We start from the raw sequence: 87,469 nt of genomic DNA, 5'->3' as shown, positions 1-87,469 counted from the left end.
AACTGTGGTGGTACGGTAACTGTAACTCATGATGCCTCTTTACCAATCGCTACTCAAGGTACAACTGTAGTGACTTGGACTTATGATGATGGAAACGGAAATACATCTACACAAACTCAAAACGTGGTTATTGATGATGTTACTAACCCAACTATAAATTGCCCTGGCAACATTACAACAACTAATGACACTGGACTATGTTCAGCTATCGTAACTTATGCAGCTCCTTCTGGTTCTGATAATTGCGGTTCAGTTACTATTACTCAAACCGCAGGTTTACCTTCAGGAAGTGCATTTCCTGTAGGAACTACTACAAACACATTTGAAATTGAAGACACAGCTGGTAATACAACGTCTTGTTCGTTTACAGTAACAGTTAATGATAATGAAAACCCAACAATAGCCTGTCCTTCTGATATCACAGTAGACGCTGATAACAATTGTGAAGCAACTAGCGTAACATTAATCAGCCCAACCGTTAATGATAACTGTAGCATTGACACCATCACAAATAATGCACCAGCTACATTCCCTCTAGGAAATACAACAGTTACTTGGACTGTAACTGATTTAGCAGGAAACAGTAGTCAATGTACTCAAATTATAACTGTAAATGACGTAACACCTCCTACGATTACTTGTCCTGGAGATATTACTGTAAATGCTGATACTGGACTTTGTACTGCTAGTGGTGTAAGCTTAGGTACTCCAACAGTAGATGATAACTGTGGTGTTGGTTATAGTAATGATGCGCCTGCTATTTTCCCTCTAGGTCAAACGATAGTAACTTGGACAGCAAATGATGGATATAGTAATTCAACTACTTGCACTCAAATTGTAACTGTAGTTGACAATGAAGCACCAAATGTAATATGTCAAAATTTAAGTTTACAGTTAAACCCAACAACAGGCTTAGCAACAATTACTGCTAATGATATAGACAACGGTTCAACAGACAATTGCTCTATTTCAAATATGACATTGTCGCAAACTACTTTTGATTGTAATGATATTGGAACAAACACAGTAACATTAACAGTGACTGATGGTTCAGGAAACTCTGATTCTTGTACTGCAACGGTAACCATAACCGATGCTTCTCAAGGTGCCTCAGTTTCTATAAGTGTAAACAACAACCCTGTTTGTGCTGGTGAAGCAGTAACTTTTACTGCTACACCTGTTAATGGTGGAGCAACTCCATCGTATGAATGGTTTGTTAATGGTGGTTCTGTAGGAAACAATAGTAATACTTTTACTACAAGTACACTCACCAACAATGATCAAGTATCAGTTGAAATGACTTCAAGTGTTTCGGTATGTGCTACAGCAGTGAGCAGTAATACAATTACTATGACTGTTAACCCACTTTTACCTGTAACCTTCAACTTAAACGCATCAGCTAATCCTGCCTGTAATGGAGATAATTTAACCTTTTTTGTTACAGGTTTAACAAATGGAGGCTCTAACCCTTCTTATCAATGGTATGTTAATAGTAACCCTGTTGGAACAAATACCAACTCTTACAGTTCCTCAGCCATTAATAATGGAGATATCATCTCAGTTTCTGTGACATCAAACGCTACTTGCGCTACTCCTATACCTGCTACTGAAAGTTTAACAATGACTGTAACACCTGATGCTACAATTTCATTAACTTCAGCTAATAACAATCAAACAATTTGTAATGGAGATAGTTTAGTTAATATTACATATAATATTGCTAATGCTACTGGAGCAACAATTACAGGAATCCCTACAGGTATCAGTGGATCATACACTAGTGGTGTTTTTACAATTAGTGGTACTCCCAGTCAAATAGGAACATTTAACTATACTGTAACCCCAATTGGTTGTGGTGGAAATACTGCTACAGGAACAATTACTGTTGGTCCTGATGCTACTATAACTTTATTATCTAGTTCAGAAAATCAAGGTATTTGCAATGACAATAGTGACTCTGTAAATCTTCAATTTCAATTAAATTCTGGAGCTACAGGAGCAACTTTAACAAGTACACCTGCTTTACCTGCTGGAATTACTGGGTCTTATAATGCTGCTACAGGGATATACACAATAAGCGGAACTACTACACAACCAGGTATTTATAATTACACGGTTTCAACCATTGGTTGTGGAGCTGGAGACTCTATATCAGGAATCATTACTGTATATAATGGTGTTCCTAGCACACCTAATAATATAAATGGTCCTTTTTCTTTATTTTGTCCTGTTGCCGAATTAGTATACTCTGTTCCTTACGATCCTAATGTTGAAACTTACAATTGGACTGTATCAGGAGGACTTACTATTGAGTCAGGACAAGGCACTAATGAAGTTACAATTACTGTAAATGGCACTTTTGCTTTTTTTGAAACTGTATCTGTTTCGGCTACAAATGCTTGTGGAACATCTTCAACAGCTAGTGAACTAATATTCTTAAACTTCTCTGGAACTGACATTGATGCTGGACCAGACATTTATGTTTGTGAAGGTACAACTCAAGTCACTATGAATGGTAATGCTGGAGGGTTAAACTATGACGAATGGACTTGGGATGATAATGGTGCAGGCGGAAGTTTCTCAACAGAATTAGTTGGAAATGATTGCGTTTGGGTATGTACCGACTATTTCTTATGGTGGTGTGTTGATGGGTATTATGACTGTAGTGATATTTATGATTACACGGAAACAAGTACTTACACCATTCCTTCATCAGCTCAACCAGGTGACATTATTACAATATCTTTACTAGCTGAAAGTACTTTTTGGTGTGACCCATTAGAAAGTACAATGCAAATTCATATAATAGAAAACCCTGATGCTACAATATCTTCTTCAGATGTTACACTTTGTCAAGGAGATTCAACTACTATTACTTTTACAGGTACTCCTAATTCTGAAATTAGATATAATGATGGTTCAGGAAACACATGGCTACCTTTAGGTCCAAGTGGGTCTACAACTATTACTGTTTCACCTACCACTACCACAACATATAGCTTAAACAGAGTACGATACAATCCTGCAACTTATCCAGGAGGAGGAAATAATTGTGCTTTAGCATTAAATGAAACAGTTACTGTAAATATTAATGAACCTGCTACTATTACAGCTCCTAACGATATTACAATTTGTGAAGGAGAAACCGTTAACCTTTCTTCAATCACTTATTCAGGAACAAATGCTGTAGTAACGTGGACGACTTCTGGGTCAGGTAACTTTTCTGGTAACACATATACACCAAGTGCGGGTGATATCTTTAATGGTTCGGTAACACTTACAGCAATAAACACACCTAGTGATGGAATATGTCCTAGCGATAGCGATACTATGGTAGTTACAATAAATCCTTTAGCTACAGTGTATGCTGGTGTTGATCAAACGATATGCGAAGGAGAATCTGTAACGCTATCTTCAGCTTCTTATGGAGGAAGTGCCACTTCTGCTTCATGGAGTACAGCAGGTGATGGTGGCTTTGTCGGCAACATATATACTCCTGGAGCTTCTGACATAACAAACGGAAGTGTAGTGCTTACCTATACAACAAATAATCCTAGTGGACCTTGTGGTTCAGCAAGCGACACTGTAACTATAACGATTAATCAAGCGGCTACTGTTAATGCTGGAAACGATGTAACCATTTGTGAAGGAGATGTTGTAAACTTATCTTCTGCTAACTATGGAGGAAGTGCTACTTCAGCTACTTGGAGCACATCAGGAACTGGTAACTTCTCATCTGGAATCTACACTCCAAGTGCTGCTGATATAACTAATGGCTCAGTTACTTTAACTTATACGACAAACAATCCTGCAGGACCATGTGGTGTAGCAGTAGATTCAAAAGTTGTTACTATCAACCCATTACCTGTAGTTGATGCAGGTACTAACCAAGCCATTTGTGAAACAAGTGGTAGCATTAACCTTAACGCAACCTTAGGAGGAAGCACAACTGCTACTTGGTCTTCATCAGGTGATGGTACTTTCAATAACAACAATCCTAATGCTATTTATACGTTAGGAGCTAATGATATTACTAATGGCAGTGTAACATTGACTTATACAACAAATTCAGCCATAGCTCCTTGTAGTAACACATCTGATTCTGTTACCTATACTATAGTTCCATTTACAACAGCATCAGCATCTATTGCGGTTCCTGCTACTGGATGTACTGCTCAAATTACTTTATCAGGAAATGGTTCTGGTCAATGGTCAGCAACTTCAAGTACTGGACATAGTTTTAGTTTTTCTAACGTAAATGACCCTAATGCTACATTTATAGGTGAAAGTGGTGGCACGTACAGTATTATATGGACTATTACAAATCCTTCTCCTTGTGGTAATTCACAAGCCACTTTGGCTAATATTAGTTTCCCTAACTGTGGTAATAATATTGATTTTGATGGTATTGATGATACAGTTTCATTCAATGATAATTTTGATCTTAACGGTCCTTTCAGTATAGAAATTTGGGTAAAACCAAATGCACTTGGAACCATCAAGACTATTTATTCTAAAAGGAATGCGCTTAACTTAAGTACTGGTTTTGATTTAAGATTAGTAAATAATACACTATCGTTTAGATGGAATGGTGGCGGACAAGTTTCTGCAACTGGATTAACCACTAACAGATGGTATCATACAGCTGTTACATTTGATGGTTCAACATATAGGCTTTATGTAGATGGTGTAGAAATAAACAGTAACACAGGTGGTGCTCCTAATGCAAACAACAGAAGATTTTTATTAGGCGCAATGGACAGAAACACTAACATACCAACTAACCATTTTAACGGTTGGCTAGATGAATTGCGTATTTGGAATACAGCACTTACAGCTACCCAAATTCGTGAAATGATGAATCAAGAAATTGAGCAAAATGGTGCAAATGTTAGAGGTTCTGTTTTAGGTTTAGATATTGCTGGATTAAACTGGGCAAATCTTGATGCTTATTATCAAATGAATCAAGCTTTTGATGTTAGTGGAGGACTATTAAATGCAAACCTTGGTGGAATTAATGGTAATCTATTAAACATAAACTCAACGCAGCAAGAGACTTCTCCTCTACCTTATGTAAGTAATCAAAACGGGACTTGGAATAATCAAAACACATGGTTAAATGGTACTGTACAACAAGTTCCTAACGCCAATGGTATTAATGGAACTTCGGTTAACTGGAACATTGTAAGAACTCAGCATGATGTAACGTCAGGAAATAGAGCAACTACTGTTTTAGGTTTACTTGTTGACGCTAACCGATATAGCATTACCAATGACCAACAGCTAAACGTTAGTAAATACTTAAAAATTGATGGTGTTCTGGATTTAGTTGGTGAGTCTCAGTTATTACAACCGAATAATAGTATTGTTGATTATACAGGGTCAGGACGATTAGAACGTGATCAAGAAGGAACAAGTAACCTATACAATTATAATTATTGGGGAAGCCCTGTAAGTACATTAGGCTCTAGTAACTCTAGAACGTATGATATTGGAAGTATTCTTTACGATGGCAACAATCCTGTGAGTTGGACTACAGGCTATGATGCTAATGGAGCAACCAACCCTGTTACATTAAGTAGCAATTGGTTATATAATTTCCTAAATGGTGCTATCAATGATTACAGCTCTTGGATATCTATTAACCCTACATCAAATGTAAATGTAGGACTTGGATTTACCTTAAAAGGTAGTGGAGCTGCAACACCAAATCAAACTTACACCTTTAGAGGACAACCAAATAATGGTACTATTACTCATTCAATAAGTGGATTGAATCTTGCTTTAGTTGGTAACCCTTATCCTTCAGCAATTGATGCAAATACTTTTATTGATGATAATGGACCTCTTGGAAGCAGTACATTATTAGATGGCGCACTTATATTTTGGGAGCAAGCTCCATCTAACAACTCGCACTACTTGTCTGAATATGAAGGAGTTTACGCATACTACACTAAATTAGGTGGTGTACCCTCTGTAACACCTCCTGAAATTAATGGCTCAGGTAATACAGGAAAAATACCACAAAGATATGTACCAGTTGGTCAAGGTTTCTTTGTACTAGCTGATGCTGATGGTGGTACTATTACTTTTAATAACTCTCAGCGTACTTTTGTTAAAGAAACAAGTGGAGCTTCTGTATTTATGAGGTCAAACGGACTTAATTTAAACTCTGAAAACAGTGAAAGTGAAGCATACAATGATGGTATTAAACGCTTAAGATTAAAAGTAACAACCTCTGAAAATGCTGGTAGACATTTATTGTTAGGTTTTACTCCTAATAATGAAGCTACTGATGGTGTTGACTATGGATATGATGCGCAAAATAGAGATCAACTAACCAATGATGCTTCTTGGAGTATAGAAGATAACAATTATATTATTCAAGGTGTTGGCGAGTTTGATGAACTAAACACATATCCTCTTAATATCCATCTAAGCGATCAAGGAAATGTAAGCATCTCATTAACTGATTTAGAAAATTTTGATGAAGACATTGATGTTTTTGTATATGACAGTACTGAAGACAGTTATACTCAAATTAACTACAGTAACTTTAACATTAATCTTGAAGCAGGTGATTATAATAGTAGGTTTAATATTGTATTTGTCGAAGACAATTCACTATCAGTAATTGATACTCAACTTAAAGATATTACTGTAAAATATTTACATAACTCTAATGAGTTATACATTAAAACAACTTCATCAATCAATGCTAAGCAAATTTATATGATAAATATTGCTGGACAGGTTGTAAAATCATGGAACATGACCAACCTTCCTCTTTCTGATGAACTAAGAATTCCTGTAAAGAACATTTCTGAAGGAAACTATGTAGTAAAAATTGAAACAAACACTAGTTCATACAGTAAAAAAGTTATTGTTAAGTACTAGTTAAAGCACCAAATTTTTAAGTTATTCAAAAAGAGCAAGATATCTTGCTCTTTTTTTATTTTTATGTATTTCATCGATTTTTTGTGCGTTTAATAGATAAAACTGATTATTTCTTATATATTAGCCTGCAACTAAACATATTATGTTCATTTAACCCCAAATCAAATGAATAAAACTACCTACTTAACACTGCTTGTGTTATTACTAAGCATTGCTGTATTTGCTAATACCAATAGCCAAAACACTAGCAACCAAGAAACTCAATCTAGCACTATACAACGTCTTAGAGTAGACTTTGTCACTCCATTAGGTTATACCAGACACCTTTTATTAGGTTTTACTTCTGATAATTCAGCTACTGATGATGTTGATTACGGTTATGATGCCTTAAACATTGAAAACCTTCCCGATGATTTAAGTTGGAGAATTAACGATCAAAACTATATCATTCAAGGTGTAGGCGAGTTTGATATTTCAAAACAATATCCTTTAGGAATGTTTTTGAGCAACTCAGGCGAAATTCAAATTGCATTGAATTCACTAGAAAATTTTGAAACCGAAATAGACGTGTATGTATATGATTCATATTTAGATACCTTTACCTCAATTAATGATAGCAACTATATAAACTCACTTTACAGTGGAGAATACTTAAACAGGTATCATATAACTTTTACCAACGACCTTTCTTTAATAAACTTTGCCAATAGCTCAGCACAATTATCTATTGATGAGTTTGGGTTAGAATCTGCTAGTATTAGATACATAAAAAACACTTCTCAAATTAATATTGACACACAAAACTCAACCACAATTAACTCGTTAAAAGTTTACAGTATTAATGGTCAACTACTTTTTGAAAAGCAAAACATTTTCTCTTCTAGCTTTAAAACTACAATTAACAATATACAATCTAGTACAGTAATTGTACAGATTGAAAACAACAATAAAGCTTCTCTTAGCAAACTTTTATTAGTGCATTAAAACGTAATCGAAATACTACGAATTAATTAAAAAATTGCACTTTATCGGATTTTTTTGCATTTTATGGATGTTTTTTAAAAATTAATTATATATTAGCGCCATAATAATTCATTAAACACGTAAAACTGATGAAAAAAACTACCCTTCTACTTGTAACGCTACTTTGTTTAGCAGGCATAAATGCCAAAGCGCAAACTAGCTTAGAAAAAGCCGAACAATATTTAGATTCGAAAAAAGAAGTTTATTTTGATTTTAAAATAGAAGATGTTTCTGAACTTCAAGAGTTTACAGATAAATTATCTATACTTAATTATGACCCTTCTACTAAAACAGTTTATGCTTGGGCTAATACACAACAATTCAACTTATTTTTAGAAAGAAACCTTAGTTTCAATGTAAACGCAGTAGACAATGAAGCCTATGGTATAGTTATGAGTAATCAGGTAAATACTGTAAACTCGACTGAAGGTTCATACCCATTAACTTTTCCTTTAACTTATTACCCAACTTACGCAGACTATGAAGCTCAAATGTATGCATTTGCTACAATGCATCCTGATATTTGTGAATTAGTTGATATTGGCGGAACCACTGAAGGTGTAGGCGGTGGAGACAAGCGCTTACTATTTATTAAACTATCTGACAACATCGCTACTGAAGAAGCTGAGCCAAAATTAATGTACACCTCCTCAATGCATGGTGACGAAATTACTGGTTATCCTTTAATGTTAGATTTAATTGATTATTTTATAACTGCTTATAAAACACCATCTCACCCAGATAATGCTAGAATTACAAGTCTTATCAATAACTCTGAAATATGGATAAACCCAATGGCAAATCCAGATGGAACTTATTACAATAGTGCTTCTAACACATCTGTAGCAAACTCACGTCGTGCAAACGCTAATAATGTGGACTTAAATAGAAACTATCCAGATAATGTTGCAGGAGCTCATCCTGATGGAGAAGAATATCAAATTGAAACCCAACATTTCTTAGCTTTAGCAGAAGATAATCATTTTGTGCTTTCAGCTAATTTTCATGGTGGAACCGAAGTTGTTAACTATCCTTTTGATAATACGCATACAGATCATGCTGATAGCGATTGGTTTTTCTTAGTAAGTAAAGAGTACGCTGTAAACTGTCAAAACAATAGTCCTTCTGGATATATGGACGCTACTTATAGTAACTATCAATGGCCAGGAGTTACAGAAGGTGCTGATTGGTATCAAGTATATGGTGGTCGTCAAGATTACATGAACTTTTACAAACAGTGTAAAGAAGTAACTATTGAGCTTTCAAATACTAAAGTGATACCTGCATCACAATTAGATGATCATTGGGATTATAACCGTGAAGCTTTAATTGAATATTTAATACAAGGAACTTACGGTTTTCAAGGATTTGTAAAAGACGCTGTGTCTAATAACCCAGTAGAAGCAACAGTTACACTAGTTGGTCACGATGCTGTAGGCTCGCACACAATAAGTAGCGCTCCTTTTGGAGATTATTATAGACCTGTGAAATCTGGAACTTACGACATCTTGTTTGAAGCTCCATGTTACCAATCTTTTACACTAACAAATCAAACAATTTCTGATTATCAAACTTTAGTACTGTCTGATATTCTTTTAACTCCGTTAACAGCATCAGCTCCTACTGGTTTAACAACTACAGGAACAGACTCAAGCTCAACTAATGCATCTTGGACAGCTTCTACTGCTGATGATTTTGACATTAGATATAGAGTAGTTGGTGCCTCTTCATGGATTGAAGTTACAAGTGTTACAAACCCATATCAAATAAGTGGTTTAGACCCTGAAACAACTTATGAGTTTCAAGTTCGCTCTTATTGTGGATCTAATAATACAAGTTATTCTACTTCTCAACAATTCTCTACAACAGGTGTTAACTATTGTGATGCAGAAGGTGGAGATATTGGAGATGAATACATTAGTAATGTCACCCTAAATAGTAGCAGTAATAACACTCAATCAACTACATCTTCAGGGTATTCAGATTTAACAAGCACAGTTTTTACATTAGATTTAAATTCTTCTGGAAACAATATTAGTGTTACCAAATATTGGACAGGTACTCAATACAGAGAAGCCGTATCAGTATGGATTGACTTTAACCATAATGGCACCTTTGAATCGTCTGAAAAAATAATGGAAAGTGCATCTTCCACTACGACACCAGTAAGCACAACCTTTTCAGTACCTAATGCACCTGATGCCAAATTAGGTACAACAAGAATGCGTGTTATAATGAAGTATTATAATAGTGCAGGAAATACAGCTGACGACCCATGTGAAACATTTAGCTACGGAGAAGTTGAGGATTATACTATTGATATTATAGATTCAACTTTAAACACAGATACATTTAATGAAAACAATGTGTTGATTTACCCAAACCCATTCAACAGCAATATTTCAATAAAATTGAATAACATAAACACAAATATAAACCTTAATGTTTATGATGTTAGCGGACGCTCAGTATTAGATTTAAGAGACTTAACCCCTACAAATAATGAAATAAATTTAACCAATTTAAATTCATTATCTAGCGGAACGTACTTTTTAAAAATAACTGACAGTGAAACAAATACGTCGTTTGTTAAGCGATTGGTAAAGCAATAATATATTAAGCCCTCAAAGAAAGACTGCAAACAATTATGCTTGCAGTCTTTTTAAAAAACTTTATATCAATAAATTACAAATAACAAATACACTTTATCGGTTTTTTTTGCATTTCATGGAGTGTTTTTATATATTTGTATCGCTTTTAATTAATTAGTTAGTCCCAAACTAAAATTTAACCGCTTATGAAAAATTATACTTTCACAGTATGTAAGTACCTTATAATATTATGTGTACTTTTAGTTTCGACTATTACTTTTTCTCAAGATTTCAATGTGCAACATCTTGATAGAAACGTTCCAAGAACAGGAGCTACATCATCAATAACAGCTGTTTCTTCTCTAAATAATGCCTTTGTATTAAATAATAACAACAGATTAGCTCAAGCTGGTAGATCTGACGAAAATTCGTCAACTGCTCCTGGGAGAGATGTATCTGGAGCTGTTAGATTAACAGCAACCAATACAGTCACTTATTACAGAGAAGGTAATTCAACTAACAATAACACTAAATTTAACGCATCTGTTTGGGAGTACACAGGGTCTCCAGGAGGTGCTAATGAATTTATAGTTAGAGGTCGATATACAATTACACTAAATGGAGGCACTAACAATGTTACTCAATCTTTAACAGGTATTAGTAACGCAAACGATTGCATTCCTTTTATTACTGGTATTGTAAACAGCGCATCATCGGCTGGTTCAGATTCTGGTTCAGCAATTGCGTATCTTGAAAACTCATCCACAATGCGTGTACAAAAAGGTTCAAATGCTGATAATGTGACTGTTTATATCACTTTGGTAGAATTTACTGGTAGCAACTGGACCATACTTCATGGTGATTCTGGAAGTGTAAATACAGATACTGGTAACATCACTTTACGAACGAATGCTAATGGAAGTTCTGGAGGAACTGCTAGTGTTTCTGATTGGAGTGAAGCTATGATTTTTACGCACCATAGAGGAAACATGAGTGATAATGGTACTGACGATGCTATCGCAGATAACTGGCCAGTTATGAGTCCTGGAGGAAATAACCAAACTGTTTCTTGGGCTTTTCATAGTGAGCATGATGCTCGTACCAATGGCAATCGCCAATTTGTTCACGTAGTAAACAACCCAAATATTCAAGTTACGAGATATACTAACACGAGTAATACTTCTGGTGAAACAAGCATTAATATTTCATCTGCTGGTTTAGGCAGTACTAATGAAGCATTAATCATTGGTACCTCTACCTCTAGTGGCGGTGGTACAGCCTATGGTAGAGGCTGGCGTAATTATTACTTTAACTCAACCACGCAAGCAGCACATTGGGCTCATAGAAGTGGTAATACTATGGCTCATGAGATTCAGGTAGTGAATTTCAGCCCTTCAATTACGTATTGTGCATCATCTGGTAACACCTCATATGAAACTGGAGTTACTAGAGTTGTATTTAACACTATAGACAACAGTGACGGCCCTAATAAAGATATAGGCTACGAAGATTTCACTCATATTTCAACTTCAGTTTCTCAAGGCAATTCATATAACTTAACGATCAATGTTAATACCGATGGAAGCTACTCTGCACATGCAAAAGTTTGGATAGATTGGAACCAAAACGGAAGCTTTGGTGATTCTGGTGAAGAATATGATATGGGTAGCGCATACAATGTTACAAATGGAGCTACAAATAATTCTCCATTGAGTGTAACTGTTCCTATTGGAGCAACAATAGGAAACACAAGAATGCGTGTTTCTGCTAAATATAATTCAGATCCTACATCATGCGAAACTAATTTTGATGGTGAAGTAGAAGACTACACCATAAATATTACTTCAGGCACACCACAACCTGAAATTAACTTAGTTGGAAATGGTAACACCATAAACAACAATGACACAACACCATCGGCTACTGATGACACTGATTTTGGTTCTGAATTTGTATCTGTAGGATCTAATGCAAATACATTTACCATTCAAAACACAGGATCAGCAACTTTAAATTTAACAGACCCTTCTCCTTATATTTCAATTTCCGGATTACATCCTGGAGACTTTGCGCTCACTGCAAATCCTTCAGGTTCAATTTCTGCAGGAGGTAACACAACATTTACAATCACATTTTCTCCTAGTGCTGCAGGCTTAAGAACAGCAATAGTATCTATAGCAAATAACGATAGCGACGAAAACCCATATACTTTTAATATTCAAGGTAATGGGTACACTACTGCTCCAGAAATAAACATACAAGGAAACGGAACAACAATAGTGAGTGGAGACACTACTCCATCTCCTTCTGATAATACTAATTTTGGTAATACTAATGTTACAGGAGGAACTATTATAAAAACATTTACTATACAAAACAATGGAAATTTACTAGACTTAAACCTTACAGGCAGTTCTCCATATGTATTAATCGGAGGTACCAATGCTAGTGATTTTACAGTAACCTCTATACCTTCTAATACAATTGGTTCTAGTAGCAGTACCACTTTTGATATTACTTTTGACCCAAGTGCAGTAGGTACACGTACAGCTACAGTTACCATAGCTAACAATGATAGTGACGAAAATCCTTACACCTTCAACATTGAAGGATCTGGTTCTACAGCTCCAGGAGGTGTTACTAGCGATTTAGAGTTATGGCTTAAAGGAAATGACGGATTAGGCTATACTGATGGACAAAGCGTTAGTTTGTGGATTGACCAAAGTAAAGATAACGATGCTACAGTAAACACGCCAGGTCAAGAACCAACATATTATGATAATCCTTACAGAAATGTAAATTTCAACCCAGTAGTAGAGTTTGACAATACATTTTCATCTTTTAATTTAGATTCTGACTTTTCATACGACAATACCAACACTCAATTTTTAGAAGGTGATGGTGGTCTATACACCCAAGATATGTTTGTGGTATTAATACCTGATGATACAGCTATAAATGATTCATTTGGGTTTATGGATACTTTTTGTGGAGATGCTAATACTAGCTCAAATGAAACTGATGCAACTGGTATAGGTATGGGTGATTATACTGGTCGTGTTTGTAATGAAAGTATTGCTTTTGCCATTGGAACGTATAGCACAGGTGGAAGTTGCCCTAATAGAGATGGATATGCAGTATATGATCAAAACACATCTTATGATAATGTAGGAATTATTAATGCAAGAAACAATACAGCTGTAACACAACAAGAGCTTTATTACAATGCCAACAACATAGAATATGCACAAAATGATGTTGTTGAATTTTTAAATGTAAGTGACTCAAAATATTGGATTGGGCGTAGTGAAGGTTGGGAAGCCACATTGAATGCAAGAGTTTGTGAAATCATCACTTTCTCATCTAGAAAAGACGATGCAAACTTAACACAAGAACGTAACCGTATTCAATCTTATTTAGCGATTAAGTATGGAATTACTTTAGGAGTTAATGGTACATCTCATGATTATGTAGACAGTGACGGAACTGTAATTTGGGATGTCAATACAGGAACACCTAGTGAAGACGTGTTTAATTATGACATAGCAGGAATTGGGCGTGACGATGCTTCAGATTTATTACAAAAACAATCTAGAAGTGTTAACAATGATTTAGATGGAGGAACCAGAGGTCAAGGTGTTGTTACAATGGGTATATCTAGCATATATGACACAAATAACTTAAACCCTGACACTCAATTACAAGACAAACAATTCTTGATTTGGGGAAATGATGGTGTTGATTTAGATGATCCAGCTGTAATTGTTGATGTTAACATGAGCTCTAGCATAACTCCAGGTTTATCAACTTGGGTACAATTTAACGGAATAGCAAGAACTTGGAAAGTTGTTGAAAGAGGTGGAGACATTCCTTCTGTTGAAGTCGCAATTCTAAGAAGTGCTGTTAGAACAGCTACTCCTCCAGACGGTCGTTATTTAATGTTTATTTCTGACACACCTAATTTTGACCCAACAGCAGATTATAGAGTAATGACTGAAGACGTTAACGAAATTGGCGAGCCAATTGTAAAAGCTAATTATGATTTTGATGGCACTAAATACATTACTTTTGGTTGGGCTCCAGAAAGAGTTTACACCAGATCAGTTTACTTTAACGGAAGTACAGACTACATAGATATGGAAGACGCTGTAGACCTTAATTCTTCTGAATTTACAATATCTGCATGGATAAACAGAGAGTCTGGATCAAACAATACATCAATTCTTTCTAAAAGAAATGAACCATTTACTGAAGGTTATGATTTTAAAATATCAAGTTCTGGAAGGTTAAATGTTATATGGGAAAATGGAGGATCAACACAGCAACTTTCATCCACCCAACCAATTCCAGAAGATGAATGGCATCATGTTGCCATTATTTATGGATCTGGTACTGCAACACTATATATTGATGGAGTAAGGGATTCATCCTTTAGTAGAACTGCTCCAATACCTACAACACAATCATTCTATATTGGAGCTGCAAACAAAAATACTCCTACAGCTTTCTTTAGAGGTAATATTGATGAAGTTAGAATATGGGATGTAGCACTTACAGAAGACCAGTTACGATTTGTAATGAATCAAGAAATAGAAAACAACTCTAGTTTCGTTGGAGGGTCTTACTTTATTAGCAGAGGAATTACTCCTACCAAAAACGACATTGGTACAGTGCCATGGTCTAGCTTAGCTGCCTACTACCCAATGACTAGATATACGTACACAAATACTAAGGATGAATCTGGTAATGGTAATCAAGGTGCATTAAGACATCTAAGAACTGTAGATAGACAAACAGCTCCACTTCCTTATATATCTAACAACAATGGAAGCTGGGACACTAATAACACATGGTTAAATGGATCATTACAATATGCTCCTGGTTCAGTTTCTGTAATGGATAATACCCAAACTATCGATTGGAATATTGTAGAAACTTCTCACAATATAACTATGGATAACAGTTCTCTTCCTTCAGGAAAAAGCAACAACAGATTATTATTGGGTCTTTTAGTTGATAACAATGAACTGACTGTAACAGGAAACAACGCAACACATACAGGAAATGGTGTAACTGTAACGCATTATTTATCTATAGGAAATGGTCAACCAAATGCCAAAATTGACCTTGAAGGTGAGTCGCAATTAATACAAACTATAGATAGTGACCTTGATGTACAAAGTGAAGGTACTTTAGAACGCGACCAACAAGGAACAGCAGATACCTTTACATACAACTATTGGTCATCTCCTGTTGGAAATGGAAGCTCAGTTACAAACAATAATAGCTATACTGTATCAGATGTTATGTACAACGATAATGGCGCAAACCCAATAGTCTTTACTTCTTCAGGATATAATGGATCAAACACCTCACCTGCAGTAACAATTGCTGATTATTGGATTTGGAAATTTGCTAGTCAAGCTTCAGGAGATTATTCATCATGGCAACACATTCGTCAATCTGGTAACTTATTAGCTGGTGAAGGATTTACTATGAAAGGACCTGGTTCTGGTTCAATATTAACAGACCAAAACTATACGTTCTTAGGAAAACCTAACAATGGAGATATTGGGTTTAGTGGCACAAACGACCTAGACCTAGCGGTAAATAATGATTACCTAGTTGGTAACCCATACCCTTCTGCAATTGATGCACTACAGTTTATTAACGATAATGGTTCAACAATTACAGGAACATTATACTTCTGGGAACATTGGGGAGGAGGCTCTCACGTGTTATCTGAATACCAAGGTGGCTATGCTACTTTAAACCTTTCAGGTGGCTTACCAGCTTCTTCTTATGGAACAAACGATCCTGATGTTGGTACTGGTGGTACTCCTGTAAAACGTCCAGGAAGATATATTCCTGTAAGTCAAGGATTCTTCGTATCAGCTGATGCTGGTGGTAAAATCAATTTCAATAACGGCCAACGTATTTACCGAATTGAAGACGGAACTTACGATGGAGAAAGTGGGTCACAATCAGTATTTGTGAGACAATCAAGTCCATCTGATAGCGACTATGATGTAACAACTAATTCTGTTGACAGCTCTGACGACAGATTAAAACTAAGACTTGGGCTTAACTCTGTTAATACCATTAGAAGACAGCTGTTACTTACAATTGATGAAAACGCAACTTTAGATATTGATTGGGGTTACGATGGAAAGATAAATGAAAACCAAATTGATGATATGTTCTGGATGATTGAAGGCGAAAAATATCTTATCCAAGGTAGTAATGAAGCTAATGAAGACACAGTATATCCTTTAGGTATAAAGGTTGAAACTGATGGTATGAACACCATTACTATTGATGCGTTACAAAACGCTCCAGAAGACTTAACAGTTTACATTCACAACAAGATAACAGACGCTTATCATAACTTAAGCGAAGGCGATTTTAATTTTTATTTAGATGCTGGAGAATATCTAGACACTTATGAAATAACCTTTAGTGCAGAAGACTCTGCATTGGGTGTTGAAGACAATGAATTGAATCTAGTAGATGTTTATTATGATAACACTTCCAAAACCATTGTTTTACTAAACCCTGGATTACTAGAAGTTAAACAAATGGAAATGCTAAACATTTTAGGACAATCTATTACAACAATTGACAATATACCTCAGAGCAACAATTCTGAGTATGAAGTTAAGAACTTAAGTACAGGAACTTATATTATTAAAATTCATACTGTGAGCGGTTCAGTATCAAAGAAAGTTTTAGTTAAATAATTTCTCCCAAATCTTTAAAATCTTAACTAAATAAAAAGCCCTGAGAAATCAGGGCTTTTTTTATTGTAAAGTAGTAATTAAATCTTCAAGCGATAGCTGCTGCTGTTCGCCATTAGCCATATTTTTAAGTGTAAATGTATTGCTACTCATTTCAGACTCACCAACAAGCACAACGTAAGGTACTGCTCTTTTGTTGGCATAGTTCATTTGCTTTTTCATTTTAGCAGCATCAGGATACAACTCTGCATTAATACCATGAGCTCTTAATGCTTTTATTGCTTTTAAACAGGTTAACGCTTCAGCTTCTCCAAAATTAATACAAAGCACTTTTATACTTTCTGATATAGTTTCAGGAAATAAATTAAGTTCTTCAAGTACCAGATAAATTCTATCTAAACCAAAACTAATGCCTACTCCACTCACATCTTTAAGTCCAAATATTCCGGTAAGGTCGTCGTATCTTCCTCCTCCACCAATAGAACCCATCTTTACACCTTCTGGAGCTGACACTTCAAAAATAGCTCCTGTGTAATAGTTAAGTCCTCTTGCTAAAGTAACGTCTAATTGCAAGTTGGCAGTTTGTAATTTTAATTCTGAAATTGCTGTATTGATAAACTCCAGTTCTTCAATACCTCTTTTACCTTCTTCAGAAACCGAAAGAATAGCTTTTAGTGCTACAATTTGTTCTGAGAAATCACCTTGCAATTCAAAAAGCGGTTGTAGTTTTTCAATACCTTCTTTAGAAATACCTTTACTAAGCATTTCTTCTTTTACTTTCTCCTCTCCTATTTTATCGAGTTTATCTAGAGCTACCGTAAAATCAATGAGTTTATCTTGCGCACCAATAACCTCTGCAATACCTGAAAGTATTTTACGGTTATTGATTTTTATAGTCACTCCTTCTAGCTTTAAAGCCGAAAATACTGCATCATATAATTGTACAAACTCCACTTCTTGCCAAAGAGATTGCGATCCAACAACATCAGCATCGCATTGGTAAAACTCTCTAAAACGTCCTTTTTGCGGTCTATCTGCTCTCCAAACTGGTTGCATTTGGTAGCGCTTAAACGGAAAGTCAATTTCGTTTTGGTGCTGTACTACATAACGTGCAAATGGCACTGTAAGGTCATAACGAAGGGCTTTTTCGGAGATATAAGGTGTAAGTTTATTAGAATCTTTATCTAAATAATATTTATTATCAACCTTTGACAAATAATCCCCAGAATTCAAAATCTTAAAAATCAATCGGTCTCCTTCATCACCATATTTACCCATTAAGGTGTCAGAGTTTTCAAAACTTGGTGTTTCAATAGGTTGAAACCCGAAGTGCTGAAACTGTGCTTTTATAGTGTCAAAAATATAATTGCGTTTTGCTACCTCTATTGGGTTAAAATCTCTTGTGCCTTTTGGTATACTAGGTTTTTGTGCCATAATATGTCCTACGAAAGTGGGAATCTCTTTTAGTGAAACTTTATAATTATTATTGTCATTTAGAGCACAATCATCTAATTCTACCTTATAATTTAGTATCTGCTTGCGTAAACAAACTCTTCGACAGGCTCAGTGTGACAGATGAAATCCATGTAAATTCATTTCATTCAGCACAAAAATATTATATTTTTATAGGCAATGCCAAGTTATTTCAAATTTATAGTAACTTTATTGTGCTTTTGTAGTCTTATACTATAACATAACCTTTTACATGATATCTTAATTTATGTTTTCACTCGCTAAAGAGAATATAAAAATTGCTTTTGACTCTATAAGAACCCAGTTACTACGTACTATTTTAACTATACTTATTATTGGTATTGGTATTATGGCTTTGGTAGGTATTTTAAGTAGTGTATCGGCTTTAGAGAATACTATTTCTAGTGATTTTTCTTCAATGGGAGCCAACACATTTAACTTGCAGCGTTACGAGTTTAACGCACAACGACAAAGTGGTGGCGAACGTCAAAAAATAAACCCTATTATTAGTTATAGAGATGTAAAAGCGTTTGAAGACGCTTATGACTTTCCTTACACCAGAACGTCTATTTCATTTTTTGGCACTTCAACTGCAGAAGCAAAACACGAAAACTTAAAAACAGATCCTGAAGTAGCGGTTTTAGGTGTTAATGAGCATTACATCCAAAATTCGGGTCTTGAAATAGAAAAAGGAAGAGCTTTAAATTATTTTGATGTACACAACAATAACAACGTATGTGTTATTGGTAGCGATTTAGAAAAAGCACTATTAAGCGATGTTAACCCTATTAACAAAACCATAAGTGTTAGAGGTGCAAAATTTAAAGTGATAGGTGTGCTAAAATCTAAAGGGTCTACATTTGGAAACAACCAAGACTTACGAATGCTCATACCATTACAAAAAGCAAGAAGTATATTTACTAGCCCTAATATTAATTACGGTTTAAGCGTTAAAGTTGACAAAAAAGATTTCTTGCAAGGTGCACAAGACGAAGCCATCTTATTGTTTAGAAACATTAGAGGTCTTAATCCTATTGAAGAGAATAACTTTGGAATAGAACGTAGCGATGACCTTATAAATCGTATTGGTGAAATGACCAAATACCTTTACTTGGCTGCTTGGATTATAAGTATTGTTACCATTTTTGGGTCATCAATAGCACTAATGAATATTTTATTTGTTTCGGTTTCTGAGCGTACTCGTGAAATTGGAGTTAGAAAAGCTTTAGGTGCTAAACGAAAAACAATAGCGTTTCAATTTTTTATGGAAGCTATTATCATTGGACAACTAGGTGGTATTTTAGGTATTATCCTAGGTACGTGTATTGGGTTGATAGTAGCAACAGTAGCTAAATTTCAATTTGCTATACCTTGGTTAGCGATGTTTAGTGCATTCACTATTGCATTTGTTGTAGCTATAGTTTCAGGATTACTACCTGCTGTTAAAGCAGCAAAACTAGATCCTGTAGAGTCGTTGAGATATGAATAATTCTTAACTGTTAGCTGAAAAATAAAGAAATCTATTTACTTCTTTATTAGGTTCTCGAAATACCTATATAAATCACCTTTAGTAATTACGCCTCCTTGTTGTATTAATTTAAATTTATCTAAGGCTTTGTCTTCAGTATAAGTCTTTTTTGCAGTGAGTAACTCAACATCATCAGACAAGAGGTTGTTTCTAAACCAGTCAAAACCTTCGCTCGTTGTTAAGTCAGTAGTCTCATTTTTAATTTTAATAGCAATTAGTTCCATTTCATTCTCTTTAAGATGAAACAAATGCATTTGTTGAGGCGATATATGTTCTAGATAATTAACTTTAGTCAACACACCTTCCCAAACCAAATCACTAAACACATCTAACTCTTGTTCGGCAACTTCAGGTTTATTAACCTTTATGTCTGCCCATTCATCTGCAGTGATAGATTGGGTTGCTAAAAAGTTTATAAACTCTTTATGGAGTTCTTCAAATTGTTCTTTAGTAAGTCTAGCGTATTTCATTGCTAATGTTTTTTGTAATTAAAAAGCCCCAACATAGTTGAGGCTTTTAAAGATATTATTTTTGAATATTAAGCTTCTGCTACAACTTCAAACGGTAAATCTACAGTTACGTCTCTGTGAAGTCTGATTACAGCTTCGTATTGACCTAAACGCTTGATGTTACCACCATTGATAGAAATGTATTTCTTTTCAATAGCATGTCCTTGGTTATTTAAAGCATTAGCAAGGTCTATATTAGTAATAGAACCAAATAATTTATCACCAGCAGTTGCACCAGCACCAGCTTTAGCAGCGATTTTAATTTCTAATCCTTTAAGTAACTCTGCAGTTTTGTTAGCTTCTTCAATAATTGACTTTTCTTTGAAAGCTCTTTGCTTTAAAGTTTCAGCTAATACTTTTTTAGCTGAAGCTGTTGCCATAACAGCATGTCCTTGAGGAATCAAAAAGTTTCTACCATAACCGTTCTTAACTGTTACAATATCGTCTTTAAATCCTAAATTTTCAACGTCTTGTTTTAATATAAGTTCCATAGTTATGTTATTTTATTTTAATAAATCTGCTACATAAGGCATCAACGCAAGGTGACGCGCTCTTTTTACTGCTACAGATACTTTTCTTTGGTATTTTAAAGAAGTTCCTGTTAAACGTCTTGGTAATAACTTACCTTGCTCGTTTACAAAACTTAATAAGAAATCTGGATCTTTATAATCGATGTATTTAATTCCAGACTTTTTAAAACGACAATATTTTTTCGTTTTAGAGGTATCTATATTTAATGGAGTTAAATATCTAATTTCTCCATCTTTTTTTCCTTTTGCTTGTTGTTCAATTGAAGACATAATTTACGCTTTTTGTTTGTTTCTAGTTCTTCTCTTTTCAGCCCAAGCAATAGCATGCTTGTCTAATTTCACTGTTAAATAACGCATAAAACGCTCATCACGTCTAAATTCTAATTCTAACGGAGAAATTACTTCGCCATCTACAGTGTACTCAAATAAGTGGTAAAATCCACTTTTTTTGTTTTGAATTGGGTAAGCTAATTTTTTTAAGCCCCAATCTTCTTTGGCTATCATCTTCGCTCCTTTAGAAACAAGAAAATCTTCGTATTTCTGTACTGTTTCCTTTATCTGAGTCTCAGATAAAACGGGATTTAAGATGAAAACAGTTTCATAATGGTTCATATAAATATAATTTTATAATTAAAAATGGGTGCAAAAATAACTATTATTTCTAATTCTGGCAACATTTTTGAAAGGAAAAATGAAGTTATCGCAATAGTGTTAAAATTTTGTTAAAAGAAACACTTTACCGATGTTTTTTGGTTTTTATCCGAATTTTTCGTACTATTGTCGATATCTTAACCTAAAATATAATAATGTTATGACTTTAAATTGTGTAGTAGTTGATGATTCTGCAATCCAACGATTATCTATTGTAAAGTTAATTGAGAACCATTCCTCACTTAACCTTATTGCAGAATACAGTAGTGCTTTAGAAACAAAAAACGGATTAAATACTCATAAGGTAGACCTTATCTTTTTAGATATTGAAATGCCTGTTTTAAATGGTTTTGAACTTTTAGACGTACTTAACAACAAACCCCAAATTATTTTCGTTACAGGAAAAACAGAATACGCATTTAAGGCTTTCAATTATGATGCTACCGATTATCTGCAAAAACCAATCACTAGAGAACGTTTTAACACTTCTGTTGAAAAAGCATTAGAACAGCATAAATTAAAGCTAGATTTTAATGAAACTGATGGCGAGCACATCTTTGTTAAAAGTAACCTTAAAAAACGTAAGGTATACATTAAAGATATAAAATGGATTGAAGCTCTTGGTGACTATGTAAAATTAGTAACCGAAGAAAATAGCTTAGTAGTATTATCTACAATGAAAGCTTTTGAAAAAGAACTACCTGAAGGTAAGTTTTTAAGAATTCATAAATCGTATATCGTAAATCTTGACAAAGTAGACCGATTTAACAGTAAGAATGTTGAAGTTGGAGCTTATGAAATTCCTTTAAGTAGAAATAAAAAGACACAACTTGTTGATGCGTTAAACAACATTTAAACTTTAATAATTATCGACATTTAAAACTACTCTTACAGGTCTAAAATCTTTAACACTTTGGAAGCTATTATTAATTTTAATAATAGCTTCTTTAGTTTTTGATAGTGACTGTTTTGGAGGTATTTTCACCAAAATATTTTTATGATATAAATTCCTAATCCTAGACACAGGAGGAAACTCAGGTCCTAACACATTATCTCTAAAAACTTGTCGTAATGATTTTGTATACCAGTCTGCTGCAAAATTGACTTTATTAAAATCTCTATGCTTCAGTGTAATTTTAATAAGCCTATACAGTGGTGGATATTTATAATTATGTCTATCATTCATTTGCTCATTAAACATCTCCACGTAATTGTTAGTAGAGACTTGCTGTAAAATACGATGATAAGGATTATAAGTTTGAATGAGTACTTTTCCTCGCTTATCGGTTCTTCCTGCTCTACCTGCAACTTGTAGCATTAATTGAAAACTGCGCTCATGCGCTCTAAAATCAGGAAAATTGAGCATATTATCAGCATTCATGATTCCTACAAGCTTTACATTTCTAAAATCCAATCCTTTGGTAAGCATTTGTGTTCCTACCAAAATATCTATTTCCTGTTGCTCTAAAGCTGTAATTATTTTTTCATAACCATATTTTCCTCTGGTTGTATCCAAATCCATACGAGCTACTTTATGATTAGGAAACAACGCTTTCACCTCCTCTTCTACTTGCTCAGTGCCAAATCCTTTACTATCAATTTCTACACTTCCACAAGCTTGACATTGCTGTTGCATTGCCATGTGATAGCCACAGTAATGACAACGTAATTCATTTTTATATTGGTGAAAGGTTAAACTCACATCACAATTTGGACATTGTGGTGAATGCCCACAGGTATTACACTCAACAATTGGAGAAAACCCTCTTCGGTTTTGAAACAATATAATTTGATGACCTTCTTCAAGCGTTTCGGTCATTTCTTCAATCATTCTATCACTAAAATGACCATTCATACGCTTTCTTTTGTGCTTATCTTTAATATCGACTAGCTCAACATCTGGCATCATCACATTATTGTAACGCTGATTCAACTCTACAAAACCATACTTATTTTGCATTACATTGTAATAGCTCTCCAGACTTGGTGTTGCTGAACCCAGAAGTGTTTTTGCTTTAAACATGTTTGCCAAAACAATAGCTGTATCTCTTGCATGATACCTTGGCGCAGGATCAAATTGTTTATAGGATTGCTCGTGTTCTTCATCTACGATAATTAATCCTAGATTATGAAACGGTAGCAATACCGAAGACCGAGCTCCTAAAATTACTTGTGCTTTTGGTGAATTGTCTAACATATTATTCCACACCTCAACACGCTCGTTAACCGAATACTTGGAGTGAAATACCGATACTTGTTCGCCAAAATAGTTTTGCAGCCTATCAACCAACTGAGTTGTTAAAGCAATTTCTGGCAACAAATACAATACTTGTTTGTTTTGTTTTAAAACCTCTTCAATGAGCTTGACATAAATTTCAGTTTTACCTGAAGAAGTTACACCATGCAACAGTGTTATATTTTGGCTTTGAAAAGACTCTTCTATTTGCTCTAACGCTTTTTCCTGATGTTCGTTTAATTGTTTTGAACTTTCATTTTCTTCACCTTCATATTGCACTCTATCGGTTTGAATAAAATACTCTTCGAGAATACCTTTATCTATTAAAGCTTTTACAATAGTTGAAGACGCGCCACTTTGATTGGTTAAATCTGAAACTTTAACTGGCTTTTTGGTTTGTGCAGAAATTGAAAACAATGCTAACACAACTTCTTTTTGTTTGTGCGCTCTTCCTAATTCTTCTAGCAAGTTTTGAAGTGCTTTTTCTGAAGAAAAACTAGAATGCAATTTTACATAACGAACTAGTTTAGGCTTGTACTTTTCATAAATTTCTTCTTCAACAGTAATTGCATTCTTTTCGAGTAAACGCTTTATAACAGGAAGTACATTTTTTTTATCTAAAATAGACATCAAATCCTGAATCTTTAATGATGACTGATGGTGTAACGCCTCATAAACCAAAAACTCATCGTCTTTTAAGTCTTCATCATTAACAATCCTATCTTTATTTTTTGTGATTATAGTTTCACTTTCCAACAAAAATGCACTTGGTAATGCTGCACGCATAACTTCACCTACCGAACACATGTAATATCTAGAAATCCAATGCCAATGTTGTAATTGAGTTTGCGTAACCACAGGTGTTTCATCGAGTATTTGATGAATGTCCTTCGCCTCATAAACCACTGGAGCAGTATTGTGAATACTATGCACTATAGCTGTGTAAATTTTAGATTTACCAAAAGGCACAGACACACGCATACCAGATTTTAAAAAATTGGCTTCGGCTTCAGTAATACTATAAGTAAATAGTTTTTCTAAAGGAATTGGAAGTATGACGTCTATAAAATTTGGCATAAGCCAAAGGTAAACTGTTTACACAAAAAAACCATCTCAAATTGAAATGGTTTTTTTACTCTACTAAAGTATTGACATTTACTTACTAGTCCCTTAACTAATTTCACACACAAACTTTATTATCTTATTTAAAAAAAAAGCGACTTAATTCCCCTTCTTATTATCGATTTTAAATAACTTTTTTAGCGAAGAGGTGTCTTTCTTTTTCTCTATTACTTGATCTGAAGTTACTTTGGTTTTTACAGTTCTTGTTGCACTTCTTCTTCCTCTTGCAGAATTTTTATTATCATTAGTACTCTCATTAGTTTTTATAACATTAGGAACACTAGCCGAAGTGCCTCCAGACTTTTTATGTGCCAAGGCTCTTAAAACTGCAATTTTAGTATCAAAATCTCCTGAATATAATTGATCATAAATAGCAATTGCGTCTGTAAATTTGTTTTGTTCTTCATATACCCAAGCCAATAGTAACAACTCATTTCTTGTAGATTTTACATTCGCTTTATATGGATTTACATCTAAACTTCTATTAATATCTGCTGCGGCTTCTTGTAAATTACCTAATTTAAATTGTAATTGCGCACGCATGAAATAAGATATAGAGTTTGGAGTTAAAGCAACTTGTTGATTGTAGGCTTCTAAATCAGTTTCTTTAGCATGTTCTCTAGCGATCAACATTTTACTAACACGCAAGCTTTCTAAAAACTCAAAATAAGTATTGCAACTATAAATTAATTCGTACTCTAAAGCTAAAACTAATTCCTTTCTTGCTAACTGACCTTTGTAAAATTTCTGATTAGGGTCTTCTTCAACTATTTGTGCATCAATTTGAGCTGCATACTTAGTTAATGTTTCTCTAAAACATGTTTTATATGTATTTTCGGTAAGTCTTCGTTTTAAATTTTCTTGCTCAATGCAATGACACATATCGTCTTTAAAAGCTACTTTGTAAGATTGTGCATAAATACCATTAACGCTTAATAAGAAAAAGCATACCATCAAACTAAATTGTTGAATTGTAAAGTATAATCTACTCCTTTTCATCTTCCTCTTCTTTTGTGCCAACAAAGTAAGTCTTGATGGTAATTCCACAATACTTCAATGCTTTTTTTGCCTTGTTTAAATTAAGTGTCGCTTTGGCTTGTCGCATAAATGGTGCATCACTGATATCATCTATTAAATCAGGTACAATTTGTAAAAGGCTATCCACGTCTTGTTCTGCGTGTTCAACAAGTTCATCTTCAATCTCAGCAGGAATTTCAACTCCTGCATTAACCAAACTGTCATAAACAAAAACTTTATGATACAGCTCAAATGTATTGTTTACAAACGCATCAACACTCTCTACCTTAGAAGCTCTTTTTGGTGGTTTGATTCGTTTTTGAGACCAACTAAGCATTGGCAATAAAAAAACAAACACAAGGCATAGGGCTATTCTATTTTTAAAACTTACTTTTTTCATAAGAAACTGTTTTTACTGTTTTATAATGCGTTTGGTGTAAACTCCTGATTGGTTTGATAGCTTTAAAATGTAGACACCAGAATTAAAACTTGATACGTCTAGATTATTCCTGTAGTTTAATAATTGCTCAACTTTGATAAGCTTTCCATTAATATCAAATAATTGTAATGCAAAGTCTTGTTGAGTTGTATTTTCAATCGTTAATTCATCTGTAGCAGGAATTGGATATATATTTATTTCTTCAAAAGCCACTTCTTCATCACTCAACGTAAGACAATCTGGATACGTTCTTCTATCTCTTGTTGAATTCACCCAAGACCCAAACAAGTAGGATTGAGTTATCATTTCTATTGGGTTTCCTTCTGCATCATTTGTTATTAACTCTCTACTGTTCGTTTCATAACTAGATGAAGCGGTATTCCAGTCTGATTTTAGAGTTTCTATCAAAAAGTGATTAACGTCATAAGTAAATACTTCTAAAACATCATTTACCCATTGTTCGCCTTCCCAATCTTCAAGTATAGATTGAGTTGCTAATTGATTTGTGTCATAAACATAAGTTTGTCGGCTTCGATGTACCCAATCGTCTTCAACAATATCCCAATCGTAATATAGAATGTTATCAATCCGCTCAAAATTATTATACTGAATAACATTTCTACCTGTATTAACATAAGTATCTGTTGCACTCACATAATCTTGATAAATTACTTCGTAAGCCATCGCTTGGGTATCATATTCTTCAATAATTACCTCCACTAAAACCCATGCTTCATTTTGCCATTCGTAGTTTTGTGTTGTGGTTAAATTTTCAGAATTATATATATATGTAGTACGCAATTCATTTTCCCACGAATTGCTTTCAACATTCCAAAGCTCATTTATATTTTCTAATGGTTCATTGTTTCCATTATAGGTTATTGTTAATCTTGAACTATCAACAAACACACCTGAACCAAAATCTAGAACCTGAGACTCTACTAATATTGGCATACAATTTTCGTTAAAAGTGTACTCTATATTTGAAAAATGTAACCAACTACCACCATTCCAAATGTCAATATCCCAAGTTTCTGGAATATTGAAAATTTGCTCTTGCGCATTAGAATAGATACTTAAAAAAAGTAGCGTAAAAAATAACTTTAACTTCATGAAATTGCCTTTAAAAATAAATTAACACCTAAAGCAAATACTTATTTCGGCAAAAACCCATAACCAACTTATTATCGTTAGCTTTGAGTATATTAACGTAAAAACAGTCGGTTTTTCTGACAAGAAATTGCTACTTTTAACCAGCTATTAGTTAACTATTAAAATGAAAAATAGTTTATTCTTATTCTTTTTAATGCTTTCATCATTTTGTGTTTCTCAAAACAAAATGCTTGATTCGTTAGAAACTGTTATCAACAACTACAAACAAGAAGATACTACTTACGTAAATTTAAGATTGAAATTTGCCGCAAGAAAAATGTATTTAACACCATCAGACACTAGTTGGTTAGGGTACAATTTAAAAACTTTAAAAATCTCAAAACAAAAAAACTATACAAAAGGAATAGCTGTATCTTACAACAACATAGGTATTATTCAGCATTATTTTTTATCAAACCCAGTAAACGCTTTAAACTACTATCAAAATGCTTACGCATTAATTGAAAACAACCCTAAACTTGAAAAATATGCCGTAGGAGTACTAACTAATATTGGCCTCATTAATTACGAACAACAAGAATACGACAAGGCATTGAAGAGTTTTAAAACGCTACTCCATTTCCCTGAAAACAAAGCCAATACATTTTTTAACATTGGCAATATTTATGGCCAAACAAAAGAGCTCGATTCGTCCATTTACAATTATAAAAAAGCTATCATAGAAGCCAAAAAAAGCAACTCTAGCAGCCTATTGATAGCTAATACCAAAAGCAATTTAGGTTTAGTACAAACTAATGCTGGATACTTAGAAGAAGGTTTAAAAAACACTATAGAAAGCTTAAACATAATTGAGCAACATAATCTAGAGATTTTAAAAGTAGCTGCTTATACTAATGCTGCAGAAGTATACCTTAAAAACAATGCTATAGAAAAAGCCGAACATTATGCCACAAACAGCTTAAAGCTAAATGAAGCCTTAAATAGCTTAGCTACAAAAAATAGTGCTTTAGGCACTCTTGCAAATGTTTATGAAATAAAAGGCGATTACAAAAACGCACTAACAACATACAAACAACATATTATTTTAAGAGACAGTCTTATTAATGCCGATAGAAAACTTGAAATTTCACGAAAGGAAATTCAATTTGAAGCTGACAAAGACCGAGCAATTGCGCAAGTTGAAATTGAACGTCAAAAGTCAATAAAAAATGCATCAATAATTGGTGGTAGTGCATTTGTTGCAATTTCTCTTATCGGTTTTATGCTTTATAAACGTAAGCAAGAAGCAGTTTCAAAATCTAAAGAAGCTGAGTTTAATGCTAAGGTTTCAGACACTGAATTGAAGGCGTTACGCTCGCAGATGAATCCGCATTTTATTTTCAATTCCCTAAACTCTATTGGAGATTATATTTTAAAAAACGACACACAGTCTGCTAGTGATTACCTGAGTAAATTTGCTAAACTAATGCGTATGACCTTAGAAAACTCAGAAAAAAAAGAGATTTTATTAAGTGAAGATATTTCTCTTTTAAAAACTTATATGGATATTGAGCGTAAGCGGTTTCAAAATAAATTTAATTACACAATACAAGTTGACGAAAGCATAGAAACTGACGAAATTTTAGTTCCTCCTATGATTCTTCAGCCATTTATTGAAAACAGTATTATACACGGTTTATCACAAATTGAAGAACCTGGAAATATAACCATCAGCTTTAAAAAAGAAAACAATATGCTTATTTGCAGTGTTGATGACAATGGTGTTGGTAGACAAACTATTGAACGTAATATACCAACAAAAAAATCGTTAGGAATGACTATTACCAAAAGTAGAATTGAAATCATCAATAAACTAAAGAACACTAATGGAGATGTAAAAATTATAGACAAAGAAAAAGGCACAAGAATAGAAGTGTCTTTACCAATACATCTTGCCTACTAAAAGATGATAAAAACAATAATAATAGACGACGAAGCACATTGCGTTGAAAGGGTTTTGAGCCTTATTAATAGACACCCAAATACTTTTAATGTACTTACAACATGCAATACTGTTGAAGAAGCATTAGAAGTTGTTACTAAAATGGAACCAGACTTGGTGTTTTTAGACATTAAAATTCATGATAAAACTGGCTTTGATTTTCTTAGAGGTATGAGTAAGATTAATTTCAAGGTAATTTTTACAACTGCTTTTGACAATTATGCTATTAAAGCATTTAAGTTTAGTGCATTTGATTATTTATTAAAACCTATAGATGCTGATGATTTTAACGATGCTGTGAATAGACTAAAAACTAGTTTACAAGAAAGTAATATTGAACATCAAATTCAAAATTTATTTAAAAACCTAAAACAAGATCAAAAAAAAGTTATAACAATTCCAACGCTATCAGGCTTTGAAACTCTAAAAGTAGAAGACATTATACATCTAGAAGCAGACACGAGCTACACACATATTTTTACTAGCGAAGGCAAAACTATGGTTTCTAAACCAATTAAGTTTTACGAAGATTTACTGGAAGACAATTCATTTTTTAAAACCCATAAATCTCACTTAATTAACCTAGAACATGTAAAAAAATACTACAAAGGCAAACAAAGTTATGTTGTAATGTCTAACAATTCAAAAGTGCCCATTTCTGTAAGACGAAAAGAAGAATTTTTAAAACACTTTAGTTAATCATTTTTAATGTTATACTTTCTCAATACATGTAGAGATGCATTAAGTTCATAACCTAATAATAAAATATTGGAGTTTAACCATAAATACAATAACAGTATTAACAAAGCTCCAATAGAACCATAGAGCTCATTGTATTGCGAAAAGTTATTTATGTAAATACCAAAAAGGTAAGACGTTGATATTATTAATAAAGTGGTTAATAATGCGCCTATCGAGAAGAAACGAGATTTTCTACCTTCTTTAGTTCCAAAATAGTACAAAGTAGCTGTTGCTAAATACACCATTAAAACAAAAAACATGTATTTTGCAAACACAATCCATCCCAAACCTGAGTCACTCTCTAAGACATCTTTACCTGTAATGCCTTGGTATATGGGCTGTATGACATAAATTTGAAAGTATCCAAACACCGCAACAGTTAGCAGCACTAAAAATGCTAAAATTAAAGCAATCCCTAGTGCGTAGAGGTATTGCTGAAACGCATTTCTTGTGAGTTGTTCATGATAAGAATTTTCAAAACCAGAAAACACAGCATTTACGCCATTTGCCATTAGTAACATAGACAGTAAAAAAACCGATGATAATAAACCTGCTCCTCCACTTCCGCTAATGTTTTCAAAAATATTTGAGAAGAAAAAATCTGATGTTTGAGGAGGTAAAAACGAATTTAGAAACTGCTCAAACTTAATTTGAAAATCGTCAATAGGAATGTATGGAATTACAATAATGACAAACAGTAAAAACGGGAAAATAGCGGTAAAAAAACTAAAAGCAATTGCACTTGCTCTTGTTGTTAGAGCGCCTTTTACAATTCCCATAAAGTAAAGCTCCATTAAATCATAAACAGATAAGCCCTCAAGACCTGGCAATTTTATCTGTTTAAAAAACCTAACAAGCAGGTTGATTACTGGCAACTTTTCAAGTTTATCTTCAATGGGTTTGGTCACGTATTGCTATTTAAGATTATTATCTTACTCTACTACTTTTAAACTTAAATCCATGTTATAAACTGAGTGCGTCAATGCGCCTGATGAAATATAATTAACACCACAAAGTGCATATTGCCTAACAGTTTTCTCGTTGATACCACCAGAAGATTCTGTTAAACATTTATCTCCTATTAGCTTTACAGCTTTTTTAGTGTCTTCAAAATTAAAGTTGTCAATCAAAATTCGGTAAACACCATCACTTTGCAAGATTTCTTTAATTTCATCAAGATTTCTAGCTTCAACAATTATTTTTAAATCTCTTCCTGTGTCTTGTAAATATTGCTTGGTTTTTTCTATAGCTTTAGTAATTCCTCCTGCAAAATCAATATGGTTATCCTTAAGCATAATCATGTCATAAAGAGCAAACCTATGGTTTTCGCCTCCACCAATTTTTACAGCCCATTTTTCAAGAGCTCTAATTCCTGGTGTAGTTTTTCGAGTATCTAAAATTTTGGTTCCTGTACCTTCAAGTAAGTCTACAAACTGTTTTGTTTTGGTTGCAATAGCACTCATACGTTGCATAGAATTAAGCACAAGTCGCTCAGCCTTTAAAATAGATTGCGAAGACCCTTCAACATAAAACACAATGTCTCCCTTTTTTACATTACGTCCATCGTTGATAAATGTTTGCACTTTTAAGTTTTTATCTACATGCTTAAATATAAGTTTCGCAAACTCTACACCAGCTATTATCCCATTATCTTTAACCAATAGTTTAGCTTTTCCTTTAGCTGTAAGTGGAATACATGCTAGTGAGCTATGGTCACCATCACCAACATCTTCTCTTATGGCATTGGTAATAATTATTTCTATTTCTTTATGGAATTGAGCTTCGCTTATCATTTTTTTGTTATTTTGGACTATACGAAAATATAGTATTTTTAACAGAAATATTCGAATGTCTTTAAAAAAAATAGTTATAATTTTTGTCGCGTTTTTTAGTCTGCCTTCTTCATTTTCTCAAACCAATATTTATTTAGATGAAAATTTAGGGTTAATTGATAAAGCAACCTACAACAAAAAATGCGATTCATTCTTATTTAATTGCCAAACCATTAAGAATGATTCCATGACAGGATATTTAGTTTTTGAAAATTATAAATTTGGAAAACTTAATACCAAAGATTACCAACAAGTTTTAGGAGTATTAAAACGTGATTCTGAAATTTTAGAATTAGATGACAAAACACTAATTATCACTTACAGAGATAACCTTCTGAATCATTTACACTATAGACAAATGCACCCAAACCATCAAATTACAAAAGACAATTATCACATAAAGGCAAAAGAATATATTTCTGATCAAAAAAAATGTATAGAAAAAGCTACGTCAAACAACAGAGTTCGACTCTATTTTTACAGAAGCTTTGCTGGTTATTTTTACGACACTGAAACTTTTAATTGGAAGCAAATATCTCAGCTACTTAACAAGCTTTTCTTCTACAACAATCAAGACAGTATGCTTATATTAAAACCAAATGGTCATTATTTTTATTTTACTGAAATCAATCAGAAATTTATTTTAGAACTTCTTGACACTAATGATTGGACTCCCTATATTGAAGCACTTGAAAATGCTAAAACTAAAAACACCAAAACACCTAAAGGGTTTTTAAAAAATTTAAGAATAAACTCATTGAACAGTTCTAAAAAAAACAACAAATATAAATGCTATTTTTATGGTAATATTTAATCAATAAATCTCAAAATGAAGTTCAATTTATTTATTTGTCTATTCTTTACACTTAACATTAGCTTATGTTTCTCGCAAGAGAGTAAATTCTATGATGAAAATTCTAAAGAAATTGAATCCTTAGAGTTTTACAAAAAATGCAATAGACTAGCCTATAAATGTCTAAGACAATCAACAGATACTCTAGATATATATAAAGTTACTCTTAAATATGACTTTGGTAAAATAGAACCTGAAGAGTATGAACAAGTTTATAAACTATTAACAAAAGGCACTACAAAAAGTAACCAAATTATCATTGTAAAATACATTGACAATCTTTATAGTTATGAAGCCCAAAAAAAATTGTATGACAGTCACGTAAGACTGCCCGACTCTGTGCAAGATTTATTGAAAAATCGTTATCGAACAAGCCAATTCAAGCTAACTGAAACATCTCATAATAAGACTATAAAAAAAAGAATAAAAAAGTCTAAAAAATGTAAAAAGAAATTTGAAAAGAAACACCCAGTAAGCATCAATTACATGTATAATCTTGACCAAAATCTTGCTGAAAAGTATAAGGATATAGATTTAATACAAAACAAAGGCATCTTAAAACTTAAATTCTTCACTAACGTCTCACAGTTTAACTTACTAATATTAAAACCAAATGGAGAATATCTTTTAAGTGGTGGTCATCTTAGTGATAAAAGTATAAAGGAGTTAATTACTAATGATGATTGGAGTATTTACAAAAACGATTTGCAAACAACCATAGATAAGTATATTATTAATGGGTTTGGAATATTTGAAAAACATAACGTTTATTACCACAAAGACCACTGTTTCTAATGACCATAAAACTCTTAGCCATAGGCAAAACAGATAGCAAAGCGCTTCAATCATTAATTGACGAGTACACAAAGCGTCTTGGGTTCTATATTAAGTTTGAGCTTGAAATTATACCAGATATCAAAAACTCAAAAAACCTAAGCGAAACACAGCAAAAGCAAAAAGAAGGCGAACTTATTTTAAACAAACTTAACCCAACAGATGTATTAATTTTACTTGACGAAAAAGGAAAACAACTAAATTCTGTTGCTTTTGCCAATTACTTACAAAAACACATGAACTCAGGCATTAAGCAGCTTGTATTTGTAATTGGTGGACCTTATGGGTTTTCAGAAGAAGTTTACAGCAAAGCAGCAGGCAAACTGTCTTTATCTAAAATGACTTTTTCGCATCAAATGGTGCGATTATTTATGGTTGAACAACTCTACAGAGGCTTTACTATTTTAAGAAACGAACCTTACCATCATAGATAAAAAAAGATGCCAAATGGCATCTTTTTTTTATCTGTTCTTGCTTTATTTACAAGTTGTTTTTCTTTTATGCTTAGTTAATAATAGAGAGTTTACTATTGTAAAACCTGATATAAGGAACAAAAACATATATTTCCAATTATCATGATCTTTAAACAAAAATGAATTAACAAGTATTAAAGCTGCCCAAACAATTGCGTTTATAAGTATTATTTTTCTCATACTTATAGGACGTCAAAAACAACAAAATGTTACAAAGACTACTCTAAGCCCAAGCTTTTAATGTATGCTTTATTGTTTGATGGTCTACCTAAAAACTCTTCTACAACCTCATTAACAGGTCTTTGACTTCCGTTGCTAAGTATTAATTTTCTGTATTTAACTCCTGTTTCTTGATCTCTCAATCCGTTTTCCTCAAAAACTGTAAACATATCTTGTGCATACACTTCAGACCACAAGTAACCATAATAGTAAGTTGGGTGTGTATTAATATGAATCCAGCTTGCTTGAGGGTGTGTTCCTTCAACATACCAATCCATTACATTCATTTCAGCATCAATATCTTTCCATAACTGGTCTGTATCTAATGGTTGATTTGGATCATATTTATCGTATAAATTCATATCATAAATACAACGTCTTAATGATCCTTGTGCTGAAAGACCTGAAGATACATTTTTTGCGTTTACCATATTATCAAACAACTCTTTAGGAAAAACCTCTCCAGTTTTATAATGTTTTGCAAACGAACTTAAGATGTCGTAATCCCAAGTCCAGTTTTCAAAAATTTGAGACATAGCTTCAACAAAATCAGATTTTGTACCTTCTTGTAAGCTATACTCACCTTCGTAAGACATAGAATCCATTATATGTCCAAACTCGTGAAACAAAGTATTTAATTCATTATGACTTAACAATGAAGGCATTGTTTCGGTTGGTTTTGTAAAGTTTCCTAATAACATCGCTACAGGAACTTCATAACCTTCAGCTGTTTGTTTTCCTGATGAAAGAGGTACACAGTAAAACCAGGACTCTTTATTTGGTCTTGGATATAAATCTAAATAAAAGCGTCCTTTCAATTTATCGCCTTCATACACTTCATAAGCTTCAACGTCTTCATGCCATACTGTAGCAGTTTCATCTTTTTTAAACTCAAGACCTAATAGCTCTTGATAAATATCAAACAATCCACCTAAACACGCATCCATTGGTAAATATTCGCGTATTTTTTCGTTGTCTACTTTATAGTTGTTTTTTAATATTTCGTTTTTATAAAAACTTAAATCCCAAGAATTAATAGGCAAGCTCTCATCAATTCCAAAAGCTTTAGCTCGTTGTGCTTTTAAAACCTCTATATCGTTAATTGCTTTCTCTTTAGATTCTGCTACTAAACCGTTTACAAATTCCCAAACAGTTTCAGGGTTTTTAGCCATTTTATTTACTAAGTTATATTCGGCAAATGAGTTATAACCCATAAGCTGTCCTAATTCATAACGCTTTTTAACCAACTGCTCTAACACATCAAGGTTTTTATCTGCTCCTCTATTTGCATAAAGTTTATCAAACTCTTTTCTAATAGATTCTTCAACTGCATTATCCATAACAGGACCTCTAGTTGAAGACATTACTGGAATTTCGTAACCTGCTTCGGTTTTATAAGTTGCTTTAAAACTTTCAGGTAAACCTTTAGCTCCTTTTTCATCTAGCTTTAATACCAAATCTGCAGTATTCATGTTTGTAGAATACTGAGATGTCAAATCAGTAATTTCAGATCGTAAAGCTTTATATCTTTCAAGTTTTGCTTCGTCAAGATTAACACCAGATTGCTCAAAATTTTCAATCACACCATCAACAAATCGCTTTTTACGATTTTCTAATTGAGTGTAAGCATCAGAATCCTTAAACTTTTTGAACTGTGCAAATAACGCTTTATCTGCTCCTAACACAGTCATTAATGAGTCTATCTTTTGTGAAGATGCTAAACCTTTTGCTCTTGTTATTGAATCGGTTGAAGTCCAGTACATCAAAAACGCATTACTATACGCTTTGGACAATTCATTACTAACACCATCATAAGCTTCAAATGTATTAGCTAATGTAGGAGTGCTTCCTTTTTTAATCTCTTCAATAACTTGTACAGAGTTGTCAATAGTAACATCTACATACTCTTCAATAGCAGCTCCTGTTACATTTGCAAAATCAAACGGTTGATTTAATTCTACATTAAATGGATTATCGGCTGAAAGTTCTTTTTGTGGTTTTTCTTCTTTATCGGAACAACTCATAAGTAATATTAGTGAAAATGAGTAAACTAGTTTTTTCATAAAAAATGTGTTATTGTTTCAACAAAGATAACATTCAAAAACTATTATTTACTGTTAAAAATTCATACAGGTATTCTGTTTTTGTTTCAACGTATATAATTGTACTTTTGGTTGAAATTAAACACTAAGAAATGCAACTTGTATTTGCCACCAACAACCTTAATAAACTCAACGAAGTACAAAAGCTTATTCCTGACACCATACAATTATTAAGTTTAAAAGATATAGGTTGTTTTGAAGACATTCCTGAAACTCAAGATACCATTGAAGGCAATGCGATACAAAAAGCCGAATACGTTAAGCAACATTATGGCTACGATTGTTTTGCTGACGATACTGGTTTAGAAGTTGAAGCTCTACAAGGTGCTCCTGGAGTATTTTCGGCTCGTTATGCAGGACCACAACGTGATGCAAACGACAACATGGATAAGTTACTACTGAACTTAAAAGACAAGCCTAACAGAAACGCTCATTTTAAAACCGTTATTGCATTAGTATTGAATGGGACTCTAAACACCTTTACTGGTATTTGTGAAGGTTGCATTACCGAAACTAAATATGGCGATTCTGGTTTTGGCTACGACCCAATTTTTAAAGCTAGTGGTTATGACAAAACTTTTGCTGAAATAACTCTGGAAGAAAAAAACAGTATTGGACATAGAGGTAAAGCTGTTTCCCAATTGATTTCTTTCTTAAACAAACACTAAAACACTCTCTAGTACTAGTTTTTAAAAATCATAAAATTTAGACTTCTTTAGAAAAGAATAGAAAAAATGCGTATACTAGTCCAAGCCAAAAAAATAAGATTATGAACTATTTTAAAATTATCGCTTCAATATTATGTATCTCAATGATTACTTTGAGTTCTTGTAAAGACAAAGCTAAACCTACCACTTCTCAAGACACTGAAGCAACCACAAAAACATCAGAAGCACCTGAAAAAAAGAAAATTACTGCTGCTAATTTTTTCCACTACATCTGTAGTAGTGGTTGTATTAATGGAGCTGCTGTTGCTGGAAATTGCAGTAACTGCGGAAGCGTGTTAGAGCATAATCAAGCTTATCACAATAACACGAATAATTCAACAACACATAACACTCCTAACACCAATACTCCTGCTACAACTTTACCTATAACCACACCTACAACAACACAAAAAACCGAACCAAGCCAAAATGCAAATGGTGTATGGCATTACACTTGCAATAATGGTTGTGCTGGAGGTGCTGGTGCTGCCGGAAGCTGTAGCAACTGTGGTAATGCTTTAGCTCACAATACTGCTTATCACCAATAAAACACAACCGTTTTAAACGTCTATATACTAAAAAATCCAGCCAACGCTGGATTTTTTTATACTTATAATTCGGTTTGATTATTTAATTACTGAATTTTTTGCTTTCTCTACAGCTTCAGCATATTTTGCATCTGCAGTTTTATCAACCATTCCAATAAACATTAAAGAGGTTTCATCATCAATTCCTATACAGTACATTTCAACATTAAGATCAGAGCCTTCTGCTTCAGTAGTTCCTTTCATGTATAAAACCTTTACACCATTAATTTCAGTTTCACCTTTATCTTTAATATCCATTTTGTCACCTACATCATTTTTCATTTTTTCTTTTGAAGTCTCATAATCTTCAGGTGTTAGCATAGCCATGATAACAGCTTTTGGGTCTTCAGAGACATAGGCATTTGTGCTTACCTTACTAAATAATTCGGTATTCACATCCATTTCAATAGTTTGACTCATTAACTCCATCATTCGAGCCATCTTCTCTTGGTCTGCATCAGACATCGTTGTTTCTTGAGCTTGAACATTAAATGCCATAAATAACATGGCAAATACAATACATAATTTCTTCATAGTTATAGTTTAAAGAACCGAATATAACAAAACCAATAGTCATAAAAGACGTTAATGATTTATTTTTTAAACTTAATGTTCAACAACACATTAACTTAGGTTATATTGTTTATTGGAATATTAGTGTATCTTTGCCGCTTGAAACGCAAAAAGATGCGTTGTAAATTCCTCAAGGTGAGGATGTGTTACCAAGAAGTTTCAGGTTAAGTATGTCGATTCGCTTCTGTTGTAACACTACATAACATAATCGAATACTTACAAAAAACGAATGAGCACATTCCAAGATTTAGGTCTTAATGACGACCTATTACAAGCTATTACTGATATGGGTTTTAAAAACCCTAGCGATGTACAAGCACAAGCAATCCCTATTTTATTACAAGAAGAACGTGATTTAGTAGCACTAGCACAAACAGGAACAGGTAAAACCGCAGCATTTGGTTTTCCTATGTTACAAAAAATTGATATTGAAAGTAGAACCACTCAAGGGTTAATACTTTCTCCTACTCGCGAACTTTGTTTACAAATTGCAAACGAATTAAACCTATATGGTAAATACTGTAAAGGATTAAATGTTGTTGCCATTTATGGAGGAGCAAGCATTACTGACCAAGCTAAATCGGTAAAAAAAGGAGCACAAATTATTGTAGCAACTCCTGGTCGTATGAAAGACATGATTAGCAGAAATATGGTTGATATTTCTAAAATTGAATATTCAGTTTTAGATGAAGCTGATGAGATGTTAAATATGGGATTCTATGAAGATATCACTGACATTTTATCGCACACACCAAAAGATAAAAGCACTTGGTTGTTTTCGGCTACAATGCCAAAAGAAGTAGCTACTATTGCTAAAAAGTTTATGCATAGTCCTATAGAAATTACCGTAGGAAGCAAAAACGTTGGTAGTGACCAAGTATCTCACGAATACTATTTAGTGAATTCAAGAGATAGATACGCTGCCTTAAAAAGACTAGCTGATGCTAATCCTGACATTTTCTCTGTAGTATTTTGTAGAACAAAGCGCGACACTCAAAAAGTTGCTGAAAAACTTATTGAAGATGGTTATAATGCTGGAGCACTTCATGGTGATTTAAGCCAAAACCAACGTGATTTGGTTATGAAATCGTTTAGAAACAACCAAATACAAATGCTTGTCGCTACTGATGTAGCTGCTCGTGGTATTGACGTTGACGACATTACACACGTTATCAACTACCAATTACCTGACGAAATTGAAACCTACACACACAGAAGTGGTCGTACAGGTCGTGCAGGAAAAACTGGAGTATCAATGGTAATTGTTTCTAAGAGTGAATTAAGAAAAATAAAAAGTATTGAACGCATCATTAAAAAGAACTTTGAGCAAAAAGAAATTCCTAGCGGAATGGAAATTTGCGAAGTACAATTAATGTCGCTAGCCAATAAAGTTCACAATACTGAAATCAATCATGAAATTGATGAATACCTTGAAAACATCAATCAATTGTTTGAAGACACTACCAAAGACGAACTGATTAAAAAATTCTTTTCAGTAGAGTTTACACGTTTCTTTAATTACTATCAAAAAGCCAGCGACCTTAATGTTTCTGCTCAACATAGTAGCGAACGCGATAGCAGTAACGATGGCAACTCCACACGTTACTTTATAAACGTAGGTAAAAAGGATGGCTATGACTGGATGAGTTTAAAAGATTTCTTAAAAGAAATTTTAGAACTTGGTAGAGACGATGTCTTTAAAGTAGATGTAAAAGACAGTTTTTCATTTTTTAATACTGAAAAAGCATTACAAGAGAAAGTATTATCGTTTTTTACCGACTTTAAATACAACGGACGTTTTGTAAACGTTGAAGTATCTGAAGACAAAGGACGAGGTACTAGCAGACGCAAAAGACGTCGTGATGGTGGTGGAAAAAACAGACGTAGCGACAAACCAAGATCAGAAAGACGCTCAGGTTTTAATAACGATTCTGGAAACAGAAGTAGCAGAAGAAAATCTGAAGGAAAGTCGAGACGTTCAGAGAGTTCAGGAAGCGGCAAAATGTCATCACGTCCAAGACGATCAAGACGTTAATGGTTTTAAACCTTCTTGTTAATTTTTAGTCAAAATTTTTAAGTATAATCTTATAAATGTTTTTTGTTTAGTACTTTTATATCATAAATGATTGCTATGAGGTATTATTATATCACTATTTTACTCTTTTTATTTACAACTCTAGGATTTTCGCAAGACCATACTACAGTTAAAGGAACTGTTGTAAGTTCTAGTACTGGTGGTATTTTAGAAAGTGTAAATATTGTTAACCTCAACCAAGTTGTGGGTACCTCAACCGATGACAAAGGTCGTTTTGAAATTAAGGCCGAAGCCAATGACACACTGCACCTTTCATACTTAGGTTACAAGTCTATTAAAGTACTTGTTACTAACGACTGGATAAAATTTGGAGACACTCAAATTGAGTTAACCGAATTGGCATTAGCGCTTGAAGAGGTTGTAGTTAACCAATTACAACTTACAGGCTATCTAGAAGTTGACATAAAACAAATGCCTATAAAAACCAATTATAGATATAGCATTTCAGGTTTACCAAATAAAGGTTATGAAGCAGGAAATAATTCACCTAACGCTGTAAACAAAGTGTTAGGTGCTATTTTTAATCCTGCTGATTTTTTATATAATATCTTTGGAAAAAAGCCTAAAGAACTTAGAAAGTTAAGGCAAATGAAAGAAGATGACGAAATTAGAAATAACTTAGCTAGTCGTTTTGATAGAGAAATGCTAACCGTATTGCTACAGGTTGACAAACACGACCTTGACGAAATTGTTAGTCATTGTAATTATTCCAAAGATTTTATTGAAACTGCAAACGACCTTCAAATCTTGGATGCTATTAGCGAATGCTATGAAGAATACAAGGTCTTAAATAGAAACAGACCTAGCAGGTTTTAATTCCTCTTTTTATTTTCTTGAATGTAGCGCAACTCTGTTGCCTTCAGTATCAATAAACGCTGCCATAAAACCATGTTCAGGAGAAATTTGGGTTTTTGGTTGATATAGTTTTCCACCAGCAGCTTCAATTCTGTTAAGTTCGTTTTGTACATCCTCACAAATAAAATAAACCAACGTTCCCTCTTGACTTGGAATGTAAGTGTCTTGTTTTATTAAAGTACCTGCTGCTCCTTCTTTTCCTTCTTCATAAGGAAACCAACCCATCAACATGCCTCCAAAATCAACAATTTGAATATCAACCTTGAAAACAGCTTCATAAAACGCTTTAGCTCTATCCATATCATTTACTGGAATTTCGAACCAACCTACCATATTATGTTTCATACCAAAATTATTTACCTTCTAATATGTGTTTTAGACTTGTTAAGCCTTCATCAAAATCCTTTCCTACTGCCTTTTCAAAATTGAAAAACAGCATAAACACATTAAACGGAATTGGGTTTTTCCCTTGAAATCCCCAAACCACTTTGGTTTCATTAGTATTAAGTTCTTCAACTGTGTAATAGCCTACAGATTGTGATTTCCATGGTTTAAAAAATCGTAACTGAACCTCTATTTTGTCATTTTCCTTTTGAATACTGATAAGCTCCTGCTCACCTGTTCCAACATCTTTATTACCTTCCCATTTAGAAATAAAACCAACCTCACCATCAGTTCCTATAAATTCTTGTTTCATGTTTGGGTCCTTCTTTTTCCAAGGCGACCAATCGTTTTGATTTTTTATAAAGGTCAAATACTTAAAAACTTCGTCTTTTGGCGCATTTATAACAATGCTTCGGTTAACATCATAAGCTTTTGGTGCAATTAATGCTAAAATAATTATCAAGGCAATTATACCTAGAATAACGTAAAGTGCTATTATCATCTTTTTTAGTTTAGTTAGTTCTTTTAAAGTTACAAAAATTATTGCTTTGAGTAATACCTTTCTACAATCTTATCGTAGCTTTTTATGGTTTTCTTAATCCAATCCATACGTTTTTCGAGCCTTTCAGTTTCTGTCAATTGCCAATTAATTCCTGTCTGTTTTAACTTTGTAGTAACATGCTGAAGGATAATTGCTGCTGACACTGAAATGTTCAAGCTTTCAGTAAAACCACTCATTGGAATTTTTAAGTAGCAGTCTGCATTGTCTAGAACTTCTTGCGATAACCCTTCGGTTTCCCTTCCGAAGAAAAAGCATGATTTTTTAGTAACATCAAACTCATGCAGTAGGCAATCGTTAGTATGTGGTGTGGTCGCCACAATTTGATAGCCTTTGGATTTCAAATCTTTAATACAATCTTTCACTGTATGAAATCGGTTTAAATCTACCCATTTTTGGGCTCCCATTGCAATTTCTCTATCTATTCGTTTGGAGTTAATTTCCTCAACAATGTTTACCTCTTGTATCCCAAACACATCGCAACTTCGTATAACTGCACTTGTGTTGTGAAGTTGATACACATCTTCAGTTGCAACCGTAAAATGTTTTGTTCGTTGGGACAGTACTTTATTAAAACGCGTTCTTCGGTTTTCGGTTAAGTAGGACTCTAAATAGTCTAAAAGTTTAATATCAATCATAAGTTCAAATATAATTTTAAAATAGTAATTTGCAGCTATGAAGCATATAGTTGTACTTACAGGAGCAGGCATGAGTGCCGAAAGTGGTATTAAAACTTTTAGAGATGCCGACGGTTTATGGGAAGGACACGATGTAATGGAAGTTGCGTCACCACAAGGCTTTGAGGCAAATCCGGAACTGGTTTTAGAGTTCTACAACCAAAGACGCAGACAATTGTTTGAAGTAAAACCCAATGCTGCTCATAAAGCTTTGGCAGATTTAGAATCTGAATACAAAGTGACTATTATAACACAAAATGTGGACGATTTACATGAACGTGCAGGAAGTTCAACCATAGTTCATTTACATGGTGAACTGTTAAAAGCACGTAGCACTTTTGATGAAAATGATGTTGTTGAGTGGAAAACAGACCTTGTTCTTGGAGATTTGTGCAACAAAGGGCACCAAATGCGACCTCACATTGTGTGGTTTGGCGAAGCAGTTCCTATGATTGAAAAAGCAATTGCTATTTGTGAAACTGCTGATATTTTATTAATTATTGGCACTTCAATGCAAGTATATCCTGCTGCAAGCTTAATGCATTACGTAACACCTAATACACCTACATACTATATTGATCCAAAACCAAATTTAGATTCATCAAAAAACGTTACTGTCATTGCAGAACCAGCTACAACAGGTATTAAAAAATGGATTGAATTATTATCGAAGTAAGCTAAAATGCCCCTTCAAGGTTCTAACCTCACCATTAAGTTTTATCATTTCTGCGATAAACCAATAATCGGTTTTTGGTAATTGTTTGCCTTTAAAAGTTCCATCCCAACCTATTCCACTAGGTTTTATGCTTGTAATATGTTTTCCGTAACGGTCAAAAATATGTACTAAAGAACGTGAGCTGTAACTTTCACTAAACCCTTTTATATTCCAGGTTTGGTTATATAAATCGTCGTTAGGACTAAAAAACTTAGGAAACCCTAAAACATAAATTTCTAAAGCGGCTACTCCACAGCCATTTTTATCTCTAACAAATAAAATATGTTCTCCTGGAGCAACTTGGTCGAAATAAGGTTCATCTTGATAATATACACTAGTGTTTAACCCATATTCATAATCTCCAACACCTAATCCTGAAGGATCGATAGTAATTGTATTGTTACTTGTAAAATCAGTAATTGTAATATCATCCATATCTAAATCAGCCACTGAAGATTCTAAAACCAAAAATGTAACAGGAGGTGAGCTACAGTTAAATCCTGAACTAGCTGTTGCAGAATACACTCCTCCTGAAGTCACCTCAACTGAAGTTAAGTTGCTTATTACTGTTCCACTTTGGTCAGTCCATTCATATTGATAATTCCCATTTGGATTCACAATTTCTAATACTACTGGATCTCCATTAGAACAATACACTGTTTCTCCTTCAATTTCAAACTCAGGAATAGGATGTACAATCAATCTTAAATGTGGTCCAATACCAAAACAATCTCCATTATCATCACTTTCAACCCTAACGTAAATAGTTTCTAAAAATGCTGTTTGATTTGTATAATTAGTTTGTGGAAGTATTTCATTTTGCTCTAGTTGAGCGTCGTTTAAACTACTGTAGTAATGCACACTTAAATTTTGTCCTGAAGGAAATTGATCTAGAAAAACTTGAGACGCTTCAGATAAATTAAACGAGTTAAACCCATCAGCTACATCATCATCACATTGCTCTATTGTATGCAAAAACCCATCTTGAAAAGATGTTGTAGATACTTCTAAATTGGCAGTTGCGACTTCATAACAACCATTATCACCTTCAATACGAACGTAGACTGTTGCAGATTGTGCATTATTAAACGGAAAAGCAGCTTGTTGATTGATGTTAAACTCAGCATCGTTTTGCGACAAGTGATACGTAATATCAAATCCTGAGCTATTATTGTTGGTCACTAAGTCATCAAGTTCGTTTAAGTTAAAATCTGTAAACCCATCAGCAACACCATCTTCATCACAATTTTTTAATGTTACTGGACTTTGTACAGTAGGCAAACTATAAATAGTTGCTACAACAGGCACTTTATTCCCTTCTAAACATCCATCTACAGAAGCCATTGCTAAATAAGTTGTTGTTTCATTTAAAACTGGAGTCACAAAAGTATCTCCAACTGATAGCTGAACTCCTGTATCAGCATCAAACCAAATTACTGTCCCTGATGATGCTGTAGCTTCTAACATAACTGTTCCTGAGCCACAATTAGAGTTATCAGTAACACTTACAATTTCAGGAATAGTAATCATTGTACTTGCTGAAATATCAAGTATTGGATCTCCAGGCATTCCTCCATATTCTACGATATAACCTTTGGGCTCATAATCGTCAATACTTCCTCCGTTTGGTAAATCATTCCACGAACCAGTAATACCCACATCAGGAGCTGTAATATGTGCATAATCTTCATTTCCTTGATTATTTGGTTCGTTCGTATTCCAAAAAGCAAAATTTGGTGTTGAACCATTTATTCCTCCATTCCAAAATACGGTTCCTTCTTCTGGTCCTGTTGCCCATTTCCAAACACCTTCGGTTTCAAAATCTGTTCCTCCTATCCATCCTGCTCCAGCAGCCTGTTCACCAGTTAATTGAGCTTCTTCTGTAGATGTGATTGTAGCCAAATATCCTTGCAAACCAAAATAGGTGCTATTTTCAGCAGCTTGTCTTGCATCAGTCCAAGTAATTCCTAAATCGGCTACATATTGGTAATAGTGACCTGTAGAGGGTAAATAATTGGCATCACCAATGGTGAACGAAAAGTACTTTTCACCTGACACAGTATCAGATGTACTTTCATAAACCACATCTAATACGGCCGCAATAAGATCAGTATAACTTACATTTACTCCTCCTACTCCACTTAATGTCAATTTACCTTGATTAGCATCCCAATTGGTTACAATGTTTGGATGTGCCCCTGTTAAAGACAATAAATCGTTTCCCATGTCATAGCCTGTAGATATCTGTATGTAAACAGCTTCTATTTCGGTATCATCAGGATCGATAATGTCAAAATTTGTAACCACATTTATTTGGCTCAACGGACAATACATTTGGTTACCATCAGCTACAATTGTTGGTGGAACATTGGCTTGACCATATGTTAAAATAGCTTGAACACAAAAAATGATTAGAACTGAAATTTTTTTAGACATTAGTTAGCAATGGAAAGTTTGTGATTTGTAAATGTAGGAAAACATATCTCTTTTAGTGATATTTTAGTATAATAATCTGAAAAACTCCTCTAAATTCAATTAGTTTTAGTCTTTTTTGTTTTTTTCTTCAATCCATTTACTCATATATTTTGTGCTTTGTAAAGTATGGTGCATGAGTATTTGACCAGTGAAATTATTTTGACGACACTCTTTTAAGTGTTCAATTACATACTGAAGTTTCTTCTTAAATGTTTCAATATGATATTGCTTATCGAACCGCTTTTTGAGTACATTAAAACCTAAATTTTGCTGCTCTTGCCAAATTGCTTTATCACTATACATCCTAATTGCATACTCTACTATAGCATCTACATCTTCTGAATTAAGGGTATTCATATAACTAGATTCTAAAATACCTTCAGCTCCTATTGATGTGGTTACAAAAGGTGTACCGTTACGCATAGCATCAAAAAACTTGCCTTTCAATCCTGCTCCAAACCGCAAAGGTGACAAACACACTTTTGCTTGTTGCATAACATCATTTACATCTTCGGCAAAGCCTTTAATTACAAATCCCTTATCATTGGTTTTAAACTGTTGCACTTTGTTATTTTGATAGGCTCCATAAATGTGCATTTCAGCTTTTGGAAGTTTAGTTCTAATTTTCGACCAAATAGATTGGTATAAAAACTTTACCGAATCTAAATTTGGTGGATGTAAAAAATTACCAATGGTTATAAAGTGATTTCGGTCTTCAAACGCTGGTAATTTCCTTTTGCTTTCCTCAGCAATAGGTTCTATCAAAAAAGGTATGTAATGTAACAACTCAGTAGGAACACCAAACTCTTGGGTTAAAAGTTCCTTTTCAGCTTCAGAAATTATCAAACTTACATCACAACGATAAATACTTGCTATTTCACGTTTTGAGGTATCGTTATGTAAATATTCAACATTAAATGGTGTATTGTCTTTTAAAGCTAATTCACGTCCTTTACGCAAACCGTGTACATCTTCGGTATCTAAAATTCGTATTGCTTTTGGGCATTGCTGTGCTACTCGCCAACCAAACTGTTCTTCGGTTAAAAACCTATCAAACAACACTATACCAGGCTGTAACTGAGAAATAAAATCATCAAACGTTGAGCTATTCAATTCAATAGTGTGCTCTTGTATTCCTAAGCTTTTTAAATTGATTGCATTTTCAGTTTTTGATGTTGATGTCGCAAAAGTGACTGTATAATTTTCAGCTAAGAAAAATTGAATAAGTTGCATCATTCTGCTTCCAGCTGCAGAACTTTTGGGTTCAGGCCATACAAACCCAATTATTAATACTTTCATACTATCTCAAATCATTTTTAATGAGATTCAACGGCATAACTTTGTCTTACTTGTTTAGCCCAATCTATTAAGTCTTTAATTTGCGTGTCGGTTAATTTAGCTTCAGGATGTCCCCAAGTATAAGATTCTAAAGGCATTTCTTTGTCCTCAACCATTTCAATAAGCTCTTCAAATTTATGGTCTTTTCGTTTAACGGAAAGGGTATCCCAATTTGAAACATTAAAGTGTCTTTTACCATTGTTAACATGCTCTGCCATCCAATAATTAACAGGTGTAATTTTACTATACCAAGGATAACGAGTTACATTACTGTGGCAATCCAAACACGCTTCTTTTAATATCAACTTCACATTATCAGAAGGGTTAGTTTCTTCATAAAAAGCATTTAAGGATACTAAATCGCCTTCATTTTTTTCTGGACCAAAAAATTGTGCTACAACAAAAATCAGCAATAAAACTAACAGAAGTTTTTTAAGTATTTTCATTTTTAGTTTAATTTAGAAACTTAAAAATAACAAAAACTTGACTACAGAACACCTATACAACGAGTTAAATTATGTTAATCACTCTCGCGAAAAGCGTTTGAAGTATGCTAATTTGGTGATTGACAACCCTGATTTGATTCCTAAGTTATTGGATATTTTATTTATGGTAGACGATAAAGTTTCCTGTCGTGCAGCTTGGGTTTTAGAATTTATGTGTGGCGAGCAACTAGAAGCCATAATACCTCATCTTGATGCGTTTACCAAAAATATGCACAAAGTACATCTTGACCCAGCAGTAAGACCTGTAGCTAAAATTTGCGAATACTTAACTAAAGCTTACTATTCTAAGCATGAAACTAAAATTAAAACTGCCTTAACTCCCGAATATAAAGAACGAATTATTGAAGTGTGCTTTGATTATATGATAAATGACGAAAAAATTGCACCAAAAGCCTATGCTATGAATACCTTATTTTTATTAGGAACTGATTATGATTGGATACATCCTGAGTTGGCGCTTATTTTAGAACGTGATTTTCAAATGCAGAGTTCTGGTTTTAAAGCAAGAGCTAGACATATTTTAAAAAAGATAAAAAACTAGGTAGAAAAACTAGAGCTTCAGGCTTCGGTCTTCCAACGAAAAAAAGTATCTTTGCAACTTCAAAAAACAACACACTCATGCAGTTATCATCATTAAATGCCATCTCTCCAATTGATGGTCGTTACAGAAGTAAAGTTGAAGCCTTATCAAACTATTTTTCAGAAGAAGCTTTAATAAAGTATCGCGTACTAGTTGAGATTGAATATTTTATCGCTTTATGCGAAATTCCTTTACCACAATTAGAACGTTTTGACGCTAATTTATTTGATGATTTAAGAGCTATTTATAAAAACTTTACTGCTGATGATGCACTTAAAATAAAAACTATTGAAAGTGTTACAAACCATGATGTAAAAGCGGTTGAATATTTCATTAAAGAACAATTTGATGCTTTAAATATTTCGGAATACAAAGAGTTTATCCACTTTGGATTAACCTCTCAAGACATAAACAACACTGCAATTCCGTTGAGTATTAAAGAGGCAATGAACGATGTTTATGTGCCTGAATACTTTAAAGTACTTAATGAATTAAAATCACTTTCTAATGAGTGGAAAGCGGTATCAATGCTAGCAAGAACTCATGGTCAACCTGCTTCACCTACGCGTTTAGGCAAAGAAATTGAAGTGTTTGTTGTAAGATTAGAAGAGCAATTTAATTTATTGAACGATATACCAAGTGCTGCAAAGTTTGGTGGAGCAACAGGAAATTTCAACGCTCATAAAGTTGCTTATCCAGCTATTGACTGGAAAGCTTTTGGAAGTAAGTTTGTGCAAGAAAAGTTAGGGTTACAACACTCTTTCCCTACTACTCAAATTGAACATTATGACCACATGGCTGCTTTGTTTGATTGTTTAAAGCGTATAAACACGATTATCATTGATTTAGACAGAGATATTTGGACCTACGTTTCGATGGACTATTTTAAACAAAAAATCAAAAAGGGTGAAGTTGGAAGTAGTGCAATGCCTCATAAGGTAAACCCAATAGATTTTGAAAACAGTGAAGGTAACCTTGGTATTGCTAATGCAGTTTTTGAACACTTAGCTGCAAAACTGCCTCTATCTAGACTACAAAGAGATTTAACCGATAGTACTGTTTTACGTAATGTTGGTGTTCCTTTTTCGCATACAATAATTGGTCTTAAAAGCACGTTGAAAGGGTTAAACAAATTGTTATTGAATGAAGCCAAATTTGCTGAAGACCTAGAAAACAATTGGGCTGTTGTAGCTGAGGCAATTCAAACTATTTTAAGAAGAGAAGCTTATCCTAATCCTTATGAAGCTTTAAAAGGATTGACAAGAACTAACGAAAAAATAACCCAAGACTCTATTTCAAATTTTATTGATACCTTAGAGGTTCCTAATTCTATAAAAGAAGAACTAAAACAAATTACACCAAGTAACTATACTGGAATTTAATTTAGCAAGTAAGTTACTGAACTTATCGTATGAGTAAAGATACACTAGCTTTAATATATGCCTCAGTATTAACTTTATGTTTTTTTGTGGCTGGCATTTTTAATGTACTAGATAATTTTATGATTAAAACCTTATTATTTGTAGGGTTTGCGCTTTTTGCAGTGTATTTGGTGATTCACTTTTTAAAAGATATAGAAAACAAAAATCACCCTGAATAATACAAGGTGATTTTCTATTAACATTTTAAATAACTATCAGTTTATTTAAAAAAGTTTTTAAAACTTTCTAATTGGTCATTGTCTAAATCTGCTTGTTCCAAAACACCAGATAGTTTCATTAGTTTACCAGCATTCATATCATCACCTAAAACTCTGGCAACAACAAATCCTTTATCTTTAGCATCACCAAATAAAATAAGCTCATCAATACTTGTTTCAGATTCACCAATAAATTTTATTACAAACTTTCCGTCTGAAGTATTTCCGCCTCTCATTAATTCTTCATACTTCTCATTTTTAAGAATCTCTTTTACTTTTTTAAGCTCCACCTCATAATCCTCTTTATTAGTCTCATTAATTTGATATGCTAAAATATTTAGCTTATCAATAGATTCGTAAGCTTCTTTTTGATCGTCAGTAAGATTCTCAATTTCTTCAATATTAATAATACTTGCAGGCACATCTCCCGAGATAAATCCTGGACTTAACTCATTGTCTACAAAATAGGTTTGTAATGTTGGACCTTGGTTACAACTTACTAAAGTTGTAACCAAAGCCATCAACATAATTGATTTTTTGATTGATGTTATCATTGGTTGATTAGTTTTTGTTAGCTTTCTTTAAGTGCTCTCCACCAGGTACATTCATATTGCTTGTTAACTTAGATATTTGACGTAAATCTATATCTCCTGTTAATGATAATAAAACAGTTTCAATTTCTCTTTTCTTTCCGTTTATTTCAATGTCAGCACCTTTAGTTACTTCTTTTAACCCATTAATGAACATTAATAGCTCCTTAACATGGTTTTCATCTTTACCTTCTTTTACATAGAATTTTACTGTTTGGTCTCCATCTTTTATTCTCATTAACTCTTGTAAGCTAGAACCTTTTAGGTAAGATGTTACTGTTGCATTCATATCTTTTGAAACGGCTTCATCTCCTGTAGTAAATACTTTTAATCCTGTTATCTTTTTAGCCATTTCTAAAAATTGTTGTGCTTCTGGGTCATCTAAATCTATGTTAATACCAGCAAGCATGCTAAACATTTTTTGGTTTACTATAACCGAAGTGACTCCTTCTTGATCTTCGTATTTATCAAAAATGCTTTGTCCGAAAGATACTATTGGCATCAAAGCCAAAACTGCAATTACAACTAATTTTTTCATTTTTTTCTGTTTTTCTAGTTTGTTTTAAAAATTTTGTTTGTCGATGTGTTGAACTCATTAATTAAGCTCATGTGGTCTACGCCTTTTTCTAAATTTTGAGACGCAAGTGTTAAAGCATTTAAGCTACTTGCTCCATCATTAAACTTAGATGATAAAAGACTTAGCGCTTCTTTGGTTTGATTGTAAGCCAACAATTGTTCTTCATTAAGGCTTCCCAATCCTTCCTCTTTATTGGTGAAGGTAAAAACCGACACCATAAGAACTGCTACTGCTGCGACAGAAATCCATTTATACAAATTTTTGTTTCTAGATTTTAATGGAACGTCTTTGGTAAACTGCTCTTGTTTTGTTACCTGAAAGTAGTTAAACATGGCTTTGTAAGACTCTAAATGTGGAGCGACTTCCTCTTGTGCAAAATAGTGTTTTAAGTGTTGCTCTTCTTTTAAAGTAGTTTCTCCGTTTTCGTACTTTTCAAGTAATTTTTCTATGTTATTTAATACCATAACTATGTGTATTAGTTAATTTTTCTCTTATTGTTTTTCTTGCTCTTGAGAGTGCTACTCGTATGGCTGTTTCATTCATATCCAACACTTTTGCTATTTCTTCAAACTCATACTCTTCTATATCTCTCAGTTGCAAAATTATTTTTTGTTGTTCTGGTAGCTCTTCCATTATTTTAGACACCCAGTCTACACTATCATTAAGCTCTACCTGTTTTTGCAACGACACATTATTATCTTGATAGTTACTGTGTACTATCTTTAAATTTTGTGCCTGTTTGGATTTTAATCGGTCAAGGCAAAAATTCTTTGTCATGGTCATGGAAAAAGCTTCTACATTTTTATACTCAGAAATTTTTACTTTGTTTTTCCATAACTTCAGTAAGATCTCTTGAGTAGCGTCTTCAGCTTCCTCACTAGATACCAACAAGCGTTTTGCTAGCCTGTAAACCTTATCCTTAAAAGGCATTACTAATTTTATAAAATCAGTTTGTGTCATTTTGTTTGGTTAGTTAGACGGTTTTTATCCCGTTCTATCATTACGACGATACACTTTCAATTTTGTTACAATTAATTTTTAATTTACAATATTGTAAGTAAATTTAGAGTTTAATAGACATATATAGTATGTATGTTTTGAAAAAAGAATTATTATGAAAATTATGAGAACCCTACTAATTGCCATCATCTTTGGTAGCCTAACCACAAGTTGCTTTGAAGATAGAGATGACAATGTTATTTTATCAAGCAGTATACATGATTTTGTATGGAAAGGTATGAATGCTGTGTATTTATACAAAGCTGAAATACCTGATTTGGCAAATGACAGATTTACAAGTAATGAAGAGTATGGCAATTACCTAAATAGCTTTTCTTCACCCGAAGAACTCTTTGAAAGTTTAATTTATCAAAGACAAACAGTTGATAGGTTTAGTATTATAGTTGATGATTATATTGCTTTACAACAAGCGCTAAGTGGTGTGAGTAAAAGCAACGGACTTGAGTTCAATTTTTATTACGAACCAGGAAGTACTACTGATGTATTTGGAATTATAAGGTTAGTACTTAACAATAGTGAAGCTTCGAATCTTGGTTTACAACGTGGACAAATTATACATGCTGTTGATGGTGTTGAACTTACTGAAAGTAATTTAAGCTCACTTTTTGGTCAAGACACTTACACACTTCATTTTGCTGATTATAACGACAATGGAACTACTGAGACTGATGACGACTCCATTGTTTCTAATGGCTCTACAAGTAGTTTAACTAAAGTTGAATATACCGAAAACCCTGTTCATACTACTGAAATTATTAATGTTGGAGGTGAAAACGTTGGGTATTTACTATACAATGGTTTTACTGCCGATTTTAATAACCAATTAAATAATGCCTTTGCAGATTTTCAAGCTAGCAACGTACAACATTTAGTTTTAGACCTAAGGTATAATGGTGGAGGATCTGTAGACACTGCAAGGTTATTAGGAAGTATGATTACTGGTCAATTTAACGGTTCTGTGTTTTCAAAATTGAATTATAACGATGATTTACAAGAACTAAATTCAACTTTTAATTTTACAAACAGCTTTAATGGCAATTCTATTAATAGCTTAAACCTTGATAAAGTTTATGTTCTTACTACCAATAGATCTGCTTCTGCCAGCGAAATGATTATAAACAGTTTAGGCGAGTATATTGATGTTGTTCATATTGGAGACAATACAACAGGAAAATCACAAGCTTCAGTAACTATTTACGATTCTCCTGACCTAGGACCTAACGATGTTAACCCAAACCACACTTATGCTATGCAACCTTTGGTAGCTATTTCGGTAAATGCTAATGATGGTGTGGTCCCTTCTAGTGGTTTAGTTCCTGATGTTGGTTTTGAAATCAACGAAAGCGTATTAAATTTCGGAATTTTAGGTGATGAAAACGAGCCTTTACTTGCTGCTGCTTTAGCTGATATTGAAAGTAGCTTAGGAAGATATAGCATTGACCAAAGTATAAGAAATACACCTCAATTAACTCCTGTAAAAAAAGATATAAATCTAAAACCTTTTGAAGATGAAATGTATATAGATAATGAGTTTATATCCATCACAAAAAAAGAATTTAATCAATAAAAAAATCCGCTCGAAATGAGCGGATTTTTTTGTTTTATAGACTTAGGTTAAAACCTATATTAACATTTCTTCCTCGTGTTGAATACCCAAATAATTCTTGGTAATCTTCATTAAAGATATTGTTTACGTTAGCAAACAACTTCAGCTTGCTCTCCAAAATAGTATGGCTTACGTAAAAATCTAATAAGCTATAACTTTTTAAAGTAACGTCTTCTGTTGCAAAAGTAGTATTGTTAAAATAGGCATCATTTCTATCATCATTATATTGGTACGCTAAACTTAAAAATGTAGCATCAGATAGTTTATAATCCAATCGTGCATTTCCTTTCAATTCAGGAATTCTTAAATTCAAATCATCTTCTACCTTTGTATAGGTAACATTAGCGTTTAATTTTAGCGCGTTTGTAATACTATAATTAGCTGTAAATTCTAAACCGCTTGCTGTAAAATCCTTATCTACATTATCGTATTGGTACACAAAATTACCCATGTCCACAAAATCGATAAAATTAATTTCGTTTCTAGTAAAATACACTAAACTGAACGTAGCTTTGTCTTTAATTCCTGCTTCAATACCAACTTCTATAGTTTCATTTTCTTCAGGTTTTAAATCAGCATTTCCATAAGCAGGTTCAAATAATTGATACAATGAAGGTGTAATATATGCTGTACTGTAACTAGCCATTCCTTTTAAATATCCAAAATTGAAGCTTTTTCTATAGGATGGATTTAAACTGTAAACCAAATGACTTCCATATTCGCTATGATTGTTTAAACGTGCTCCAGCATTGACATTTAAACCAAAATCAGAAACATACACCACATTAGCATAAGGATCAACAATGTTGAATGTTGCTGTTTCTGGATCAATGCTTTGTTCTAAATTGGTTGATCCAAATGGAATTGCAAAACTTTCCATATCATTCTCCTGAAAATTCACACCTAAAATAGTATAGAATTTATCATTAAAATTATATCTATTAAAAAGGTCTGCCACCAAACTTGTAGCATAGTATTCAGCAGGATAACTCGACTCCACAATACGCTCAACATCATTATATGCAGCGTTTAAAGTAATACTTCCTTTGTTATAGCTAAACTCTGGCGCAATCCCAACACGATACTGCTTACTTGTAGAATGGTTGTTTGCATCAGAAAACGTTGAAGCGTCATCAAAATCGGCTTTAAACTTATCAAAACTTGCATAAGCATTCAGTTTAAATTGCTTGGAAAATGTGTATCCTAATTTCACATTACCATTTATAGCATTGTAAGCATCAGATTCGGTTCCAGCCTCCATTGCAGATAAACCATCAGTAAACTGATTACCAAAACTGGCTAAGTAATTAAACTCACCAATGGTTCCATTTACTGACACGCTATTTCTAAAATCTTTGATAGCATAATTACTATCATCATGTGATTGGTTAGTTCCAAAAACACTTCTAAAGTTAGCTGAAACAGCATCTTTTGAAGCTTTTTTCAGTTTAATATTGATTACTGCGGTTGCTGCTCCAGTACCATATAATGTACTAGACGCGCCTTTTAAAATCTCAATACTTTCTACTTGATCTGGATTTAACAAACGTAAATCGTAATCGTTAGCTATTTGCGAAGGATCGGTTAATGCAATACCATCTATCAATACCAAAACCTGACGGTTTCTCCCACCTCGAACGTAATATGCTAAATTTTGTCCAGCGTTACTTTTTGTTCCGTTAATTTCAATTCCTGCTGTAGCATTGATAATTTCAGCTATGGTTTTTCCTTGTAAATGCTTAAGCTCTTCTTGGGTGATTTTGGTAATTACCTTACCAGAATTTTCACGTTTTAAGTTGAATTTTGAGTCGGTAATAACGACTTCATCTAGTTGTTCTACTTGAGTAGAATCAGTTTGCTGTTGTGCAAATCCAAAAAATGAAGTAGCACAAAACACACCAAAAAACAATGTTTTTTTGTTCATTTTAAAATTAATTGTTCGAGAAAGTATGGTAATGCATACTCAAACCTTTATCCCGAAAGTTCGACTTATTATTTTTTTGAAATTGGCAGGTCTCCTGACTTACATTTTGTTGTGTTACCTTCCCAGTTTTCACCAGTGGTTTATTGAAGTGTACAACAACTCTTCGCTAAAGAGATGCCCAATTAAATTGAGCAATATGCTTACAGTTGCGGGAACAGTTCTGGACTTGAAAATAATACTCTCACCAGATTCCCTTTTAATCGAGATTAAAACAACAATCTCGAACCAAAATTCGCCGCAAAATTAAACATTTTGTTTAATGTTTTACCTATAAGGTTAAATAATATTACTTTTGAATGAAAATAAATACACAGTGAGAAAACTATTTCCAATTCTACTTTTAATTATCTGTTTTGCGTGTAAAGACAATAAAAACAGTATCACAGACCGATTACCTGCAAAAGACTATTCAGAAATTATACGTTTGCATGCTGAAGGCTTTAGTATTATAAATCATGGCCACTACAAAGTTTTAACTATAAAAAGTCCATGGCCGAAAGCTGAAAAATCGTTTAAATATGCTTTAATCCCAAGAGAAAATCTTGCAACAATTACTTTAAATAGTGATGAATACGATGGCATTATTGCAACACCTATTGAAAAAATAGTCGTGACATCTACAACACATATTCCTGCTTTAGAATTGTTGGGTGTTGAAGAAACCTTGGTTGGTTTTCCTGGAACCGATTATATTTCATCTGAAAAAACCAGAGCTTTAATAAACGCTGAAAGCATTAGAGAATTAGGAAAAAATGAAGGTATCAATACCGAAGTTTTGCTAGAATTACAACCTGAAGTTGTTGTAGGTTTTGGTATTGATGGTAATAATAAAACTTTTGAAACTATTAAAAAGTCTGGTATTCCAGTCATGTACAATGGTGATTGGGTAGAAAAATCACCACTTGCAAAAGCCGAATGGATTAAATTTTTTGGTGCACTTTACAACAAAACTGCTGAAGCCGATTCTATTTTCAACAGTATTGAAAAAGCGTATAACGATGCAAAAACATTGGCTTCAAAGGTTAAAAACACACCAACTGTTTTAAGTGGTGCGCTTCATAAAGATGTTTGGTATTTACCTAGTGGCACAAGCCCTGAAGCACAACTTTTAAAAGACGCCAACGTAAATTACCTTTGGCAAGACGTTGCTGGTGAAGGCAGTTTAGCATTAAGTTTTGAAGCTGTTTTCACAAAAGGAAAATCGGCTAATATTTGGTTAAGTCCGTCATATTATAATTCATTGGAAACTTTAAAAAATGCTAACGAACACTACACCGAATTTGACGCCTTTAAAAACAAAACAATATATTCATTTGTAAATGTTACAGGAGCAACTGGTGGTGTTACCTACTATGAAGAAGGCACTGCAAGACCTGACTTGGTTTTAAAAGACATTATAAAAGTGTGTCACCCAGAATTATTACCAGAATACGAAACTCATTTTTTTAAACCATTAGAATAATTGACTAATCAAACTACATACAAAGTGCCGTTTACAATTTTAATTGTAACGTTATTAGTATGCTTTTTAGGCAACATTAGTTTAGGGTCGGTATCTATTCCTATAACATCTGTATTTAAAAGTTTATTTGCAACTATTGACAACGACTCTTGGCATTACATTATTCACAACTACAGATTACCAAAAGCGTTTACAGCGGTTTTAGTTGGTTCTGGATTGGGAATTTCAGGCTTGTTAATGCAAACCTTGTTTAGAAATCCATTGGCTGGTCCGTTTGTATTAGGTATTAGTTCTGGAGCTAGTTTAGGAGTAGCGATCGTGATTCTTGGTGCAGGAATTTTTGGTGGAAATCTTGCTACACTTTTACTTTCAAAATGGAGTGTGGTTATTGCGGCTAGTTTAGGTAGTTTTTTAGTGTTACTATCTGTTTTAGCTATGTCTTTAAAAGTAAGAGATACCATGGCTATTTTAATCATTGGGTTAATGTTTGGTAGCATTACTTCTGCGGTTGTCAGTGTACTCTCCTACTTTAGTTCTGCCGAACAACTACAGCAATACATTTTTTGGGGATTTGGTAGTTTAGGAAACCTATCTTGGAACGAGTTGTTTATTTTCTTCTGCATTTATCTCCTAGGATTATTTATGAGTATCATCTCAATCAAAGCCTTAAATACACTTTTATTGGGTGAAAATTACGCTAAAAGTCTTGGATTGAACATTAATCAAAGTCGGTTTATCATTATAATTGCAACAAGTTTATTAGCAGGAACTATTACAGCTTTTGCTGGACCAATTGCTTTTATAGGATTAGCAATTCCGCATATGGTTCGTCAAGTTTTTACAACAGCCAACCACAAAGTGTTATTACCTGCTGTGTTTTTGTTTGGTGCCATAGTCATGCTTATTTGTGATAGTATTGCGCAATTGCCTACAAGCGATTACACTTTACCTATTAATGCCATAACTTCATTAATTGGTGCGCCTGTAGTGATTTGGTTATTGGTACGCAAACGTAAAATGTTGTTTTGAATGAGAAATAAGAATCAAGATAAAAGAACCAAGACTGTCATTACACACTTGATGCGGAATCCAAAAAAAATAGATTCTGCGTCGTAACGCAGAATGACAAAACAAAATATTTGTGACAAAAACACAACCACATACTATACTAAAAACAGAAAGTCTAACCATAGGTTACAAGCAGAAAAAACATCAAACCGTTGTTGCTGATGATGTAAACATTGCGCTACAACAAGGTGAATTGGTTGGTTTGGTTGGTGCTAATGGCATTGGAAAATCTACCTTATTACGAACACTTACTAAAGTACAACCACCAATTGATGGCTCTGTTTTTATTAATGATAAATTACTTGAAAATTCCTCATATTTAGAGCTTTCCAAAAGCTTGAGCGTGGTACTCACCGAACAACCTGCTTCAAAAAACTTAACCGTTTTTGAACTTGTTGCTTTAGGCAGGCAACCTTACACCAATTGGGTTGGTAATCTTTCAGAAAACGATATCTCTATTATTGAAAAGGCGTTATTACAAACCAATATTCAACAATTAAAAGACAAAAAGTGTTTTGAGTTAAGTGATGGCCAACTACAAAAAGTCATGATTGCACGAGCATTAGCTCAAGACACACATTTAATTATTCTAGATGAGCCCACAACCCATCTAGACATGTACCACAAAGCCTACATTTTAAAGCTTTTAAAAACCTTGGCAAAAGATACCAACAAAACCATTTTGTTTTCTTCTCACGAAATTGATTTAACCATTCAACTGTGTGATAAAATGATAGTGATGACACATTCACAAGTAATTTCTGACACGCCTTGTAACTTAATTTCAAAAGGTGTTTTTAATGAATTGTTTCCAGAAGACATGATCACTTTTGATGAGAAAACTGGAAGCTTTAGAGTGAAAAAGTAATGCTTTGAAAATGAAACAAATTTAAAACCGTAATTTAGGTTTCTGTTTCAAATTCGATTTCAATTTCAGACTAAATCATTTATCTTTGATGAAATTCTTTTCACTGTATGACCGAAACACTCATTTTATTTGTCGCTATTATTTTTTCTGCTGGAATTGGTGCTTTTTTGGGCTTAAAATTTGCTCAATTAAAAAGCAAAGGGAATACGAGCACGCTTGAAGAACGCAATACCAACTTAAGCAAACAGCTTGAAGATTTAAAATTAAATACCGAATCTGAAAACCAAAAACAAAACGCACTTTTTAATCAGCAATTACAAGATTTAAAAGAAACTATTTCTAAAATTGAAACAGAACGCGAAACCATTAGAAAAGAAAAAGACCTTTTAAACACCGAACTTTCTAGAAGAAATACAGAGCTTGAAAACCTTCAAGAACAAAACCTTAAACGCGACGAAGAGCTTGCTAAACAACAAGAGCAACTGCGTAAAGATTTTGAGTTAATGGCAAGTAAAATTCTTGATGAAAAAAGTGAAAAATTCACCATTCAGAATAAAGAAAACATTAAACAAATTCTGAATCCGCTTCAAGAAAAAATCCAAACGTTTGAAAAGAAAGTTGAAGATTCTCAAAAGGAAAGCATCAGCATGCATTCGGCTTTAAAAGAACAACTTTTAGGACTTAAAGATCTTAATCAAAAAATGACCATAGAAGCCAATAACCTAACCAAAGCTTTAAAAGGCGACAGCAAAATGCAAGGTAATTGGGGTGAATTGGTTTTAGAGCGTGTTTTAGAAAAATCTGGACTAGAAAAAGACCGCGAATATTTTGTTCAACAAAACTTTAATCGTGAAGATGGTTCGCGTGTTATGCCTGATGTTGTCCTACATTTACCAGATGGCAAGCGCATGATTATAGATAGTAAAGTATCACTTACCGATTACGAACGTTTTGCTAATGCTGAAGATGACGAAAAAGCAATGCATTTAAAAGCGCACGTTAACTCCATAAACAAACACGTTAATCAGCTTTCAGAAAAGAAATACGAGGATTTATACGATATGGAATCTCCAGATTTTGTATTGATGTTTATTCCTATTGAACCTGCTTTTGCCATTGCTATAAACGAAGATAATACGCTTTATAACAAAGCTTTTGAGAAGAATATTGTAATCGTTACACCTTCTACCCTTTTAGCAACATTGCGAACTGTTGACACGATGTGGAGCAACGAAAAGCAACAACGCAATGCGTTAGAAATTGCCAAACAAGCAGGTGCACTTTATGATAAATTTGAAGGTTTAGTTTCTGATTTAACAGGTGTTGGCAAAAAAATAGATGCAGCAAAAAGTGACTATTCAGCAGCGATGAATAAACTGGTTGAAGGCAAAGGAAACATTATTGGTCGTGTAGAAAAACTTAAAAAAATGGGTGCCAAAGCCAAAAAATCACTACCAGAACCAATTTTAAAACGCGCTATAAACGATGACGATGAGTAAACACAATTTCAAACCCGTTGATTCTTCTAGAGTTTCTATCTCACAACTCATGCAACCTTCGCACTCTAATTTTGGTGGAAAAATTCATGGTGGTTATATTTTAAGTTTAATGGATCAAATTGCTTTTGCTTGCGCCTCAAAGCATTCTGAAGCCTATTGTGTAACAGCATCGGTTGATACGGTTGATTTTTTAAACCCTATTGAAATTGGTGAGTTAGTTACCATGAAAGCCTCGGTAAATTATGTTGGTCGCACATCCATGGTTGTTGGTATTCGTGTGGAATCTGAAAACATTCAAACCGGAACTGTAAAGCATTGTAATTCATCTTACTTTACTATGGTTGCTAAAGATGATAATGGAAAAACTGTTGATGTTCCTGGTTTAATTTTAAACGATAAAACCGAAGTAAAACGGTTTTTAAAAGCCATAAAACGTAAAGACACTAAAATACATCGTCAACAAGAGTTTAGTAGTGATTCCTTTGCACTTGACAATTATATTGAAGACTTAAAAGGCTACAAAATTAAAATAGAGTTGCCTGAAAACTAATAGTATTATTGCTTTACAAATCGTCTGGTTTGTGTAAAGTTATTAGCAGATACTTTTACTAAATAAACACCTGTATTCCATTTAGAAACATCAATTGAAGCTGTTAGTGAGTTAAGTTCCTTAGAATACACCCTTTTTCCTAGTACATCATACACATTTACAACAGCATTTTGTTGTCCTTGTGGCAAACGAATATTTAACTTAGTCGTAGCTGGATTAGGTGAGATTGTGAATTCTTGACTTGCTTGAGAAACCTCTTCATCCCCTAATGTGAACGATTGCATAGTAACACCTTTATTTTCTCCATGATAGCCTATAGTATAACTAAACCCAAAAGACCAAACTAATTCAATTGAAGTATCAGATGTAGAAAACACATAATCATTTGTTTCTCCTGTATCCAAAGCTCTAGTAGCTACTATTGTTCTTTGCTCTCCATCTAATGTGTTGGACGTTATTGTCCAATTTTGATTGGCATCAACAGAAGGTTCAATTCCAATAGCATCAGAACCATCTGGTTGCCCTGGCAAACCAAAATATCTATCAGAAATAGAGGCTCCGTCATATATAACAACATCATCACCAGCAATCATGCTTGATGTTCCAAATCCTAAACCTAAAAACCGATTATCTGGACCATCTAAGGTTAAAGTTACTAAGGTTGAAGTGACATCAATTTGCGCAGAGTAATACAACTCTCCATCATCTAATAATACAATCTCTCCTGTAGAATAAGTTTGACAGAAAGCGAATGATGTCATTAAAAATGCAACTAAAAAAAGCGTAATTTTTTTCATAAATAGGTTTATTTACAGCTAATATAATAAATTATGTGATTGATAGATAAGTTTTTATTTAATCAAAAAAAGCCATTGACTAAAATCAATGGCTTAAATTTATTTAACTGACTATCAACCTACTGCTTCACAAAGCGCTTAGTAGAGATATTATTTTTTGTAGCTAACCTCACTAAATACACACCACTATTCCATTTTGAAATATCAATAGTAGTCGATAATTGATTAAGCTCTTTAGTGTATATTTTTTTACCTAATACATCAAACACTTCCATTTTTACAACACCATCCATTCTAGGCACAGATATATTAAATCTTGATTTAGCTGGATTTGGAGCTATTGAAAACTCTGTTGCAACAACCTCTTCATTACTTAAAGTAAAAGATTGCATTGTGATTCCTCTATTAGAAAATCCATGATAGTCTAAAACAAAACTTGATTCAAACCCTCTTGCCCAAACCAAATTTATAGATGACGCAGATGTTGTAAACACATAATCATTAACATTTCCGGTATCTCTATCTCTTGTTGCAACTAATGTTCTTACTCCTGAAGTAACATTATTAGACATAATTGTCCAATCTTGTCTTTCATCTAAAGTTGGCGTAAAACCTATTGCAGGTTCATCATTAGGCTGACCAGGATACCCAAAATGCCTGTCAGTAAGGTCTGTACCATCAAAAATAACAACATCTCTACCAGAAGTCATACTTACTGCATCAAAGCCTAAACCTAACCATCTATCACTTGGTCCAATTAGCGTTAATGTTACTTCATCTGTTGTAACATCAATCTGCGCTGAGTATTCTAATCCTGGTGTTGTAGATAATTCTATCATACCAGTGGAATAGGTTTGACTAAAAGTGTATGTTGTTAAACTTAAAAAAGCTATTAAAGCCAAAGTAGTTTTTTTCATATTTATATTATTTTACAATAAGATTAATAATTTCCTCATCTTGAGTCATATTCGCGTAATCTATTGCTGTATTTCCTCTATTATCTTTAGTACTCGTGTCTGCATTCGCCTCAACCAATTGTTTAATTATGGTTTTGTTTCTCATAATAATAGCATAATGTAAAGGAGAGGTTCCATTAGCATCTGCTAAATTTGGGTCTGCACCATGTTCTAAAAGTACTTTAACAACTGCTTCTCTGTTTTTATAAACTGCAGCCATTAATGGTGTTCCGTATTTACTTTCGCCATCAATATCCTCAACTTTTGATGCTAAAAATATAGCGACCTTATCATTTCCTCTGTAGCATGCCAATGTTAATGGAGAATATCCTGAAGCATCGACCACATTAATAGTATCTGGGTTTTTAGCAATTAATTCTTTTACATCATCAATTGTACCAAAACGTGCTGCATCAAAAATATTTTGCTGGGAAAAAGCAAAACCTGATACTAATACACTCACTATTAACAAAAAGCCTTTTAGCTTCATTCTATACTACTTGAGTTACACAAGGCTAAAGTAGTAATTTTTAGGAGATTGTATTAACCGTTTATCGATTTTTACTGCTATTTGCTCAAATACATTTTACGTCTTGAGTACAAGTTGTAAAATTCATCATCTTTTAGACTATCAATAAACAAGATACTTTCTCCTGTACTCTTCATTTCTGGTCCTAACTTTTTATTTACGTTTGGAAACTTATTAAATGAGAACACTGGTTGCTTTATTGCATAACCTTCAAGCTTAGGATTAAAGTCAAAATCGGTTACTTTTTTATCGCCTAACATGATTTTAGTAGCATAGTTTACATAAGGTTCGCCATACGCTTTTGCTATGAAAGGCACAGTACGAGACGCTCTAGGATTAGCTTCTATTATGTAAACTTTATCATCTTTAATAGCAAACTGGATATTGATTAACCCAACAGTATTTAAAGCTAATGCAATCTTTTTGGTGTGATCTTTTATTTGTTCTAATACTAAATCTCCAAGGTTAAAAGGAGGTAATGTTGCATTACTATCACCTGAGTGAATTCCGCAAGGTTCAATATGCTCCATTATACCAATAATGTAAACGTTTTCACCATCGCAAATAGCATCAGCTTCTGCTTCAATAGCACCATCTAAATAATGGTCTAATAAGAGTTTGTTATTTGGTATTTTACGAAGTAAGTCAACGACATGCTCTTCTAGTTCCTTCTTGTTAATTACAATTTTCATGCCTTGACCTCCTAATACATAAGATGGTCTTACCAAGATTGGGAAATCTAACTTATCAGCTACAGCTAAGGCTTCATCAGCAGTTTCGGCAGTATCAAACTCTGGATAAGGAATGTTATTCTCTTTAAGTAAGGTAGAGAAGCTTCCTCTATCTTCAGCTAAATCTAAAGATTGGTATGTAGTTCCGATAATTTTTATTCCGTAACGGTCTAATTTTTCAGCAAGTTTAAGTGCTGTTTGACCGCCAAGTTGAACGATAACACCTTCTGGTTTTTCATGACGAATGATGTCGTAAATATGTTCCCAGAATACTGGTTCAAAGTACAGTTTATCAGCGATGTCAAAATCGGTTGAAACGGTTTCAGGATTACAATTAATCATAATTGTTTCGTAACCACATTCAGCACTCGCCAATACTCCATGCACACAGCAATAATCAAATTCAATTCCTTGCCCAATTCTGTTTGGTCCAGAACCTAAAACAATTATTTTTTTCTTATCTGAAACTACACTTTCGTTATCTGAATATAGTTTACCATCAGCTGTTTCTAATTCGTTTTCAAATGTAGAATAGTAATATGGTGTTTGTGCTTTAAACTCAGCAGCACATGTATCTACAAGTTTATAAACACGATTAATTTTTAACTCATCACGCTTGTTATAGACTTCACTTTCTAAACAGTTTAGCATGTGCGCAATTTGACGATCTCCATACCCTTTTTGTTTAGCTTCTAGCAACAAGTCTCTGTCTATAGTATCTATCGTGAATGTTGAAATTTCTTTTTCCAACATATACAATTCTTCGTATTGCTTTAAGAACCACATATCAATTTTTGTGATTTCATGAATTCTGCTTAATGGAATTCCCATTTGAATAGCATCATAAATCACAAATACACGATCCCAACTTGCATAAGTAAGTTTCTCGATTATTTGGTCATAATCTTTATACCCTTTACCATCTGCACCAAGACCATTTCGTTTTATTTCTAATGATTGTGTTGCTTTATGAAGTGCTTCTTGGAATGAACGACCTATTGCCATCACTTCTCCAACCGCTTTCATTTGAAGTCCTAATGTTCTATCAGAACCTTCAAACTTATCAAAATTCCAACGAGGTATTTTTACGATTACGTAGTCTAAAGTTGGCTCAAACAATGCCGAAGTAGACTTGGTAATTTGATTTTCTAATTCATCTAAATGATACCCAATAGCCAACTTAGCAGCAATTTTTGCAATAGGGTAACCTGTGGCTTTACTCGCTAATGCTGAAGAACGCGATACACGAGGGTTAATTTCAATAGCGATAATTTCTTCTTCTTCATCTGGACTTACCGCAAACTGTACGTTACATCCTCCTGCAAAATCACCTATACTACGCATCATAAGTATAGCCATATCACGCATTTTCTGGAATGTACTATCTGAAAGTGTCATTGCAGGTGCCACAGTAATAGAGTCTCCTGTATGAATTCCCATTGGATCCATATTTTCAATAGTACAAATAATAACTACGTTATCATTCTTATCGCGTAATAACTCCAACTCATACTCTTTCCATCCCATCATCGCTTTATCAATCATCACCTCATGAATTGGTGAGATTTCTAAACCTCTAGTCAAGGCTTCATCAAACTCTTCTTCATTGTAAACAATTGAAGCTCCTGCTCCACCTAAGGTAAACGATGCTCTAATACATAATGGAAAACCAAACTCTTGAGCTATTTCTTTACCTTTTAAAAATGAAGTTGCTGTAGCTTGTGGTGCCATTCCAACTCCAATTTTTAACATTAACTCTCTAAACTTCTCTCTGTCTTCGGTAATGTTAATTGCATCAATATTTACACCAATAATTTTTACACCAAAGTCTTCCCAAATCCCTTTTTCATCTGCTTCAATACAAAGGTTTAAAGCAGTTTGTCCTCCCATTGTTGGTAAAACAGCATCAATTTGCGGATGCTCTTTTAATATTTTAACAATAGATTTTGTATTAAGTGGCAACAAATACACATGATCTGCCATTTTTGGGTCAGTCATGATTGTTGCAGGATTAGAATTAATTAAAATGGTTTCGATTCCTTCTTCTCTTAACGATCGTAGTGCTTGAGATCCTGAGTAGTCAAACTCGCATGCTTGACCAATAATGATAGGTCCTGATCCAATAATTAATACAGAGCTTATGTTTTTATTCTTTGGCATTGTGTTGTGTTTTTTTGGTTTACAAAAATAGGTATCTATTGGGTACAAAAAAAGGTGCTACACCTAAGTAACACCTCAAAATATTAACAATTGTTAATCATTATTTCTTATGTCTTGATTCTGAAGACACAGACAATTTCTTTCTTCCCTTAGCTCTTCTACGAGCAAGTACTTTTCTACCGTTAGCAGTAGCCATTCTTTCTCTAAAACCGTGTTTGTTTCTTCTCTTTCTTTTTGACGGTTGAAACGTTCTTTTACTCATTGTCTTATATCTTTAAAAAAATAATCTTAGTTTCCGTTAATTACTTTTGAAGTTTGTTTCAAAATTGGCTGCAAATATACAAAGACTTTTTACTTTGACAAATCAAAAGTTAAAAATATTTCCAATTGTTTTTACTAACTTTGCACACTCAAAAATTCAATAGAAAATATGTACAATAAAAATATAAAGTTAGTAATTGCTGTTTTAATTATTGGTTATGCCGTTTATCAATTTACCGAAGGCTACATTGGTAATGGTATTATGTTGATTTTACTTTCACTTATTTTTGTATTCCTTTATTTTAAAAACGAATTTATTCTTCTAGCCTTTTTAAAACTTCGTAAGCAAGATTTTGATGGTGCAAAAAAATGGCTTGATAAAATTAAAAACCCTTCAGCTGCTTTAGTAAAAAAACAAGAAGGCTACTACAACTACTTACATGGTATTATGGTTTCTCAAACTAATATGAACGAAGCTGAAAAATACTTTAAAAAAGCGGTTAGCCTAGGTTTATCTATGGATCATGATTTGGCAATGGCTAAATTAAACTTAGCAGGAATTGCTTTTTCTAAACGCAGAAAACAAGAGGCTCAAATCTTATTAAAAGAGGCTGAAACTCTTGATAAAAGAGGAATGTTGACCGACCAAATTAAAATGTTTAAGCAACAAATGAAAAAAACTGCTATTCCTAAACAGCAGTATGGTCAACCTACTTCGGCTAGACAAAACAGACGTAGCAGAAGATAATTTTTACAATAAAGGAGCCCAAAGCCTACAAAAAGATTCTTTAAGCCTACTTAATCTAGGTCTTTTTTGCCAGCTTTGTAAAGTTAATTGTTCGCTATCTTTAATATCATCATTAAAAAACTTTTTAAGTGCCTTACTTTGTGTTTCATCATATATTAAAGCATTTATTTCAAAATTGATATTAAAGCTTCTATAATCCATATTAGAAGTTCCTACAGTACAAAAAATGTCATCAACAACTAATGTTTTAGCATGAACAAATCCTTTTTTGTATCGATAAATTTCCACTCCTGCTTCTAATAACGACTCTAAATAAGAGTTTGTAGCGTGTTCAGCAGTCCAAGAGTCTGAATGTTTTGGAATTAACAATTTTACTTCTACACCACTTTTCGCAGCTACTTGCATTGCAGTAATAACTTCATCATTAGGAATAAAATAAGGCGTGGTTATGTACACATATTTTTGCGCAGTAACTATAGCTGTAAAAATAGTCTCCATAATATTTGCCCAATCAGTATCTGGACCACTAGCTGCAATCTGTACTGGCACTTCTTCAGTAACTTCTATTTCAGGAAAAAAGGTTTTAGAAATTGGCAAATCAGTATTAGATACAAAATTCCAAGTGGTTAAAAAGTTTATCTGCAACGGTTTTACTGCTTCACCTTCAATTCTCAGGTGCGTATCTCTCCAATATGAGTTATCAGTTTCGTAGTTTACATAAGTATCAGAAATGTTTATACCTCCTAAATAACCAATACGCCCATCAATAACCACAATTTTTCTATGGTTTCTGTAGTTCATCTTTCCTGTGAATTTTGGAAACAACACAGGCATAAAAGGCGCAAACTCTACTCCACTTTCTTTGAGTTTATTTTTTATTGCTTTTGAAAGCTTGCTTCCTACATCGTCAAAAGTTAATCTTACATTAACACCTTCTATAGCTTTCTCACACAATACATCCAAAACTTGTGTTCCTATTTTATCATCCTTTAGGATATAGTATTCCATGTGGATGTGAGATTGGGCTTGCTCTAAGTCTTTAAGTAATAGTTTAAATTTTTCTTCTCCGTTTTTAATCAGTTTAACTTTGTTGTTGAGCGTTAAAGGCGACTGTTCGCTATTGTAAAGCAACTTTACAAGTTTTACTTTTTCGTCAAGAGTTTGCTTAATTTCTCTCTTTTCTTTGTTATTAAGTTGTAACTCTTTATTGATGTTTTTTACAACTCTTTTATTTAAAATATGTTTTCGGTTGAATATTTTGTTCTTTCGATATTCTTGCCCAAAGAAATAGTAAACTAACAACCCTAAAAAAGGAAAAAAAACCAAAACCATTATATAAGAAATGGTTTTGGTTGGGTTAATATTTTTTAGAAGAATAGTTATTGCAGCAGAAATTGCCACAACATAATTAAGAACAATTAAAATGTTCCAAAAATTGTGCTTAACAAAATCAATCATTAAGGCGTTGTAGGATAGTATCCTTCTTTAGGTATTTCAATAAAATACTGCTTTCTAGAAGCATTGTTAAGATGATCTTCGCGCAACCAAGGATTATGGATTTTCAATATTTTGTAATTGATACCAAACTGTTTTGCAAATCTTGAAAAATCAGTCACCACAGTGTCTACTGACACTTTATAGGTTGGTATATTTTTATACAAATCGTTTTCTTTAAAATTGAATCCGTATTTTTTAGGGTTGCTTAAAATTTCTTTAAGTGCCACAATTCTAAACAGGTAACGTCCTGTTTCTTCACCTAAAAGTAAATCGTAGTAATCCGTTACATCTTGTTCTTTTAATCTTCTAGAAACACCAGCGTTTCCAGCATTGTAAGCAGCAGCAGCCAATGTCCAAGATCCTAATCGTTCTTTAGAGTCTAAAAGGTATTTACAAGCCACTTCAGTAGCTTTTTCTAAATTATAACGTTCATCAACATTATCATTTACCTCAAGTCCATTCTCTCTTCCTGTTGCTTTCATAATTTGCCATACACCTCTTGCTCCAGCAGGAGATACAGCATTTGTTAATCCGCTTTCAATAACTGCTAAATATTTAAAATCGTCAGGAACACCATGTTTTTCCAAAATAGGCTCAATTACAGGAAAATACTTTTCAGCTCTCTTAAACATTAGCAACCCATTAGATTGCCAATACGTATTTACTAAAAGCTCTCTATCCATACGCTCTAAAACATCTGGATCTTCTAATGGAACAGCTTCACCTGCAAACTCCAGATGATCTGGAACTGCTAAAGCATACACATTATAATCATTGATTAATTTTTTCTGTTCTTCTTGTATTGTATTATCAGAAGGTGATTTTTGGGCTGCAAAAATAAAAAGCCCAGACAACGCTATTAAACCTACAGCAGCTAATATATTTTTTAAAGTTTTCATAAGTAACACTTATTTGTTTGACGTTTTTATAAATGTAGAGAAATCTACAATGCTTTCAAAATTAGTTTAATATAAGATTTGGTAAATTTTCGTTAAACCATTTATACTTATTTATAATCATGATATGCGTTCCTCCTTCAATAACTATACAGTCTCCAGAGCACGAATGGTTAAAAACCATGTCTTTATTTCCATGAATATAAATAGCGTTTGGATGTGGTTTTTCTTGTTTCCAGGTAATCACTTGCTCAATTGCCCAATCCAAGTACTTTTTATCATTTACTGAAAGGTATTTTTTATACAGTTCCACTCTTTTCTTTACTGTATTACCAAGAGCGTATTTTGCTAACAACTCTACATTACTCATTAGTTGTGTAGGCAACAATTTATAAGCCTTAGTAAACTTTGCCACCTTCATACGTTTTGGCAACTCGTGTTTAGACTTTACACTTGAAACTACTATTACTTTTTTGCAGTCTATAAATTTGCTCATTTCTTGAACCAAAATACCTCCAAAAGACACTCCAAGAAGCACAATATTTTTATGCTCAATCTTTTTTACCATACGTTTCGCATAGCCTTCCAAAGTTTCATTATCTAGAGGTAACACCCACTCTAACCAATGCATTTCGAATTGGTTTTCAGGAAGCTTAATATACTCAAAAATTGATGGGTTAGCTGCCATACCAGGCATAAAGTAAACATGTATGATATCTTGTTTCATTTTAGAGCTATTGTAGTTTTAAAAATCTTAATAGTTTATTCCATAAGCATTTAACCATCACTATACTTTAATATGTGCGATATTTTTTATAAATTTGCATTGCAAAACTATACAAATTGTAGTTTTTATCCTTACCGACCTTAGATTAAAATTAATTTATTATGATTGATGCAGCTGAACTAATAGACAATGACTTTTTACGTCAATTTGAGCTAAAAATTGATGACCAATTAGCAAAAATTGAATATTCACTCCAAGATCGAAAGATTTTTTTAACAAAACTAATAATTCCAGAATGTATTAACTCTGAAGGGTTTGAAGAGGATTTTTTAAAACTTGTTTTTGAAAACATACAAGAAAGAAATATAAGCGTAGTTCCTACAAGTCCTGAAATTGCAAAATTTATTAGAAGAAATAGACGCTACAAAAAAATGCTACCAGTTGGCATTAGAATATAACTCACAAAAAAAACCGAAGCTTTCACTTCGGTTTTTTTTATTATATGATTTTAAGCATCTAAAAAGTCACATCAAAATTACCACTCTCTATAGTAATCGTTTCGTAACCAACTCCTTCTATATACTTTGACAAAACTCCAGATAATGTTCCTTTGAATGCATTTGAAGTATTAATTTCAATATCACTTGAAATTGTCGCAGGATTATCGACTGTATATTTATCATAACGATAAGTACCATCAACAGTAAGATAGCTAACACTTGCAACAGCTTCATTTCCTACTTCATCTCTCTCTAATGTTATAATAAAATATTTAGAATCATCAGATGAATTTGAAAATGACATTACACGAAAAGATTGTATGTTTTGTACTGCAACATCAAAATCCATTAAGGTATTATCAATTGATATATTAGCATTTTCAATGTTAATACTTCCATCATCATCACTTGAGCATGATGTTAAGGTCAGTACTCCTAAAGTCAAAATACATAAAATAATTTTTTTCATAATCTATAGTTTTTAATTTCACTTGAAATATAGAACACGAAAATCAGCAAAACAATTTGATTAACACACTTTTAATATTAATACTATAAAAAAACCGAAGCTTTTACTTCGGTTTTTTTTATATTTCTCAAGTTGTTACTTAGTGTAAACTTTTATTAAATCTTTGGTTTCAATCACTTCTGTGAAGTCTTCGTTATAAACTTTAACTGCATTTGCATAAACTAAGGTTAGCTGGTTACCTTCAATATACGATTCGTACTCGGTAAACTCTTCTTCAGTAAGCACATTAATAGAACTTATATAACCATCACTACACTCAACATTTACTAAATAGGAATCATCAACCTTAGATACTTTTACTTCATGGTGAAAAGAATCGCTAGAAGTCATAGATTTATTAGTTTCAAACTCTAATGTTTCATTGACGCTACAAACTATTTCATTTAAAATATTTTTGTGCTCTACTCCATCTTTATCCACATCAGTAGAAATACTAATATCATAATTAGTTAATTTCCATATACCAACAAGATTTGAATCGTTATTGCTGTCTTTAGAACAAGAAAATAGTGTAGTAAACGAAATGCAAAGTACTGCAAGTGAGAGTAGGTTTTTCATATGGGACCAATTAATTTGCAGTAAATATATAACCTCTAACAAGTTAGCTATTATAATTTAGATGAAACGCTAAAAATATAAGATTAACAGTATTTAAACCGCTTCCTGATTTATCAAATCAAAACGTACAATACCATCGTCATCAATTTTGGTAAGCTCCACATCGTGAATCGTATTTACTAAATGTGGATTCCAAGGCGATTTTACTTTTACGTAGTTTTCGGTAAACCCATGAATGTAACCTTCTTTATTTTCGCTTTCAAACAATACTTGTCGTTGTGTTCCTATTTGGCTTTCATAAAATGCTCTACGTTTTTTAACCGATAAACCTCGTAACATTTTACTACGCTTTGACCTTACATTTTTAGGAACAACGCCATCCATTTTTGCAGCTTCGGTATTATCTCTTTCAGAATAGGTAAACACATGAAGATACGAGATATCTAAATCTGACAGAAAATTATACGTTTCTAAAAAACGCTCATCAGTTTCACCAGGAAAACCAACAATAACATCAACACCTATACAAGCATTAGGCATAATTTCTCGTATTTTGGCGACTCTATCCACATAAAGTTCTCGCATATAACGACGCTTCATTTTTTTTAGAATATCGTTACTTCCACTTTGTAATGGAATATGAAAATGAGGCACAAAGGCTCTAGACTGCGAAACCAACTCAATAGTTTCATTCTTTAAAAGGTTAGGTTCTATTGAAGAAATACGTAAACGCTCAATACCTTCTACCTTATCAAGTTCGGTTACTAAATCTAAAAACGTATGTTCATGACGCTTGTTACCAAATTCGCCCTTACCATAATCGCCAATGTTAACACCAGTAAGTACAATTTCTTTAATGTCTTTTTCAGAGATTTCTTTGGCATTTTTAATAACATTATCCATGGTATCGCTCCGCGAAATACCTCTAGCTAATGGTATTGTACAGTAAGTACATTTATAGTCGCAGCCATCTTGTACTTTTAAAAATGCTCTTGTTCTATCACCTATAGAATAGGAACCAACATAAAAATCGGCATCGTCAATATCGCAAGAATGCACTTCTCCAAAGTCATTTTTGCTCAGGTCATTAATGTAGTCGGTAATTTTGAATTTTTCGGTAGCACCAAGCACAAGATCAACACCATCAACATCTGCCAACTCCTGAGGTTTTAATTGCGCATAACAACCTACTGCTGCAACAAAAGCTTCTGGATTAGATTTTTGAGCTTGTTTAACTATAGTTTTAAATCGTTTATCAGCATTTTCGGTAACAGAACATGTATTGATAACATATATATCTGCTGTTTCAGAAAAATCAACACGATCAAAGCCTTCATCCTTAAAACCTCTTGCTATAGTAGAAGTTTCAGAAAAATTAAGCTTACAACCCAAAGTGTAAAATGCTACTTTTTTTCTTCCGTTCATTCTTGTACTTTTACCAAGTTGCAAATTTACAACTAATAAATAAAATGGTAAAACGCTTTTTTCTTAGTAGCTCAGAACTACCACACTACATATCAATATGTTGTGCAATTTTTATTCTAATCTCATGTGAAAGCAACAATCAAAGCAATTCAAATTCAGTTTTTAGATACAATGAACATAAAAACATTGGTTCATTAGATCCTGCGTTTTCAAAAGACAATGCCGATATTTGGGCAACTAACCAATTGTTTAACGGTTTGGTACAAATGGATGACAGCCTTAACGTAATACCTTGTATTGCTAAAAACTGGACTGTTACAGACAGCGCAACAACTTACACGTTTAACTTACGAAATGACGTTTATTTTCACAAACACGAGTTGTTTGGAAAAGACTCTACAAGAACTGTTACTGCTCAAGATTTTGAGTACAGTTTAAACCGATTACAAGACAAACAAGTTGCCTCTCCTGGAAGTTGGGTATTAAACAAAGTTGCCAATTTTAAAGCGGTTAACGATACTGTTTTTCAAATACAGTTAAAACAACCTTTTCCTGCTTTTTTAGGATTACTGACTATGAAATATTGTTCGGTTGTTCCTAAAGAAATTGTAGCGCATTATGGTTCTGATTTTAGAAGTAATCCTATTGGAACTGGTCCTTTTAAATTTAAACGTTGGGAAGAAAATATTAAACTCGTATTCAGGAAAAATAATTTGTATTTTGAAAAGGATACAAACGGAAACCAACTTCCGTATTTAGAAGCAGTTGCTATTACATTTTTACCAGACAAACAAAGTGAATTTTTACAATTTGCTCAAGGAAATATTGATTATGTATCTGGTTTAGATGCTTCTTATAAAGATGAAATTTTAACCTCAAAAGGAGAACTTAGAGCTCAATACAAAACAGACGTTGACATCATTAGAGGTCCTTATCTAAATACTGAATATTTAGCGTTTTATTTAGATTCTGAAGTTAGCGAAATTCAATCCAAACTATTACGACAAGCAGTAAATTATGGGTTCGACAGACATAAAATGATGACTTACTTGCGAAATGGTATTGGTATTCCTGCCAATGGTGGATTTATCCCAAAGGGATTACCTGGTTACAACGAACAGACAGGTTACAGTTATCAACCTGAAAAAGCCAAACAACTTATTGATGATTTTAAAGCTGAAACAGGAATTACTCAACCAAGCATTACCATTACAACAACTAGTAATTATTTGAGTTTTTGCGAATATATACAACGTGAACTTCAAAAAGTTGGCCTACAAGTAAATGTAGATGTTATTCCTGCGGCTACTTTAAAAGACGCTAAGGCAAATGGTAAATTAGATATGTTTCGTGCAAGTTGGGTTGCCGATTATCCTGATGCTGAAAACTACCTATCCCTTTACTACAGCAAAAATTTTGCTCCTAATGGTCCAAACTACACACATTTTAAAAATGAATTATTTGACACTTGGTACGAACAAGCTTTTACTGAAACCAATACTAAATCACGTGAAGCACTTTACACCAAAATGGATAGTTTAATCATGCAAGACGCTCCAGTCGTGGTTATGTTTTACGATGAAGTCGTTCGTTTTACAAGAAAAAATGTAAATGGACTAGGGATTAACCCTATTAATTTATTGGAATTAAAAAAGGTGAGAAAAACTACTCTTCAATAGATTTCCCTATAGTTTCAATCTCATCAACTGGTTTGATAGTTGTTTTTTCCCAGTGTCGTTTTAACAAAAAGTGAAACAAATACACCATTGCCACTCCAAATGGTAACGCCAAAAGACCAAGCATTAAGCTATTGTCCCAATCCATTCCAATGTTGAAAATTCCATCTAAAACACCTAAAATTATTCCACCAACAAAGGTTCCAACATAATAACTTAACACACCAATAATGGCAAACAACCATTTGTTTTTATTGTATCCTTCTGCTAACCTATAAAAGTAACGACCTATAAAGTAGATGAGTACTATTCCTAACATATATATTTAATTTATTTAGTTCTATATTTTTGGGTGATTTCAAACACATGCTCTAAAATATCGGCATCTTGTTGTGTAAATTCAATTGACCTTCGTTGCATAACTACCTTTGCAACCTCAAATGCTTTTTTAGTTAGATATGTTGTAAATCCGCTATTTCCTCCCCAACTAAAACTTGGCACAAAATTTCTTGGAAATCCACTACCAAAAATATTTGAACTCACACCAACTACTGTTCCTGTATTAAACATAGTGTTAATACCACATTTGCTATGATCTCCCATCATTAAGCCACAAAACTGCAAGCCTGTTCTTGCAAAACCTTCGGTTTCATAACTCCACAGTCTTACTTCAGCATAATTATTTTTAAGGTTGGAATTATTGGTGTCTGCACCAAGATTACACCATTCTCCTAAAACTGAATTTCCTAAAAACCCATCGTGTCCTTTGTTTGAATATCCGAAAATCACCGAGTTATTTACCTCTCCTCCAACCTTACTATATGGACCAACCGTTGTAGGACCATAAATTTTGGCTCCTAATTTTACAGTAGCATGATCACACAACGCAAAAGGGCCTCTTATAATACTACCTTCCATTATTTCAGCATCTTTACCTATGTAAATTGGGCCATTGGTAGCATTTAAAGTTACAAACTCTAGTTTTGCACCTTCTTCTATAAAAATGTTGCTTGCTTCAATGGTATTGTTACTTGCAGGTATTGGTTGCGATTTTCGACCTTTTGTTAAAAGCTCAAAATCTTCAGCTATAGCATTACCGTTTTTTGAGAAAATATCCCAAGTGTGTTCAACCTTTATAACTTCAGCATTAAACTCAATCGCTTCATAGGTTTCAAAATCCACATCATCTTGCGTGTCTTTAGTAAAAAAAGCGATAACGTCTTCATCCTTAAAAATTGCCTGATTTTCCTCAAGGCTTTTCACCATTTCTGCAAGCTCAAAGTTTGGCACATACGACGCATTAATCATTACATTCTCATCCATTTCAACCATTGGGTATTTATTGGATAAGTAATCTTCGGTTAAAGTTGTGGTAGTATAACCAAGGTACATTTCCCATTTTTCTCTAATGGTTAAAATCCCTACACGTATATCGGCTACTGGTCTTGTATAGGTAAATGGCAACAAACTGTTACGACAAGGACCATCAAAAAGAATATAATTCATAATAAAAGTTTAAAGCTTAAAGTTTAGAGTTGTCTTTTAAAACCTAAACTTTCATTTATCCAAAAGTAACTTAATTGCCTAAAATAAAAAAGCCTTTCAATAGTTGAAAGGCTTTAATAAATATATTTTCGAGAAATTTATTTCTTGAATTTCGCGTATTTGTTTTTAAACTTGTCAATACGTCCTGCTGTATCAACTAATTTAGATTTACCAGTGTAGTATGGGTGAGATGTTCTAGAAATCTCTAATTTTACTAACGGATACTCTACACCATCTACTTCTAAAGTTTCTGTAGTATCTGCAGTTGACTTCGTTAAAAATACATCATCATTAGACATATCTTTGAATGCTACAAGTCTATAATTTTCTGGATGTATACCTTTTTTCATCTCTAATGCTTTATTATCGTTTCGTTTTTTTCGAGGTGCAAATTTAAGCAAATTTTATTATTGTACAATCTTTTTATTGTTTTTTATTTCTTAAAATTCATGTAACGTTTTGTTATCTTTGAATACATATTAGATATATAAACTAATAAATCAACTAAAACTTATGGAAAAATCGATTAAATCTTCATCAATAAACTATGGCTTATACCTTGGTTTATTTCTTTCTACAATAACAGTTTTATTTTATGCTGTTAACCTAGAAATGTTGACTAAATGGTGGTTAGGTATCATATTATTCTTGGTCATCTTAATTTTTGGAATTGTATCTACAGCAAAATCTAAAAGCCTTTTAGGAGGATTTATTTCTTTTAAACAAGCATTTTCCTCGTATTTCATTACAATAGCAATAGGCTTTATTTTAAGTACAGCAGTGAGTGTTTTATTATTTAATGTTATTGATCCTGAAGCTGCTGAAATTTTAAAAGAAAATGTCATTGAAGCTTCTCGACAAATGATGGAAAATTTTGGAGCTCCTCAATCTGAGATTGACAAAGCTATTGCAGAAATGGCTGACCAAAATCAATTTGCTTTAGGAAATCAGCTAAAATCGGTTGCTTTTCAATTAATTTTCTACGCAGTAATTGGATTAATTGTTGCATTGTCAATGAAAAAGAAAGATCCTAACGTAGCTTAAATAATTTCTTTATTTTTGAACGATAGAATTTAGAAATCATTTACATGAACATATCAGTAGTCATACCACTACTTAACGAGAGCGACTCTTTAACAGAATTACATGATTGGATTGCAAATGTTATGCAATCCAATCATTTTTCTTATGAAATTCTATTTATTGACGATGGTAGTACTGATGGCTCTTGGGAGACCATTACATCGTTATCTAATAAAAATCCAAATGTAAAAGGCATTAGGTTTCTTAAAAACTTTGGGAAATCGCAAGCACTACACGCTGGTTTTGAAAAAGCAAAAGGTGAAGTAGTAATTACTATGGATGCCGATTTGCAAGACAATCCTGACGAAATCCCTGAGCTTTACAATATGATTGTTAAAGAGGGTTACGATTTGGTTTCTGGCTGGAAAAAGAAACGCTTCGATTCGGTTATTTCTAAAAATCTACCTTCCAAACTTTTTAATTGGGCTGCACGAAAAACATCAGGCGTAAAATTGCACGATTTTAATTGCGGTTTAAAATCATACAATAATAAAGTTGTAAAAAACATTGATGTTAATGGCGAAATGCACAGATACATTCCTGTGCTTGCCAAAAACGCTGGTTTTACTAAAATTGGTGAAAAAGTGGTGCAACATCAAGCTAGAAAATATGGCGAAACCAAATTTGGAATGGAACGTTTTATTAATGGTTTTCTAGACCTTATCACCATTTGGTTTTTATCGCGTTTTGGTAAACGTCCTATGCATCTTTTTGGCGCACTTGGAGTGATTATGTTTGCCATTGGTTTTGGGTTTGCGCTATACTTAGGAATAGATAAACTCTTTTTAAACCCAACAGGTCGACTCATAACCCAACGACCACAATTTTACATCTCACTAGCCACAATGATTATTGGAACTCAGTTTTTTGTTGCTGGGTTTTTAGGTGAGATTATTTTAAGAAGTAAGCAGGACAAAAAACGCTATTTGGTTAAGGATGAACTAAATTTATAATCCTTTTCTTATAAATTAACGCCTAATTAAACTTTAACATTTACCTAATTGTTTATTTTTGTTATATACAATTTCAGATAACTTATGATTTATATTGAACCAGAATTATTAGAGAGAGTGAACACTTGGTTAACACCAACTTTTGACGATAACACTCAAGAACAGATAAAACATTTAATTGCAACCAACCCAAAAGAGCTTAAAGAATGCTTTTACAAAGACCTTGAGTTTGGTACTGGAGGAATGAGAGGTATTATGGGACTTGGCACTAACCGAATTAACAAATACACGTTAGGAAAAAACACACAAGGACTAAGCAATTACTTAAAACAAGTATTTTCTGGAGAAACTATAAAAGTTGCCATTGCTTATGATTGTAGACACAACAGTAACACTTTTGGTAAAGTTGTAGCAGATGTATTTTCGGCAAACGGAATTCAAGTGTATTTATTTGAAGATTTAAGAGCTACTCCTGAACTTTCATTTACGCTAAAACATTTAGGTTGTCACTGCGGAATTGTACTTACTGCTTCGCACAATCCACCAGAATACAATGGATACAAAGTATATTGGCAAGATGGCGGACAATTAGTACCACCACAAGATGCCGAAATTATTGCTGAAATAAACAAGTTGGATTATTCTGAAATTAAATTTGAAGCAAATACAGATTTAATCGAATACATAGGTGAAGCTATTGACAATGTGTTTATTGATAACTCAGTAAGAAATGGAAGTTTTAACACCTCCACAGAAGCCAGAGAAAACTTAAATATTGTATTTACCTCTTTACACGGAACCTCAATTACTGCTGTTCCTGAAACTCTAAAAAGAGCTGGTTATACAAATGTAAACATAGTTGAAGAACAGCGTCAACCAAATGGTGATTTCCCTACTGTAGCATCTCCAAATCCTGAAGAACCTGAAGCTTTAAAAATGGCTATGGAACTTGCTGAAAAAGTAAATGGAGATATTGTAGTTGGTACTGATCCTGATTGTGACCGCTTGGGTGTTGCTGTAAGAAACCTAGATAATGAATTGGTGATTTTAAATGGTAACCAAACCATGATTTTAATGACTGATTTCTTATTAAAACAATGGAAAAACTCTGGCAAAATCAATGGTAGTCAATTTGTAGGCTCTACAATTGTATCTACTCCTATGATGTCGGTTTTAGCAAATGCTTATGATGTAGAATGCAAAATTGGTTTAACTGGTTTTAAATGGATTGCTAAAATGATTAAAGACTTCCCTAATATGGATTTTATTGGTGGTGGTGAAGAAAGTTTTGGATTCATGGTTGGTGATTTCGTAAGAGACAAAGATGCTGTAACCTCTACCCTTTTAGCTTGTGAAATTGCTGCTCAAGCAAAAGCTGAAGGTAAAACACTATATGAAGCATTAATTGATTTATACGCTGAACATGGATTGTATAAAGAGCGTTTAATATCATTAACCAAAAAAGGAATTGAAGGCGCTCAAGAAATTAAACAAATGATGATTGATGCTAGAGAAAATCCGTTAAAAGAAGTTAATGGCTCAAAAGTAGTTAGAATTGAAGACTACCAATTATCTATTGCAAAAGATGTAAAAAACAATACTGAAGAAGCCATTGATATTCCAAAATCTAACGTATTGATTTACTACACAGAAGATGGTAGTAAAATAGCACTTAGACCAAGTGGTACCGAACCAAAAATTAAGTTTTACATCAGCGTAAACACTACATTAGACAATGTGTCAGACTTTAAAACAGTGGAACAAAAATTGGAATCGAAAATTGACGCCATTGTTGACGACATGAAAATAAATTAATGAATTACTTTAAGCAAATACTTCGCTTTGCGAAACCTTATAAAAGTTATGCTGTACTTAATATTATAAGCAATGTTTTTTATGCATTGTTTGGTACTTTAGCTATGGTTTCACTATTTCCAATGCTTAATGTGTTATTTGATAAAACCAAACAAATAAACACTAAGCCAACTTGGGAAGGCATTTCTAAAATTAAAGATTATTTAGAAAGCTATTTAAATTACTTTGTTACTCAAAAAGCTAATGAAGGACATGACGATGTCCTTATTTTTATGGTAGTTTTGGTAGTAAGTATGTTTTTACTAAAAAACCTGTTTAGCTATTTAGCAATGTACTTTATCACCTTTTTAAGAAACGGTGTTTTAAAAGACATAAGAAATGAATTGTATGACAAAGTGGTAGATTTACCTATCGCTTATTTTTCTGAAAAACGAAAAGGAGATACTATTGCTAGAATAACAACTGATGTTCAAGAAATACAAACTTCATTCTTGTCGATACTAGAACTTATTGTTAGAGAACCGTTAATGATACTGTTTACAATCATTACCATGTTTCTCATTAGTGCTAAACTCACGTTGTTTGTTTTTATTTTTATTCCTGTTTCTGGTTTTATTATTTCCAGAATTGGAAAAAGCTTAAAAAAACGTTCTGACAGAGTTCAAAGTGAACAAGGTCAATTACTATCTATCATTGAAGAAACTCTTGGTGGACTTAAAGTGATTAAAGGTTTTAACTCTCAAAAAATATTTGGCGAAAAGTTTAAAGAATCTACAACACGATTCAACAAGTTTTCAAATAACCTACTTAACCGTCAAAATTTAGCATCGCCAACTAGTGAGTTTTTAGGTATTTTGGTTATTTCTATTCTACTATGGTATGGAGGACAAATGGTATTAATTGATGGTAGCTTAGAGGCTGGTTTATTTATTGTTTATATGGGATTAGCATACAATATTTTAACACCTGCAAAGGCAATAAGCAAAGCAAGCTATAGTGTAAAAAAAGGAAATGCTGCTGCCGAACGAGTACTGGAAATTCTAAACACACCTTCTCCACTTGAAGATAAACCTAACGCCAAAAACAAATCAGATTTTAATTCTGAAATAGCGATAAACGATGTGTCTTTTAAATATGAAGACGATCTAGTACTTAAAAACTTTTCCATTAAAGTACCTAAAGGCAAAACCATTGCTTTAGTTGGGCAATCAGGTAGCGGAAAATCTACAATTGCTAATCTTGTAACTCGTTTTTATGATGTTACTAAAGGTAGCATTGAAATTGATGGTGAAAACATTAAAGACCTTACTAAAAAATCGTTGAGAAACCTTATGGGATTGGTTACTCAAGATTCAATATTATTCAACGAGTCTGTAAAAAATAATATTCTTCTTGGTAAAAAAGATGCTACTGATGAAGAAATTATTGAAGCCTTAAAGGTAGCTAATGCTTGGGAGTTTGTTAAAGATTTACCTAACGGAATAGACACCAACATTGGCGACTCTGGAGGAAAATTATCTGGTGGTCAAAAACAACGTTTAAGCATTGCAAGAGCAGTCTTAAAAAATCCACCTATCATGATTTTAGACGAAGCAACTTCTGCCCTTGATACAGAAAGCGAACGCTTAGTACAAGTTGCACTAGAAAACATGATGAAAAACAGAACGTCAATTGTTATAGCGCATAGATTATCAACCATTCAAAATGCCGATGAAATTATAGTAATGCAAAAAGGTGAAATTGCCGAACAAGGCAAACACAATGAGCTTATTGCTTTAAATGGTGTTTACAAAAAACTTGTGGATATGCAGAGTTTTGAATAAGCTACTATTTCACTTAAAATAAATAAGTAAATATAAAAGGGATACATCTATTTAGGATGTATCCCTTTCTTTATATTACCAGATTTGGGGACACTGGCAATAAGCTAGTAGGTTAGGTGATGTAAACATAAAACAAAAATTCTTACAAAGCAAGAAAAAAATGCATTTCGTCGTAATAAAGTTACACTTAATCGATAAAAATTATATTAACATATTGCAAATCAGTATTTTAAATTTTAAAATAAAAAACCACTTTTTTTAATTAAACTTTTCATATTTTCAAAAGTCTAAATAATAAACTTATAAGTGACTGACGAAAAAGAGCTATTACTTAGATTAAGAACTGAAAACACCAAAGAACAAGCCTTTAAAGAATTACTATCGCTTTACAAGGAACGCTTATATTGGCATATTCGAAAAATTGTGATTTCACACGATGATGCTGATGATGTACTTCAAAATACATTTATAAAAGTGTATAAGAACATTCATAATTTTAAAGGAGATAGTAAATTGTTTTCATGGATGTATCGTATCGCTACCAACGAATCTATAACTCATTTAAACAAAAATGCGAAACACCTTCAAATTAGTAATGAGGAGCTTCAGCAACACTCAATTTCCAATTTAAAAGCTGATGTATACTTTGAAGGAGACGATATACAATTAAAATTACAGCAAGCCATTGCAACGTTGCCTCAAAAACAACAACTTGTATTCAATATGAAATATTTTGATGATATAAAGTACAAAGACATGGCTGAAATACTAGACACAAGTGAAGGAGCATTAAAAGCATCATACCATATTGCAGTAAAAAAAATAGAAGACTACCTAACCTCGAATTAAACCTTTTGAGTATATTTTAGTCAAATAAACAAATGAAAAACAAAAAATTAGAACATATAAAAACAACTGGCTTTAAAACTCCAAAAAACTATTTTGAAGGTTTAGACGACTCTATACTGAATCAAGCTAAGCTATCTTCAAAAATAGATACTAATGGATTTAAAGCACCTGAGTCTTACTTTGAAAATTTAGATGTAAAGGTGTTAGATGCTGTAAAAACGCAACCAGAAACCAAAGTTATAAAGTTGTTTAATTGGAAAAAAGCAGCATCAGTTGCAGCAATAGCAGCATGTATGGTTTTAGCTTTTAATTTGTTTTTTGGTTCTGAAGACCAAATAAGTTTTGATGACCTAGAGCTAACATCTATTGAAAGCTACATTAGTGAAGAAGATTTTACCAATGAGGACTTTGCTTCTTTAGTTACCAATGATGATATTAGCATTTACGACTTTTCGGAACTATCAATAACCGAAAACACCCTTGAAAATTATATTATTGAAAATACAACTGTTGAAGATTTAATTACTGATTAATAATGAAAAAGTTAATAGTATCCCTTTGTTTTATTAGCCTTTTTGCAACTGCTTTTTCTCAATCTCATGAAGAAAAAAAAGAACGCATTAACGCACTAAAAATAGCATTTATAACAGAACACTTAAACCTTACCGAAAGTGAAGCACAAAAGTTTTGGCCTATATATAATGCTTATGAGCTAGAAGAAGACATGCTACGTGAACTATCTAGAGAAAAGAAGCGAAAAATAAATAATGACATTTCTGAAGCTGAAGCTAAAGCTATTTTAGATGATCTTATAAAACTAGAAAACGAAAAACACAATTTAAGAACTGACTTTTTTGACAGTTTAAGAAAAGTGATTAGTTCAAAAAAAATCCTGCAGCTTAAAACCGCCGAAGAAAACTTTAAACGAAAAATGTTTGAAGAGTTTAAAAAACGTCGACAAGAACGAAAAAACAATCCCTAAATAATTAAAGAGCCTATTCAGGCTCTTTTTTTAGTTCTTAAAAGTAAGCTTAGAAATTCGTCCTTTTCCTGCTGCATAAGCTACTGAATCGTTTAAAAACCTTATGGTATAAAACCCTTCATCACTAAGATGCTTCCATGAATCTCCTGCATTATTAGTGTAGTCAATTCCATTAAAGCCTACAGCAACTAATTCTTTAGCATTACTATTTGGTACATATTGCACACAACTTCTATAACCTGGTCCTTTTCCGTTAGCAACCACACTCCATGTTTTCCCTCCATCTTCTGTTCGTATTTTATTGCCTATAGTATCATTAGGTTGGGTATAATCTCCTCCTATTGCAAAACCATGTTGTGCATCATAAAAATCCAAAGAGTACATTCCTGTAGTTTCTTTTCCTTGAATAATTGGAGTATCATAAACTTCCCAAGTTGCCCCTTTATCTGGTGAATATAAAATTCTGCTCGCTTTTCCTCCTGTAGCAACCCAAGTATGGTTGTCAACTATAGCAATATTAGTATCACTTGCAGCAAAAGCCGCTTCACCATCTAGAGTTTTAGGTAAATCTTCACAAGGCAATTTAGTCCATGTTTCTCCACTATCTCTGGTAATTATTACACTCATACAATCATCAGTTGGATCACCAATAGCAATACCTTCTTGGTCGTTCCAAAAATCCATAGAATCGTAAAATGCTTTTGGATGGTTTTCTTGATAAACAAGTTTAATTTCATTGTCTTCAAATTTATATAACATGGCTGGTGAAGCTATTGATAACACAAATAATGCATCTTCAATCTTATCTATTGATCTAATAGCTAGCGCTGAAGTATCTGATTTAAAAAGTCTTGACCAATAGGACAATCTTTCACCAAAATCTGAAGAACCAAATACATTTGAATTCTCTTTATTCATTTCATCAATTGATTCAAAACCAAAATTACCATTAGAACCAGCAAACCAAACTTTGCCATTCGCAATTTTAATTGCTCTAACATCTAATAATGAATCTTCTGTAATAATAGTTTCAATTTCAACACTTGTAAAACTATTGCTTCTTTTAGCTACCTTATCATTACATGAACTTAACACAATTAGCAATACAGCAACAACTAATATTCTCATCCTTAATATATTTTTATTAAAAATAGAAAAGCTTTGCGATATACCACAAAGCTTTTCACTCATCAATCAATCAAAAAAAAACTAGGTTACCAATCTAGCTTTCGTCTTTAAGTGCTTTAATATCTATTATTAATTGTTGTATTGAGGCTCTATTTAACCCATTATAGATTCCTCTTATGTGTTTATTTTTATCTATTAATAAGAAATTTTCAGTATGTAAAAAATCTTCAATGTTTTTTGGTTCGCCTAAATCATTTTCAACAAAATAATGCTCTCTACCTAAGTTGTATATATCTAATTTGTTTCCTGTTACTAAATGCCATTTATTTTCAATTACACCATGTTTTTCTGCATATTTTTTTAAAACAGGAACAGAATCTCTATTTGGCGTAACAGAATGCGACAAAAACAATACTTCATCATCATTTAAAAACGCTTCTTGTACTTTAAACATATTACTAGTCATTTGAGGGCAAATTCCTGGACAACTTGCAAAAAAGAAATCGGTAATATATATTTTATTATCAAAAGTCTTTTGGGTTATTGTGTCTCCTAGTTGGTTAACGAGTTTAAAGTCTGGGATTTTATGAAATTGCGCTCCTTCCTCTGTTCCTGGAGTTATCCAATTAGGTGTAAAAGAAGCTTCATTATAGTAAGGCAAATAGTTAACTCTACTAGTCTCTAAAGCTTTAGGGGTTTTAGGCTTTACAGTGTTATTACAACTTAATACTATTAATGCAATACAAACCGAAACGACGTCTATATTATATCTTTTTAGTAACTTTTTCATTCTCTAATTTATAACATGAATTGGAGCGCATTAGCCCAAAAACTCTTCCGTTTTTAACTTCATAATTAACATATAGCTTTCCGTTAGACAACCATGCTTTTTGCATTCCTTTTTCTTTACCATCTTCTAACCATCGTTGTTTAGCCAACGTTCCATTTGGGTACCATTGCTTTTCTTCACCTTGTTTCTTCCCGTCTTTGTAATGAACTTGCAAAGCTAAATTTCCGTTTTCCCAGTAACTTTTATAAACTCCTGTTAATTTATTTTGGTTATAAAATGAGACTGTACGTAATACTCCACGTTCTGACCAAGTTTTTGCTTGCCCTTGTCGTTTACCTTTAAAAAAACCTAGTTTTTCCTTAAGCAAATCATTTTTATGAAACTTTAAACTGTAACCATTATAAGGTTGATTATTATAATACCAAACTCCTTCTATTTGATTTAAAACCAACTCTGATTTTAAGACTTCAACATTAGCAATGGCTATAGCATCAGTATCAGCAGACAATAATACATTTACGTTTGCAGTTTTATCAGGAGAGTTACCACAACCTAAAAGAACTACCATAACAATCATTAACAATGTGGGTTTCATAATAAAAACGATTAATTAATATCCTTGATATGGTCCTGCAAATGCTAAATACGAGCCTGTTGTTGAATACACTTCATTTATAATGTGGTAATGATATTCAC

Annotated in this window: 77 protein-coding genes and 1 riboswitch (1 of these 78 running past the window's edge); of the genes, 35 read left to right on the top strand and 42 right to left on the bottom strand. The window is 33.1% G+C overall.

Annotation, left to right across the window (positions count from 1 at the left end; translation table 11 throughout):
• From A8975_RS08755 to A8975_RS08740, 4 genes are all read left to right on the top strand, one after another.
• Nucleotides 1-6,897 (top strand): HYR domain-containing protein (locus A8975_RS08755; protein WP_166667461.1); only part of this gene is annotated, 6,897 nt, incomplete at its 5' end.
• Nucleotides 6,898-7,062: 165 nt separating this feature from the next.
• On the top strand, nucleotides 7,063-7,881 hold the full coding sequence (locus A8975_RS08750; protein ID WP_131508516.1) for a hypothetical protein: 819 nt from the start codon (nucleotides 7,063-7,065) through the stop codon (nucleotides 7,879-7,881).
• 128 nt (nucleotides 7,882-8,009) lie between these two features.
• A complete protein-coding gene (locus tag A8975_RS08745) occupies nucleotides 8,010-10,532 on the top strand; it encodes a M14 family zinc carboxypeptidase (protein WP_131508514.1) in 2,523 nt (840 codons plus the stop codon).
• Nucleotides 10,533-10,717: 185 nt separating this feature from the next.
• A complete protein-coding gene (locus A8975_RS08740; protein ID WP_134199859.1) occupies nucleotides 10,718-17,251 on the top strand; it encodes a choice-of-anchor D domain-containing protein in 6,534 nt (2,177 codons plus the stop codon).
• 60 nt (nucleotides 17,252-17,311) lie between these two features.
• On the opposite strand, the gene hisS is transcribed toward A8975_RS08740, so the two are convergent.
• A complete protein-coding gene (gene hisS, locus A8975_RS08735) occupies nucleotides 17,312-18,682 on the bottom strand; it encodes a histidine--tRNA ligase (RefSeq protein WP_131508511.1) in 1,371 nt (456 codons plus the stop codon).
• 286 nt (nucleotides 18,683-18,968) lie between these two features.
• On the opposite strand from hisS, the gene A8975_RS08730 reads away from it, so the two are divergent.
• Entirely contained in the window at nucleotides 18,969-20,210 is a 1,242-nt protein-coding gene (locus A8975_RS08730; protein WP_129761358.1) for an ABC transporter permease, read from the top strand.
• 35 nt (nucleotides 20,211-20,245) lie between these two features.
• On the opposite strand, the gene A8975_RS08725 is transcribed toward A8975_RS08730, so the two are convergent.
• The 4 genes from A8975_RS08725 to rpsF form a co-directional block, all read right to left on the bottom strand.
• Nucleotides 20,246-20,719: a DUF6495 family protein gene (locus A8975_RS08725; RefSeq protein ID WP_131508509.1), complete on the bottom strand. Its 474-nt coding sequence runs from the start codon at nucleotides 20,717-20,719 to the stop codon at nucleotides 20,246-20,248.
• 68 nt (nucleotides 20,720-20,787) lie between these two features.
• Nucleotides 20,788-21,249 carry a 50S ribosomal protein L9 gene (gene rplI, locus A8975_RS08720; protein ID WP_129761356.1) on the bottom strand — a complete coding sequence of 154 codons (462 nt, stop codon included), beginning with the start codon at nucleotides 21,247-21,249 and terminating at the stop codon, nucleotides 20,788-20,790.
• A gap of 12 nt (nucleotides 21,250-21,261) precedes the next feature.
• Complete coding sequence (gene rpsR, locus A8975_RS08715; RefSeq protein WP_187347862.1) at nucleotides 21,262-21,561, bottom strand: 30S ribosomal protein S18; 300 nt, start codon at nucleotides 21,559-21,561, stop codon at nucleotides 21,262-21,264.
• The gene (gene rpsF / locus A8975_RS08710; RefSeq protein ID WP_129761354.1) at nucleotides 21,562-21,900 is read right to left on the bottom strand and encodes a 30S ribosomal protein S6; all 339 of its coding nucleotides are present in this window, start codon (nucleotides 21,898-21,900) and stop codon (nucleotides 21,562-21,564) included. It abuts the gene before it with no gap.
• 199 nt (nucleotides 21,901-22,099) lie between these two features.
• On the opposite strand from rpsF, the gene A8975_RS08705 reads away from it, so the two are divergent.
• Nucleotides 22,100-22,795 (top strand): LytR/AlgR family response regulator transcription factor, encoded by a 696-nt coding sequence (locus tag A8975_RS08705; protein WP_129761353.1) that lies wholly within the window; start codon nucleotides 22,100-22,102, stop codon nucleotides 22,793-22,795.
• 3 nt (nucleotides 22,796-22,798) lie between these two features.
• On the opposite strand, the gene priA is transcribed toward A8975_RS08705, so the two are convergent.
• From priA to A8975_RS08685, 4 genes are all read right to left on the bottom strand, one after another.
• A complete protein-coding gene (gene priA, locus A8975_RS08700) occupies nucleotides 22,799-25,252 on the bottom strand; it encodes a primosomal protein N' (protein ID WP_134199857.1) in 2,454 nt (817 codons plus the stop codon).
• 144 nt (nucleotides 25,253-25,396) lie between these two features.
• Nucleotides 25,397-26,296: a tetratricopeptide repeat protein gene (locus A8975_RS08695; protein ID WP_134199855.1), complete on the bottom strand. Its 900-nt coding sequence runs from the start codon at nucleotides 26,294-26,296 to the stop codon at nucleotides 25,397-25,399.
• A complete protein-coding gene (locus A8975_RS08690; protein WP_131508503.1) occupies nucleotides 26,283-26,714 on the bottom strand; it encodes a hypothetical protein in 432 nt (143 codons plus the stop codon). Before A8975_RS08690 ends, A8975_RS08695 begins: the two co-directional genes overlap by 14 nt.
• Before the next feature lie 12 nt (nucleotides 26,715-26,726).
• A complete protein-coding gene (locus tag A8975_RS08685; RefSeq protein WP_134199852.1) occupies nucleotides 26,727-27,866 on the bottom strand; it encodes a T9SS type A sorting domain-containing protein in 1,140 nt (379 codons plus the stop codon).
• Between the two features lie 163 nt (nucleotides 27,867-28,029).
• Between A8975_RS08685 and A8975_RS08680 the strand changes: the two genes are divergently transcribed.
• Both A8975_RS08680 and A8975_RS08675 read left to right on the top strand, forming a co-directional pair.
• On the top strand, nucleotides 28,030-29,808 hold the full coding sequence (locus A8975_RS08680; protein ID WP_134199850.1) for a histidine kinase: 1,779 nt from the start codon (nucleotides 28,030-28,032) through the stop codon (nucleotides 29,806-29,808).
• A 3-nt stretch (nucleotides 29,809-29,811) separates the two neighbouring features.
• Nucleotides 29,812-30,546 carry a LytR/AlgR family response regulator transcription factor gene (locus A8975_RS08675; RefSeq protein WP_134199848.1) on the top strand — a complete coding sequence of 245 codons (735 nt, stop codon included), beginning with the start codon at nucleotides 29,812-29,814 and terminating at the stop codon, nucleotides 30,544-30,546.
• On the opposite strand, the gene A8975_RS08670 is transcribed toward A8975_RS08675, so the two are convergent.
• Entirely contained in the window at nucleotides 30,543-31,496 is a 954-nt protein-coding gene (locus A8975_RS08670) for a YihY/virulence factor BrkB family protein (protein ID WP_134199845.1), read from the bottom strand. The two genes, A8975_RS08675 and A8975_RS08670, sit on opposite strands and share 4 nt — an antisense overlap.
• 24 nt (nucleotides 31,497-31,520) lie before the next feature.
• Nucleotides 31,521-32,381: a carboxylating nicotinate-nucleotide diphosphorylase gene (gene nadC, locus A8975_RS08665; protein ID WP_134199843.1), complete on the bottom strand. Its 861-nt coding sequence runs from the start codon at nucleotides 32,379-32,381 to the stop codon at nucleotides 31,521-31,523.
• Between the two features lie 55 nt (nucleotides 32,382-32,436).
• On the opposite strand from nadC, the gene A8975_RS08660 reads away from it, so the two are divergent.
• Genes A8975_RS08660 through rlmH form a run of 3 tightly spaced genes read left to right on the top strand, consistent with a single transcriptional unit; the run spans nucleotide 32,437 to nucleotide 34,541 of the window.
• Complete coding sequence (locus A8975_RS08660; RefSeq protein ID WP_134199840.1) at nucleotides 32,437-33,234, top strand: hypothetical protein; 798 nt, start codon at nucleotides 32,437-32,439, stop codon at nucleotides 33,232-33,234.
• Between the two features lie 15 nt (nucleotides 33,235-33,249).
• Nucleotides 33,250-34,068, top strand: coding sequence for a hypothetical protein (locus A8975_RS08655; protein ID WP_134199838.1), 819 nt, complete (start codon nucleotides 33,250-33,252; stop codon nucleotides 34,066-34,068).
• Nucleotides 34,068-34,541: a 23S rRNA (pseudouridine(1915)-N(3))-methyltransferase RlmH gene (gene rlmH, locus A8975_RS08650; protein WP_134199836.1), complete on the top strand. Its 474-nt coding sequence runs from the start codon at nucleotides 34,068-34,070 to the stop codon at nucleotides 34,539-34,541. Before A8975_RS08655 ends, rlmH begins: the two co-directional genes overlap by 1 nt.
• A 257-nt stretch (nucleotides 34,542-34,798) precedes the next feature.
• Here the strand turns inward: rlmH and A8975_RS08645 are convergent, their stop codons facing one another.
• Nucleotides 34,799-36,862, bottom strand: a complete 2,064-nt coding sequence (locus A8975_RS08645; protein ID WP_134199833.1) for a M3 family metallopeptidase — start codon at nucleotides 36,860-36,862, stop codon at nucleotides 34,799-34,801.
• 131 nt (nucleotides 36,863-36,993) lie between these two features.
• Between A8975_RS08645 and A8975_RS08640 the strand changes: the two genes are divergently transcribed.
• A complete protein-coding gene (locus A8975_RS08640) occupies nucleotides 36,994-37,569 on the top strand; it encodes a non-canonical purine NTP diphosphatase (protein ID WP_129761338.1) in 576 nt (191 codons plus the stop codon).
• Between the two features lie 101 nt (nucleotides 37,570-37,670).
• Nucleotides 37,671-38,156, top strand: coding sequence for a hypothetical protein (locus A8975_RS08635; protein ID WP_134199831.1), 486 nt, complete (start codon nucleotides 37,671-37,673; stop codon nucleotides 38,154-38,156).
• Between the two features lie 78 nt (nucleotides 38,157-38,234).
• Here A8975_RS08635 and A8975_RS08630 read toward each other — a convergent pair whose 3' ends face one another.
• Entirely contained in the window at nucleotides 38,235-38,729 is a 495-nt protein-coding gene (locus tag A8975_RS08630; RefSeq protein WP_243832963.1) for a hypothetical protein, read from the bottom strand.
• A gap of 268 nt (nucleotides 38,730-38,997) precedes the next feature.
• Between A8975_RS08630 and A8975_RS08625 the strand changes: the two genes are divergently transcribed.
• Together A8975_RS08625 and A8975_RS08620 are read left to right on the top strand one after the other, a co-directional pair.
• Nucleotides 38,998-40,803 (top strand): DEAD/DEAH box helicase, encoded by a 1,806-nt coding sequence (locus A8975_RS08625; RefSeq protein WP_129761336.1) that lies wholly within the window; start codon nucleotides 38,998-39,000, stop codon nucleotides 40,801-40,803.
• A gap of 96 nt (nucleotides 40,804-40,899) precedes the next feature.
• On the top strand, nucleotides 40,900-41,679 hold the full coding sequence (locus A8975_RS08620; RefSeq protein ID WP_134199829.1) for a carboxypeptidase-like regulatory domain-containing protein: 780 nt from the start codon (nucleotides 40,900-40,902) through the stop codon (nucleotides 41,677-41,679).
• 9 nt (nucleotides 41,680-41,688) lie between these two features.
• Here the strand turns inward: A8975_RS08620 and A8975_RS08615 are convergent, their stop codons facing one another.
• From A8975_RS08615 to A8975_RS08605, 3 genes are read right to left on the bottom strand one after another with little or no spacing between them, the layout of a single operon-like run.
• Nucleotides 41,689-42,063 (bottom strand): VOC family protein, encoded by a 375-nt coding sequence (locus tag A8975_RS08615; RefSeq protein ID WP_131508482.1) that lies wholly within the window; start codon nucleotides 42,061-42,063, stop codon nucleotides 41,689-41,691.
• 7 nt (nucleotides 42,064-42,070) lie between these two features.
• Entirely contained in the window at nucleotides 42,071-42,604 is a 534-nt protein-coding gene (locus A8975_RS08610) for an SRPBCC family protein (protein ID WP_131508481.1), read from the bottom strand.
• Between the two features lie 38 nt (nucleotides 42,605-42,642).
• Nucleotides 42,643-43,299: a TrmH family RNA methyltransferase gene (locus A8975_RS08605; RefSeq protein WP_131508479.1), complete on the bottom strand. Its 657-nt coding sequence runs from the start codon at nucleotides 43,297-43,299 to the stop codon at nucleotides 42,643-42,645.
• A 37-nt stretch (nucleotides 43,300-43,336) separates the two neighbouring features.
• On the opposite strand from A8975_RS08605, the gene A8975_RS08600 reads away from it, so the two are divergent.
• On the top strand, nucleotides 43,337-44,014 hold the full coding sequence (locus A8975_RS08600; protein WP_131508478.1) for an SIR2 family NAD-dependent protein deacylase: 678 nt from the start codon (nucleotides 43,337-43,339) through the stop codon (nucleotides 44,012-44,014).
• Here the strand turns inward: A8975_RS08600 and A8975_RS08595 are convergent.
• The 3 genes from A8975_RS08595 to A8975_RS08585 form a co-directional block, all read right to left on the bottom strand.
• Nucleotides 44,003-46,489, bottom strand: a complete 2,487-nt coding sequence (locus tag A8975_RS08595; RefSeq protein ID WP_134199827.1) for a T9SS type B sorting domain-containing protein — start codon at nucleotides 46,487-46,489, stop codon at nucleotides 44,003-44,005. The genes A8975_RS08600 and A8975_RS08595 overlap by 12 nt on opposite strands.
• A gap of 105 nt (nucleotides 46,490-46,594) precedes the next feature.
• Nucleotides 46,595-47,827: a glycosyltransferase family 4 protein gene (locus A8975_RS08590; RefSeq protein ID WP_134199825.1), complete on the bottom strand. Its 1,233-nt coding sequence runs from the start codon at nucleotides 47,825-47,827 to the stop codon at nucleotides 46,595-46,597.
• Nucleotides 47,828-47,844: 17 nt separating this feature from the next.
• On the bottom strand, nucleotides 47,845-48,312 hold the full coding sequence (locus A8975_RS08585; RefSeq protein WP_134199822.1) for a heme-binding domain-containing protein: 468 nt from the start codon (nucleotides 48,310-48,312) through the stop codon (nucleotides 47,845-47,847).
• Nucleotides 48,313-48,349: 37 nt separating this feature from the next.
• Between A8975_RS08585 and A8975_RS08580 the strand changes: the two genes are divergently transcribed.
• From A8975_RS08580 to A8975_RS08570, 3 genes are all read left to right on the top strand, one after another.
• Complete coding sequence (locus A8975_RS08580; RefSeq protein ID WP_134199819.1) at nucleotides 48,350-48,913, top strand: adenylosuccinate lyase; 564 nt, start codon at nucleotides 48,350-48,352, stop codon at nucleotides 48,911-48,913.
• A gap of 77 nt (nucleotides 48,914-48,990) precedes the next feature.
• Nucleotides 48,991-50,334, top strand: a complete 1,344-nt coding sequence (gene purB / locus A8975_RS08575) for an adenylosuccinate lyase (RefSeq protein WP_129761326.1) — start codon at nucleotides 48,991-48,993, stop codon at nucleotides 50,332-50,334.
• Between the two features lie 29 nt (nucleotides 50,335-50,363).
• Nucleotides 50,364-50,552: a hypothetical protein gene (locus A8975_RS08570; protein ID WP_129761325.1), complete on the top strand. Its 189-nt coding sequence runs from the start codon at nucleotides 50,364-50,366 to the stop codon at nucleotides 50,550-50,552.
• A 41-nt stretch (nucleotides 50,553-50,593) separates the two neighbouring features.
• Here A8975_RS08570 and A8975_RS08565 read toward each other — a convergent pair whose 3' ends face one another.
• From A8975_RS08565 to A8975_RS08550, 4 genes are read right to left on the bottom strand one after another with little or no spacing between them, the layout of a single operon-like run.
• Complete coding sequence (locus A8975_RS08565) at nucleotides 50,594-51,145, bottom strand: DUF4252 domain-containing protein (RefSeq protein ID WP_134199817.1); 552 nt, start codon at nucleotides 51,143-51,145, stop codon at nucleotides 50,594-50,596.
• A gap of 7 nt (nucleotides 51,146-51,152) precedes the next feature.
• A complete protein-coding gene (locus A8975_RS08560) occupies nucleotides 51,153-51,719 on the bottom strand; it encodes a DUF4252 domain-containing protein (protein WP_129761323.1) in 567 nt (188 codons plus the stop codon).
• Nucleotides 51,720-51,733: 14 nt separating this feature from the next.
• Nucleotides 51,734-52,222 (bottom strand): hypothetical protein, encoded by a 489-nt coding sequence (locus A8975_RS08555; protein WP_129761322.1) that lies wholly within the window; start codon nucleotides 52,220-52,222, stop codon nucleotides 51,734-51,736.
• Nucleotides 52,209-52,718 carry an RNA polymerase sigma factor gene (locus tag A8975_RS08550; RefSeq protein WP_129761321.1) on the bottom strand — a complete coding sequence of 170 codons (510 nt, stop codon included), beginning with the start codon at nucleotides 52,716-52,718 and terminating at the stop codon, nucleotides 52,209-52,211. Before A8975_RS08550 ends, A8975_RS08555 begins: the two co-directional genes overlap by 14 nt.
• A 163-nt stretch (nucleotides 52,719-52,881) precedes the next feature.
• Here A8975_RS08550 and A8975_RS08545 point away from each other — a divergent pair, with 163 nt between their 5' ends.
• The gene (locus A8975_RS08545) at nucleotides 52,882-54,345 is read left to right on the top strand and encodes a S41 family peptidase (RefSeq protein ID WP_134199815.1); all 1,464 of its coding nucleotides are present in this window, start codon (nucleotides 52,882-52,884) and stop codon (nucleotides 54,343-54,345) included.
• A 34-nt stretch (nucleotides 54,346-54,379) separates the two neighbouring features.
• Here the strand turns inward: A8975_RS08545 and A8975_RS08540 are convergent, their stop codons facing one another.
• The gene (locus tag A8975_RS08540) at nucleotides 54,380-56,308 is read right to left on the bottom strand and encodes a TonB-dependent receptor plug domain-containing protein (protein WP_134199813.1); all 1,929 of its coding nucleotides are present in this window, start codon (nucleotides 56,306-56,308) and stop codon (nucleotides 54,380-54,382) included.
• Between the two features lie 66 nt (nucleotides 56,309-56,374).
• Nucleotides 56,375-56,613: riboswitch (cobalamin riboswitch) on the bottom strand.
• Nucleotides 56,614-56,681: 68 nt separating this feature from the next.
• Here A8975_RS08540 and A8975_RS08535 point away from each other — a divergent pair.
• From A8975_RS08535 to A8975_RS08515, 5 genes are all read left to right on the top strand, one after another.
• Nucleotides 56,682-57,830, top strand: coding sequence for an ABC transporter substrate-binding protein (locus A8975_RS08535; RefSeq protein ID WP_134199811.1), 1,149 nt, complete (start codon nucleotides 56,682-56,684; stop codon nucleotides 57,828-57,830).
• Nucleotides 57,831-58,859 (top strand): FecCD family ABC transporter permease, encoded by a 1,029-nt coding sequence (locus A8975_RS08530; protein WP_134199808.1) that lies wholly within the window; start codon nucleotides 57,831-57,833, stop codon nucleotides 58,857-58,859.
• 112 nt (nucleotides 58,860-58,971) lie between these two features.
• On the top strand, nucleotides 58,972-59,766 hold the full coding sequence (locus tag A8975_RS08525) for an ABC transporter ATP-binding protein (protein ID WP_134199806.1): 795 nt from the start codon (nucleotides 58,972-58,974) through the stop codon (nucleotides 59,764-59,766).
• Between the two features lie 107 nt (nucleotides 59,767-59,873).
• The gene (gene rmuC, locus A8975_RS08520) at nucleotides 59,874-61,265 is read left to right on the top strand and encodes a DNA recombination protein RmuC (RefSeq protein WP_134199804.1); all 1,392 of its coding nucleotides are present in this window, start codon (nucleotides 59,874-59,876) and stop codon (nucleotides 61,263-61,265) included.
• Nucleotides 61,252-61,815, top strand: a complete 564-nt coding sequence (locus A8975_RS08515) for an acyl-CoA thioesterase (protein ID WP_410504194.1) — start codon at nucleotides 61,252-61,254, stop codon at nucleotides 61,813-61,815. Before rmuC ends, A8975_RS08515 begins: the two co-directional genes overlap by 14 nt.
• 5 nt (nucleotides 61,816-61,820) lie before the next feature.
• On the opposite strand, the gene A8975_RS08510 is transcribed toward A8975_RS08515, so the two are convergent.
• The 5 genes from A8975_RS08510 to rpmH all read right to left on the bottom strand — a co-directional run bounded on the left by A8975_RS08510 (nucleotide 61,821) and on the right by rpmH (nucleotide 67,250).
• Nucleotides 61,821-62,612 (bottom strand): T9SS type A sorting domain-containing protein, encoded by a 792-nt coding sequence (locus A8975_RS08510; protein ID WP_134199803.1) that lies wholly within the window; start codon nucleotides 62,610-62,612, stop codon nucleotides 61,821-61,823.
• A 119-nt stretch (nucleotides 62,613-62,731) separates the two neighbouring features.
• A complete protein-coding gene (locus tag A8975_RS08505; RefSeq protein WP_134199800.1) occupies nucleotides 62,732-63,529 on the bottom strand; it encodes a T9SS type A sorting domain-containing protein in 798 nt (265 codons plus the stop codon).
• Nucleotides 63,530-63,536: 7 nt separating this feature from the next.
• A complete protein-coding gene (locus A8975_RS08500; protein WP_134199798.1) occupies nucleotides 63,537-64,058 on the bottom strand; it encodes an ankyrin repeat domain-containing protein in 522 nt (173 codons plus the stop codon).
• Between the two features lie 77 nt (nucleotides 64,059-64,135).
• Nucleotides 64,136-66,988, bottom strand: a complete 2,853-nt coding sequence (gene carB / locus A8975_RS08495) for a carbamoyl-phosphate synthase large subunit (RefSeq protein WP_134199796.1) — start codon at nucleotides 66,986-66,988, stop codon at nucleotides 64,136-64,138.
• 100 nt (nucleotides 66,989-67,088) lie between these two features.
• Nucleotides 67,089-67,250: a 50S ribosomal protein L34 gene (gene rpmH, locus A8975_RS08490; RefSeq protein ID WP_129761309.1), complete on the bottom strand. Its 162-nt coding sequence runs from the start codon at nucleotides 67,248-67,250 to the stop codon at nucleotides 67,089-67,091.
• Nucleotides 67,251-67,418: 168 nt separating this feature from the next.
• On the opposite strand from rpmH, the gene A8975_RS08485 reads away from it, so the two are divergent.
• Nucleotides 67,419-67,997: a DUF2892 domain-containing protein gene (locus tag A8975_RS08485; protein WP_134199794.1), complete on the top strand. Its 579-nt coding sequence runs from the start codon at nucleotides 67,419-67,421 to the stop codon at nucleotides 67,995-67,997.
• Nucleotides 67,998-68,000: 3 nt separating this feature from the next.
• Here A8975_RS08485 and cls read toward each other — a convergent pair whose 3' ends face one another.
• From cls to A8975_RS08470, 3 genes are all read right to left on the bottom strand, one after another.
• Nucleotides 68,001-69,455 carry a cardiolipin synthase gene (gene cls, locus A8975_RS08480; RefSeq protein ID WP_134199792.1) on the bottom strand — a complete coding sequence of 485 codons (1,455 nt, stop codon included), beginning with the start codon at nucleotides 69,453-69,455 and terminating at the stop codon, nucleotides 68,001-68,003.
• Nucleotides 69,455-70,393 (bottom strand): lytic transglycosylase domain-containing protein, encoded by a 939-nt coding sequence (locus tag A8975_RS08475; RefSeq protein WP_134199790.1) that lies wholly within the window; start codon nucleotides 70,391-70,393, stop codon nucleotides 69,455-69,457. The genes cls and A8975_RS08475 overlap by 1 nt, the downstream gene beginning before the upstream one ends.
• 61 nt (nucleotides 70,394-70,454) lie before the next feature.
• Entirely contained in the window at nucleotides 70,455-71,117 is a 663-nt protein-coding gene (locus A8975_RS08470) for an alpha/beta hydrolase (protein ID WP_134199788.1), read from the bottom strand.
• A gap of 161 nt (nucleotides 71,118-71,278) precedes the next feature.
• On the opposite strand from A8975_RS08470, the gene A8975_RS08465 reads away from it, so the two are divergent.
• A complete protein-coding gene (locus A8975_RS08465) occupies nucleotides 71,279-71,575 on the top strand; it encodes an N-acetyltransferase (protein WP_187347861.1) in 297 nt (98 codons plus the stop codon).
• Between the two features lie 58 nt (nucleotides 71,576-71,633).
• Here the strand turns inward: A8975_RS08465 and A8975_RS08460 are convergent, their stop codons facing one another.
• From A8975_RS08460 to mtaB, 3 genes are all read right to left on the bottom strand, one after another.
• Complete coding sequence (locus tag A8975_RS08460; RefSeq protein ID WP_134199786.1) at nucleotides 71,634-72,062, bottom strand: hypothetical protein; 429 nt, start codon at nucleotides 72,060-72,062, stop codon at nucleotides 71,634-71,636.
• 159 nt (nucleotides 72,063-72,221) lie between these two features.
• The gene (locus A8975_RS08455) at nucleotides 72,222-72,704 is read right to left on the bottom strand and encodes a hypothetical protein (protein WP_134199784.1); all 483 of its coding nucleotides are present in this window, start codon (nucleotides 72,702-72,704) and stop codon (nucleotides 72,222-72,224) included.
• 93 nt (nucleotides 72,705-72,797) lie between these two features.
• Nucleotides 72,798-74,129 carry a tRNA (N(6)-L-threonylcarbamoyladenosine(37)-C(2))-methylthiotransferase MtaB gene (gene mtaB / locus A8975_RS08450; RefSeq protein WP_131508432.1) on the bottom strand — a complete coding sequence of 444 codons (1,332 nt, stop codon included), beginning with the start codon at nucleotides 74,127-74,129 and terminating at the stop codon, nucleotides 72,798-72,800.
• Between the two features lie 44 nt (nucleotides 74,130-74,173).
• On the opposite strand from mtaB, the gene A8975_RS08445 reads away from it, so the two are divergent.
• The gene (locus A8975_RS08445; RefSeq protein ID WP_134199782.1) at nucleotides 74,174-75,808 is read left to right on the top strand and encodes an ABC transporter substrate-binding protein; all 1,635 of its coding nucleotides are present in this window, start codon (nucleotides 74,174-74,176) and stop codon (nucleotides 75,806-75,808) included.
• Here A8975_RS08445 and A8975_RS08440 read toward each other — a convergent pair.
• The 3 genes from A8975_RS08440 to A8975_RS08430 all read right to left on the bottom strand — a co-directional run bounded on the left by A8975_RS08440 (nucleotide 75,795) and on the right by A8975_RS08430 (nucleotide 77,700).
• Entirely contained in the window at nucleotides 75,795-76,124 is a 330-nt protein-coding gene (locus tag A8975_RS08440) for a hypothetical protein (protein WP_134199780.1), read from the bottom strand. The genes A8975_RS08445 and A8975_RS08440 overlap by 14 nt on opposite strands.
• Nucleotides 76,125-76,135: 11 nt before the next feature.
• Nucleotides 76,136-77,311, bottom strand: a complete 1,176-nt coding sequence (locus tag A8975_RS08435) for a GlmU family protein (protein ID WP_134199778.1) — start codon at nucleotides 77,309-77,311, stop codon at nucleotides 76,136-76,138.
• Nucleotides 77,312-77,448: 137 nt separating this feature from the next.
• Nucleotides 77,449-77,700 carry a type B 50S ribosomal protein L31 gene (locus tag A8975_RS08430; RefSeq protein ID WP_129761299.1) on the bottom strand — a complete coding sequence of 84 codons (252 nt, stop codon included), beginning with the start codon at nucleotides 77,698-77,700 and terminating at the stop codon, nucleotides 77,449-77,451.
• A 163-nt stretch (nucleotides 77,701-77,863) separates the two neighbouring features.
• Between A8975_RS08430 and A8975_RS08425 the strand changes: the two genes are divergently transcribed.
• The 7 genes from A8975_RS08425 to A8975_RS08395 all read left to right on the top strand — a co-directional run bounded on the left by A8975_RS08425 (nucleotide 77,864) and on the right by A8975_RS08395 (nucleotide 84,855).
• Nucleotides 77,864-78,394, top strand: a complete 531-nt coding sequence (locus A8975_RS08425) for a DUF4199 domain-containing protein (protein ID WP_134199776.1) — start codon at nucleotides 77,864-77,866, stop codon at nucleotides 78,392-78,394.
• A gap of 44 nt (nucleotides 78,395-78,438) precedes the next feature.
• Nucleotides 78,439-79,386, top strand: a complete 948-nt coding sequence (locus tag A8975_RS08420; protein WP_134199774.1) for a glycosyltransferase family 2 protein — start codon at nucleotides 78,439-78,441, stop codon at nucleotides 79,384-79,386.
• A gap of 84 nt (nucleotides 79,387-79,470) precedes the next feature.
• A complete protein-coding gene (locus A8975_RS08415; RefSeq protein WP_208325365.1) occupies nucleotides 79,471-81,201 on the top strand; it encodes a phospho-sugar mutase in 1,731 nt (576 codons plus the stop codon).
• Nucleotides 81,201-83,024, top strand: coding sequence for an ABC transporter ATP-binding protein (locus A8975_RS08410; protein ID WP_134199772.1), 1,824 nt, complete (start codon nucleotides 81,201-81,203; stop codon nucleotides 83,022-83,024). The genes A8975_RS08415 and A8975_RS08410 overlap by 1 nt, the downstream gene beginning before the upstream one ends.
• A 306-nt stretch (nucleotides 83,025-83,330) precedes the next feature.
• Nucleotides 83,331-83,873: an RNA polymerase sigma factor gene (locus tag A8975_RS08405; protein ID WP_134199770.1), complete on the top strand. Its 543-nt coding sequence runs from the start codon at nucleotides 83,331-83,333 to the stop codon at nucleotides 83,871-83,873.
• Between the two features lie 32 nt (nucleotides 83,874-83,905).
• Nucleotides 83,906-84,406 (top strand): hypothetical protein, encoded by a 501-nt coding sequence (locus A8975_RS08400; protein ID WP_134199767.1) that lies wholly within the window; start codon nucleotides 83,906-83,908, stop codon nucleotides 84,404-84,406.
• A gap of 2 nt (nucleotides 84,407-84,408) precedes the next feature.
• A complete protein-coding gene (locus A8975_RS08395) occupies nucleotides 84,409-84,855 on the top strand; it encodes a Spy/CpxP family protein refolding chaperone (RefSeq protein WP_134199765.1) in 447 nt (148 codons plus the stop codon).
• Nucleotides 84,856-84,885: 30 nt separating this feature from the next.
• On the opposite strand, the gene A8975_RS08390 is transcribed toward A8975_RS08395, so the two are convergent.
• From A8975_RS08390 to A8975_RS08375, 4 genes are all read right to left on the bottom strand, one after another.
• Nucleotides 84,886-85,983: a WD40/YVTN/BNR-like repeat-containing protein gene (locus A8975_RS08390; protein ID WP_134199763.1), complete on the bottom strand. Its 1,098-nt coding sequence runs from the start codon at nucleotides 85,981-85,983 to the stop codon at nucleotides 84,886-84,888.
• Nucleotides 85,984-86,077: 94 nt separating this feature from the next.
• Complete coding sequence (locus A8975_RS08385; protein ID WP_134199761.1) at nucleotides 86,078-86,773, bottom strand: SCO family protein; 696 nt, start codon at nucleotides 86,771-86,773, stop codon at nucleotides 86,078-86,080.
• Nucleotides 86,748-87,368: a toxin-antitoxin system YwqK family antitoxin gene (locus A8975_RS08380; protein WP_134199759.1), complete on the bottom strand. Its 621-nt coding sequence runs from the start codon at nucleotides 87,366-87,368 to the stop codon at nucleotides 86,748-86,750. The genes A8975_RS08385 and A8975_RS08380 overlap by 26 nt, the downstream gene beginning before the upstream one ends.
• A 15-nt stretch (nucleotides 87,369-87,383) precedes the next feature.
• On the bottom strand, nucleotides 87,384-87,469 hold the end of the coding sequence (locus A8975_RS08375; protein WP_134199757.1) for a YHYH protein. Its footprint extends 658 nt past the window's final position; only the last 86 of its 744 coding nucleotides appear in the window; its start codon lies beyond the right edge, outside the window; the stop codon is at nucleotides 87,384-87,386.

Source organism: Meridianimaribacter flavus (assembly GCF_004366715.1).
Classification (GTDB): Bacteria; Bacteroidota; Bacteroidia; order Flavobacteriales; family Flavobacteriaceae; genus Gaetbulibacter_B; species Gaetbulibacter_B jejuensis.
This window is presented reverse-complemented; position numbering and strand designations above follow the sequence as displayed.

What these genes read in the sequence shown, in the direction of transcription:
- A8975_RS08465 (WP_187347861.1), top strand. Translation starts at nt 71,279, where the DNA reads ATGATTGATGCAGCTGAACTAATAGACAATGACTTTTTACGTCAATTT.
- A8975_RS08750 (WP_131508516.1), top strand. Translation starts at nt 7,063, where the DNA reads ATGAATAAAACTACCTACTTAACACTGCTTGTGTTATTACTAAGCATT.
- A8975_RS08725 (WP_131508509.1), bottom strand. Translation starts at nt 20,719, where the DNA reads ATGAAATACGCTAGACTTACTAAAGAACAATTTGAAGAACTCCATAAA.
- rmuC (WP_134199804.1), top strand. Translation starts at nt 59,874, where the DNA reads ATGACCGAAACACTCATTTTATTTGTCGCTATTATTTTTTCTGCTGGA.
- A8975_RS08590 (WP_134199825.1), bottom strand. Translation starts at nt 47,827, where the DNA reads ATGAAAGTATTAATAATTGGGTTTGTATGGCCTGAACCCAAAAGTTCT.
- A8975_RS08540 (WP_134199813.1), bottom strand. Translation starts at nt 56,308, where the DNA reads ATGAACAAAAAAACATTGTTTTTTGGTGTGTTTTGTGCTACTTCATTT.
- hisS (WP_131508511.1), bottom strand. Translation starts at nt 18,682, where the DNA reads ATGGCACAAAAACCTAGTATACCAAAAGGCACAAGAGATTTTAACCCA.
- A8975_RS08485 (WP_134199794.1), top strand. Translation starts at nt 67,419, where the DNA reads ATGTACAATAAAAATATAAAGTTAGTAATTGCTGTTTTAATTATTGGT.
- A8975_RS08415 (WP_208325365.1), top strand. Translation starts at nt 79,471, where the DNA reads ATGATTTATATTGAACCAGAATTATTAGAGAGAGTGAACACTTGGTTA.
- purB (WP_129761326.1), top strand. Translation starts at nt 48,991, where the DNA reads ATGCAGTTATCATCATTAAATGCCATCTCTCCAATTGATGGTCGTTAC.
- rpmH (WP_129761309.1), bottom strand. Translation starts at nt 67,250, where the DNA reads ATGAGTAAAAGAACGTTTCAACCGTCAAAAAGAAAGAGAAGAAACAAA.
- A8975_RS08425 (WP_134199776.1), top strand. Translation starts at nt 77,864, where the DNA reads ATGGAAAAATCGATTAAATCTTCATCAATAAACTATGGCTTATACCTT.
- A8975_RS08690 (WP_131508503.1), bottom strand. Translation starts at nt 26,714, where the DNA reads ATGAAAAAAGTAAGTTTTAAAAATAGAATAGCCCTATGCCTTGTGTTT.
- A8975_RS08610 (WP_131508481.1), bottom strand. Translation starts at nt 42,604, where the DNA reads ATGATAATAGCACTTTACGTTATTCTAGGTATAATTGCCTTGATAATT.
- rpsF (WP_129761354.1), bottom strand. Translation starts at nt 21,900, where the DNA reads ATGAACCATTATGAAACTGTTTTCATCTTAAATCCCGTTTTATCTGAG.
- rplI (WP_129761356.1), bottom strand. Translation starts at nt 21,249, where the DNA reads ATGGAACTTATATTAAAACAAGACGTTGAAAATTTAGGATTTAAAGAC.
- A8975_RS08385 (WP_134199761.1), bottom strand. Translation starts at nt 86,773, where the DNA reads ATGAAAAAGTTACTAAAAAGATATAATATAGACGTCGTTTCGGTTTGT.
- A8975_RS08745 (WP_131508514.1), top strand. Translation starts at nt 8,010, where the DNA reads ATGAAAAAAACTACCCTTCTACTTGTAACGCTACTTTGTTTAGCAGGC.
- A8975_RS08560 (WP_129761323.1), bottom strand. Translation starts at nt 51,719, where the DNA reads ATGAAAAAATTAGTTGTAATTGCAGTTTTGGCTTTGATGCCAATAGTA.
- A8975_RS08675 (WP_134199848.1), top strand. Translation starts at nt 29,812, where the DNA reads ATGATAAAAACAATAATAATAGACGACGAAGCACATTGCGTTGAAAGG.
- A8975_RS08395 (WP_134199765.1), top strand. Translation starts at nt 84,409, where the DNA reads ATGAAAAAGTTAATAGTATCCCTTTGTTTTATTAGCCTTTTTGCAACT.
- A8975_RS08455 (WP_134199784.1), bottom strand. Translation starts at nt 72,704, where the DNA reads ATGAAAAACCTACTCTCACTTGCAGTACTTTGCATTTCGTTTACTACA.
- A8975_RS08550 (WP_129761321.1), bottom strand. Translation starts at nt 52,718, where the DNA reads ATGACACAAACTGATTTTATAAAATTAGTAATGCCTTTTAAGGATAAG.
- A8975_RS08730 (WP_129761358.1), top strand. Translation starts at nt 18,969, where the DNA reads ATGTTTTCACTCGCTAAAGAGAATATAAAAATTGCTTTTGACTCTATA.
- rlmH (WP_134199836.1), top strand. Translation starts at nt 34,068, where the DNA reads ATGACCATAAAACTCTTAGCCATAGGCAAAACAGATAGCAAAGCGCTT.
- A8975_RS08685 (WP_134199852.1), bottom strand. Translation starts at nt 27,866, where the DNA reads ATGAAGTTAAAGTTATTTTTTACGCTACTTTTTTTAAGTATCTATTCT.
- A8975_RS08435 (WP_134199778.1), bottom strand. Translation starts at nt 77,311, where the DNA reads ATGAATTATATTCTTTTTGATGGTCCTTGTCGTAACAGTTTGTTGCCA.
- A8975_RS08380 (WP_134199759.1), bottom strand. Translation starts at nt 87,368, where the DNA reads ATGAAACCCACATTGTTAATGATTGTTATGGTAGTTCTTTTAGGTTGT.
- A8975_RS08660 (WP_134199840.1), top strand. Translation starts at nt 32,437, where the DNA reads ATGTCTTTAAAAAAAATAGTTATAATTTTTGTCGCGTTTTTTAGTCTG.
- A8975_RS08545 (WP_134199815.1), top strand. Translation starts at nt 52,882, where the DNA reads ATGAGAACCCTACTAATTGCCATCATCTTTGGTAGCCTAACCACAAGT.
- A8975_RS08500 (WP_134199798.1), bottom strand. Translation starts at nt 64,058, where the DNA reads ATGAAGCTAAAAGGCTTTTTGTTAATAGTGAGTGTATTAGTATCAGGT.
- A8975_RS08740 (WP_134199859.1), top strand. Translation starts at nt 10,718, where the DNA reads ATGAAAAATTATACTTTCACAGTATGTAAGTACCTTATAATATTATGT.
- cls (WP_134199792.1), bottom strand. Translation starts at nt 69,455, where the DNA reads ATGATTGATTTTGTTAAGCACAATTTTTGGAACATTTTAATTGTTCTT.
- A8975_RS08440 (WP_134199780.1), bottom strand. Translation starts at nt 76,124, where the DNA reads ATGTTAGGAATAGTACTCATCTACTTTATAGGTCGTTACTTTTATAGG.
- A8975_RS08640 (WP_129761338.1), top strand. Translation starts at nt 36,994, where the DNA reads ATGCAACTTGTATTTGCCACCAACAACCTTAATAAACTCAACGAAGTA.
- A8975_RS08645 (WP_134199833.1), bottom strand. Translation starts at nt 36,862, where the DNA reads ATGAAAAAACTAGTTTACTCATTTTCACTAATATTACTTATGAGTTGT.
- priA (WP_134199857.1), bottom strand. Translation starts at nt 25,252, where the DNA reads ATGCCAAATTTTATAGACGTCATACTTCCAATTCCTTTAGAAAAACTA.
- nadC (WP_134199843.1), bottom strand. Translation starts at nt 32,381, where the DNA reads ATGATAAGCGAAGCTCAATTCCATAAAGAAATAGAAATAATTATTACC.
- A8975_RS08470 (WP_134199788.1), bottom strand. Translation starts at nt 71,117, where the DNA reads ATGAAACAAGATATCATACATGTTTACTTTATGCCTGGTATGGCAGCT.
- A8975_RS08605 (WP_131508479.1), bottom strand. Translation starts at nt 43,299, where the DNA reads ATGATTGATATTAAACTTTTAGACTATTTAGAGTCCTACTTAACCGAA.
- A8975_RS08400 (WP_134199767.1), top strand. Translation starts at nt 83,906, where the DNA reads ATGAAAAACAAAAAATTAGAACATATAAAAACAACTGGCTTTAAAACT.
- A8975_RS08475 (WP_134199790.1), bottom strand. Translation starts at nt 70,393, where the DNA reads ATGAAAACTTTAAAAAATATATTAGCTGCTGTAGGTTTAATAGCGTTG.
- A8975_RS08630 (WP_243832963.1), bottom strand. Translation starts at nt 38,729, where the DNA reads ATGAAGAAATTATGTATTGTATTTGCCATGTTATTTATGGCATTTAAT.
- A8975_RS08705 (WP_129761353.1), top strand. Translation starts at nt 22,100, where the DNA reads ATGACTTTAAATTGTGTAGTAGTTGATGATTCTGCAATCCAACGATTA.
- A8975_RS08565 (WP_134199817.1), bottom strand. Translation starts at nt 51,145, where the DNA reads ATGATAACATCAATCAAAAAATCAATTATGTTGATGGCTTTGGTTACA.
- A8975_RS08635 (WP_134199831.1), top strand. Translation starts at nt 37,671, where the DNA reads ATGAACTATTTTAAAATTATCGCTTCAATATTATGTATCTCAATGATT.
- carB (WP_134199796.1), bottom strand. Translation starts at nt 66,988, where the DNA reads ATGCCAAAGAATAAAAACATAAGCTCTGTATTAATTATTGGATCAGGA.
- A8975_RS08620 (WP_134199829.1), top strand. Translation starts at nt 40,900, where the DNA reads ATGAGGTATTATTATATCACTATTTTACTCTTTTTATTTACAACTCTA.
- A8975_RS08680 (WP_134199850.1), top strand. Translation starts at nt 28,030, where the DNA reads ATGAAAAATAGTTTATTCTTATTCTTTTTAATGCTTTCATCATTTTGT.
- A8975_RS08615 (WP_131508482.1), bottom strand. Translation starts at nt 42,063, where the DNA reads ATGAAACATAATATGGTAGGTTGGTTCGAAATTCCAGTAAATGATATG.
- A8975_RS08655 (WP_134199838.1), top strand. Translation starts at nt 33,250, where the DNA reads ATGAAGTTCAATTTATTTATTTGTCTATTCTTTACACTTAACATTAGC.
- A8975_RS08625 (WP_129761336.1), top strand. Translation starts at nt 38,998, where the DNA reads ATGAGCACATTCCAAGATTTAGGTCTTAATGACGACCTATTACAAGCT.
- A8975_RS08410 (WP_134199772.1), top strand. Translation starts at nt 81,201, where the DNA reads ATGAATTACTTTAAGCAAATACTTCGCTTTGCGAAACCTTATAAAAGT.
- A8975_RS08510 (WP_134199803.1), bottom strand. Translation starts at nt 62,612, where the DNA reads ATGAAAAAAATTACGCTTTTTTTAGTTGCATTTTTAATGACATCATTC.
- A8975_RS08695 (WP_134199855.1), bottom strand. Translation starts at nt 26,296, where the DNA reads ATGAAAAGGAGTAGATTATACTTTACAATTCAACAATTTAGTTTGATG.
- mtaB (WP_131508432.1), bottom strand. Translation starts at nt 74,129, where the DNA reads ATGAACGGAAGAAAAAAAGTAGCATTTTACACTTTGGGTTGTAAGCTT.
- A8975_RS08430 (WP_129761299.1), bottom strand. Translation starts at nt 77,700, where the DNA reads ATGAAAAAAGGTATACATCCAGAAAATTATAGACTTGTAGCATTCAAA.
- A8975_RS08570 (WP_129761325.1), top strand. Translation starts at nt 50,364, where the DNA reads ATGAGTAAAGATACACTAGCTTTAATATATGCCTCAGTATTAACTTTA.
- A8975_RS08515 (WP_410504194.1), top strand. Translation starts at nt 61,252, where the DNA reads ATGACGATGAGTAAACACAATTTCAAACCCGTTGATTCTTCTAGAGTT.
- A8975_RS08420 (WP_134199774.1), top strand. Translation starts at nt 78,439, where the DNA reads ATGAACATATCAGTAGTCATACCACTACTTAACGAGAGCGACTCTTTA.
- A8975_RS08585 (WP_134199822.1), bottom strand. Translation starts at nt 48,312, where the DNA reads ATGAAAATACTTAAAAAACTTCTGTTAGTTTTATTGCTGATTTTTGTT.
- A8975_RS08595 (WP_134199827.1), bottom strand. Translation starts at nt 46,489, where the DNA reads ATGTCTAAAAAAATTTCAGTTCTAATCATTTTTTGTGTTCAAGCTATT.
- A8975_RS08390 (WP_134199763.1), bottom strand. Translation starts at nt 85,983, where the DNA reads ATGAGAATATTAGTTGTTGCTGTATTGCTAATTGTGTTAAGTTCATGT.
- A8975_RS08505 (WP_134199800.1), bottom strand. Translation starts at nt 63,529, where the DNA reads ATGAAAAAAACTACTTTGGCTTTAATAGCTTTTTTAAGTTTAACAACA.
- A8975_RS08555 (WP_129761322.1), bottom strand. Translation starts at nt 52,222, where the DNA reads ATGGTATTAAATAACATAGAAAAATTACTTGAAAAGTACGAAAACGGA.
- A8975_RS08445 (WP_134199782.1), top strand. Translation starts at nt 74,174, where the DNA reads ATGGTAAAACGCTTTTTTCTTAGTAGCTCAGAACTACCACACTACATA.
- A8975_RS08600 (WP_131508478.1), top strand. Translation starts at nt 43,337, where the DNA reads ATGAAGCATATAGTTGTACTTACAGGAGCAGGCATGAGTGCCGAAAGT.